General features: G+C 33.7%; 89 protein-coding genes, 1 pseudogene and 1 riboswitch (1 of these 91 only partly in view). Of the genes and pseudogenes, 43 read left to right on the top strand and 47 right to left on the bottom strand.

Annotated elements, in window-relative coordinates; all coding sequences use genetic code 11:
• From AC1Q5Z_RS12530 to AC1Q5Z_RS12510, 5 genes are all read right to left on the bottom strand, one after another.
• On the bottom strand, positions 1–1,899 hold the 5' portion of the coding sequence (locus tag AC1Q5Z_RS12530; RefSeq protein WP_198854545.1) for a TonB-dependent receptor. Its footprint begins 294 nt before the window's first position; only the first 1,899 of its 2,193 coding nucleotides appear in the window; the start codon lies at positions 1,897–1,899; its stop codon lies off the left edge, out of view.
• A gap of 279 nt (positions 1,900–2,178) precedes the next feature.
• Positions 2,179–2,583, bottom strand: a complete 405-nt coding sequence (gene arfB / locus AC1Q5Z_RS12525; protein WP_343588731.1) for an alternative ribosome rescue aminoacyl-tRNA hydrolase ArfB — start codon at positions 2,581–2,583, stop codon at positions 2,179–2,181.
• Position 2,584: 1 nt separating this feature from the next.
• On the bottom strand, positions 2,585–4,699 hold the full coding sequence (locus tag AC1Q5Z_RS12520; RefSeq protein WP_492445084.1) for a DUF4301 family protein: 2,115 nt from the start codon (positions 4,697–4,699) through the stop codon (positions 2,585–2,587).
• Entirely contained in the window at positions 4,660–5,283 is a 624-nt protein-coding gene (gene pnuC, locus AC1Q5Z_RS12515) for a nicotinamide riboside transporter PnuC (RefSeq protein ID WP_198854548.1), read from the bottom strand. The genes AC1Q5Z_RS12520 and pnuC overlap by 40 nt, the downstream gene beginning before the upstream one ends.
• A 21-nt stretch (positions 5,284–5,304) precedes the next feature.
• Positions 5,305–6,033 carry a phosphoglycerol geranylgeranyltransferase gene (locus AC1Q5Z_RS12510; protein ID WP_345157203.1) on the bottom strand — a complete coding sequence of 243 codons (729 nt, stop codon included), beginning with the start codon at positions 6,031–6,033 and terminating at the stop codon, positions 5,305–5,307.
• Positions 6,034–6,127: 94 nt separating this feature from the next.
• On the opposite strand from AC1Q5Z_RS12510, the gene AC1Q5Z_RS12505 reads away from it, so the two are divergent.
• From AC1Q5Z_RS12505 to AC1Q5Z_RS12495, 3 genes are all read left to right on the top strand, one after another.
• Positions 6,128–6,724, top strand: coding sequence for a Crp/Fnr family transcriptional regulator (locus AC1Q5Z_RS12505; protein ID WP_343588734.1), 597 nt, complete (start codon positions 6,128–6,130; stop codon positions 6,722–6,724).
• Between the two features lie 82 nt (positions 6,725–6,806).
• Positions 6,807–7,094, top strand: a complete 288-nt coding sequence (locus AC1Q5Z_RS12500; protein WP_198854551.1) for a hypothetical protein — start codon at positions 6,807–6,809, stop codon at positions 7,092–7,094.
• Entirely contained in the window at positions 7,091–7,489 is a 399-nt protein-coding gene (locus AC1Q5Z_RS12495) for a group III truncated hemoglobin (protein WP_492445081.1), read from the top strand. Before AC1Q5Z_RS12500 ends, AC1Q5Z_RS12495 begins: the two co-directional genes overlap by 4 nt.
• Before the next feature lie 44 nt (positions 7,490–7,533).
• Here AC1Q5Z_RS12495 and AC1Q5Z_RS12490 read toward each other — a convergent pair whose 3' ends face one another.
• Together AC1Q5Z_RS12490 and AC1Q5Z_RS12485 are read right to left on the bottom strand one after the other, a co-directional pair.
• Entirely contained in the window at positions 7,534–8,184 is a 651-nt protein-coding gene (locus AC1Q5Z_RS12490) for a 4'-phosphopantetheinyl transferase family protein (RefSeq protein ID WP_198854553.1), read from the bottom strand.
• Between the two features lie 5 nt (positions 8,185–8,189).
• Positions 8,190–8,540 carry a hypothetical protein gene (locus AC1Q5Z_RS12485; protein ID WP_492445079.1) on the bottom strand — a complete coding sequence of 117 codons (351 nt, stop codon included), beginning with the start codon at positions 8,538–8,540 and terminating at the stop codon, positions 8,190–8,192.
• Between the two features lie 219 nt (positions 8,541–8,759).
• On the opposite strand from AC1Q5Z_RS12485, the gene ahcY reads away from it, so the two are divergent.
• The 11 genes from ahcY to AC1Q5Z_RS12430 all read left to right on the top strand — a co-directional run bounded on the left by ahcY (position 8,760) and on the right by AC1Q5Z_RS12430 (position 18,802).
• Complete coding sequence (gene ahcY / locus AC1Q5Z_RS12480) at positions 8,760–10,076, top strand: adenosylhomocysteinase (protein ID WP_343588736.1); 1,317 nt, start codon at positions 8,760–8,762, stop codon at positions 10,074–10,076.
• Positions 10,077–10,283: 207 nt separating this feature from the next.
• Positions 10,284–10,850 (top strand): KOW domain-containing RNA-binding protein, encoded by a 567-nt coding sequence (locus AC1Q5Z_RS12475; RefSeq protein ID WP_492445077.1) that lies wholly within the window; start codon positions 10,284–10,286, stop codon positions 10,848–10,850.
• 247 nt (positions 10,851–11,097) lie between these two features.
• On the top strand, positions 11,098–13,329 hold the full coding sequence (locus AC1Q5Z_RS12470) for a patatin-like phospholipase family protein (protein WP_492445075.1): 2,232 nt from the start codon (positions 11,098–11,100) through the stop codon (positions 13,327–13,329).
• Between the two features lie 258 nt (positions 13,330–13,587).
• The gene (locus AC1Q5Z_RS12465; protein ID WP_343588739.1) at positions 13,588–13,872 is read left to right on the top strand and encodes a hypothetical protein; all 285 of its coding nucleotides are present in this window, start codon (positions 13,588–13,590) and stop codon (positions 13,870–13,872) included.
• An 11-nt stretch (positions 13,873–13,883) separates the two neighbouring features.
• Complete coding sequence (locus AC1Q5Z_RS12460; protein ID WP_343588740.1) at positions 13,884–14,963, top strand: hypothetical protein; 1,080 nt, start codon at positions 13,884–13,886, stop codon at positions 14,961–14,963.
• 39 nt (positions 14,964–15,002) lie between these two features.
• On the top strand, positions 15,003–15,335 hold the full coding sequence (locus AC1Q5Z_RS12455) for a DMT family transporter (RefSeq protein ID WP_278019607.1): 333 nt from the start codon (positions 15,003–15,005) through the stop codon (positions 15,333–15,335).
• 15 nt (positions 15,336–15,350) lie between these two features.
• Positions 15,351–15,815 carry a GNAT family N-acetyltransferase gene (locus AC1Q5Z_RS12450; RefSeq protein WP_343588741.1) on the top strand — a complete coding sequence of 155 codons (465 nt, stop codon included), beginning with the start codon at positions 15,351–15,353 and terminating at the stop codon, positions 15,813–15,815.
• Positions 15,816–15,923: 108 nt separating this feature from the next.
• Positions 15,924–16,766 (top strand): bifunctional helix-turn-helix domain-containing protein/methylated-DNA--[protein]-cysteine S-methyltransferase, encoded by an 843-nt coding sequence (locus tag AC1Q5Z_RS12445; RefSeq protein ID WP_343588742.1) that lies wholly within the window; start codon positions 15,924–15,926, stop codon positions 16,764–16,766.
• 93 nt (positions 16,767–16,859) lie between these two features.
• Positions 16,860–17,573 carry a 2OG-Fe(II) oxygenase gene (locus AC1Q5Z_RS12440; protein ID WP_492445073.1) on the top strand — a complete coding sequence of 238 codons (714 nt, stop codon included), beginning with the start codon at positions 16,860–16,862 and terminating at the stop codon, positions 17,571–17,573.
• 388 nt (positions 17,574–17,961) lie between these two features.
• Positions 17,962–18,207, top strand: coding sequence for an Ada metal-binding domain-containing protein (locus AC1Q5Z_RS12435; RefSeq protein WP_198854563.1), 246 nt, complete (start codon positions 17,962–17,964; stop codon positions 18,205–18,207).
• Positions 18,194–18,802 carry an alpha-ketoglutarate-dependent dioxygenase AlkB family protein gene (locus tag AC1Q5Z_RS12430; protein WP_343588744.1) on the top strand — a complete coding sequence of 203 codons (609 nt, stop codon included), beginning with the start codon at positions 18,194–18,196 and terminating at the stop codon, positions 18,800–18,802. Before AC1Q5Z_RS12435 ends, AC1Q5Z_RS12430 begins: the two co-directional genes overlap by 14 nt.
• Before the next feature lie 100 nt (positions 18,803–18,902).
• Here AC1Q5Z_RS12430 and AC1Q5Z_RS12425 read toward each other — a convergent pair whose 3' ends face one another.
• Together AC1Q5Z_RS12425 and AC1Q5Z_RS12420 are read right to left on the bottom strand one after the other, a co-directional pair.
• Complete coding sequence (locus AC1Q5Z_RS12425) at positions 18,903–19,127, bottom strand: MmcQ/YjbR family DNA-binding protein (protein ID WP_492445072.1); 225 nt, start codon at positions 19,125–19,127, stop codon at positions 18,903–18,905.
• 32 nt (positions 19,128–19,159) lie between these two features.
• Positions 19,160–19,915, bottom strand: coding sequence for an NUDIX hydrolase (locus AC1Q5Z_RS12420; RefSeq protein WP_198854566.1), 756 nt, complete (start codon positions 19,913–19,915; stop codon positions 19,160–19,162).
• 284 nt (positions 19,916–20,199) lie between these two features.
• Between AC1Q5Z_RS12420 and AC1Q5Z_RS12415 the strand changes: the two genes are divergently transcribed.
• A complete protein-coding gene (locus tag AC1Q5Z_RS12415) occupies positions 20,200–20,457 on the top strand; it encodes a hypothetical protein (protein WP_343588745.1) in 258 nt (85 codons plus the stop codon).
• 148 nt (positions 20,458–20,605) lie between these two features.
• The gene (locus AC1Q5Z_RS12410) at positions 20,606–22,627 is read left to right on the top strand and encodes a hypothetical protein (RefSeq protein ID WP_492445069.1); all 2,022 of its coding nucleotides are present in this window, start codon (positions 20,606–20,608) and stop codon (positions 22,625–22,627) included.
• 52 nt (positions 22,628–22,679) lie between these two features.
• Here the strand turns inward: AC1Q5Z_RS12410 and bglX are convergent, their stop codons facing one another.
• The 10 genes from bglX to AC1Q5Z_RS12360 all read right to left on the bottom strand — a co-directional run bounded on the left by bglX (position 22,680) and on the right by AC1Q5Z_RS12360 (position 39,286).
• Entirely contained in the window at positions 22,680–24,908 is a 2,229-nt protein-coding gene (gene bglX / locus AC1Q5Z_RS12405) for a beta-glucosidase BglX (protein ID WP_198854569.1), read from the bottom strand.
• Positions 24,909–24,919: 11 nt separating this feature from the next.
• Complete coding sequence (locus tag AC1Q5Z_RS12400) at positions 24,920–26,344, bottom strand: glycoside hydrolase family 30 protein (RefSeq protein WP_343588747.1); 1,425 nt, start codon at positions 26,342–26,344, stop codon at positions 24,920–24,922.
• A 1-nt stretch (position 26,345) separates the two neighbouring features.
• Positions 26,346–27,185: an endonuclease/exonuclease/phosphatase family protein gene (locus tag AC1Q5Z_RS12395; RefSeq protein WP_343588748.1), complete on the bottom strand. Its 840-nt coding sequence runs from the start codon at positions 27,183–27,185 to the stop codon at positions 26,346–26,348.
• A gap of 156 nt (positions 27,186–27,341) precedes the next feature.
• A complete protein-coding gene (locus AC1Q5Z_RS12390; protein ID WP_492445066.1) occupies positions 27,342–29,084 on the bottom strand; it encodes a cellulase family glycosylhydrolase in 1,743 nt (580 codons plus the stop codon).
• A gap of 18 nt (positions 29,085–29,102) precedes the next feature.
• Positions 29,103–30,572, bottom strand: coding sequence for a glycoside hydrolase family 30 protein (locus AC1Q5Z_RS12385; RefSeq protein WP_492445064.1), 1,470 nt, complete (start codon positions 30,570–30,572; stop codon positions 29,103–29,105).
• 28 nt (positions 30,573–30,600) lie between these two features.
• Complete coding sequence (locus AC1Q5Z_RS12380; protein WP_343588751.1) at positions 30,601–32,052, bottom strand: glycoside hydrolase family 30 protein; 1,452 nt, start codon at positions 32,050–32,052, stop codon at positions 30,601–30,603.
• Positions 32,053–32,143: 91 nt separating this feature from the next.
• Positions 32,144–33,598, bottom strand: a complete 1,455-nt coding sequence (locus AC1Q5Z_RS12375; protein ID WP_492445062.1) for a glycoside hydrolase family 30 protein — start codon at positions 33,596–33,598, stop codon at positions 32,144–32,146.
• A 149-nt stretch (positions 33,599–33,747) separates the two neighbouring features.
• The gene (locus AC1Q5Z_RS12370; RefSeq protein WP_492445060.1) at positions 33,748–34,623 is read right to left on the bottom strand and encodes a hypothetical protein; all 876 of its coding nucleotides are present in this window, start codon (positions 34,621–34,623) and stop codon (positions 33,748–33,750) included.
• A 29-nt stretch (positions 34,624–34,652) separates the two neighbouring features.
• A complete protein-coding gene (locus AC1Q5Z_RS12365; protein ID WP_492445058.1) occupies positions 34,653–36,161 on the bottom strand; it encodes a RagB/SusD family nutrient uptake outer membrane protein in 1,509 nt (502 codons plus the stop codon).
• Positions 36,162–36,175: 14 nt separating this feature from the next.
• Entirely contained in the window at positions 36,176–39,286 is a 3,111-nt protein-coding gene (locus AC1Q5Z_RS12360; RefSeq protein WP_492445056.1) for a SusC/RagA family TonB-linked outer membrane protein, read from the bottom strand.
• A 1,208-nt stretch (positions 39,287–40,494) separates the two neighbouring features.
• On the opposite strand from AC1Q5Z_RS12360, the gene AC1Q5Z_RS12355 reads away from it, so the two are divergent.
• A complete protein-coding gene (locus AC1Q5Z_RS12355) occupies positions 40,495–43,374 on the top strand; it encodes a triple tyrosine motif-containing protein (RefSeq protein WP_198854579.1) in 2,880 nt (959 codons plus the stop codon).
• Positions 43,375–43,408: 34 nt separating this feature from the next.
• Here the strand turns inward: AC1Q5Z_RS12355 and AC1Q5Z_RS12350 are convergent, their stop codons facing one another.
• Both AC1Q5Z_RS12350 and gldJ read right to left on the bottom strand, forming a co-directional pair.
• Positions 43,409–44,695, bottom strand: a complete 1,287-nt coding sequence (locus tag AC1Q5Z_RS12350; protein WP_492445054.1) for a UDP-N-acetylmuramoyl-tripeptide--D-alanyl-D-alanine ligase — start codon at positions 44,693–44,695, stop codon at positions 43,409–43,411.
• A gap of 114 nt (positions 44,696–44,809) precedes the next feature.
• Positions 44,810–46,495, bottom strand: a complete 1,686-nt coding sequence (gene gldJ, locus AC1Q5Z_RS12345) for a gliding motility lipoprotein GldJ (protein WP_198854581.1) — start codon at positions 46,493–46,495, stop codon at positions 44,810–44,812.
• Between the two features lie 212 nt (positions 46,496–46,707).
• Between gldJ and porU the strand changes: the two genes are divergently transcribed.
• The 8 genes from porU to AC1Q5Z_RS12305 all read left to right on the top strand — a co-directional run bounded on the left by porU (position 46,708) and on the right by AC1Q5Z_RS12305 (position 59,072).
• Positions 46,708–50,544: a type IX secretion system sortase PorU gene (gene porU, locus AC1Q5Z_RS12340; protein ID WP_492445052.1), complete on the top strand. Its 3,837-nt coding sequence runs from the start codon at positions 46,708–46,710 to the stop codon at positions 50,542–50,544.
• 41 nt (positions 50,545–50,585) lie between these two features.
• Positions 50,586–51,791, top strand: coding sequence for a type IX secretion system outer membrane channel protein PorV (gene porV, locus AC1Q5Z_RS12335; RefSeq protein ID WP_198854583.1), 1,206 nt, complete (start codon positions 50,586–50,588; stop codon positions 51,789–51,791).
• Between the two features lie 80 nt (positions 51,792–51,871).
• Positions 51,872–52,354 carry a cytidine deaminase gene (cdd, locus tag AC1Q5Z_RS12330; RefSeq protein WP_343588756.1) on the top strand — a complete coding sequence of 161 codons (483 nt, stop codon included), beginning with the start codon at positions 51,872–51,874 and terminating at the stop codon, positions 52,352–52,354.
• A gap of 159 nt (positions 52,355–52,513) precedes the next feature.
• The gene (gene pdhA, locus AC1Q5Z_RS12325; RefSeq protein WP_144215559.1) at positions 52,514–53,512 is read left to right on the top strand and encodes a pyruvate dehydrogenase (acetyl-transferring) E1 component subunit alpha; all 999 of its coding nucleotides are present in this window, start codon (positions 52,514–52,516) and stop codon (positions 53,510–53,512) included.
• 5 nt (positions 53,513–53,517) lie between these two features.
• Positions 53,518–55,158: a dihydrolipoamide acetyltransferase family protein gene (locus tag AC1Q5Z_RS12320; protein WP_492445049.1), complete on the top strand. Its 1,641-nt coding sequence runs from the start codon at positions 53,518–53,520 to the stop codon at positions 55,156–55,158.
• Between the two features lie 91 nt (positions 55,159–55,249).
• Positions 55,250–57,097 (top strand): hydrolase/aminopeptidase, encoded by a 1,848-nt coding sequence (locus AC1Q5Z_RS12315; protein WP_492445047.1) that lies wholly within the window; start codon positions 55,250–55,252, stop codon positions 57,095–57,097.
• A 469-nt stretch (positions 57,098–57,566) separates the two neighbouring features.
• Positions 57,567–58,097 carry a carboxymuconolactone decarboxylase family protein gene (locus AC1Q5Z_RS12310; RefSeq protein WP_345157157.1) on the top strand — a complete coding sequence of 177 codons (531 nt, stop codon included), beginning with the start codon at positions 57,567–57,569 and terminating at the stop codon, positions 58,095–58,097.
• Positions 58,098–58,193: 96 nt separating this feature from the next.
• A complete protein-coding gene (locus AC1Q5Z_RS12305; protein WP_492445045.1) occupies positions 58,194–59,072 on the top strand; it encodes a helix-turn-helix domain-containing protein in 879 nt (292 codons plus the stop codon).
• A 54-nt stretch (positions 59,073–59,126) separates the two neighbouring features.
• On the opposite strand, the gene AC1Q5Z_RS12300 is transcribed toward AC1Q5Z_RS12305, so the two are convergent.
• Entirely contained in the window at positions 59,127–60,368 is a 1,242-nt protein-coding gene (locus tag AC1Q5Z_RS12300; RefSeq protein WP_492445043.1) for a glycosyltransferase, read from the bottom strand.
• 113 nt (positions 60,369–60,481) lie between these two features.
• On the opposite strand from AC1Q5Z_RS12300, the gene AC1Q5Z_RS12295 reads away from it, so the two are divergent.
• Together AC1Q5Z_RS12295 and AC1Q5Z_RS12290 are read left to right on the top strand one after the other, a co-directional pair.
• On the top strand, positions 60,482–61,063 hold the full coding sequence (locus AC1Q5Z_RS12295; protein ID WP_198854590.1) for a MiaE family protein: 582 nt from the start codon (positions 60,482–60,484) through the stop codon (positions 61,061–61,063).
• Between the two features lie 53 nt (positions 61,064–61,116).
• Positions 61,117–63,876 (top strand): AsmA family protein, encoded by a 2,760-nt coding sequence (locus AC1Q5Z_RS12290; protein ID WP_492445041.1) that lies wholly within the window; start codon positions 61,117–61,119, stop codon positions 63,874–63,876.
• Positions 63,877–63,936: 60 nt separating this feature from the next.
• Here AC1Q5Z_RS12290 and AC1Q5Z_RS12285 read toward each other — a convergent pair whose 3' ends face one another.
• The 3 genes from AC1Q5Z_RS12285 to rplU form a co-directional block, all read right to left on the bottom strand.
• Complete coding sequence (locus AC1Q5Z_RS12285; RefSeq protein WP_492445039.1) at positions 63,937–65,232, bottom strand: hypothetical protein; 1,296 nt, start codon at positions 65,230–65,232, stop codon at positions 63,937–63,939.
• A gap of 130 nt (positions 65,233–65,362) precedes the next feature.
• Positions 65,363–65,623: a 50S ribosomal protein L27 gene (gene rpmA / locus AC1Q5Z_RS12280; protein ID WP_012023622.1), complete on the bottom strand. Its 261-nt coding sequence runs from the start codon at positions 65,621–65,623 to the stop codon at positions 65,363–65,365.
• A gap of 24 nt (positions 65,624–65,647) precedes the next feature.
• On the bottom strand, positions 65,648–66,085 hold the full coding sequence (rplU, locus tag AC1Q5Z_RS12275) for a 50S ribosomal protein L21 (RefSeq protein ID WP_073412831.1): 438 nt from the start codon (positions 66,083–66,085) through the stop codon (positions 65,648–65,650).
• Positions 66,086–66,358: 273 nt separating this feature from the next.
• Between rplU and AC1Q5Z_RS12270 the strand changes: the two genes are divergently transcribed.
• Together AC1Q5Z_RS12270 and AC1Q5Z_RS12265 are read left to right on the top strand one after the other, a co-directional pair.
• Positions 66,359–67,681 (top strand): M16 family metallopeptidase, encoded by a 1,323-nt coding sequence (locus AC1Q5Z_RS12270; RefSeq protein WP_198854592.1) that lies wholly within the window; start codon positions 66,359–66,361, stop codon positions 67,679–67,681.
• Positions 67,682–67,693: 12 nt separating this feature from the next.
• A complete protein-coding gene (locus AC1Q5Z_RS12265) occupies positions 67,694–69,742 on the top strand; it encodes a M16 family metallopeptidase (protein ID WP_492445035.1) in 2,049 nt (682 codons plus the stop codon).
• A gap of 225 nt (positions 69,743–69,967) precedes the next feature.
• Here AC1Q5Z_RS12265 and AC1Q5Z_RS12260 read toward each other — a convergent pair whose 3' ends face one another.
• The gene (locus AC1Q5Z_RS12260; RefSeq protein WP_492445033.1) at positions 69,968–70,834 is read right to left on the bottom strand and encodes a DMT family transporter; all 867 of its coding nucleotides are present in this window, start codon (positions 70,832–70,834) and stop codon (positions 69,968–69,970) included.
• Positions 70,835–70,936: 102 nt separating this feature from the next.
• Between AC1Q5Z_RS12260 and AC1Q5Z_RS12255 the strand changes: the two genes are divergently transcribed.
• Entirely contained in the window at positions 70,937–71,314 is a 378-nt protein-coding gene (locus AC1Q5Z_RS12255) for a heavy-metal-associated domain-containing protein (RefSeq protein WP_198854595.1), read from the top strand.
• 46 nt (positions 71,315–71,360) lie between these two features.
• Here AC1Q5Z_RS12255 and gldD read toward each other — a convergent pair whose 3' ends face one another.
• The 4 genes from gldD to mutY are packed head-to-tail and all read right to left on the bottom strand — an operon-like array spanning position 71,361 to position 74,765.
• Positions 71,361–71,921, bottom strand: coding sequence for a gliding motility lipoprotein GldD (gene gldD / locus AC1Q5Z_RS12250; RefSeq protein WP_343587980.1), 561 nt, complete (start codon positions 71,919–71,921; stop codon positions 71,361–71,363).
• Between the two features lies 1 nt (position 71,922).
• The gene (locus AC1Q5Z_RS12245; protein WP_198854598.1) at positions 71,923–73,218 is read right to left on the bottom strand and encodes a gliding motility-associated protein GldE; all 1,296 of its coding nucleotides are present in this window, start codon (positions 73,216–73,218) and stop codon (positions 71,923–71,925) included.
• Between the two features lie 26 nt (positions 73,219–73,244).
• Complete coding sequence (locus tag AC1Q5Z_RS12240; RefSeq protein WP_198855513.1) at positions 73,245–73,682, bottom strand: single-stranded DNA-binding protein; 438 nt, start codon at positions 73,680–73,682, stop codon at positions 73,245–73,247.
• A gap of 36 nt (positions 73,683–73,718) precedes the next feature.
• Positions 73,719–74,765 (bottom strand): A/G-specific adenine glycosylase, encoded by a 1,047-nt coding sequence (mutY, locus tag AC1Q5Z_RS12235; RefSeq protein ID WP_343587974.1) that lies wholly within the window; start codon positions 74,763–74,765, stop codon positions 73,719–73,721.
• 140 nt (positions 74,766–74,905) lie between these two features.
• Between mutY and AC1Q5Z_RS12230 the strand changes: the two genes are divergently transcribed.
• From AC1Q5Z_RS12230 to AC1Q5Z_RS12215, 4 genes are all read left to right on the top strand, one after another.
• Positions 74,906–75,196: an HU family DNA-binding protein gene (locus tag AC1Q5Z_RS12230; protein ID WP_007805026.1), complete on the top strand. Its 291-nt coding sequence runs from the start codon at positions 74,906–74,908 to the stop codon at positions 75,194–75,196.
• A 380-nt stretch (positions 75,197–75,576) separates the two neighbouring features.
• Positions 75,577–77,121 (top strand): Rne/Rng family ribonuclease, encoded by a 1,545-nt coding sequence (locus tag AC1Q5Z_RS12225; RefSeq protein WP_066032867.1) that lies wholly within the window; start codon positions 75,577–75,579, stop codon positions 77,119–77,121.
• Between the two features lie 204 nt (positions 77,122–77,325).
• On the top strand, positions 77,326–78,060 hold the full coding sequence (locus AC1Q5Z_RS12220; RefSeq protein WP_343587971.1) for a hypothetical protein: 735 nt from the start codon (positions 77,326–77,328) through the stop codon (positions 78,058–78,060).
• Between the two features lie 11 nt (positions 78,061–78,071).
• Positions 78,072–78,833 carry a hypothetical protein gene (locus tag AC1Q5Z_RS12215; protein WP_492445028.1) on the top strand — a complete coding sequence of 254 codons (762 nt, stop codon included), beginning with the start codon at positions 78,072–78,074 and terminating at the stop codon, positions 78,831–78,833.
• 3 nt (positions 78,834–78,836) lie between these two features.
• Here the strand turns inward: AC1Q5Z_RS12215 and pbpC are convergent, their stop codons facing one another.
• From pbpC to AC1Q5Z_RS12200, 3 genes are all read right to left on the bottom strand, one after another.
• A complete protein-coding gene (gene pbpC / locus AC1Q5Z_RS12210) occupies positions 78,837–81,212 on the bottom strand; it encodes a penicillin-binding protein 1C (protein ID WP_492445026.1) in 2,376 nt (791 codons plus the stop codon).
• 133 nt (positions 81,213–81,345) lie between these two features.
• On the bottom strand, positions 81,346–87,033 hold the full coding sequence (locus AC1Q5Z_RS12205) for an alpha-2-macroglobulin family protein (RefSeq protein ID WP_492445024.1): 5,688 nt from the start codon (positions 87,031–87,033) through the stop codon (positions 81,346–81,348).
• 191 nt (positions 87,034–87,224) lie between these two features.
• A complete protein-coding gene (locus AC1Q5Z_RS12200) occupies positions 87,225–87,668 on the bottom strand; it encodes a nucleoside deaminase (protein ID WP_198854603.1) in 444 nt (147 codons plus the stop codon).
• A gap of 60 nt (positions 87,669–87,728) precedes the next feature.
• On the opposite strand from AC1Q5Z_RS12200, the gene AC1Q5Z_RS12195 reads away from it, so the two are divergent.
• The 6 genes from AC1Q5Z_RS12195 to AC1Q5Z_RS12170 are packed head-to-tail and all read left to right on the top strand — an operon-like array spanning position 87,729 to position 93,345.
• Positions 87,729–88,067 (top strand): hypothetical protein, encoded by a 339-nt coding sequence (locus AC1Q5Z_RS12195; protein ID WP_492445021.1) that lies wholly within the window; start codon positions 87,729–87,731, stop codon positions 88,065–88,067.
• Positions 88,064–89,029, top strand: coding sequence for an energy transducer TonB (locus tag AC1Q5Z_RS12190; protein WP_492445019.1), 966 nt, complete (start codon positions 88,064–88,066; stop codon positions 89,027–89,029). The genes AC1Q5Z_RS12195 and AC1Q5Z_RS12190 overlap by 4 nt, the downstream gene beginning before the upstream one ends.
• Entirely contained in the window at positions 89,020–89,832 is an 813-nt protein-coding gene (locus AC1Q5Z_RS12185; RefSeq protein ID WP_343587958.1) for an energy transducer TonB, read from the top strand. Before AC1Q5Z_RS12190 ends, AC1Q5Z_RS12185 begins: the two co-directional genes overlap by 10 nt.
• A complete protein-coding gene (locus AC1Q5Z_RS12180; protein WP_343587956.1) occupies positions 89,829–90,470 on the top strand; it encodes an energy transducer TonB in 642 nt (213 codons plus the stop codon). The genes AC1Q5Z_RS12185 and AC1Q5Z_RS12180 overlap by 4 nt, the downstream gene beginning before the upstream one ends.
• 52 nt (positions 90,471–90,522) lie before the next feature.
• Positions 90,523–92,310, top strand: coding sequence for a 1-deoxy-D-xylulose-5-phosphate synthase (locus AC1Q5Z_RS12175; protein WP_492445016.1), 1,788 nt, complete (start codon positions 90,523–90,525; stop codon positions 92,308–92,310).
• A 33-nt stretch (positions 92,311–92,343) separates the two neighbouring features.
• The gene (locus AC1Q5Z_RS12170; RefSeq protein ID WP_198854608.1) at positions 92,344–93,345 is read left to right on the top strand and encodes a DUF3078 domain-containing protein; all 1,002 of its coding nucleotides are present in this window, start codon (positions 92,344–92,346) and stop codon (positions 93,343–93,345) included.
• Between the two features lie 70 nt (positions 93,346–93,415).
• Here AC1Q5Z_RS12170 and AC1Q5Z_RS12165 read toward each other — a convergent pair whose 3' ends face one another.
• Both AC1Q5Z_RS12165 and AC1Q5Z_RS12160 read right to left on the bottom strand, forming a co-directional pair.
• Positions 93,416–94,762 carry a deoxyguanosinetriphosphate triphosphohydrolase gene (locus AC1Q5Z_RS12165; protein ID WP_492445014.1) on the bottom strand — a complete coding sequence of 449 codons (1,347 nt, stop codon included), beginning with the start codon at positions 94,760–94,762 and terminating at the stop codon, positions 93,416–93,418.
• A 96-nt stretch (positions 94,763–94,858) separates the two neighbouring features.
• Positions 94,859–94,975 (bottom strand): Lrp/AsnC ligand binding domain-containing protein, encoded by a 117-nt coding sequence (locus AC1Q5Z_RS12160; RefSeq protein ID WP_233074045.1) that lies wholly within the window; start codon positions 94,973–94,975, stop codon positions 94,859–94,861.
• A 161-nt stretch (positions 94,976–95,136) separates the two neighbouring features.
• On the opposite strand from AC1Q5Z_RS12160, the pseudogene AC1Q5Z_RS12155 reads away from it, so the two are divergent.
• Positions 95,137–95,199: pseudogene (locus tag AC1Q5Z_RS12155) on the top strand (hypothetical protein); the annotation flags it as partial.
• Positions 95,200–95,361: 162 nt separating this feature from the next.
• Here AC1Q5Z_RS12155 and AC1Q5Z_RS12150 read toward each other — a convergent pair.
• Positions 95,362–95,943 (bottom strand): outer membrane beta-barrel protein, encoded by a 582-nt coding sequence (locus AC1Q5Z_RS12150; protein WP_492445012.1) that lies wholly within the window; start codon positions 95,941–95,943, stop codon positions 95,362–95,364.
• Positions 95,944–96,136: 193 nt separating this feature from the next.
• Positions 96,137–96,718 carry an outer membrane beta-barrel protein gene (locus AC1Q5Z_RS12145; RefSeq protein WP_286967919.1) on the bottom strand — a complete coding sequence of 194 codons (582 nt, stop codon included), beginning with the start codon at positions 96,716–96,718 and terminating at the stop codon, positions 96,137–96,139.
• A 148-nt stretch (positions 96,719–96,866) separates the two neighbouring features.
• Here AC1Q5Z_RS12145 and gldA point away from each other — a divergent pair, with 148 nt between their 5' ends.
• Together gldA and AC1Q5Z_RS12135 are read left to right on the top strand one after the other, a co-directional pair.
• The gene (gene gldA, locus AC1Q5Z_RS12140) at positions 96,867–97,763 is read left to right on the top strand and encodes a gliding motility-associated ABC transporter ATP-binding subunit GldA (RefSeq protein ID WP_198854613.1); all 897 of its coding nucleotides are present in this window, start codon (positions 96,867–96,869) and stop codon (positions 97,761–97,763) included.
• A gap of 395 nt (positions 97,764–98,158) precedes the next feature.
• Positions 98,159–100,279 (top strand): TonB-dependent receptor domain-containing protein, encoded by a 2,121-nt coding sequence (locus AC1Q5Z_RS12135; RefSeq protein WP_492445009.1) that lies wholly within the window; start codon positions 98,159–98,161, stop codon positions 100,277–100,279.
• 394 nt (positions 100,280–100,673) lie between these two features.
• Here AC1Q5Z_RS12135 and AC1Q5Z_RS12130 read toward each other — a convergent pair whose 3' ends face one another.
• The 10 genes from AC1Q5Z_RS12130 to AC1Q5Z_RS12085 all read right to left on the bottom strand — a co-directional run bounded on the left by AC1Q5Z_RS12130 (position 100,674) and on the right by AC1Q5Z_RS12085 (position 114,853).
• Positions 100,674–101,837 (bottom strand): PepSY-associated TM helix domain-containing protein, encoded by a 1,164-nt coding sequence (locus tag AC1Q5Z_RS12130; RefSeq protein ID WP_492445007.1) that lies wholly within the window; start codon positions 101,835–101,837, stop codon positions 100,674–100,676.
• Between the two features lie 97 nt (positions 101,838–101,934).
• Complete coding sequence (locus AC1Q5Z_RS12125) at positions 101,935–103,185, bottom strand: DUF4374 domain-containing protein (RefSeq protein WP_198854616.1); 1,251 nt, start codon at positions 103,183–103,185, stop codon at positions 101,935–101,937.
• A 33-nt stretch (positions 103,186–103,218) separates the two neighbouring features.
• On the bottom strand, positions 103,219–105,507 hold the full coding sequence (locus AC1Q5Z_RS12120; RefSeq protein WP_492445004.1) for a TonB-dependent receptor: 2,289 nt from the start codon (positions 105,505–105,507) through the stop codon (positions 103,219–103,221).
• A gap of 346 nt (positions 105,508–105,853) precedes the next feature.
• The gene (locus AC1Q5Z_RS12115; RefSeq protein ID WP_492445002.1) at positions 105,854–107,260 is read right to left on the bottom strand and encodes a pyridoxal phosphate-dependent decarboxylase family protein; all 1,407 of its coding nucleotides are present in this window, start codon (positions 107,258–107,260) and stop codon (positions 105,854–105,856) included.
• A 106-nt stretch (positions 107,261–107,366) separates the two neighbouring features.
• Positions 107,367–108,590: a dicarboxylate/amino acid:cation symporter gene (locus AC1Q5Z_RS12110; RefSeq protein WP_286967930.1), complete on the bottom strand. Its 1,224-nt coding sequence runs from the start codon at positions 108,588–108,590 to the stop codon at positions 107,367–107,369.
• A gap of 76 nt (positions 108,591–108,666) precedes the next feature.
• Positions 108,667–109,320, bottom strand: a complete 654-nt coding sequence (locus AC1Q5Z_RS12105; protein ID WP_343587932.1) for a class I SAM-dependent methyltransferase — start codon at positions 109,318–109,320, stop codon at positions 108,667–108,669.
• Positions 109,321–109,457: 137 nt separating this feature from the next.
• Positions 109,458–110,414 carry a methylenetetrahydrofolate reductase [NAD(P)H] gene (gene metF, locus AC1Q5Z_RS12100; RefSeq protein ID WP_343587930.1) on the bottom strand — a complete coding sequence of 319 codons (957 nt, stop codon included), beginning with the start codon at positions 110,412–110,414 and terminating at the stop codon, positions 109,458–109,460.
• Positions 110,415–110,492: 78 nt separating this feature from the next.
• Complete coding sequence (gene metH / locus AC1Q5Z_RS12095; RefSeq protein ID WP_492444999.1) at positions 110,493–113,168, bottom strand: methionine synthase; 2,676 nt, start codon at positions 113,166–113,168, stop codon at positions 110,493–110,495.
• A gap of 246 nt (positions 113,169–113,414) precedes the next feature.
• On the bottom strand, positions 113,415–113,843 hold the full coding sequence (locus tag AC1Q5Z_RS12090; protein WP_343587925.1) for a hypothetical protein: 429 nt from the start codon (positions 113,841–113,843) through the stop codon (positions 113,415–113,417).
• A 5-nt stretch (positions 113,844–113,848) separates the two neighbouring features.
• Positions 113,849–114,853, bottom strand: a complete 1,005-nt coding sequence (locus AC1Q5Z_RS12085) for a homocysteine S-methyltransferase family protein (protein WP_492444997.1) — start codon at positions 114,851–114,853, stop codon at positions 113,849–113,851.
• Positions 114,854–115,185: 332 nt separating this feature from the next.
• A riboswitch (SAM riboswitch) is annotated at positions 115,186–115,302 on the bottom strand.
• Between the last annotated feature and the right edge of the window lie 41 nt (positions 115,303–115,343).

The following is a 115,343-nucleotide window of genomic DNA, read 5'->3' as shown; positions in this document are numbered from 1 at the left end:
CACAATAACGTTTCCTGCAATTACTTCTGGAGAATAGGCAATTTTTGTAGTTCCGTAAAATTCTCCATCAACAGCTAAATCTACGTTTTTGTTGCTGCTTAAAGTAAAGTTTGGTCTTAGAGTGAATTTCTCAGAAAGTGCAATCGTCGCATCAAACTCAAAGCCTAAACGGTAGCTTTTCTCTGTATTAGCGCGAATCGGGTTTCCAACATCGTCTAATCTTCCCGTTAAAATCAATTGATCTCTATATCCCATATAATATAGGTTCGAATTCAATTGAAATTTCTCTGAATTGAATCTCCATCCTAACTCAAAATCATTCAGTTTTTCTGGTTTTACATTTCCACCTTCGTAATCTGTTCTGTTTGGTTCACGATTCGCTCGTGCGTAAGAGAAATACAAAGTGTTTTTTTCATTGAAAGCATAATTCAAACCAGCTTTCGGATTAAAGAAATTAAAATTATCATCTACCAAACCAGTCTCTTTACTATTTGCTTTATATTTCACATTTCTGTATTGCAAATCTCCGTAGAAACTTAATTTTTCTGTGAATTGATAATTTGCTTTCGCGAAAACATTACCATCCGTTTTTGACGAATAATCATCGTAATAATGAGCTCCTAACGCTGACTGATCTGAATATTGTGCCCAGATTACTTTTCCAAAATGGTCTCCTTCATATTTATTCCAACCTCCTCCTAAAATAACATTTAGTTTTTCTGTTACATATTTAGCAGAAAAAGTCGTTCCATAGAAATCATTATCCAACCATTTTTGACGAATCAAATCGGTTACTGGAATTAAATTCCCATTATCATCTTCAACTGTTTTTGTTGGTTGAATTGGTCCATAACCTTCAACAGGTTCATCTTCTTTATAATTTTCGTAATATCCTTTTCCTTTTGTATAATGAAATGCCAGATTTGTACTCCATTTATCAGAAATAGATTCACTCCAGTGCAATTGATAATGATCTTGATTATAGTTATCAGTTTCGTTATCATAGAAATGTACATTTCCTGCATCGTCTGTGTACATTCCTGCAGAATTAAAAGTACGATTTGTATTAAGAGTCTCTGCATCGATTCCGTTCCAAGATTGGTACGTTTTTTCAGTTCCACCAAAGACTAAAGCTTTTATCAAAGTCGTTTTGCCTACGTAAGTTCCTTGCAAGAAATATGATTTTAAATCGGCGCTTCCGCGATCAATATATCCGTGTGTTTTTATTGTAGACAAACGCCCAGCAATCTCAAAATGATCATTTAATAAACCTGTACTAAACTTTACAGTATTTTTAATTGTATTGAATGATCCTGCAGAACTTGAGATTTCACCTGTCGCTTTTCTAGCATAACTATCAGTCAGTAAATTTAAACTGGCTCCAAATGCTCCTGCCCCATTTGTAGAAGTTCCAACTCCACGTTGCAACTGAAGACTTTCTACAGAAGAAGCAAAATCGGGCATATTTACCCAAAATGTTCCTTGGCTTTCTGCATCATTGTAAGGAATTCCGTTTATAGTTACGTTTACACGTGTAGCATCACTTCCACGAACGCGAATTCCTGTGTAACCCACACCGTTTCCAGCATCTGAAGTCGTTACAACTGAAGGCATATAATTCATCAGAACAGGAATATCCTGACCTAAATTTCTATACTTAATTTCTTTTTTATCCATATTACTAAAACTCACTGGAGTCTTAGAAGTAACACGAACTGCAGAAACCAAAACCTCATCTAGAGAATTTACTTTGGTAGAATCTTTCTGTTGCTGTTGCGCAAAAGAAAATAGAGTAAAGAGTAAAGAAAATGAAGAAAAAACAAATTTGGCTCCGACTACATTTTGAGCCTGTGAACCTTTGTACCTCTGTGCCTTAGCACCTAAAAAAACAGTTTTCATTCGTAAAGAATTACGAATAAAAGGGGGAATTATTCTTTGTTAAATTAATAAATGTGTTTCACGACAAAATAAAGTGTGCACGCTCGATAGTGTCGTTTTCCCTTAGCAACATTACTCGCTCAGGTTCTTTGGGTATGATCTCAGCTCGTTATTTGGAGCACCCCTTTGAGACAGTGCAAATGTAATGTTAAAATATTTAAAACTCCAAAAAAGAAATTCCAAATTCCAAAACAGACTTATTTCGACTGTTTTGGAATTTGGAATTTTAAAAATTGGAATTTAATCCAAGTTCGGTTTTCTTCTAGATTGTTTTAGATCAGAAATATTCTTTTTATCCTTGATTCTTTTCTTAATTACAGCTTTTGGAACTTTTGTAGCTTTTCTAACTTTCGGAACATAAAGTCCTTTTTTGATAATTTCCAAAAATCGTTTGGTTACAATTTCTTTATTTTTAAGCTGGCTTCTGTCTTCATCGCAATTTAAAATCAGGATATTTTCAGAAGTTAAACGCCCTGAAATATTAGTTAGCAAAAGCAATTTTTCTTCATCAGATAAAGCCTGAGAAGTATTTAAATCAAAATTCAGCACTACTTTAGACGAAACTTTGTTCACGTTTTGTCCGCCCGATCCACTACTGCGGACGGCTTTAAAGTTTAATTCTGATATGATTTTTTCTCCATCCATATTATTGTGGCTGATGCGCCGTTTTCAATAAATCGTTTACTGTTTTTACAGGATTAAAAGTAATTAACGGAACAGCTACAAAAATAGTTAGCCAGTTGGCCATTGATCCGTTCCATAAACCAGGCAATTCATAACTTTTTACCGTTTTCCCGTCAACACTTTTCTCTACAATAAAACCAGCTTTTTGATCTACAAACTGCAATAAATCAAACTTTTCGTTTTTATAATTTTTAATACCGCAAACTAAATCTACTGGATTAAAATGCGTTGATTCAGTTAAAATTGACTGCTGTTTTTTACTTGTCAAATCTACCTGAGATGTTTCTACAATTTGAAGAGAAGCCACCCCTTTATCATTCATCACCCAAAACGGGCCACCTCCAGGTTCTCCTTCATTTTTTACCATTCCGCAAACACGAATTGGTCTATCTAGAAGTTCTTTAATCTTACTTATTTTATTCTCAAAAGTAAATTTATTGAAATCATTACTAATCTCAATATTTAGCTCTTCTTTTAAAAATAGAACAATATCTGCTAAATGATTTTCTTCAATCTTATTTTGGTCAATTAATTGTAAATAAGAAAAAACCTTTTGCTGCACTTCAATTAAAACGCCTGCCAATGCTTTTTTGTACAATGTAATTTTATCAATATGGTTCTGAATTACGTTGTCGATATTTTTAATGAAAATCACATCAGCATCAAGATCATTTAAATTTTCAATCAAAGCTCCATGCCCGCCTGGTCTAAAAATTAAACTACCGTTTTTATCTTTTACCAATTTGTTTCCTTCGTCGATAGTAATAGAATCAGTGCTTTTATTTTGATACGAGTATCCGATATTGATTTTCACACCAGATGGTTCTTCAATTTTTTCTATAACCTCATCAACTCCCTTATAAAATAAGTTTTGGTGAATTTCTGAAACTGTAAAATGCAGATTGGATATCTTGTTTGAAGTTGCATAATGTATACATTCGTTTAAATGCTCTTCAATTGGATTTGCAATATGAGTTTCATATAAATGAAAAGGCAATACTGCTTTTGGCTTATTAGCAAAATCAAAATAGTCTGGAGATAATAATAATTTTATAAAATAATAATTCTTATTATCTCTCTCGAGAGTTTCAAAATCAGGATATATTTCTCTTAATTTTTGATCTACTGTCTTGAAAAAAGGAAATTTATCCATTCCAATAATAAAAATGGCTAATTCTTTATCTTTTTTCCTATTGATATAACCGTTTATTGTTTCTTTTTGAATATCAAAATCATTCAAAAAAGCCGTCAAAAACTTAAACATTCTTGTTGCCGCACCAGAAGCTGGAACAAACTTTTTAATCTTTAATTTTTCTTTCTGGTCATCAAAAAAAATAGCTTTTTCTTCAAAATCTTTTTCTGATAAACTTAGAATTCCATTACCAATTTTAGCAGGACTCACTAAATTGCTCTTTACAATTCCGTTTTCAAGAAACTCTAATTGTTTTAAAATAGCGTCAAAAGAAATTCCTCTATTGTATATCTGTACAAAATCACTTGGCAAGAAATTATGCTCTTTTGCAATAGTCAAATTATCAATAATTGATATTGCTTTCGCTAATCTCGTTTCTTTATCTCCAGATAAAATTATGAAAGGTTTATTGGTATCTATTAAAGTCTGTTTAAAAACAGAAAATACGCTTTCTCTACCTTCAGGAGTATCGCGAATATCGTCTTTTTCCCAAGGAACATCAATATCTGTAAGGAAAAATAAATCGTATTCGTGTTTTAGCGCCGCTTCATTCAAAAGCGGATCACAAAAACCGTAATACATTTCAGAAAACACTTTGGTTACCATCAAATTGGTATCACAAAACAAGTATTTATTTGCTTTTGCTAATCTTTCATTTTCCAATGCAGTCTGACCATATGCAATTGGCATCATATCATCTGCTACGCAAATATGCTGGTTTTCTTCCCATTTTTCTTGCAAATAATCACGAGCAAATTCAGGAACCCATTCTGTTTCGTAGTAATCTGCAAGCTGTTTTGCTAGGGTTGTTTTGCCTGTACTCTCAGGCCCAAACAAAGCAATTTTTATGATGGTTGTTTTTTGCTGTCTAAGATCTTTCTCCATTCTAAATAAGCTGAAATAGCCAAAATTGTAAAAATTATGTACTGAAGTGACAACATCCCTAAACCACGATAAGCGTAGAGAGGCACAACAATAATATCACCAATAATCCAAAGTGTCCAGTTTTCTATTTTCTTTCTGGCCATATACCACATTCCTGCGAAAAATATTCCTGACGAAATCATATCAACATAATTGTCTTTATGAATTTCATAATCAAAATATTTATAAATCCCGAAAACTACAAAAACAGTTACAATAAACAGTAAGATTCCGATTATTTTTTCATTAAAATTTGTACGGGTAATTGGCAAATTGTCTTCGGCTGTTCCGCCTTTTGCCCACACATACCAGCCGTAAATGCTCATTATTGAGAAATAAGCATTAATAATCATGTCTCCTATATAACCTGCAATATAAAGCAGATAAACTGATATAACAGTTGCAATTAACCCTGTTGGATACACCCAAATGTTTTCTTTTTTAGCAAACCAAACACTTAAAATTCCGCAAACAAATACTAAAAACTCTAAAGCAATATGCCATAGCGGTGCGTTTTTATAACTGTCTAAAAAAAAATCTATCATTAGAGATGTGGTATTTGGCGTTTATTGTTCAAAAAAATGACTGTTGTTTTCAAAAGCTGTTCCAATAACAACCAAATCTGCACCAGCCTTATAGGCTTTCTGAATTCCCTGCAAATCTACAATTCCTCCACCAACAATAACAGGAATTTCAATATTTTGAGAAATCATCTCAATCATTTCTGTCGGAACAGGCTCTTTTGCGCCGCTTCCGGCTTCTAAATAAATCAGTTGGTTTCCTAACATTTCCCCTGCCTGCGCTGTTGCCAAAACCAACTCAAGATTTTTTCTGCTTAAGGGTTTTGTTTTACTTACACGAGCCACAGCAGTTTCGTTACCACTTTCTATTAAAATATAACCTGTAGAAATGACTTCTAGATTTGTTTTTTTTAGAATTGGAGCAGCTTGAACCTGGTATTCAATCAAATAATCGGGATTTCGACCCGACAATAAAGACAGAAATAAAATACCATCGGCCTTTACTGAAATTTGAGAAGGGTCTCCAGGAAACAAAACAACAGGAAGATTCGTTTTTTGCTTTAATTCCGAAATCAATTCTTCTAAAATGTTATTCTGAACAATACTTCCTCCAACAAAAATATGAGTTGCAGGCGAACCATTAATTTTTTCAATTAAATAATTAACATTTTCCAATACAATTTTATCAGGATCCAAAAGCACTGCCAGTAATTTTTGGCCATTGCTTTTAGCTTCTAAAATCTGTTGTCTTATAGTGAGAATTTGTTCTTGCATACAAGGTGTAAAAGTAAAAGATTTTTAGTGCAGAAGAACTATTTTGAATGAATTATATTTGTTGTACGTCTTTTGATAACGTAAACAATGCATTATGATTACAGTAGAATTACTAGAAAAATACGGTGTAGTTAAAAAATCTTTCGATAAAAATGATATTATTTTTGAAGAAGGAAATCTTCCATTACATTATTACCAAGTTATTTCTGGCGAAGTAAAAATGAGCAATTACAATGATGACGGACGTGAATTTATTCAAGGAATATTTTACAATGGACAATCTTTTGGCGAACCTCCTTTATTCTTGAATCAAAAATATCCAGCAAATGCAATTGCGGTAGAGAATGCAGAAATTTTTATTCTTCCGAAAGAGAACTTCATGAAACTTTTAGAAGAAAACCCAAAAGTAAGCATTAAAGTAATTGAGAATCTTGCACAGCGATTGTATTATAAATCGATTATGGCCGCAGAAATCTCAACACACGAGCCAGAACATCGCGTATTGAAACTGATTGATCACGGAATTGCTTACTTCAACTTTCAAAAAGATAAAAATGGTTATCTTATCAATTTTACCAGACAGCAAATTGGAGATTTAACTGGTTTACGTGTAGAAACCGTTATTAGAACCATAAAAGCATTGGAGAAAAAAGGCGAATTGAAAATTATTAACCGAAAAGTATACAGATAAAAAAAATCCCATTTTATGATTAAAGTCATAAAATGCAACACTATTGTCGTCGTAATTTTGTTCATATAAAAAACTGAATATCATGACACTATATCAAACAACATTCGACATTTTCAATAGAAATTATATGGGTTCTGCTGCAATGGCAGTAATTGGACAAAGCTGTTTAGGAGGCGCTGCTGCTATGTATGTTTTAGCCAACGGAACTTCTATCCCGCAAATGATTCAATTAGGAATTATTGTTTTAGCTTGTGTTTTTGCAAATACATCTATATTGGCACAAATGAAACATAAAGTAGTTTTCAATCTTATTATGCTAAGCGCAACTTTAAGCTTGTTTTTTATACTTTTAAATAGTTTGATTCTATGAAAAAACAAATAGAAAATAGAACTGATGTGTCTTTTTTAGTACATCAGTTTTATACTAAAATAAGAGCCGATCGAGAAATCGGCTTTTATTTTAATGAAATAATTTCTGATTGGGACGCACATCTTGAAAAACTAACTGATTTTTGGGAAACAAATCTATTTGGTGTTCGCAAATACAAAGGAAATCCACATGAGGTTCACAATGAGGTTGATGCTCATTTTGACGAAAAAATTACACCAAACGAATTTGGAATCTGGCTTAATCATTGGTTCCAAACTATTAATGAACATTTTGAAGGTGAAAATGCCGATACATTAAAAAGACGCGCTAAAAAAATGAGTACTTTTTTATATATGAGTATGTTTCAGCATCGCCAAAAAGAAAGTGAAGTTTAAATAACTCATCGCAAATTATGAAACCTGATACTGCGCCTTAAAAGTTATTTTTCAAAGGCATAAACCAAAGTAAATATCCCTTCAAAATTATCCGATCTGACTTCCTGATAATGTACATCAAAATCTTTTATCAAATCATCAAAATGGAGGCTAGAAACGGTTTGATTTTCCTTTAAAGAAAAATTATTAACGTTGATATGGTCTTTAAAACTGATACCTTTTTCATTTCTAATTTTAAAGATTGCCTCTTTGGCTCCCCAAATCACGGTAAGTTTTTTTATGTATTCTTCTACAAATTCTGGTTTTAAATAACTGCATTCAAAATCAGTGAATTTATCTGCAATTCTCTGAATTTTTTCGCGTTGCAATTCCATATCAATTCCAACTTTTTCGTCACTTATAATAATTGCCGAAAAATGGTACGAATGCGTAATTGATATATGGTTATGACAATCAAAATATGGTTTCCCAAACTCGTCATAATGCAAATCTTTATCAGTAAAACCCATTTCCTGAATCAGCATTCGAACACTTAAAAAAGCACGCTGATGCATTTGAGACTTCATTCCTTCCAATCTCTTTTGTGTTTTCTCTTTCAATACCACTTTACTCAATAATTCTTCAAGAGATTCTGTTATTTCCCAAATTAAGATCTTGGTTGTTTTGTTAAATTGTATGGTTTTATATAATGGCATTACTTTTAATTTGGAGGAGTTATATCATCTTCTACTTCTGAACTTAAACCTGTAATATCATTTTCATGAGGCATTACATAGTAAAAATTCCACTTTTTATTTGCTTTCTTACAAGCTGCTATATAAGTGTTTTTATAAATTTCTTTCAAAAAAAGATCCTCACACTTATCTAATTCTTTACTAAACACTAATTTACTAAATATTAAATTCTCTGCCTCCGTAGGTTTTCTCCACGGATTTTCCAAAGACACCTCTTCCCCTGCAATCATTACTGTCTCTGGTTCAATAAGTCTATTACACACCTTTGTTAAAAACAAAACAAAAACAACTATTAATATATATTTAAAAAATTTCATCTAATTAATTATTCTTTCTCTATATATGCAATACAAGTACTTACTCGATCGACACTGCATAAAAGATGCAGGAGATAGGATAATTAGCTTTTAAAAACCTTTACAACTAACTTTCTAAAGATTAAGAAATTAAAGATTTCACAAATCTGACAGAAATTAGTAAAATTCAAAAGCTATTCCCTAAATTTGCAAAAATTTTACAATACAAATATACTATAAATGAGTACAACGACTACGCCTTATGTGGCTTATAAAGTAAAAGACATTTCTCTAGCGGCTTGGGGGAGAAAAGAAATTGAACTAGCTGAAGCTGAAATGCCAGGTTTAATGGCACTTCGTGCTGAATACAAAGACGAACAACCATTAAAAGGTGCTCGTATTGCTGGATGTTTACACATGACGATTCAAACTGCTGTTTTGATCGAAACTTTAATTGCTCTTGGTGCAGAAGTTACTTGGTCTTCTTGTAACATTTTCTCTACTCAAGATCAAGCTGCGGCTGCTATTGCTGCTGCTGGAATTTCAGTTTACGCTTGGAAAGGTCTTGACGAAGAGTCATTTGATTGGTGTATTGAGCAAACTTTATTCTTTGGTGAAGAAAGAAAACCATTGAACATGATTCTTGATGATGGTGGAGATTTAACTAATATGGTTATTGATCGTTACCCAGAATTAGTTCCTGGAATTAAAGGTCTTTCTGAAGAAACTACAACAGGTGTTCACAGACTTTACGAAAGAGTAAAAGCTGGAACTTTACCAATGCCTGCAATCAACATTAACGATTCTGTTACTAAATCTAAATTTGATAACAAATACGGTTGTAAAGAATCTGCTGTAGATGCTGTACGTCGTGCAACTGACTTAATGTTAGCTGGAAAAAGAGTTGTTGTTTGCGGATATGGTGACGTTGGAAAAGGAACTGCTGCTTCTTTTAGAGGTGCTGGTTCTATTGTAACTGTTACTGAAATCGATCCAATTTGTGCTTTACAAGCTGCAATGGACGGTTATGAAGTTAAAAAATTAAACACTGTAATTGCTAATGCTGACATCATCATTACAACTACAGGAAATAAAGATATCGTTCTTGGAGAGCACTTCGAGCAAATGAAAGATAAAACTGTTGTTTGTAACATTGGTCACTTCGATAACGAAATTGATATGGCTTGGTTAAACAAAAACCACGGCGCTTCTAAAATCGAAATCAAACCTCAGGTTGACAAATACAACATCAACGGAAAAGATATCATTATCTTGGCTGAAGGTCGTTTAGTAAACCTTGGTTGTGCTACAGGTCACCCAAGTTTTGTAATGAGTAACTCATTTACAAACCAAACTTTAGCTCAAATTGAATTATGGAATAACAGTGCAGCTTACAAAAATGAAGTTTACATGTTACCAAAACATTTAGATGAAAAAGTTGCTGCTTTACACTTAGCTAAATTAGGTGTTGAACTTGAAGTTCTAAGAGAAGATCAAGCTGCTTACATTGGTGTTGAAGTTCAAGGTCCATTCAAACCAGAGTACTACAGATATTAATCTATTTTAGATTTAATCCCGATAGTTATCGGGAGTAGATCTTAGATTTATTACATATTCAAACCCGATAGGTTTTAAAAACCTGTCGGGTTTCTTTTTTTGTTTCTAGCCAGAGTTTAAATTTCAATAAAGCATTAAAATTAATCAGATAATTTTGAATAATTTTTAAATATATTTGGATTCAAAAAACCAACCAAAAACCAAATTATGAGAATCCATTATATTACAACTTTATTGATAATGTTGCCGTTTTTTGCTTCAGCACAAATTGACCAAAGAATGCAAATGCACCAACAAATCAATGCACAAAATCAAAAATGGGCAAGTGAGCGATTAAGGGACGAAAATAACTGGTCTCAACAAGCAATGTCCAATCAATTGCACAATCAGAGCTCAAAAGCCCAAAAAACATTGATTAATGAAGAAAAGAAAAAACAAAAGATAGAAGAAAAAAACGCTAAACTAAATGCTGATTTGAAAAAGCAACAAGATGAATTAGCTGCACTTGAAAATTCTCCTAATAATACAAATAGTGATGTTCAAAAAAACATTCAGAAAACCAAAGAACAAATAGCAAAATCGGAAGAAAAGCTAAACAAATCCAAAACTGATCTAGAAGCAAGCTCTAAAAAAGTGGAGGATTTAAAAAAAGAAATGGAAATTTCGCTAACAAAAAAAGCAGATCTCGAAAAAAAGGAAAAAGAAGATCAAGAAAGAAAACGAAAACAAGAAGAGATAAACAAAGCTCTTTTAAAAAATATAAAATCAAACTAAATAACACCCCATAAAACCTCACAGAAATGTGAGGTTTATTTGTTTTTTTTGCTATAGCTAAAAAAGATTTCTTTTCAAAAAATTGTACTTTTATAAATATCTGCTTACTTTTAATAACTAGAATAAGAATCTATTTATCAAATACTTAAATAGTAAAAAATTGAAAAAAACATCTTATTTACTCGTCTTCTTATTTTTACTAAGTCTCCCACAAATTATTTTTTCTCAGGAAAAAAAGCCTAAAGTTGTGTTAGTACTAAGCGGTGGCGGCGCAAAAGGAATTGCACATATTCCTCTTTTGCAAAAATTAGATTCACTCCACATCGTTCCAGATCTTATTGTTGGAAATAGTATGGGAAGTATCATAGGTGGTTTATATGCAATGGGATATTCGGGTGATAGCATAGAAAAAATCACCAAAGATATTTATTGGGATAAACTCTTAGGCGGAGGTCAGTCATTACGAGCTGTAAGTGCCGAAGAAAAAAGAGAATTTCAACGCTATTTAGTCGGAATAGGTGTTAAAGACGGAAAACTTAACAGCATTGGTTCTCTGTTAAATGATCAAAATCTAAGAGAATACCTTTCTGAATTAACTTTTCCTGTATACAATGTCAAAGATTTTGACAGTCTCCCGATTCCTTTCAGAGCTATGGCTACAGACTTGGTCGAAGGAAAAGAAGTTATTTTAAGTAAAGGAAGTTTATCCTACGCCATGCGCGCCAGTATGTCGCTGCCTGCCATCTTCAAACCAATGCCTTACGGAAAAACAGTTTTGGTAGACGGTGGAGTATTAAATAATTTCCCGACTGATGTAGCCAAACAAATGGGCGCCGATATTATTATTGGAAGTGATGTCGGAGGCGGAATGGAACCTGTTGATAAGCTCAACAATCTTATGACCATATTAATGCAGACCAGTATGTTTCCGAGCAACATTAAAAATCCTGCAAACCGCGATTTATGCAACATATTGGTCGATCATTTGCCCAACTTGCGTTTCTCTACTGCAGATTTTGCCGATAGCAACGAAATCTACAAAGACGGTAAAATTGCCACAAATCAAAATCTTCCAGCTTTAATTGCTCTGTCTGAAAAGCTAAAAGGATTTGAGCAGCGAACCCACAAATTGCCCGATATGCCAAATGAGTTTGTATTGGACACAATCGTTTATAAAAAAATAAGCTCCGAAAATATGCCTCTCGTTGTTGGAAGAGCAAATCTTAAAACTCATGTAAAATATACCACCAAAGATTTAATAGCAGGCATTAACAGAGCAATGGGAACCAATCTTTTTGATGAGATTACGTATAGCTATTTCATTAAAGACGAAGATAAACTAGGAATTACATTATTCGGATTTGAACGTGCCAAAAACCAGCTAAACACATCAGTGCATTATGACACTTACAGAGGTGTCGGAATAATTTTTAACTACACAGGAAGAAATGTTCTTGCCGATGCATCTCGTCTTCTTTTAACAGTAGATATTGCCGAACAGCCAAAAGCAAGAATCAATTATCAGAAAAATTTTGGACAACACCGAGAATGGTGGTGGATGTCTGAGGCCTATGGAGCTTTACTTCGCCAAGAAATTTATATCAATGGTAAAGCTTCAGATAATATACTTTATAACACTCTTGAAATCAACAATGAGATAAACAGAAATTTAAATTCTCTAAAAAGTTATGTCGGTTTTGGACTAAACTATAGTTACACAAATCTAAAACCAAAATATGACCGTGAATACAACCCCAATTATTTAAGTATCAACAACTACAGCTTTAACAATATCGAGTTCAACTTGCATTATTCTTATAATGACATGGATAAAGTTTTCTTTGCCACCGACGGAACTATTATAAAATCAAACATAGCGCGATCACTTCTTACCGATCTTGATGCCTCACTTTACGATCCAGACTTTAAGCGTATTTCTGGCTCAACAAATGGCTACACTAAATTGGGTTTAACTTATGAAAAGAGATTGCCCATAAAAAAGAAAATTACGGGAATTGTAGGTTTTGATTCCTATTTTATTTTTCAGGATAAAGAAAAAAATGACGATCTTCCATTTTCAGGACTTGGCTATGCAGCAAAATATTTCATAGGAGGCATTATTCCAAGTTCTGGCAGTAATCGCTTCTCATTTGCAGGGCTTCATGAAGATGAACTGAATGTAACGCAATATATGGGGCTCAAACTTGGATCTCAAATAAACTTAATCGGAAAAATTTATCTTACTCCTCATTTCAATATCGCTTCTGTTGGTTTTGAAACCTTCAACGATTATATAAAGCATGCCTTTAATCCAAAAGGAAATTGGGATGACAACATCGATACCAGTTTAGTAATATCAGGAGGCGCAGCAATTTCCTATCAGTCCATTTTAGGCCCGATTCATTTTGACACTTCATGGATTAATAATATAGACAAAGTAAGATTATTTTTTAGCGTAGGACTATCACTCAATCCGTGAGAGAAACAATTAAATCTAAAATCTCAATTCAGAAATTTAAAATAATCTGGGCGTGCCATAATTTAAGAAAAGGCCTAATGTGCGCAAAGCATATTAGGCCTTTTCTTAAATTATGTCGGGCTATCCGCGCTACTTCGGTAGCCAGCTCCTATCCCTCACGCTCACGTAGACTAAGAACCAATTAATTTAACAAGACATTTACAGGTTTTATTAGTTTATAACTTTAAATTTGAACTTAAAGCCTTTTAAATTCAAAAAATGATCGAAAAAATTTCCTGTGACATTCACGGTTCAAAAGAGATGTCTTTTACCTGCATTCATATCGCAACTGCAATAGATTCCAAAAATCAAGTCGGATTTTTCTATTCAGAAGCTGAGGAAGATCTTCCACTAATTGCTTGGTGTGGTTCCTGCGAGCAATATCTTTTGGATAATGGTGAAGAATGGACAGAAACTTTTCAATCTCTCGCCGATTTCAAAATGCTTTGCTCCGATTGTTTTGAAGAATCAAAAAACAAGGAAGCAGAAGTTCATCTTAGATAAATTCATTTCACATGAAAAAGATTATTGCTCTTTTTATATTCGCCCTTTTTACTTGTTCAGTATTCGCCCAAAGTAATGACATTTGGACTGCATTCTCAAATAAAGACAGCACGCTTACTGGATTTAAAGACAAAAACGGAGTAGTCAAAATAGAACCAAAATTTACTGGATTTACAATCGCACAAAAATTTGAAAACATAATGGCCGTTTCTGAAGAAGTAAACGGCAAATGGAACAGCTATTATTTAACCAAACAGGGAAAAATTGTTGGAGTAGACAGCTTGTATGTTTTTGACAATGGACCCGATTGTGAAAATGAAGGATATATTAGATTTAAAGACCGCAAAACAGATAAAATGGGAGTCTTTAACAGCGAAGGAAAAATTGTAATTTCAGCTCAATACAGTAATTTGACCAAAGTAAGAAACGGAATGATTAGTGCTTTAAAAGATGCCGAAAAGCAACAAGATGGAGAACACTTTTTCTGGAAAGGTGGAAAAGAGTTTTTAATCGATATAAACAACAAAATTCTTATTGAAGATTTTGCTTATAATGATAATTTAAATTTCTATTCTGCAGAAAAATCAAAAGAACCTAACAAAGATCCAATAAGAGAAAGCTTTCTTGGAGTTGATGGACAATACTATTCTTTTATAAATTTTGAAAAAGAGTTTAAACATTGGCTAGAAAACACCTTACTTAAAGATTTATCTAAAGCCAATTTAGAGAAACATTCTTTCGATAAAATCACCTATTGGAAAGAAACAGACGGCTGGATGCATGTCCAAAAAACAAAATTTATCAATCAGAATTATACTTATTTAAAACTAAAACTTCAGGAACTTAAAAATCCAAAAACAGATTATTTTATTTCTTCTGGCGGATTAAATCAGTTTATTTTTGAATCGGACGAATACGACATTTATTTCAACAATTGTAACGAATCTAAAGATTGGATTTATCCAACAATGGATATTGTTATCAATCCAAAAAACAAAACCGATCGCGGGCAAGATCATTTTGAATTTTTAAGAACAGAAAACGGATACAAGCTAATAAGTGTTTCTTCTAGAACAGATAATCTTAAATAATTTTCAGCTTTAAAATTTACCTTTGTAAAAAAGTGAACTATGAAGAATTTTCTATTTTTATTTCTCGCTATAATCTTCGAAATCATTGCTACGTCAGCATTAAAAAAATCCGAAGAATTTACCAAAATGCTTCCAAGTATTATTACCATAATTGGCTATTGCGGTGCATTTTATTGTTTGAGTTTTGCCATTAGAACCATTCCTGTTGGCTTTGCTTACGCTATTTGGTCTGGAGTCGGCATTGTTTTAATTACGATTATTGGCGCTATTTTCTTTAAAGAAATTCCAGATTTGCCAGCAATTATAGGTCTTGCATTAATTGTAATTGGTGTTATTGTGATCAATGTTTTTTCTAAAACAACGGCACATTAATTTAAATTTCAAAAAATGTTTTTTAGAAAAGCTCTACTTTCTGATCTAGAAGAAATGCAAAAATTATTTGCAGAAACCATTCAATCTGTCTGCAAAAGCGATTATAATTCAGAGCAAATTAAGGTTTGGGTTTCTGGTGCAAAAAACAAAGAACGCTGGCTCGATGTAATTAACACACAATTTATCGAATTGGCAATTATTGACAATAAAATTGTTGGGTTTGGAACTCTAAAAAACGAAAACTATATTGATCTATTGTTTATTCATAAAGACTTTCAACGCCAAGGAATTGCAGATAAAATTATAAACAAATTAGAATTCGAAGCTAAAAAAAATCATTCAAAATTTATAACTTCTGATGTAAGCATAACTGCAAAACCGTTTTTTGAGAAGAAAGGTTATATTGTAAAAGCAGAACAAAAAAACATTTTAAAAGGAGTAGAAATCATAAATTATAAAATGGAAAAAGTGCTTTTTTAATTGTTGTAGATTTTAGATTTGAAACTTGAAACAAAAGCAATTTCAGCAAGTTTCGGATTTTATACCTTTAAAAACCAAACGATATTTGTATTATAAAATTGAATGAAGATGAACACACAAGAAACCATCAATTATAATCGTATCGCTGAAGCTATAGATTATATCAAAGCTAATTTTAAGGATCAGCCCAATCTGGATGAAGTTGCAGAAAAAGTACATTTAAGTCCATTTCATTTTCAACGTCTTTTTAGCGAATGGGCAGGAACGAGTCCGAAGAAGTTTTTACAATATACGAGCATCGAACACGCAAAAAAACTACTCAAAGAAAATCAGGCAACCATTTCTGAAACAGCTTTTGAAACAGGACTTTCAGGAACAAGTCGTCTACATGATTTATTTGTAAATATTGAAGGTATGACACCTGCCGAATATAAAAACGGAGGAAAAAATCTTGAAATCAACTACAGTTTTGCCGAAAGTCCGTTTGGAAATATTGTTGTTGCCTCTACTTCAAAAGGCGTTTGTTTTATGGCTTTCGCCGAAGATGAAATAACTGGATTTATCGCTTTAAAAGATAAATTCCCGAATGCCCAATTTTCGAAAAAACTGGATTTATCTCAACAAAATGCCTTATTCATTTTTCAAAACGACTGGAGTAAATTATCAGAAATTAAATTGCATTTAAAAGGAACCGATTTTCAATTGAAAGTTTGGGAAGCTTTGCTAAAAATCCCAATGGGACAGCTTTCTACTTACGGTTCTATTGCACATCAAATTCAAAAACCAAATGCTTCTCGCGCGGTTGGAACAGCAATTGGAAGTAATCCTGTTGCTTTTTTAATTCCTTGTCACCGCGTTATTCAATCTTCGGGAACATTTGGCGGTTACATGTGGGGAAACACCCGAAAAACAGCAATTATTGGCTGGGAAGGTGCACAAATAAATCCATAGTTTTTTTGCCACGAATTCACGATTTTTTTTAGATCTATGCGAATACAATTCGTGAATTTGTGGCGGAAACAAATCTCAATCTAAAACTTCTTTATGCAAAATATACAATCAAAAATTGCTTCTCAAAACTGGGAAAGCATTACCGAATCTATGCACGAAAATGGCTTTGCTATTATTTCAAATGTGTTGAATAATGAACAATGCGAAGATTTAAAATTCGACTACGACAATCCAAATTTATATCGAAAAACAGTTGTTATGGAACGTTATCGATTTGGTTTAGGCGAATATAAATATTTCAATTATCCGCTTCCAGATTTAATTCAGAACATTCGATCTGCAATCTATCCGAAACTAGCGCCAATCGCAAATGCTTGGATGAAAGTTTTAAATATTGACACGGTATTTCCAGAGAAACATGAAGATTTGCTAAAACAATGTCATGACAATAACCAGCTCAAAGCTACAGTTCTAATTCTAAAATATGGAAAAAGCGGTTTTAATACTTTACATCAGGATTTGTATGGTGATGTTTATTTTCCTATTCAAATTGTGCTTTTCCTAAACGAACCCGATGAAGATTTTACTGGTGGCGAATTTGTTTTGACACAGCAAACTCCACGAGCACAATCTAAAGCGATTGTTTTGAAACCCAAAAAAGGAGATCTTTTAGTTTTTACAACCAATTTTAGACCTGTAAAAGGCACGAAAGGCTACTATCGTGTAAACATGAAACATGGTGTAAGCGAAGTGCATTCTGGTGAAAGATATACGTTAGGTATTATTTTTCATGATGCGTTAAATTAAGGTTCAAAGGTACAGTGACGCAAAGTTTTTTTCTCATTTTATGTCATTTCGACGAAGGAGAAATCTTCTCGAGAAGCTCGACAAAGATTGGGTTTTCGTTACGGAGTTACTTGCGAAGATTTCTCCTTCGTCGAAATGACAAACTGTATAGAAACTGTATCAAAAAACTTTGCGTTTTCGCGACTTTGCGAGAAATTTATCCACTCGAAAGACTCATTGCAATGCATCTACACAACGCAATCCACAAAGGCATTTTCCTCGCAGATATCAAAGAATTAAACAGATTTTTAATCATAATAATTCCTCTAATCTGTGGCAGATTAAAAACCAATCTTTGCGTAGACGCACTGCACTGCGTCTCTACAGAATAAAATATCTATAAAAACAAATGGTAAAACATAGTAAAATAACCGATTTGGACCTTCTAAATAAAATTAAAAAAGGCGAAATTTGTTTCGGTGGCAACCAGAAATTAAAAATCTACGGAACACTGAAATGTTCTTCGGGGAAAAGAATGAAAAGAGAAAATCGGGTTTTCTTTTTATCTGAAAATGAAGCGAGAGAAAATGGTTTCAGACCTTGCGGACATTGCATGAAATCAGAATATCAAAAATGGAAAAATGGACTTATTTAATCCTCAAATAGACGAAACAACCAATCTGCTTCCGAAAGATGGAACGGTAAATTATTATGGGAAATTATTCTCTAAAACAGAAGCCGATTTCTATCGTGATACTTTACTAAACACAATCGAATGGAAAAATGACGAGGCAATAATCTTCGGGAAATTAATCTTAACCAAACGAAAAGTAGCTTGGTATGGCGATCAGGAATTTGAGTATACGTATTCGAATACCACCAAAAAAGCGTTGCCTTGGACTCCTGAACTTTTAGAATTAAAGAAAATCATTGAAGAGAAAACAGGTGAAATTTTTAATTCTTGTTTGCTAAATTTATACCATACTGGCGAAGAGGGAATGGCGTGGCATAGCGATGCTGAGAAAGATTTAAAGAAAAATGGAGCGATTGGTTCTGTAAGTTTTGGTGCTGAGCGTAAATTTGCATTTAAACATAAAGAATCTAAAGAAACTGTTTCTCTAATTCTGGAACACGGAAGTTTATTGGTTATGAAAGATGAAACGCAAACGCATTGGTTGCATCGATTGCCTCCTACAAAAAGCACTCAAAAACCAAGAGTAAATTTGACTTTTAGAACTATTGTGAGATAAAATTTCACTTCTTTTTTGTGGCAACATTTTCATACGAAAGTATCAGCGCATCTTCAAACATTTCGGGTCTTACCTTTGAGAGTTCGACAATTGTCCAACCTTATTTGCCCCATTTATTTGGAACTTCATGAAAAATTTTTTCGCTTGACGCACAAAAAAAAGACTGATCTATTTCGTTTAATTTTATTTCTACCTGATTTCTTTTTTCGTCTAAAGTGGCAAAGATTTTCTTTTTGATTCGAAAGGAAGTTTTTGTAAAATGAGGTCCTTCGGTTGCATCTGGAAATGACATTGCTAATTTTCTAACTTCTTCAATTGAAACCATAATCACAATTTTTAAAGATTAAAACTTACTTTTTACCAACCTTGGTTCAATCCATTTTTCAGCACTTCATCGTATTTTTCTTTATCAAAAGAATATAAGTTTGGAGCTTTGTGCGCTACGTTGCTTTTCTTTTCATCCAATTTGGTCAGAATTCCAATATTGGTAATTTTACGCAAAAAGTTTCTTCGGTCTAGCTTTTTATCCAAAATCGTTTCATACAATTTTTGCAATTCTGGAATTGTAAATTTCTCAGGCAATAAATTGTAACCAATTGGCATTAAGTTCAATTCGATTCTTAAAGTATCTAGAGCTTTATCCAGAATTTCACGATGATCTAAAATAAGTTCAGGAACTTCTTTGTGGTCAATCCATTCTACAACTTCATGCCTACCGGCCGGATTTGGAAGAATTTTAGAGAAATCTACCAAGGCATAATATCCAATCGTGACAAAACGACGCAGGAGCCATTTTCCTTTTGCTTCTTCAATTTTAAGATATTCCAACGTCTTTTTATCAAAGTGCTGTTTATTACGATCTACTTTTCCAAAGGTTGCAAATTGCCTTAAAAAAACACCATCAACCCCAGTTCTGCTATTCAATACCGTGATTGCAGCCGTATCAATATCTTGATCTACAGGAATAAAACCACCAGGCAAAGACCATTTATTGGCACGTTCCACTTTAATCAATAAAACTTTTAACTGATTATCATGAAAGCCAAAAATGACACAGTCTATAGACAGCCCTGGCTGGTAATTTTCGTTATTATCTATAATGTCCTTTAGCATCAGATTGGTATAAATTCTTTCTTCTAATAACTCTGCAATTTACTTCATTTTTATAAAACTGAAATGTCTTCTAAAAACAAAGGACCGATTTTCACTAAAACAAAAGTGTTGAAACTACAATTTTAACGAAAATTTAAAATCAAATTTAAAAAAAATAAGTACATTGCGTCATAATAACACATTAACAGTTTTAATTGTTAAAAATAGAATCAAATACAAAGAAAAATAATGCAAGCTGTTCCCATTTTTCTTCAAGTGAGCGTAGAAATTTAAATACAGAACTTATGATTAACAATCCTTTAAAACACATCAATAAAAAAATCAGAACCAGAATTTGGTCTTCATTCGGATTTGTTTCAAAAACATATCTTCTGGAAGAATCTCTAAAATATAGCGAAGAACAAGAGAGAATTTTCAATGAAATGATTGTTGAAACCGACGCAAAAGATAAAAAAGCAAAAAGAGAAGCTTACGAGAAAGCTTTGTACGCCTCTTATAAAGGAATTGGCGCAATGGATTTTATAAATATTGTTTTGAAATAAATACCTACACATCTATATAATTTATAATGCTGGCCCCACTTCTGTGGGGTTTTTTATTATAAATTTTACATCAATATGAAAGAAAATGGTCATTTATTAGTTATTTTAGCTGTTTTAAAAGTAAGAATATACCCCTATAGAAAGAATCATGGAAAATATCATTGAACCAGAAAGTTACAAAATTCAAAAACCAGAAAACTGGGCGCCTACAATTAATGATGATCAACTTATTGACTACATACAGGAATCGGATTTTTCCAACAAACAGGTTGAAGAAGGTCGCGATTTCTGCTACTTCTTGGATAAAGTTTACTACACAAGCGATACTGAAAATAGCGAATATGCTTGCGTTGCCTACACACTTAACGAACCTTCAAACCTTGAAAGTGCTTCGGTAAGAGATGTTGTTGTTGAAGAAAACGAAACTTATTTGATACACAGAATTAGCGTGTTGAGAGATGGTGTTTTGATTGATAAAATTGCTGATACTAAAATTAAAGTTCTAGATAGCGAAAATCAGAGTGAAGGTGGTATTTTAAGCAGCAACAAAAAGGTAAATATTACAATTAAAGATTTACGTCTTTACGACGTTTTAATTACAGAAGATTCGCGTACAAAGGTTTTTACAGATCGTGATTTTATGCGAAAAGAATTTCTTAAATATGTCTATATAACACCTAGCACTTACTGGGCTTACGGCAAATACAAGTTTTCTTTTATTAATGATAGAAAAGAAAAGATTGCATACAAAAAGACATTTTATAGAGATGAAGAAGGAAATGTATTGCAACCAGAAATTAATTTCTTAGAAAAAGGAGAACGATATGTAATCGAAAAAGAAAATTACATTAACTCTTTTGATTCAAATAGAGAAATTGCTCCTTTTATTGATTTTGCAACAGATCGCAACTGGATTGATTTATCAAATTACATTTCTCCTCTTTACGAAGAAATATACAGCAAAGCCTCTTTGACTGAATTTGCCCCAAAACTGGTAGAAAAACTAGATGCAATTGCAGATCAAGACGAGAAATTACAGTTTGCTATTGATTATGTTCAAAATCACGTTTACTATATTTATAATGCTGATGAAATGAATGGTCACAAACCGCAAGAACCATCAGTAACTTATGAAAATAAACAAGGAGACTGCAAAGCAAAATCAGTTTTGTTGAAAGTAGTTTTAGATTATATCAATGTTGAATCTTCTGTGGTTTTGGTTAACTTCAATTCAGATCATTACATTAAATATTACCTTCCGTCACTATTGACTTTTAATCACGTTATCGTAAAAATCAATTACAAAGGCGGAGTTTATTTTGTTGATGCTACTTCGAGAGATGAATTTGGATTAATTGAAAATCGTGGTTACATCTATTTTATGCATTATTTGGAAGTGAAACCAAATCTTGAATTACAAATTAAAGAGCCTTACAGATTTCCTTATTATGGTATAAATGAAAAAGCAGATTTTAATGCTCAAAACAATACGGGAACACTAAAATTAGTTACGACTTACAAAGGAAACCGTGCCAATTATATGCGTAAATATTTCAAAAATACCAACAAAAGAGAAATTATTGACAGCTGGAACAATTTCTTGTTCTATACTTTAAATTATTCAAATGATAGAAACGGAACTGATATTAGAACGATTTTTAAAGGTGCAGCAATCGAAATTGTAAGTGATGACAAAAAACAGAATGAATTTACGATTCAGTATAATGCATCAATCGAAAATCCGTATTTTACAGATGCAGAGAAAAATCGTTTCCTAATGTATTTTGATCGCAATGTGGTTAAAAATGGAGCTCGTGATTTTATGCATACTGATCTTTTTTTTTGGCATAATTTTGATAATGAGAAATACGAAATTAATCTCACGACAGATCAAAAAATAGATACTCAGGAGAAATATACGATTCAAGAAAGTACTATCACAAATCCTTACTTCGATTTTACAAGCCGTAAAAAAGTAACTAAAAATGGTGCTTCTATAAATATCGATTATAAACCATTAATCAACTTAGAAATTCCGAGTGAGGATTTTGAAGATTTTAGAAATGCACATCACGAAGTTGCAGATAGTAATTTCGGAATTGGAATTGACATTATCGAAGAAGGTTTATTGAATATGCTGAAATACAGTTTCAAGAAACGTCTTAAATAAAATTTGACATATAAAAAACGGGGCCTTTTAGGACCCCGTTTTTTGTTAAAACTTAATCTGCTAATTCAAAATCAGATCTCAATTTAATATCTGCCGATGAAGTTCCGATCATTACTTCAAAATCTCCTGGTTCAGCAACCCATTCTAATTTATTATTGTAGAAAGAAAGTTTCTCTTTGTCTATTGTAAATTCGATTGTTTTAGTTTCTCCAGCATTTAATTTCACTTTCTGGAAATCTCTTAATTCTAATACTGGTCTTACAACAGAACCAAATTTATCTTTCAAGTACAACTGAGCTACTTCTTCTCCAGCTACTTTTCCGGTATTTTTCAATTGGAAAGAAACTTTAATAGTTTCGTTGCTTTTTATTTTAGTAGAAGAGAGTTTCAAACCAGAATAGTCAAAAGTTGTATAACTTAAACCATATCCAAAAGGAAATTTCGGAGAGTTCTTCAAGTCGATATAAGCCGAAACATAGTTTGTTGAATTTTCGTCTTTAGCAGGTCTTCCTGTACTGAAATGATTGTAATAAATTGGCACTTGTCCTACTTCTCTCGGAAAAGTCATAGGTAATTTTCCAGACGGATTATAATCTCCAAACAATACATTTGCAATTGCATTTCCTGCTTCAGTGCCTAACCACCAAGTGTATAGAATTGCTGGAACGTTATCTGCAGTGTAATTAAAAACTAAAGGTCTTCCAGCATTTATTAAAACTACAACTGGTTTTCCTGTTGCCATAACCGCTTTTACTAAATCTTCTTGAACTCCTGGCAAATGAATATCGCTTCGGCTTTTTGCCTCACCGCTCATATCGTGTCTTTCACCAATGCTTAAAATTACAACGTCAGCTTGTTTGGCTGTTTCAACTGCTTCTGCAAAACCGTCTTTATTGTCGCCAGTAACATCACATCCTTTTGCGTATAATAATTTAGTGTTTTTGCCTACTTTATTTTGTAAACCGTCCCATTGCGAAACTACCCATTGATCGTATTTTACTTCTGGAAGTTCAACAGCCCAAAATCCCATATTGGCTTTGTACTCTTTTACCATTGGTCCAATAAAAGCAATTGTTTTTACACTTTTAGAAATTGGTAAAGTTTGGTTTTCATTTTTCAATAAAACGATACTTTTCTCTGCCATTTCTCGAGCCGCTTTTCTGTGCTCTAAATTGTTTAATGCTTTTTCTTCGCGTTTTGCATCAGAATATTTATAAGGATCGTCAAATAGTCCTAATTCGAATTTCTTACGAAGAATGCGTCTTACAGCATCATCAACTAAATCAACAGAAACTCTTCCCTCTTTTACTAATTGAGCTAAATTATAACGGTAAGCATTGCTTTCCATATCCATATCGCTTCCTGCAGTAATTGCAGAATAAGCTGCTTCTTTGAGATCTTTAGAGTACCCATGAGCTACCATTTCGCCAATTGATCCCCAATCTGAAACTACGAAACCTTGAAAGTTCCATTTTCCTTTTAAGATATCTCTTTGCAAATGTGCATTTCCTGTTGCCGGAATTCCGTTAATATCATTGAACGAATTCATGAATGTTGCTGCACCAGCATCTAAAGCTGCTTTAAAAGGAGGCAAATACGTTTCCCAAAGCATTCTTTCGCTCATGTCAACAGAGTTGTAATCTCTTCCACCAACTCCTGCTCCATAAGCTGCAAAGTGTTTTACGCAAGCCATAACCGAGTTTAAATCTCCCAATTTATTTCCTTGAAAACCTTTTACTCTCGCATAAGCAATTTTAGAACCTAAATAAGTATCTTCTCCTGCACCTTCCATTACACGTCCCCAACGAGGATCACGACTGATGTCTACCATTGGAGCAAATGTCCAATGAATTCCGCTTGCCGCAGCTTCTGTTGCTGCAACTCTTGCTCCTAATTCGATCGCTGCTAAATCCCAACTTGCCGCTTCCGCTAAAGGAAGAGGAAAAGTTGTTTTGTAGCCGTGAATAACATCTTGTCCAAACAACAACGGAATTTTAAGTCTTGACTGCATTGCCAATTCTTGATATTGTCTGGTATATTTTGTTCCTATAATATTTAACATCGAACCAACTAAACCTTGTTTGATTTCGGCTTGTTTGTTCGGGTTAATGGTAATTGGTCCAGTTGCCTGATTATCGCCAGTGTATTGATTCAGCTGGCCTACTTTTTCTTCAATTGTCATTTTCTTCAACAGATCATTGACTTTCTGATCTATTGACTGCTGCTGTGCCGACGCAATAAGCGAAAGCATAAACAGCGTAACTGTGGTTATTCTTTTCATAATTTAAGTTTTTACCAAACGTAAGTAGCTACTGCTCCAGCATTTAGTGTGGTTGTGGTTTGTTTTTGATTGTATTTAATATTAAATGTTTCTGCCGAAGCTCCATCATTTTCTACAATTAAAACAGTTTGACCTGATGGAGTTTTGAAAGCTACATTATATAAGTTGCCTGCAATATTACTACCAATTCTTACCGAACCTTCTGGAACAAATTTAGAAGCGTGTCCGATAATATAATATCCCACTTCTCTTTTGATGTTTTGATTTTGATCAATCATCAAAGCTCCTTTACAGGTTGAACATCCTCCTGGCGTAAAAGGTTTGTAGAATTCATCATTTGCTAATCCCCAAGACAGTGCATTTTTACTCCAGTTTCTCATAGAACCAATAACCACATTTTTCACGCTCCATTTTAAATCAGTTTCAAAATTGGTTCCTGTTCCTGTATATTGTTCTGTAAAATACAAGTCTTTATTTGGAAATTCATTATGAACAGTAGTCAAAGCACTAATATCTCCTTCGTACAAGTGAAAAGCTGATCCTGCTACAAACGTATTTGCTTTTGGATCTCTTAAAATTGTCAAAGGATATTCTGGTTTATTACAGTTGTGATCGTAAACAACAATTTTGGTTTTGATTCCAGCTTTCGCGAAAGCAGGCCCTAAATTATTTCCAATAAAATCTGCTTGCTGCTCTGCCAACATCAATAAACTTGGATTGTTTCCTGGGTGCAAAGGCTCGTTTTGAGGCGTTATAGCGTCAATAACAATTCCGTGAGATTTCATTGCTTGAATATATTTCACAAAATATTCTGCATAAACTTGATAGTATTTTGGCTGTAAACTTCCGCCTTTTGAGCTTCCGTTGTCTTTCATCCAAACTGGTGGAGACCACGGAGAACCCATTATTTTAATTTTAGGATTTATAGCTAAAATTTCTTTTAAAACAGGAATTACATCGTCTAAATCTGGTCCAAGATTAAAATGTTCCAGTTTCAAATCGGTTTGTCCTTCTGGCATATCATCATACGAAAAAACTTTCTCATTCAAATCAGATGCTCCAATACTTATTCTTAAATAACTTAAACCAATTGCATTGTCTTTTCTTGAGAATAATTCCTGAAGTAAAGCTTCTCTTTTTGGTTTATCCAATTTTTTAATGGCTTGAGCACTTCCTCCTGTTAATGAAAATCCGAAACCTTCTACGGTTTGAAATTTTTCAGCTGGATTTACTTCAATAGTCTGATTTGAATTTGTTTCTGACGCAAAAGCTAAATCAGTTTGTTTTTTAAGTTTTGAGGTTTCGTCTGTAGTGGTAATCCAAGAAGAAACTTTTCCAGTATTTTTTACAGCATTTGTTGAAGATCCACAGTTGAACTGCATTGCAATTAATGGCAGTAAAACTAGAATTTGAAGTTTTTTGTTGATGTTTTTCATGTTAATCTATTTCTATTAAGACAGGCAAATGATCTGAGGGATATTTTAAATCTTTAGAATCACTTAACACTGCGTGTTTTTGAATTTTTAGACCACTCTTTTTTGAAATAAAAATATAGTCTAACAATAATGTTACGGGTTCATTGTGTTTAAAATCGTTGAAAGTTCCTGAAGGTCCAAAAGGTTTTTCTATTGAAACGTCTTTAGTATCATCCATCACTTTCTTGATTTCTCCAATTTGCGTTGTATTGGGTTCAGAATTGAAATCACCCATTAGAAAAGCAGGATAATTTTTTGTATTCAATTCTTTTATTTTAGAAAGAGCAAGCTGTACGCCTTTAACCCTTGCTTCTTCTCCCATATGATCTAAATGCAAATTGAAAACCCAAAATGACTTTTTAGTTTTTAAATCTTTAAAGAGTCCGTATGTACAAACTCTGTTGCAGGCTGCATCCCAACCTCTTGAAACTACGTTTGGGGTTTCAGATAACCAGAAAGTATTTGATTGCTCAACTTTAAAACGGTCTTTTTTGTAATAAATCGTACAAGCTTCTCCTAAACCTCCTTCTTCTCTTCCTACTCCGAATTTGTTATAATTTGGTAAAGCCGATGCAATATCTAAAACTTGATTTGGCGTTGCTTCCTGAACTCCGAAAATATCTGGACTGTAAAAACCAATTTGAGATGTAAAATAATCCTTTCGGTTTGGCCAAGCATTTTCTCCATCTGAAGCAACGTCCAAACGGATATTATATGTCATAATTTTTAAATTCTGACCATAAAATGAGTTCACGGTTAAAAGCAGTATTACTGCAAAAACAAGTTTGTTTATCTTTTTCATGTTAAAAAATTTTAATCTTGTAAAGCTAGTGTTTACGAGGCTTTAAAGAGAAAAATCTATTTAAAAGTTATGTTAATTGTATACTCGTCCGTAATCATTTTCATCTTTTTATTATTTAAATGATTTATTTAATATTAAAGCAACTATTATTCTTTTCTACTTCTTCGTTTTATTAATAGCAAAGTCAAAATAATTCAGATTAAAACCTCCTTTTTCAAATACAACTTTTACTTTGTTTGAACCCGATTTTAATGCTATATCAGATAAAATGACAGTCTTCCATTTATTGTCCCCAGCAGTTGCAGAAAGTGTGCTTTCTTTAGATTTTATTCCATCAATTTCTACATATAATTTCCCTTCAGCTTTTTCGCTTGAATAACGAATAGCAACATTATAATTTCCCTGTTTTGCATCAACGGTATATTGAATCCATTCTCCATCTTCGATAAATGAAACTTGATAACCGTTTGAATCTTTATCTTTACAAGGCAAAATATCAACTCCGTCATTTCTCATGCTGTTGCCAAGATTCCATCTTTCATCTTTTCCGGTTACTGATCTATAATTTACAAAATCATTGTCGAAGTAAGCTTTTCCATTGGTTCCTAAATCGTAGTGCGTTGCGGCAATTTTTCCTGGAACTGTATTCTTTTTATATGGTTTTGTATCGTCTGTTTGCACTTGTCTAAACATGGCATCTACAACATCTGGTTTAACGGTTACGTTTTCCATTTTATAATTGTCCGCTATTTTCATCAATGTTTTTTTAGCGAATTCTGGAGTTGGTTTTTGACCGCCGTCTCTCCAATATTTCAAAAGAACATCATACTCTGGAATTTTAGTAACAGAGGCTACTCCTGCAATGTTGTCTATTTTTTTCATTGGCCAGAAAGCCCACCCAATATTGTTACTTTCAACTAAAGTCAAAACATCTTTGAACCAAACATTAGAGTTTTCTCCACTTTCTCCCATCCAAATTGGTACATTGTATTTCTCTCTGTAACCTAACATCGTTTCGATCGAAGCTTTGTCATTATAGTTCCAATATTTGTGAAAGCTTAAAGCTAGATTATCATCCCAAAGAGGAAAAATTCCGTTATAATTATTCCCCCAGCAGTTTCCTTCAATAAAAATTAAATGATTTGTATCTACTTCGCGAATGGCTTTTGTAACAGCAACCATTAAATCTCTTAAAGGTCCGTTTGAATTTTCGTCGCAACCATTTTTGTTTGATCCGGTAAAATTCCAGTTTGGTTCGTTGATAATATCATACGCTCCAATCCAAGGATTATCTCTGTATCGAGAAGCCAGTTTTTTCCATAAAGCAATCATTTTTTTCTGATTGGCCTCACTTTGCCAAAGTCCAGGTTTTGTGGTGTCAAAATCTGAAATCGCAGCATCATTTCCTTGTCCGCCAGGAGCTGCGTGCAAATCTAAAATCAAGTAAATTTTATTTTCGGCACACCATTTCAGTAAATTATCTGTCATGGTGAAACCTTCTTCAATCCAAGTGATTTCTCCATTTTTCTCCTGCTCGATTGGCGGAGTATACAAATTGTAATGCATAGGAAGACGAATAGAGTTGAATCCCCATTTTGCTAAAGAGTCAACATCTCGTTTCGTAATTCCGTTTGCTTTGTAGGCCGCATAGAATTCTTTTGTTCCTTCTTCGCCGATAACTTCCTGTATTTTTTGTCTAATTTGATATTGCGGACTAGCAAATGGTTGGGTCTGTAACATATAACCCTCCTGCACCATCCATCCGCCAAGCCCCAAACCTCTTAAAAGAACATTTTTACCATTTCCATCTACTATTTTTTGTCCGTCTCTATGCAAAAAGCCTTGTGCCAAAGAGGCAATCGAAACAAAAAGCAACGATGTTAAAAGTATTTTTTTCATATAAAATAGTTTATCAGATTATTTCCAAGTATAAGTCCCAACAGATCCTCCTTCAAGAGAAGTTGTAACCCATTTTCCATTGAATTTAATATTGAAAGTTTCTGTTTCCGAACCATCATTTTCGACAATTAATACTTTAGAACCCGAAGGCGTAATGAAAGCAACATTCTGTAAGTTTCCTCCTGAGTTACTTTGTATTCTTGTAGATCCCATTGGAACAAATTTTGAAGCATGTGCAATAATGTAATACCCTACATTACGCTCAAAACTATCTCCCGAAGTTATAGTTATAGCACCTTTACACATATTACATCCGCCATCTGTATGAGGACCAAAACTTGAATTATTGGCTAGATTCCACTCTAATGCATTTTTACTGTAATTTCTCATCGATCCGATAATTACATTTCGAAGATGCCATTTTAAATCGCCATCAAATTTCCCATCAGAAGAAGTCCATTGTTCTGTAAAATATACGTTCTTAGTCGGATAAGAATTAAAAACGTTAGTTAAGGCACTAATATCTCCTGCGTATAAATGGAAAGCCGATCCGTCTACAAATGGAAATGCATCTGCATCTGCCAAAATTGTTTTTGGATAATTTGGATTATCGCAGTTGTGGTCGTAAGCAATAATTTTTACGTTTAGATTTGCTGCTTTAAATGCTGGGCCCAAGCTGTTTTTAATAAAAGCTCCCTGATCTGAGGCAGACATATATATACTTGGATTGTTTCCGTCATGCAAAGGTTCGTTTTGAGGAGTTACAGCATCGATTGTAATTCCTTCTGCTTTCATCTGCTGAATATATTTTACAAAATATTTAGCGTATACATCATAATACTCTGTTTTCAGTTCTCCTCCTTTAAAACTAGCTACGTCTTTCATCCAAATCGGTGCAGACCAAGGTGTTGCCAAGATTAAAATCTTTGGATTTATGACTAAAATTTCTTTTAGCATAGCTATTAGAGTTTTGTCTTTTTCTAAACTAAATTTTTCTAGGTTTAAATCTGTTTCGCCAGCAGCAAGATCGTCGTAAGTAAACGGTGTTGCATTTAAATCTGAAGCTCCAATACTGATTCTTATGTAGCTAACTCCAATTGAATTTGCGCCAGAACCAAACAGTTCCTGCAAAAGAGCCGTTCTTTTAGCTGCGTTTAACTGGTTTATAACCTCCACACTTCCTCCTGTTAAAGTATATCCAAAACCATCAATGGTCTGATATTTTTGATTGGCATTTACTTCAATATTAGCATAAGTATTTGTTGTTGTACCAAAACCCAATATTCCCGATTGTTTTGCCAATAAAACAGTTTGATTGCCTTTTGTTAACCAAAAATCAACATCGTTTGTAACTACTACTGGAGGTGTCACTGGAGGATCTACAGGCGGATTTTCTACTGGATCACTCGAAGAAGAACATTTTACTTGAGCCAATACTGCTGCCATAAAGAAAAATGCTTTTATGGTATTTTTTAAATTGAATTTCATTTTTTGTGGTTATTTAGTTAGCTGACAATTAATAAACAATTGTCTGTATAGCGTGTGCCGGAATTGTAATTGTTGTTTTTTTTGTTTGATTTTCTAAAGAATAAACAATCTCTTTTTCAGATTGATTCATCACTACAGTAATCAATTGTCCGTCAGAATTTTTAAAAGATGTGCTTAATAAAGATTTGTCGCTTATGGTTTCAAGTACTCTTTTTGCATTTGGTCTAATGAATTTTGAAAAATGCCCAATGTAGTAGTACATTGGCGTATAAATTAACTCATCTTTTGTTATGTCGGCGTGAATAGGCGCAAAACAGAAATTTCCAACATGATTTGGTCCTCCTTTTTGATCTAGAAGAATATTCCAATCTGTCCAACCAACAGTTCCGTTATTAAAATCATTAATTATATTAATTCCGTAACGCTCTGCATTGCCCCAAAACTGATATTTTGTAGCATCAAATTTTTCGATACAGCCTTCGGTAAAAAGAAGATTTTTATTTGGAAAAGCTTCATGAACTTTTGCTACAGATTCGAATTGAGGCGGACCTCCATTCCAAGTTTCATACCAGTGAAATCCAATTCCCCAAGCATATTTAGAAACTTCAGGATCTGAGAAAACAAGATTGGCTCTTTTGATTAACATATCTCCTCGATTATGATCCCATATAATAACGTTTTTAGACCCCAATCCTTCTCTTTCTAAAGTTGGCCCAAGGTAATTTTTAAGAAAATCTCTTTCTGCTTCTGGAGTATAAATACAAGATTCCCAACTTTGTTTGGCCATTGGTTCGTTCTGAACTGTCAATCCCCAAATTGGAATTCCTTCTTTTTCGTACTCTTTTATAAACTTCGTATAATATAGTGCCCAAGCTGGAGCAAATTCAGGCAACAAAACGCCGCCGTGCAAAATATCATTATTGTCTTTCATGAAAGCTGGGGGACTCCATGGACTAACAAATAAGGTTAGTTTTCCGCCGGCTGTTTTAATTGCTTTTTTAATTAGTGGAATTCTATATTTACGATCGTGGTTTATATTAAAAGTCTTTAGTTCTTTGTCTCCTTCAGCAACATATGTATAGCTATCACTGCTGAAATCACAGCTGTGAATGTTTGTTCTAGCCAAAGTATACCCAATACCTTTGTTTTTATCGTAATAAGCAGTTAAAAATTCCTGTTGTTTTTTAGGCGATAATTTTGCAAAAACTTCTGCACTCGCATCTGTAATTGCTCCTCCTATTCCGAGAAAGGTTTGGTCTGTTTTTCCAGTATTTACAATAATAGATACTGTTGATGTTTTTTGTTGTGTAGTGTTGTTCTTCGAAATAAAATCATTTGATAATGATAATTTCAAATTGGTATTTTCGGCAGTAGTATAAACCTTTATTTTACTGTTTTTTTGAGCTGTTATTTTTGAGGTAAAGCAGCTTAATTGTATTAGAACAAAGGCTGATAAAAATATTTGTGAGGTAACTTTCATGTTGCTTAAATAATCGTTTTAAAATTAAAAGCAAGAGAAGACTAAAATGGATGATTCAAATTAGTCCTCTTCATTACTTTACTGCAAAATATTAATAAACAAGTGTTTGTATAGCATGTGGCGGAATTTTTACTTCTGCCTTTTTATCACCAATAATTAAATTGTATGTAAGATCATTGGCTGATTGGTTCATGACAATAGTTGCCATTGTTCCGTCAGCATTTAAAAAAGATGTGCTTAATAATGCGCTTTTACTTGCAGCTGTGCTTACACGAACTGCATTTAAGCGAATGAACTTTGAAAAGTGTCCAATGTAATAATAAGATGGAGTGTAAATTAATTCTCCAGTTGTTGTATCTGCATGAATTGGTGCGAAACAGAAATTTCCAACATGATTTGGACCTCCATTCTGGTCTAAAAGAATATTCCAGTCTGTCCAAGCCACGGTTCCGTTATTAAAATCATTAATCATGTTAATTCCGTAACGCTCAGCATTACCCCAAAATTGATATTTTGATGCATCAAATTTTTCGATACAACCTTCAGTAAACATCAGTTTTTTGTCTGGATAAGCTTCATTTACTTTCCCTACGTTATCAAACATTGGTGCACCGCCAGACCAAGTTTCGTACCAGTGAAATCCCATTCCCCAAACATATTTTGATGCTTCAGGATCTGAGTAAATTACATTGGCGCGATAATTCATCAAATCACGGTTATGATCCCAAACGATAATTTTTTTATCTCCAAGATTTTCTTTTTTCAAAGTTGGCCCAAGATAATTTTTGATAAAATCTCTCTCAGCTTCAGCTGTATAAATACAAGATTCCCAAGTCTGAACCGCCATTGGTTCATTTTGAGTAGAAGTTCCCCAAATCGGAATGCCTTCTTTTTCGTAAGCTTTAATAAATTTTACATAAAAATTAGCCCAAGTTTGGTAGTATTCAGGAAGTAAAGTTCCTCCTTTTAATACATTCTTATTGCTTTTCATAAAAGCATTTGGTGACCAAGGCGCAACATAAGTTGTCAATTTTCCACCAGCTTTTTGAATGGCTTGTTTGATTAAAGGAATTCGATATTGTCTATCGTGATCAATAGAAAAAGTTTTCAGATCTTTATCTCCTTCTTCGATATAAGAATAGCTTCCACTGCTAAAATCTGAACTTTGAATTGTTGTTCTTAGCAAAGAATAGCCAATACCTTTTTGTTGATCGTAGTAAGCATTTAAAAATTCTGCTTGTTTTTCTTTTGACAGTTTAACAAATATTTCGGCACTAGCATCTGTAATAGCTCCTCCGATTCCCATAAAAGTCTGAAACTTTTTAGAGGGCTGTACAAAAATAGAAGTTTCGGTTTCTAGAGGCTGTTTTGCAGCAGAAAAAGTCAAATTATCTGTAGTAGTTAATCGCAACTTAGAATTTTCTGCGGTAGTATAAACGGTTATTTTTTTACCGTCGGTTGTGAACTCTTTTTTTGTTTTTGGCTGTTGTGCAAAAGCTGCAGCTGAAAACAAAAGGCATATAATTTTTAGACTATTTTTTTTCATTCGCTTCTAATTATTATGTTTTTAAATTGAAGTTTAGAAGAAATCAAAAAACGAGTTCTACCCTTTTGAAGGATTTAAAAAATAGCCCATACTCATAATGATTATGGGCTATTTACAACCAAACTTAAACTTAAACTTAACTTAACTTTTTATTTTCCTCTGAACTCAACTTTTGTGACAGTAATTGGTTCGTTACCCGTAGCATTACTTCCAGATCTGATTAAAAGATATATTGTTCCACTTTCAGAGAATTTAACAACATTAGAAACTGTATCTGTCGCAGCATTTTTCTTGCATCCAATTCCAGATAATTTTCCAGAAAACTTATCTACTCCGCAACCATCCCAAGTACCAATACCCATTACTAAGTTATCTTTATACTCAACACCTGGTTGTGGCTTTGATGTTCCAGCATATACTTCGAAAAAAGTTTCTTTTAAACCGCTAGGGCAAGAAACTGTCATATCGATAGTATATTCTCTATCTTTTACAACCTCGATTGCTTGGTAAATACCTTCTTGAGCCCATCCTCCTGGCGAATAAATTGTAGCACCATTAGCACCGAAAGACCAGAAAGCTGCTCCTGATGGACTTAATTTTGCACTAGTCCATTTAGCTTGATCTTCAGCAGTTGCAAATTTTCCTCCTTGCACTAAGTTTCCTTTCGCAGGATCTGTTTGCGCTACTACAATCTGCTGAGAAGATTTTGCCATTGCAGCTCCAGCTCCAACAGCTGTATGCGTAATTGTGTATGTTCCTGCATCTGGCAAAGAAATCACTTGATTCATTTTTCCTGGACTTGCTCCATCTCCAGTATCCCATAGTGAAGAAATAACTCCCGTAGTCTGTGCAGTTAAAAGATAAGTGTTCATAGCACCTGCAACTGGCGTTATCGTAAACGCAGGATCAATATTTGTAGCTACAAGAGGATTCTCATTAACTTCTTCGCTACAGCTGTTTAGTGTTCCTAATGCTAAAACTAGCATTAGGTATACACTTTTTCTAAAATATATATTTAGGTTCATTTCTTTTTATTTTGGTTAATTAGTAAATACTATTGGTAATTAGGATTTTGTTTCAATTTAGTACCGTTAAGTTCTGTGTACGGAATTGGGAAAATTTCATCTGTTCCAGCATCAAAACCTCTATCAGATAAAGCTGCTGCTGCATCTCCCCATCTTACTAAATCAAAGAATCTATGTCCTTCACCTGCTAATTCCATTCTTCTTTCGTGCTTAATAGCTGCTAACGTTACAGGAACAGGAGTTAATCCGGCTCTTTTTCTAACTGCATCAAGTAAAGCTTGTGCTCTTGGTCCAGATCCTAAAGCTTCTGCTTCCATTAGGTAAGTATCTGCTAGTCTGATTACATAAGAGTTTTGTTTGTAGTTTAACTCTGAGTTACCTCCACCTGTACTAACATCTGACTGTCTTGGAAGATATTTGTTCAAGAAATATCCAGTGTCTTGGTAAGCTGGAATATAATCTGCTTTTCCAGCTGCTTTTAATGCTTTTAAATCAAGAATTGTAGCATCCTTACGTGGATCACCTTGCATTGCATCATAAAGTTTTTGAGTTGCAACGTTAAATGCCCATCCTGCAGGAAGATCTGGAGCATCAGAACCTTTTGGTCTAGAATATCCTCTAGGTCCAACCATAATGTTTAAAGAGTTTCCTTCATCTTTACCAGATCCCCAGAATGTCCAATCAGAGTTTCCTGCACTACTGTGAGATACTTCAATTATTGACTCTGCGTTGAATTTGTTTGATGTAACCCATAAATCGCTAAAGTTCTCTAATAATTCATTACCGTACTGGTTCACTCCTCCAGGAGTACCGTTTACTTCTGCTAAAACAGCTGCTGCTTGAGGTTTTTTACCTTCAAACAAATACACTTTTCCTAAAAGCGCTTGAGCAGCTCCTTTGTTAAATCTTCCAGCCTCAGTTTTTGCATCCACTTTATTTGGTAAAGCAGCAATAGCTTCTGTCAAATCTTTTTCTATTTGAGCATAAATTACCTCTGGAGCAACTTGCTCAGGGTTATAAATTGTTTCTGTAGTTAACGGCTCTAAAACTAATGCAAGGTTTTTGAACAGTCTAACTAAATTGAAATAGTAAAATGCACGTAAAGTTTTAGCTTCAGCTGCAAATCTACTTCTAACTGCATCATTCATTGAAGCAGCTGGCAATTTAGATATCAACATATTTGCTCTAGAAATACCTTGGTAATGATCGCTCCAGTAGCTACCTGGAATAGTAATTGAAGTAAGCGAGTGTGTAGAGAAATTCTGGATTCCCGTTCCGTCTGTAGAACTACCTCCACCAGCATAAAAATCATCAGAACCAGCATTTAGCATTGCTACTAAATTTTCAAAACCGCCTGTGTTTTTTCTCAACGGATCGTAAACACCAATTAAAGCTGCATAGCATTGTTGCTCATTAGAAAAATAGGTACTTGTATCGAATTTTCCTTTTGGATCGATAGTCACAAAATCTTCAGAGCAAGATCCTAGGACAGCCATTGCCACGGCTACATATATATATTTAAATTTTATCGTTTTCATGATTCTTTAATTTATTAAAATTGAACGTTAGCTCCAAACAGAATAGATCTTGCTTGCGGATAAACTCCTTTATCTATACCAAAAACTTGACCTCCAATTTCTGGATCATATCCAGTGTATTTTGTAAAAGTGATTAGGTTTTCTCCTGTTAAGTAAAAACGTAATTTATCTGCTCCAATTTTAGATGATAAACTAGCTGGCATTGTGTAACCAAGAGTTACAACTTTTAAACGTAAATAGTTTCCATTTTCAAGATAAAAATCAGACATGTTAGTGTAATTTTTATTTGGATCATTATTTGTCAATCTTGGATAATCGTTTGAAGTTCCTTCTCCAACCCAACGCTCTAAAACTTTAGTCTGATAGTTTGCATTAAGTATATCTAGCCTTCTTAGACCTTGGAAGATTTTGCTTCCTGCCGCACCTTGAGTAAATGCCATAAAGTCAAAGTTCTTGTAATCTAAGTTTACTGTAAAACCAAAAGTATATTTAGGAATGTTTGTACCTAAGAATTGTTTATCGTCATCAGTAATTTTTCCATCTCCATTAGAATCTACCCAACGGAAATCTCCAGGTCTTGCATTTGGTTGCATTAAAGCTCCATCTGCATTTTTATAAGCGGCAACTTCAGCTTCATTTTGGAAGATTCCAGCTGTTTTGAATCCGTAGAATTCGTTAAATGAGTGTCCAACTTGTGTTCTAGTTACAGGTCCCATAGATTGGAAAGTAGCGTCTCCAACAATGAAATTAGTAGATGAACCTACGTAAGTAATTTCGTTTTTCAAGTAAGCAAAATTCGCATTAACACCTAAATTAAAATCACCAAGTCTTTTCTTGTATCCTAATTCAACCTCAAAACCTTTATTATCCATATCTGCAATATTTGCAGAAGGTGCATCAACTACTCCAACGTATCCAGGAATTACAACATTTCTTAAGATTCCTTTTGTTGTTTTTTTGTAGTAATCTAGTGTAAGAGTAAAATCATTAAATAATTTTGCATCAAGACCTACAGTTGTTTGAGATGTTTCTTCCCAACCTAAATTTGCATTAGGCAAAGTAGAGTTTCCGTATCCTGTAGTAATATCTCCTGTATTTCCAACAGCATAATTGTAACCTCCAACAACCAACGCTCTATATTTAAAATCATCAATGTTATCGTTACCTACAACTCCATAACCTCCACGTAATTTTAATGTATTAACAATATCGTTTTCTTTCCAGAAGCCTTCTTTAGAAAGTACCCATCCTAGAGAGAATGAAGGGAAAACTCCCCATTTTTTGTTTTCACCAAAACGAGTTGATCCATCACGACGAACGATTCCTGTGAAAAGATATTTCTCCATGTAATCGTAGTTAGCACGTAAGAACAATGATGCTAATTTGTGTTCAACTTTATCGCTTGTTCTAGTTGATCTGTCAGACTGAGGAATATCAAAATTCCAAGAAGCATCTTTGTAGCTTGTAATTGGAAGACCAAACATTGTCGTTCCGATAGTAGTTCCTATATTTTCAACATAAGCTCCTTGTCCAGCTAAAACACTAACATTATGATCTCCAAATTTGTTAGCATAAGATAAGGTATTCTCTAGAGTCCAAGAAAGCGCTTTTTCATTGTTTTGATTATAGTTATTTCTATCAGCTTTCATGTTTGGGTTTAAGAAGTTAACCGGAGTAAACATTTCATTTCCCCAATATGCTAACTTACCACCAAGTGTTGTTCTAAATTTTAAATGACTTGTGATGTTAGCCTCTAAATAAGCATTACCAACAAAATCATCTGACCAGTCATATCCTCCTAATCTAGTTTGAGTATATGCTAGAGGGTTTGTCATTTCTTGTTGTACTAAAGACGAGATTCCGTAAGGATTTCCGTTTGCATCTCTTATAGCATTTGGGTTTGTATAGTAACCTGTGTTTGCAACAGCAGGATCAGTAACTACTAATGGAGTAAGCGGATCTAAATTAACTGCTGAACTTAAAGGTCCTCCAAATTCACTATTTACGTTACCAATACCTTTAGTTTTTTGGTGTGTATATCCAAAAGTCTGTCCGAAAGTAAAGTAATCAGAAATTTTGTGTGTTGAATTTAATCTGAAGTTTTTCTTAGTATAGTTAGAAATATCAGTAGCAACAATACCTTCTTGATCTTGAATTCCGAATGAAGCGTAGAAAGTAGATTTTTCACCACCGCCACTAATGCTTAACTCGTGTGTGTATCTGAAAGCAGAGTCATTAAAAATTGCATCTTGCCAGTCTGTACCTTTACCAAAAGAAGCTGGATTTGCATATTTAATACCACCACCATCATTTAAAGATTTTTCATTCATAAGAGTTGCATACTGAGTAGCATTCAACATATTTAATCTTCTAGCTGGAGCAGAGATACCTGCAAAACCATTATAGTTTACAGAAATTTTCCCTGATTTTCCTTTTTTAGTAGTAACTAAGATAACCCCAGTAGCCGCACGAGTACCGTAGATTGCAGCAGAAGCAGCATCTTTAAGTACCTCGATAGATTCAATATCAGATTGATTAATAAAACCAACTGCACCAGCATCTACAGCAATTCCGTCAACTACCCATAAAGGATCATTTCCACCTTCTCTAAAGGTAGTTATACCTCTTACACGAACTTTTGAAGCTGCACCCGGCTGTCCAGAAGTAGCCGCAACAGAAACCCCCGCTACTCTACCTTGCAAAGACTGTTCAACACGTCCGTTTGGCACTTTTTCAAGATCAGCTGCTTTTACACTAGAGATTGCACCAGTTACAACAGATTTCTTTTGAGTACCATATCCAACAACCACAACTTCATTTAAAGTTTGTGATTCTGGTTTCAACTGAATAGTAATTTTTGTTCTACCATTTACTGCTTCTGTTACTGTAGTGTAACCAATAAACGTAATTGTTAATGATCCATTTGAAGGTACCTGCATCTGGAATTTTCCGTCAAAATCTGACGCAGTAGATTTAGTAGTACCTTTTAATAAAATTGTTGCACCTGGAACAGGCATACCAGTTTCATCTTTAATCATTCCATTTACCGTGACATCCTGAGCCACAGCGATAACCGAGAATAATAAAGACGAAATACAAAAAACAAGTAATTTTGTTAATTTCATTTTTCTAAAAATTTTGGTTAATTAATTAGTAATTTGATGCAATACTAAAACTAAATTTTTACTTTTCACATCTTAAATTCACTACAAAAACACATCAAAAACAAAAAAATAATATTATAAAAACACATCAAAAAAATAATAATTATCTGTTTTTCAATAGTTTAATTGAATAAAAAATAATGCTAAAAAAAAGTTAATTTCAAAAAATAACACTACATCATATTATAAGAACAAATAGTTACTTTAAACCATCAAAACTACAACGTGGTAGTAAGGCAAAAAGAAACATAATAAACTAAAATACAGATGATTACATTTAAAAAAAAATGATTTTTTCTAAATTCTAAAAAATAAAGAATATGATATTTTTACCTCACTTTTTTTTCATTTTTAATAATTATTTTTAACTACAGAAAATTCTTATTTTAAAGTATTTTATAGGAAATAATTTACTTTTAAGCTGTTGTTTGAAGCTTAGTCTTAAAAAATAATGAGGTGAAATATTAAAAAAAAGCCGTTTTAACGCAAAAAGAGAACTGAAATCTATTATGAAGAAATTGCGGCTTAATCCCGTCTTCTATTTTTAAAAGCATTTTTTTTTAAACAAAGAAGTATTTCTGCATGCATTTCAGTAGCAACAATAAGGATTGGTTCTCAAACCAAACTTAAAGCATCCTGATTTTACTTAGCCCTTTCAATACTGACTTAAAGAAATTGGAATGAAATACAGCCTCAAAAATTGCTCTATTTTTTCAACTCTTTAAGGTGCGCTGTTATTAAATTTGTAGAAACATCTCTAATCTGCAAATGTGGGAAGTAAAGAGCAGTTAATTCTAAATACAAGAATTTTATAAATTTCATTTTTCTAAAATTTTGGGTTAATTAATTACTAATTCAATACAATGCTAATATTGAACTTTACTAAATTCATATTTAGAATCTTTACAAAAAACACTTCATGCTAAATAGTAGCATATAACAAAAACACTACATTTTTATTTTTAAAACACTCATTTTATGAATATTACATTTTTAAAAAATTTGTTACAAAAATGTTAATTAAAAAAAATGTATATTACATAGGTTTACAATATATAATTACTTTATATTTTTGAAAAAAACAAAAAAATACATTTTATCACAATTGATAAATCAACAACATAAAAGTCAAATAAGCTTACTTATAATAAAAACATATTTAAAATATTATGAAATTTACAATTCGGCCTTTTACGCTAATTTTATTACTATTCTTATATTTAAAAGGTTTTTCACAGGTAAAAAATATTGGAATTCCAGATATAAAAAATTATAAAAGATCTGAATATAAAGGTGGAACTCAAAACTGGAGCATCGATCAGGACAAAAACGGAATTATTTATTTTGCCAACAATAGCGGATTAATTCAATTTGATGGTTCAAACTGGCATAAATACTCTTTGCCAAATAAATCAGAAATTAGAAGTTTAAAAATTGATGCTTTAGGAAGAATATTTGTTGGAGGAAATAACGAATTTGGGTATTTTAAAAATGATGAAAGAGGAATTTTAAAATATCATTCTCTATACAATCTATTAAGTCCAACAGACAAAGAAAACATCAACCTTATATGGAGGATCCATATTTTTAATGGAGAAGTCATTTTTCAGTCTTTTAGCAAAGTGTTTTTTCTAAAAAACGAAAAAGTCACAACACTTACCGCTCCTCATAACTTTCAATTTTCATTCTTAGTAAATAATCGTCTTTATTTTCAAGACAAAACATTAGGCTTACTTGAATACAAAAACAGAAAACTTACAGCAATTAAAGGCACCACTTTTTTTAATGACAAAGAGATATGGTCTCTTTTTCCATTGCCAAATAATAAATTGCTTTACGCTACTTTAGAAAAAGGACTTTTTGTATCTGAAAATGGTGTTATCAAACCATGGGCGACAGAAGCCAATGAATTCATTAAGAAAAATACTTCACTTGGCGGATCTATTATTAAAAACAAATTTATAATACTTAACTCTGTATTAAATGGGGCAATTATTTGCGATTTGAACGGAAAAATAATCCAGCACCTGAATAGACAAAAAGGCATTCAAAACAATACAATTTTAGCTTCTTTTGTTGACAACAAAGGGAATATTTGGCTTGGCCTTGATAATGGTATAACATTTATAAACGAAAATTCGCCTTTCTCATTTTTTGACTACAGTTATAACATAGGAACAGTATACGCTTCAACAACCTACAACGGGAATCTTTATGTTGCAACAAACCAAGGACTGTTTTATCATACATGGGGAGGCTCATTTCAAGATAGTCCATTTACAAGGGTCGAAGGAACTATCTCTCAAGTTTGGAATATTCAAGTCTTAAATAATGTATTAATATGTGCAAGTAATAGCGGGGCGCTGATAATTGAAAACAATAGAGTTTCAAAAATTTTAGACAATAAAGGATACTTCGGATTCAAAAAAATTCCTGATCACGAAAACTATATTATTGGCGAAAGTTATAACGGATTTTCAGTCTTTAAACGATCTGCAACTGGTTACGATTATTTACATCAAGTAAAAGGATTTGATGAAACGACCAACAATTTTTCTGTAGAAATAGATGCCAATTATTTATGGCTAAAGAAAAATCCGTTCTTGTACCAGGTAAAATTATCTGAGGATTTGGAACGATTCGATTTTATAAAAAAACATGTTAACATATCTGAGAAGTATAAGGGAATAAACAGTTTACAGAACATCAACGGTAAAGTTTATTTTCAAGCAAAAAATCATTTTTTCAGATATTCCGTAGAACAAGAAGCATTTTTTGAAGATAAAAAAATGACAAATCTATTTAACGGAATCCCAACTATTAACACTGTAATTGAAGATTCATCTGGAAATCTCTGGTATGCATTTAATGAATCAATTGGTGTATTAATTAAAAACAAAAACGGAACTTTCACTAAGAAACAAGCTATTTTTTCAAACTTAACTGGAAATTTGGTAAACAATTATATTTCTATAAATGCGATAGATCCTCAGAACATTTTTATTGGATTAACAGACCGTTTGGCGCACTATAACTCTACAATTCCAAACACTTTTATGACAAAACCAAAAGCTTTTATTGAAAGCTTTTCGAATCCAGGAGATACTATTTTAACGGGCAATTTGACCCGAAAACTAGAATCATATAGCATACCTTATAAATATAATCGTGTCAAATTTACTTTTGCGTCTCCAACTTACGAAAACCAGGAAAACGTAATGTATTCTTATAAGTTAGAGCCTTTTGAAGAAAACTGGCGAGGCTGGTCGCCTACAGCAATAAAAGAATATACCAATTTAAGAGAAGGCAATTATGTAATGAAATTAAAAGCCAGAAATAGTTACGGCATAGAATCTAACATTACTGAAGTAGAATTTACTGTATCGCCGCCGTGGTACAGACACTTTTTGGCTTATTTGTTCTACCTAGTACTCATTTTACTTGGTGCATATTTAATTTCGGTTAGAATTAAACTTAAGATTAGAAAAAACAGGTATTATGAAACTATAGAACAAAGAAGACTGTATCTTGAAAAGGAATCTAAAATCAGACATGAGCAACATGATTTGGAAAAAGAAATTGAAAAGCTGAAAAATGATAAGCTCCAAATTAAAATCTTAGCCAAAGACAAAGAACTGGTTAACAATTCCTTACAAGTTGTAAAAAAGAATAAAGTTCTAAACGGAATCATTCATAAACTAAAAGATATTGATACTGGAATCTTAGATGAAACCACTAAAGCTGAATTTAGCAAACTGCATAAAAGCATCGTAAAAGAAGTAAATACCGACAAGAGTTGGAAAGACTTAGAAAAACACATTAAAAACGTTCATTTTGAGTTTTTGAAACGATTAAAAGGGCAATACCCAACTATTTCTCCACGAGAATTAGATTTATCTACTTATTTATTAATGAATATGTCTACCAAAGAAATAGCTGAAATTATGAATATTTCAACAGGCGGAGTGGAATTAGCCCGTTATCGTTTAAGAAAAAAATTAGGGTTAAACAAAAAAGAAAACCTAATCGGATTTTTAATGAGCATTTAAAAAAAAAGCCATTCAGTATTTGAATGGCTTTTTTTTATTGAATATAATCTAAAGTTCGCTCTAAGGCCATACCTCGAGAACCTTTTATTAGTATCATATTAGAACCAAATTTGAATGTTTTCAAAAACGCTGCGAAAGCATCGAATGTTTCGAAAAACTGAATATTTTGATTCGAAATCTTATTAGCAAAAAATGCTTTCCCTATTAAAAAAGATAGAGCGTGATTTTGATCTGCTAAAGAGTCAACTATAACTTTATGTTCATGAAGACTTTCATCACCTAATTCGAACATATCTCCAAGAATCATAATTTTATTTTTCTTGTCTAATTGAAGGAAATTCGTAATCGCGACAGCCATACTGCTTGGATTAGCATTATAAGCATCTAGAATGATCTCATTCGAACCTTTTTGCATCATTTGAGATCTATTGTTCGCCGGAATATAATTCTCAATAGCGCTCTTGATATCGCTTTCTTTTACATCAAAATATTTACCTATTGCTGTGGCCGCATTTATATTATTAGCATTATAAAGACCAATTAAGTGAGACTCAATTGTGAAATCATTGTAGTCAATAGCAACAAAAGGATTTGCTGTAATGTTTTGAATATTTAAATCAGCATTTTCTTTTTTTACTCCAAAAGTAAACGCCTTTATACCTTTTGATTTCTCAATCTGAATTGGATCTTCCAGATTTACAAAAACAGTTTTTTGATTTGCTGCAAGATACTGATACATTTCGCTCTTGCCAGCAATTACACCTTCAACTCCGCCAAAACCTTCCAAATGTGCTTTTCCGAAATTAGTAATATACCCAAAATCAGGCTGTGCAATTTGGCAAAGAAATTCGATTTCTTTTTGGTGATTAGCCCCCATTTCAACAATTCCGATTTCTGTCTCTTTCGTAAAAGAAAGTAACGTTAATGGCACTCCAATATGATTGTTTAAATTGCCAATTGTAGCTTTTGTTCTAAACTTTTTCGACAATACAACATTGATCAATTCCTTTGTTGTAGTTTTCCCGTTGCTACCTGTTAACGCAACAATTGGAAGCGCTAAATAAGTACGATGAAATTTGGCCAATTCCTGAAGCGTTTCTAGACTGTTTTTTACCAAAATCGTTCTGTCATCAACAAAGTAAGATTCGTTATCAATAACAACAAATAAAGCACCTAAATCTAAGGCTTCTTTAGCAAATGTATTAGCGTCAAAATTCTCTCCTTTGATAGCAAAAAACATAGAATTCTTTTCAATTTTTCTTGTATCAATAGACAGCGAACTGCATTGTAAAAATAAGTTATGAATGTCCTGAATATTCATTTATAATTTTTTTAATATGTCATAAAAGTAGAAAAAAACAACAAAAAAATTCCAAATTCCAGACTGAAAATTCAGCTTGGAATTTGGAATTTTTGATATTATAATTCCTAAATCTTAGTTTCTAGGAGATTTTCTTTTTTCAGCTTTAGAACCTACTCTAGACATTGCACATCTGAAACCAATGTAATCAGTTGCCATATCTTGTGGGAAGTATCTTCTTTGAGCTGGATCTAACCAGTAAGCTCTATCTCTCCAAGAACCTCCTTTGTAAACTCTTACTTTATCATCGATTAAAGTAGTACGCTTACTAGAGTTATCATATTTTCTGATCATTTTTCCTAAACTATCTGTTGTTACATTATGTTTAGGAGAGTTGTACATTGCCTGTTCTGCTTTTGAACCAGACTCTGAATCACCAAAATCAAAATATCTAGAAGATTGTTTATCACCATCTCTGTAATTGATATTGTTGCTTGTGCTAAAGTTTTGTCTTAAATAAGTCTCTTGTTCGTCAACTGGTACTTGAGCAATTTCTCCTGGAAGGTTTCTTGCAACAACTTTACCATTACTTAAAGTATCATATTTAATGTTAGCAGTTGAAACGATTTCAAGTTTACCGTCTTTACCAATTTTGTTTTTAGCATATTGGTTACCTCTGAAGTAGTTGAAATCATTTGCTTCGTTATCGATAATAGGTCTGTAAACGTCAGCCACCCATTCTGCAACGTTTCCAGCCATATCATAAAGACCGAAATCGTTTGGAGCATAACTTTTAACTTCATTTGTAATATCAGCTCCGTCATCTGACCAACCTGCAATTCCACCGTAGTCACCGTTTCCTTGTTTAAAGTTAGCCAATTGGTCACCTTTATTTTTACGTTTGTTAGAACGTGTATAATCTCCAGACCAAGGATATTTCTTTTGTCCTTTGTAAATGTTGTATTCTCTTTGTCCAACATCAGCAGCAGCTGCATACTCCCATTCTGCTTCAGTAGGAAGTCTGTATTCTGGCAAAATAATACCAGAAGAACGCTGAGCATAAACGTTTTTCTCTTCAGGAACTACACCATCTTTACCAGCTCTAGGTTTTCTTCCATTAGGGTTTTTCTTTAACACTAATTCTTCATTTCCACCATAAGTAGTAGATGGAGAAGCCATGTAAGCTTCAGTATTAAATAAACTTTCAGCACTTACATCATTTGTTTTAGCACCTTTTTTAAGATATCCATTTTTTTCTAAAACAGCCTCGTTAACACGGTCTGTTCTCCATTTACTAAATTCAACTGCTTGAATCCAGTTAACACCAACTACAGGATAGTTAGCATAAGATGGGTGTCTTAAATAGTTGTTAGTCATCGTTTCGTTGTATCCTAAACGATTTCTCCAAACTAATGTATCAGGAGACGCTCCTTCGTAAATGTTTTTGTAATTTTCTTCTGTTGGCGGGAAAACTTTCTTTAACCACTCTAGGTATTCTAAGTACATACCGTTTGTAACTTCGGTTTCATCCATATAGAATGATTGAACGTGTTGTTGAGTTGGCGTGTTATTCCAATCATGCATAACATCATCCTGTACTTTACCCATAGTAAACGTACCTCCTTCAACAAAAACCAAACCAGGACCAGCCTGTTGTTTTTTACCTGCATTTCTGGCAGCAGTTCCATTCTGACTATCTACATCCCAGCCTGTAGCTCTAGAAGCATGGCTCGAACTCGATTTTTTGCTACAACTAGCCGTGCCCAACATCAATACCATTGACATCATTAACTGCAAGACTACAATTTTGTTTACTTTCATACTCATTCTTAGGTGATAAATTTAGGTGCTGCAATATAATAATTAACATTTAATTGGCAACATCTGTTCTCATAATTTTATTTCGCTGTTTTTTCCAGAAAATAACCTTTAGTTACGAACGCAAAAATATACTTTTTATTATTTACTGTAACATGAAATACTATATTTTTACTTACTAATTATTTTTTAATTAAATTTCGGTTTTTAAACTCATGAAACAAGTAATACTTATCTCTCTTTTTCTCCTCCCAATTCTCTCATTTTCCCAGATAAATGGGGCTATAACGATAGATTGGCAGAATAAAAAAGAGGTAAATTATGGCGAAAATAAAATCGTAATTCCTTACTTCTCCGGAAGCAGTTTTCGCTTTGACACTACAAAAAAAAGCATAATGCTACTCCAAAACTTAAACCAATCTAACGTTTCAGGCAACAGTTCTTTGCAGATTAACAATGTCATTTATGAGTCGGTTTCCAGAGCAGATTTAGGAGATTTAACACTTGAAAATATCCCTGAAAAACCAAATGAATCTGTAATAGTTACGAATGCAAGAGACATAAAATATTCTTTCCTTTCTTTATCTCCTATAATTAAGGAAGGAAATAGCTACAAACGAATTAAATCCTTTTCTTATTTCATTAGCAATGCAACTGGGCGAACTGCATCTACATCTTCATTTCAAAAATCGGCAGCAATTTCAAATTCTGTTTTGGCTTCTGGCGATTGGTATCGTTTTTACATTCAGAAATCAGGCGTTTACAAAATAGATCGTTCTTTTTTACAAAGCTTAGGATTTGACGCCTCCAAAGCTAACCCAAGAAGAATCAAAATTTACGGAAATGGAGGAAGAATGCTTCCTCTTCCCAACGACACATATTATCCTAACGATTTAACAGAAAATGCGATACAAGTAATAGGAGAAAATGACGGTGTTTTTAACAACGAAGATTACATTCTTTTTTATGCAGAAGGAACCGACACTTGGAGTTCTGAAAACCAGACTAACCTAAATTTATACGACACCAAATCTTACTATTACATTACGGTTTCTGGAGACGACGGAAAAAGAATCCAAAACCTTAATCAGCCAATAGGAAATAGCACTTTAGAACTAAACACGTTTGATGACTATCAATACCATGAAATAGATCAAACCAATATTGTTCACCTTGGTCGCCAATGGCTCGGCGAGTCTTTTGACATTAATCAGGAACAAGAATTCTCGTTTAATTTTCCAAACTTAGACACTTCAATACCAGTAAAAATAGAAGCAAGCACTGCATCTGCATCTTTAACCACGACTTCTTTTGCAATAGCAGCAAACGGACAGAATATCGGAAATATAAATTTCACACCCTTAATTGCAGGTTCCGACACGAAATATATAACAGGAAAACTACCAGCAAATACAGTATTTACTGGGACAGATAATATTAAAATAAAACTCACCTATAATAATAATGGTGTTCCGGGATCAAAAGGCTACTTAGATTATATTAATATCACGGCAAAACGAAAACTTTTAGGAGTAGGCAAACAATTTCTTTTTCAGTATAACTCTGCTGGCTCGACAGCCGGAATTGTTAATTATACAATTGGAAATGCATCTGGAATAGCTCAAATATGGGATGTTACAGACCTATATAATGTATCAAAAATAGAAAATGCCAACCAAGCCTCTTTTAGTTTTAAAGCCAATTTAGGAGAAGTTAGAAAATACATTGCAATAGATCCTTCCGATTATTACAGTCCGTTAAAAGAAAATCAACCGAAAATTGCCAACCAAAATTTAAAAGGAACGGTTTTCAGAAATAATCAAAGCTCTTTTCAGGATATCGATTATGTTATTATAACTCCAAAATTTTTAGCTTCACAAGCCGAAAGATTAGCGAGTTTTCATAGAACTAATTCTAATTTAAATGTAAAAGTTATCACATTAGAAAACATCTATCAGGAATTTTCTTCTGGCAAACAAGACATAGCTGCTATTAGAAACTTCATTCGATATATTTATGACAATGCTTCTTCGTCAGAAAAAAGGATTCGTTATGTAAATTTATTTGGAGACGCTTCGTTTGACTACAAAGATCGCATTTCGAACAACACTAATATTGTACCTATATATCAATCCCTAATAAGCAACACAGTCGGCGAAGCTTCTTTTGCTTCTGATGATTTTTATGGATTGATGGATCCTAATGAGGGAGTTATTATTCCGTCTCTTGCAGGGATTGATATAGCCATAGGAAGAATGCTAGTTTCTGACAATGCTCAAGCACAGGAAATGGTCAACAAAGTATTTGAATATTACGACACAAAATCATACGGAAATTGGCGAAATAATGTTGTTCTAATTAGCGACGACTCGGACAAACCTGGCGATCAAACTTTACAAGCAAACCAAAATGCACTTGCAGATCAAATTGCAACTGAAAAACCTTTTTTTAATATCGACAAAATATTTTTAGATGCATATACGCAAGAAGCTTCTGCTGGCGGATCTCGATATCCTAAAGCAAGAACAGACTTTTTTAATGCTTTTGAAAAAGGGGCTTTAATATTTAATTATTTAGGGCACGGTGGCGAAGACGGGTTGGCTAGCGAGAGAATCTGGGAAAAATCGGACGGGCAAAACCTGACCAACCAATACAAATATCCTCTATTTATTACCATTACTTGCGAATTTTCCCGTTTTGATGATCCGACCAGACCAACTGCTGGTGAATATGTTTTCTGGAATCCAAAAGGAGGCGCTATTTCCATGCTGACAACAATTCGTGAAATCGGACAGGCTAATGCCGAAGAATTCAATAAAACGCTTAGCAAAAACCTTCTTTCTTATGGCTCTAACCAATATAACTCCATTGCTGAATCTTTAAGAATATCTAAAAACGAAAATCCAAGTTCTTCTAGTAATGTTGTTTTTTACTTAGGTGATCCTGCATTAATGCTCGCTATTCCAAAACCGCGAATTAATTTAACGAAAGTAAATGATATTGTGATTTCGCAAGCAATTCCTGACTTAAAATCATTGTCAAAAATTAAAATTTCAGGAGAAATTACAGACGAAAACAACACACTTTTAAGCAATTACAATGGCGAATTAGCAACTGCTATTTTTGATAAATTAATTACAAATACTACTTTAAACAATGACGGCTATAGTCCTCCAATGCAATTCAAAACTTTAGGAGAAACCATTTTTAGAGGGAATGCCTCTGTAACCAACGGACAATTTGAATTTAGCTTTGTAGTTCCTAGAGACATTAGAATTCCTGTTGACAATGGAAGAATTAGCTTTTATTCAAAGAAAAATGAGGCATTAGAAAACCAAACAGGATACAACAATACGATCAAAATTGGAGGAATTAACGAAAATGCACCCCAAGACAATATAAGTCCAAAAGTGAAGTTATATATGAACGATGAAACTTTTGTATCTGGCGGAATTACAAATGAATCGCCTTTTCTTTTAGCCTTCTTAGAAGATGAAAACGGAATCAATACAGCAAGCGGAATCGGACATGATATTGTTGCTATTTTAGATGGAGATGTTAGTAATCCTTATATTTTGAATGATTATTACCAAACAAAATTAGACGATTACACCAACGGAAACCTACGTTTCCCACTCCGAAATTTAGCCCCTGGTTTACATACAATAAGTTTTACCGCTTGGGATGTTTATAACAATCCTGTGACGAGTGAAATTCAGTTTACAGTTGTAGGAGACGATTCCTTAACTTTATCACACGTTCTTAATTACCCAAATCCTTTTTCTACTTATACGCAATTTTGGTTTTCACATAACAGACCGTATGAACCATTGGAAGTACAAGTGCAGGTAATGACCATTACAGGAAAAGTGGTTTGGACAAAAAACCAAACTGTTACAACAGAAGGATTTTTATCAAGAGAAATAACATGGGACGGAAGAGATGATTTTGGCGACAGAATCGGAAAAGGAGTGTATATTTACAAACTGACTGTAAAATCCAATTTAACAAATAAAAAAGCAGAAAAATACGAAAAGCTTGTCATCCTATAATATTATATATATTTGCACCACCAAAAACATAAGTCCCATAAATGAAAAAACTATCACTTCTATTAATTTGTATTTTTAGCATTTACAATTCAAGGGCTCAGGAATCAAGACCAATTGTTACTGGAGTACCTTTTTTACTAGTCGCTGCTGATGCTAGAGCAGCAGGTTTGGCAGACCAAGGTGTCGCTACTTCTGCCGACGTTTTCTCTCAACAATGGAACCCTGCCAAGTATGCATTTTCAGAAGATGCACAAGGCCTTTCTATTAGCTACACTCCTTATTTAACAGATCTTGCCAATGACATCTCATTAGGTCAGATTACGTATTACAACAAAATCAACGAAAAGAGTGCTTTTGCAGGAAGTTTCCGTTATTTCGGTTTTGGAGACATCGAATTAAGAACTACAGGAGATCCAACTGAGCCTACAAGAACAGTTTCTCCAAACGAATTTGCCTTAGACGGTTCGTATTCTCTTAAATTAAGTGAGAAATTCTCGATGGCAGTTGCTGGACGTTTTATTAGTTCAAACTTAAAAGTTGCTTCAGAAGAAGTTGATGCTACATCTGCAAGATCTTTTGCTGTCGATGTTGCTGCTTTTTATCAATCGGAAGAAATCGCTTACCAAGATTTCAATGGTAGATGGAGAGCTGGTGTTAACTTCCAGAACATGGGGCCAAAAATTAGTTACGACAATGATGATATTAGCACAAACTTCTTACCTGCTAATTTAAGATTAGGGGGAGGGTTTGATTTTATCTTTGACGACTACAATAAACTTACACTAAGCGCCGAACTTACTAAACTTTTAGTTCCAACTCCTCCAGGCATGCAAGCTGCTATCGATGGAAATGGCGATGGAGATTTTGACGATCCTGAAGACATTACACAGCAAGAAGCTACAGACGCTGCTTACAGAAACTACAATAAAATTGGCTGGTTTGAAGGAATGTTTAAATCTTTTGGAGATGCGCCAGGAGGTTTTAGTGAAGAACTAAAGGAAATCACGTATAGCCTTGGAGCCGAATATGTTTATCAAGATGCTTTTGCTTTCCGTTTAGGTTACTACCACGAAAGCCCAGAAAAAGGTGCTAAACAATTTTTCTCTTTAGGAGCAGGATTTAAATACAACATTATGAAAATTGATGTTTCGTACTTATTCTCAGCATCAAAAATAAAAAACCCTTTAGAAAATACACTTCGTTTCTCTTTAACGTTTAACTTTGGCGACAAATACGACACTTATTAAAGAGAAAAGATCAAAATAAAAACAACTTAATCCAAATTCCAGCATTTTAGGAATTTGGATTTTTTTTCCCTTAAAAACAAATGAAAGAGATCAATATAACAACTTCGTTTACAATATTTGATAATTTAAATGAACTTCCAACCGAAATTCAAGATTTAATGAATCAAGCGGTTGAAATCAGAAAAAAAGCTTATGCTCCCTATTCTAAGTTCAGAGTTGGCGCTGCTTTACTTTTAGATAACGGAAAAATTATTCTAGGTTCTAATCAAGAAAATGCCGCATACCCTTCTGGACTTTGCGCAGAAAGAACTGCAATTTTTTATGCTGGAAGCGCTTACCCAGAAGCAAAAATCTTAAAAATGGTAATTACAGCAGCTTCAGACAGCAATCAAACCACTGCCCCTATTCCACCATGTGGATCATGCCGACAATCAATAGCAGAATACGAGATAAAACAAGACACACCTATTGAAATCTATTTTATGGGTGAAATTGGTGAAATTTATAAATCATCATCCCTCAAAAATTTACTTCCATTGATGTTTGATAAAAAGTTCTTGTAAAAAAAAGCCAAAAAGTATCGTTTTAATTTTAGTTCTTAAATGTAATGTCTTATTTTTGCATCCCGACCTTTCGGGCGCAAATTTGTGGGAGGAAACTATTTTGCGTTACAGGCACAATAATCGATAACACAAACAACTTTAGCAAAAGAAAGAATTCAGATGAAAGAAGTTACAAAAGAGGTATATTTAAAGTGGTATGAAGACATGCTACTTTGGAGAAAGTTTGAAGACAAACTTGCAGCATTATACATTCAACAAAAAGTTAGAGGTTTTCTACACCTATATAATGGTCAAGAAGCTGTATTAGCTGGCGCACTGCACGCTATGGATTTGACCAAAGATAAAATGATTACTGCTTACAGAAACCACGTTCAGCCAATTGGTATGGGAGTTGATCCTAGAAACGTAATGGCAGAACTTTTAGGAAAAGCAACAGGAACTTCTAAAGGTATGGGAGGCTCTATGCACATTTTCTCTAAAGAACACGGTTTTTACGGTGGACACGGAATCGTAGGTGCTCAAATTCCTGTAGGAGCTGGTATTGCTTTTGCAGACAAATATTTCAACACTGGCGGTGTTACCATGACTTACTTTGGCGATGGTGCTGCTAGACAAGGTTCTCTTCATGAAGCTTTCAACATGGCTATGTTATGGAAACTTCCAGTTGTATTTATCGTTGAAAACAACGGTTACGCAATGGGAACTTCTGTAGAAAGAACTGCAAACCACACTGACATCTGGAAATTAGGTTTAGGTTACGAAATGCCTTGTGGACCTGTTGACGGAATGAACCCAGTAAAAGTTGCTGAAGCTATGCACGAAGCTATCGAAAGAGCGCGTCGCGGAGACGGACCAACTTTCCTTGAAATGAAAACGTACCGTTACAGAGGACACTCTATGTCTGATGCACAATTATACCGTTCTAAAGAAGAAGTTGAAGAGTACAAAAAAATCGACCCAATTACTCAGGTTTTAGACGTAATCTTGGATCAAAAATATGCTACTCAAGAAGAAATTGATGTAATTGACCAAAAAGTTAAAGACTTAGTTGAAGAGTGTGCGAAATTCGCTGAAGAATCTCCATACCCAGACTTACAACAATTATACGATGTAGTATACGCACAAGAAGACTATCCATTTACACCTCATAAATTATAAGAATTATGGCAATTAAAGTAACTATGCCTCGTTTGAGCGATACAATGACGGAAGGAACGGTAGCAACTTGGCTTAAAAAAGTAGGCGACAAAGTTAGCGAAGGAGATATCCTTGCTGAAATTGAAACAGACAAAGCAACAATGGAGTTCGAATCTTTTAACGAAGGAACTCTTTTACATATCGGAATTCAAGCGGGAGAAACTGCTCCTGTTGATTCATTATTAGCAATCATTGGTAAAGAAGGAGAAGATATTTCTGCTCTTTTAGCTGGCGGTGATGCTCCTGCTGCCGAAGCTCCAAAAGCGGATGCTCCTGCTGCTGAAGCAAAAACTGAAACTGCTGCTCCTGCAAAAGCGGCAGCTGAATTGCCTAAAGGAGTTGTTGTTGTAACAATGCCTCGTTTGAGCGATACCATGACTGAAGGTACAGTCGCTAGCTGGTTGAAAAAAGTTGGTGATGCTGTTGCTGAAGGCGATATCTTAGCAGAAATTGAAACAGACAAAGCTACTATGGAGTTTGAGTCTTTCAATGCTGGAACATTATTATACATCGGAATTCAAGAAGGAAATACTGCGCCTGTTGACAGCTTATTAGCTATCATTGGACCTGCAGGAACTGACATCTCTGGAATTGCTGAAAATTATACTGCCGGAGGCGCTGCCACTGCAAGTGCTCCTGCTGCTGAAGAAAAAACTGCACCTGCTGCTGAAAAAGCACCAGAAGCCGTTGCTGAAACTTCAAACGGAGGAAGAATTTTAGCTTCACCTTTAGCTAAAAAAATCGCTTCTGATAAAGGAATTCAATTAAGTCAAGTTAAAGGATCTGGAGAAAACGGACGTATCGTAAAAAGCGATATCGAAAACTTTACTCCATCTGCTCAAGCACAAACTTCTGCTGCGGCACCAGCTGCTAAACAAGAAGCATCTGCTCCTGCTGCACCAAAAGTATTCGTTCCTGCTGGAGAAGTTTACACAGAAGAGATCAAAAACTCTCAAATGCGTAAAATCATTGCAAAACGTCTTTCTGAATCTTTATTCACTGCACCTCACTACAACTTAGTGATCGAAGTAAGTATGGACGAAGCAATGCAAGCTAGAGCTACTATCAATAGCGTTCCAGATACAAAAGTATCTTTCAACGATATGGTAATCAAAGCTTGTGCTTTAGCATTGAAAAAACACCCAAAAATCAACTCTACTTGGAAAGAAGATGCTATCATCATCAACCACCACGTAAACATTGGTGTTGCTGTAGCTGTTGAAGACGGATTAGTAGTTCCTGTATTGAAATTTACAGATGCTATGAGTTTATCTCAAATTGGCGGTTCAGTAAGAGATCTTGCTGGAAGAGCTAAAAACAAAAAATTGGGACCACAAGAAATGGAAGGAAGTACTTTTACAGTATCTAACCTTGGTATGTTTGGTATTACTGAATTCAATTCAATTATCAACCAGCCAAACTCTGCAATCCTTTCTGTAGGTGCAATTGTTGAGAAACCAGTAGTTAAAAACGGTCAAATCGTAGTTGGAAACACAATGATGTTATCATTAGCTTGTGACCACAGAACTATTGACGGTGCAACTGGAGCTCAGTTCTTACAAACATTAAAACAATACATCGAAAGCCCAGTTACAATGTTGGCATAATCATTGTTAATTTTATAATTAAATCCCGTTTTGTTTATTCAAAACGGGATTTTTTGTTTAATTTTCATCCTCAAATTCAAAACCTCACAAAATGAAGAAACTAATTCTTGTCGCTTTATTTCTGACAGCAATTGCTTGCCAGAAAAAAGAGCAAACAGAAAAAACAGCTGCCGTTACAGACGAACACAGTTACTCTAAACCAGAACTTGCTGTAGCAAAACATCTTGACCTTGATATTAAAGTTGATTTTGACACTCAGACTATTTCAGGAAAAGCATCTTGGACAATTGACAACATCAGTAAAGGAAACGAAATTATTTTCGACGAAAACACTTTAAATATTACAAAAGTAACTTTAGGAGATGATGAAAAAGAAACCAAATTTGAGCTTGGAAAAGACACTGAATTTCATGGTAAACCACTTCATATCACAATTGAACCAAATACAACCAAAGTAAACATCTATTACAACACAACAAAAGATGCTGTTGCACTACAATGGTTAAAACCAGAACAAACAGCCGACAAAAAGAAACCATTTTTATTCTCTCAAGGAGAAAGCATTTGGTCTCGTACTTGGATTCCTTGTCAAGATTCTCCTGGAATTCGTTTTACTTACAATGCAAAAGTTACAGTTCCTAAAGATTTATTGGCGGTTATGAGTGCTGTAAATCCACAGAAGAAAAATGACACTGGAGTTTACACTTTTAAACAAGACAAAGCAATTCCGTCTTATTTAATGGCAATTGCCGTTGGAGATATCGAATTCCAAGCAATCAACAACAGAACTGGAGTTTATGCAGAACCATCTGTTCTAAAAAGCGCTGCTTATGAATTTGCCGAACTTGGAAAAATGGTAAATGCTGCAGAAAAATTATATGGACCTTACAGATGGGGACGCTACGATGTTTTGGTTTTGCCTCCAAGTTTCCCTTATGGAGGAATGGAGAATCCAAACCTGACTTTCTTAACTCCGGGAGTAATTGCTGGAGATCGTTCGCTTACGAGTTTGCTTGCACACGAATTAGGGCACAGTTGGAGTGGAAACTTGGTTACAAATGCTACATGGGATGATATTTGGTTAAACGAAGGATTTACTACTTACGTTGAGCACAGAATTGGAGAAGCAATTTTTGGCAAAAAAGAATTTGATATGCAAAACGTTATCACCAATAAAGAATTGGTTGATAATGTTGCTGAATACGGAGACACAAATCCAGACACAAGATTAAAAGTTAGTTTGACAGGAAGAAATCCTGACGACGGAATCAGCATGATTCCTTATGTAAAAGGATATGCTTTTTTAAGAGTTATTGAAAATGCCGTTGGACGCGATAAATTTGATCCGTTTATCAAGAATTATTTCGATTCTCATGCTTTCCAATCAATTACAACAGAAGATTTCGTTAAATATCTAAATGAAAATTTAATTAAAGGAGACAAAACTTTGGCTGACAAAATCAAATTAGACGATTGGATTTACAAACCAGGAATTCCTTCAAATATTGTTCCTGTAAGTTCAGCTGACTTTGATGCTATCGATGCTATCCAAAAAAGCTGGAGAGAAACTGGCGTTGCAGGTTTGAGTAAAAAAATCACAACTACTGCAGAAAAACAGCATTTTATTGACCATCTTCCTGCTGATATCACTGTAAAGGAAATGGAAGCAATTGATAAAGAATTCAACTTTACTAAGGGCGGTAATTTCATTATTAAACGCCAATGGTTTGTTCAAGCAATTCGTCATCAATACAAAGCTGCCGACCCTGCAATTGAACAATTTTTAATTGGAAGCAGCAGAACTGGCTCTATCATGATGCTTTATAAAGAAATGGCTAAAACTCCAGAAGGAAAAGTTTGGGCTAAGCAAGTATTTGATAAAGCTAAATCTGGTTATCACGCGACGACAATTCAAGATGCTGCAAGTGTTTTGAAATAGTTTTTTCAAGATTATAACTCTAAAAAGAGGCTGTTCTTAAAGAACAGCCTCTTTTTTTTACGCCTTATTTGTCATTTCGACGAAGGAGAAAATCTTCACAAGAAGCTCGACAAAGATTGGATTCTCATTACGGAGTTACTCGCGAAGATTTCTCTTTCGTTGAAATGACAAGATTGCGTTAATTGTTTGCAGAATTTCTAAGTGTGATCCTTTCTTCGTCAGGATGACAAACTATGCAAAAAACAATCATATAAAACGAGAGCCCTAGCCTCGATAGAAGTGGAAATCCTTTTGTGCCGGGGTTCGGCACAAAAGATTGGAACGGATAGCGGGAAATAGCTCCCAAAAAACAGAGGGGAAAATTATCCATCACATAGCGTACATTCTCCATGTTTTAAAATCTGTAATCGTTGCAATTTTGTAATGTCAAAAGACAACAACAAATAATAACAATTAAATTTCAAATAAAATGACACGATTAACAGCTTTAAACCCAGAAGAAGTAACAGGAAAAACTAAAGATTTATTCAATGCAGTTCAGGCAAAATTAGGCGTTGTTCCCAACATGATGAGAACAATGGGAAATTCTCCAGCAGTTCTTGAAGGATATTTAAATTTAAGCGGTGCTTTAAGTCACGGAAAATTAAGCGCAAAAACGGGAGAATTAATTGCTTTAGCAGTTTCAGAAAGCAATTCTTGCGACTACTGTTTAGCCGCGCACACTTTTATTGGAGAGAAATTAGTTAAAGCAGATCCAGCAGTTTTAAAAGCTGCTAGATTAGGAAAGTCTGACGATGCCAAAACAGAAGCCATTTTACAATTGGCCAAAACTCTTATTAGTAAAAATGGTTTAGTAAACGACGAGGATGTAAACAAAGCTAAAAACGCAGGAGTTGCAGATGCTGAAATTGCAGAAACTATCGGACATGTAGCTTTAAATGTACTAACCAACTACTTTAACAACGTAGCAAAAACAGAAATTGACTTTCCAACAGTATAATTAAAAAGTATACATTCACTATAACAAGAATCAATATGTAAAGATAGTTGTGAATTTATTTCATGACTATCTTTATACTTTCAAAAACCAAATAATATGAGTTCGCAACAAGTTTTTACTTTAACAAATCCGCAAAATGGCAATTTAGCTTTCAAGATACTTTCTTTTGATGACAACAGTCATTTTGATCATTTACAGCGAAACAATTATTACTCGCTAATTTGGGTCACCGGAGGAAAAGGCAAGGTAAAAGCCGATTTTGCCGAACATCATTTTGAAGAAAACTCACTTCTCGCCTTTTCACCTTATCAGCCATTTATGCTTTGTGTAAACGAACCAATCGAAGGAATTGCCATTCATTTTCATCCTGATTTTTATTGCATTCACATGCATCAAAAAGAAGTTTCTTGCAATGGCGTTTTGTTCAATAATATTTATCAACCTCCTTATGTAAAGGTTACTGAACAAGCATCACTAACTTTCAATATGGTTATCGACCAAATGAAAACTGAAATTCAAAATGCAGAATTAGCACAATATGAATTGCTTATTTCTTATTTGAAAATCTTTTTAATCACAGCTTCAAGGCTAAAAACCGAACAATTAGAAGAAATGAAATCGATTCCAGATTCGAAAGAACCTATTATTCTTCAAAATCTAAAAGATGCAATTGAACTAAATTTCAAAACCAAACATTCAGCAGGAAATTATGCCGAATTACTGAATATTTCCCCTAAAGCTTTGGCTAAATTATCTAAGAATTATTTCAATAAAACGTTGACTGATTTAATTTCAGAAAGAATTATTATTGAAGCTAAAAGAGAATTATATCTAACCAACAAAACGGTTAAAGAAATTGCATATGAGTTAGGCTACGATGACGAACATTATTTTAGTCGTTTCTTTAAAACTAATGCCGATGTTTCGCCACAAATTTATCGCGAAACAGTAGGTTTTGGAAAAATGGACGCTTAGTTTAAAGTCGCAGTTTTCAGTCTCAGCCTACTGATTACCGCAAACTGTTCTGAATTACTTATTTTTCGCTTCAATCCATTTTGACATGTACATCGTACTTTTAAACGCATGATACTGCAATAAATTCCCCATAAAATTATGAAGACGATGACTTTCTGAATCCTCTATAAGCGAATTTACCAGTGAAAGCAATTGACTAGAATAGTTGCTTTTTTGGTAGCATTTATTAATGATTTCGATTCCATTTTTTTGTGATTGCTTCCAAAGATTTTCATCTTGATAAAGTGCAATTGCTTTTCTAGCAAAATCAGTTGGATCATCTTCAATGAAACCATTCCAAGACAATTTTCTATGCATTGCTTCAGAGCCGATAGAAGTTGTTGCGCTTGGCGTTCCGCATTGCATTGCTTCTAAAAGTTTACCTTTCAAACCTGCTCCAAAACGTATTGGCGCTAAAACAACTCTAGATTTTTTCACAATTTCATTAGCATCTTCTGCTCTTCCCATGATATAAAAACCATTTTTAGGCTGATGCAATTGCAGTACTTTTTGCGAAGGATACGCTCCGTAAACTTCCAAAACAGCTTCTGGAAAATCTTTTTTTATAGAAGGCCAAATCGCTTCTTTTAAATATTGGACGGTGTTCCAATTCGGTTCATGAAGAAAATTTCCAATGAAAACAAAATGCTTTCTTTCTTCAAAAGAGGGCAATTTCAAAAGCTCTTCTTCCTTCATTTCATCAACCAAAAACGGAAGATAAAACAATAAGTCTTCATTAATCTTAAAAACATCTTTTAGAACATTCATTTCAAATTCAGAAATAATCAAAGATAAATCACATCTTAAAATACTGGCTATTTCGCGTTTTGCAACTTCCTCAGATAACAAATCTTGAATTTTAAAAGTTCTGTTTTCTTTAAACGCTTTTTGCCTTGCAGTTCTCAAACAATGCACATCTTCTGTATCTAAAATTCGGATCGCATTCGGACATTTTTCAATTACGCGCCATCCAAATTGTTCTTCGACCATAAAGCGATCAAATAAGACAACTTCTGGATTTAATTCGGCTACAAAATCATCAAAACTTGAAGAATTAAGTTCGATGCTTTTTTTTATTACTCCAAATTCAGACAAATCAACCATAAAATTGCTATCCTGAGCAGCGCTTGCAAATGTAATTTCAAATCCATTTTCTTTGAAAATAGAAATCAATTGCATCATTCTTCCGCCTGCCGCAGAAGACTTTGGCTCAGGCCAAACAAACCCAATAATTAAAAGTTTTTTTATCTGTTTCATTTTATTTGGTTTCATTTTACAAAATAATGCTTTTTTGCACATTTTTGCATCATATTTACTGACTTTCGGTTGTAAAAAAACACTAATTTTGCAAAACTAAATTCTTAGAAATTATGTTAGGATTAAAATTAGCTACAGACCCTCGATGGGTAAATATCGTCGAATCGAATATCGAAGAAATTTTAACTGATCACGCATGGTGCGAACAAAAAGCTGCTTCAAACGCTATTAGCATTGTGACGTATAATTCTGAAATCGAAGAATTAGTAACCGAAATGCTTGAAATTGCCAGAGAAGAATTGGAGCATTTTCAAATGGTTCATAATATCATAAAGGAACGCGGACTTACGCTAGGACGCGAACGAAAAGATCATTACGTAAATGAACTGTTTAAATTCATGAAAAAAGATGGTAGCCGTAGAGATGCACTTTGCGACCGATTATTGTTCTCTGCAATGATTGAAGCCAGAAGTTGCGAGCGTTTTAAAGTCCTTTCAGAAAATATTAAAGACGAAAAACTAGCTACATTCTACAGAGATTTAATGATTTCTGAAGCGGGACATTATACCACATTTTTAGGCTTTGCCAGAAAATACCAAGACAACATCGACATCGACAAAAGATGGAAAGAATGGATTGAATATGAAGGTTCTATTATTACCAATTATGGTAAAAGTGAAACCGTTCACGGATAAATTACGCTCTTTGTTTATTACTCTATTTCCATATTTAAACACCACTATTCGCTATGCAGAAAAGTAAATCCAGATCAATCGTTTTTAAAATTGCGAAGTATTTCGGAATAACTTTCGCGGTTATTATAGGATTATTATTTTTAATGCCTATCGTCTTTGAGGACCAAATTAAAGAGCAAATAAAAAAAACAGCCAATGAAAGATTAAGCGCAGAATTAAATTATTCTGATGTTTCTGTTTCATTTTTTCATCATTTTCCTTCTCTTACTTTAACTTTAGATAATTTAAGTTTGAATGGTTCTGCGCCATACAAAAACGAAAAATTCATCACTGCAAAAGAGGTTTCTTTTGGAATCAATGTGGCAAGTCTTATTTTTAGCAAATCGGTAAAAATTGACCAGATCTATTTATCTGATTCTTTTATAAACGTAAAAGTAAATCCAAACGGAGAAGCAAATTACAATATTTATAAATCGCAAGAACAAGCTTCACAATCAAAAGACAGTTCTGATACTGCTTTAAAGCTAGAACGAATTGAAATTTTGAACAGTAAAATTATTTACGACGACAAATCGACAAAAGTTCATTTTGATGCCTATGGCTTCAATTATTTAGGAAAAGGAGATTTAAATAAAGCCGTTTTTGATTTGTATTCGAAAGCCAAAATCGAAAAATTGAATATCGTTTACGAAGACGAACCGTATTTAATGAATAAAAAAATTGATGCTGATTTGATTACCAAAGTCAACATTAACTCGCTTTCTTTCTTTTTCCAACAGAATAACCTAAAAATCAATCAGCTCTTGGTCGACTTTAAAGGTAAATTTGATATTTTGAAAGATGGCTACAACATGGATTTTGTTATTAAATCTGATAACAGTAATTTATATGACGTTTTTACCGCCTTTCCTCCAAAATATATTACTTGGCTTTCTAAAACTGAATTAAAAGGAAATACGAATCTTTTATTGACTTTAAAAGGAAAATATATTGCGTCAGAAAACATTGCTCCAGATTTGGATTTGGATGTAAAAATAAACGACGGATTTGTCAATTACAACAAAAGCGCATTTCCTGTTTCAAACCTAAATTTAGACATCAAAACAACTGTTCCGTCTTTAAACCCTGATTTAGTTATTGTTGATGCTAAAAATCTCTCTCTAAATATTAATCAGGATTATTTAAAATCTAAGTTTTTGGTGAAAGGAATAAACACACCAGAAATCAACGCCGATTTTAAAGCTAAAATTGATCTTGAAAAACTAACCAAAGCACTTGGAATTCCTGATATTGAATTAAAAGGAGCTTTAGCTGGCGACGTAAAAGCAAATGGAGTATTTGACCAAAAGAACAAACGTTTTCCTGTTACAAACGGAACCCTTAATTTGGATAATGGATATTTAAAAACACCTTACTATCCAAATCCTATTACAAATATTACGATTAAATCTAAAATCGTAAACCAAAAAGGAACTTTTGAAGATTTAAAAGTAAGCTTAACACCAACTCAATTTACTTTTGAAGGAAAACCAGTTTTTGTACAAGCAGATTTAAGCAATTTTGACGATTTAAATTACGACATAAAAGCAAAAGGCGAATTGGATGTTAGCAGAATTTATAAAGTTTTCTCTCAAAAAGGACTTGATCTGGATGGTTTCGTAAAAGCTGATGTATCGCTAAAAGGAAAACAAAGCGATGCAGAAAAGGGAAATTACAGCAAATTAAATAATAGAGGAACACTTGAATTAAGAAACATCGGAATTGCTTCTGAATATCTTCCAAAGAAATTCATCATCAAAGAAGGTATTTTCAAAATTAATCAGGATAAAATGTCGTTCAATAATTTCTTGGCCGCTTATGGACAATCAGATTTTAAAATGAATGGTTATTTACAAAATGTTTTCAATTATGTAATGACCAATACAGGCGTTTTAAAAGGCTCTTTTAAAGTTTCTTCTCGATATATCAATGTTGATGAATTTATGTCAAGCGTAGACCCAAATACACCTGTAACGCAAAGCTCTGCTCCAAAAACAGAAGCAAAACAATCAGGCAATACACAAACTGGCGTAATTATTATTCCAAGCAATCTGAACTTACAGCTGATTGCAAATGCCCAAAAAGTAAATTTCGACAAATTAAACCTGCAAAATGCAACTGGAAATTTAACCATGAAGAATGGTAAATTAACAATGCAGAATACTGGCTTTAATTTAATTGGATGCAATGTTTCTATGAATGCCAATTATCAAGCTGTAACTCCGCAAAAAGCAAATTTTGATTATGCAATAAAAGCTACAGATTTTGATATTAAAAGAGCCTATAACGAAATTGAAGTTTTCAGGAAAATGGCAAGTGCAGCAGAGAAAGCGCAAGGAATTGTTTCTTTAGATTATCAATTAAAAGGCCGTTTAAACGCAAATATGGATCCTGTCTACCCTTCTCTTGTGGGCGGCGGAACACTTTCTGTAAAAGATGTAAAAGTAAGAGGTCTGAAAATGTTTAATGCCGTAAGCAAACAAACAAATACGGAATCTATAAAAAATCCAGATCTTTCAAAAGTTGATATTAAAACAACAGTTAAAAACAATATTATAACTGTGGAACGCTTTAAATTTAAGTTCGCAGGCTTTAGACCAAGAATAGAAGGGACATCAAGCTTAGATGGAAGACTGAACCTTAAAATGCGTTTAGGATTGCCTCCTTTCGGTATTTTCGGAATTCCGCTGACAGTTACAGGAACACAAGATAATCCAAAAGTAAAAGTGGGAAGAAAAACTGAAGATTTAGAGGAAACTAAGGATACTGAATAAGGATTTAAAAATTCTAATACAAAAATAAAAACCGAGGCATAAGCTTCGGTTTTTTTTATTTTAAACTCTATATATGATTTTAGAAACATATAAAATCCCTTTAGCCAACAACCACAATAAGGCTGCCACCCCTAGCAGTTTCCAAGCCCAAGCTTTACTTCTTTTCCAATCGGAGAAAAACGAAAATATTTCAAAATATTTAATGACTACATAAGCACTTGTTCCTATCAGCGAAAACCAAACAACTTCATTTAAATGATAACTGAAGCCGTACAAGAAAGTTAAACTTAAAAAAAGTACGGTTACAAATTGCAGATAGTAATAATTTCTGAAATCATATCTGTAGTTCATTTTCAAGGACAAAATTAAGAACGATATCGCCAACAAACTTATTAAAGCGGCAATAACATTATAAAAAAGAGAATTATCTTGAAAAATCAGCACTAAAACTACAACAACAGCAATTACAGTACATCCGCCAAGAGAATTTATACCTCTTTCTCTTCTATCATTTTTAAAGGGAAATAAAACTGGATATAAATACTTTTCTAAAGTACGCCAAAAAGGCAAAGCATAAATTGCTGCAATTCCTGATAATACAATTTCGTAGTTATAAAAAATGTCTTGCGGAACTCTGTACAGCACATACAAAAGCGCAAGCGTAAGACATAAAGCAGGGAGACAAATTGTTTTTACCGCTTCCCAAGAGTTTTCACCCCAAAAGTTATTTTCTATTTTAAAAATATACCGTTTAATTAAATATTCTCTCGTAAAAAGAGCTGTAGATTGACTCCACAACAAACACAGTCCTACATGAATCACAACTGTACGAAGTACAAATTCATTTATAGAAACTCCGTAATAGACACAGAAAGCGCTTGCAATCAGCAATTCGTAAGTCAATAAGATTGGTGAGAATAAAAACCTTAATAATGGTGCTAAATGCCTAATAACAAAATCAATTAACAGACTCCAATATCGCTTAAACAAAGCTAGAATAGCACAAATAGCAATAAATGCCGACAGATAAAACATCCAATTTGCCAGCGATTGCGCTTGTAACCAGAATTGAACTACAGAACCTTTTGGCGGAGCATACACTATTTTAGAATTAGCAAAAACTTCTAAAGCTAATCGATCTCGTACTTTATCATCAATTTTTGAAAATTCATTTTTGTGTTTCGTCCAGAATTGTTCTGTTTCAAAATCGTTCTTTTTAAGAACTTCAAATTCATACAAAACATTTTTCTGTTCTTCGCTTAACGAATTCAAATAACTGCTCACATTATTATCTGAAACAGCTTTTCCGTAAGCGCTAAAACAACACAACAGTATAAGTATTATTATTTTTTTCAACTTTTAATATTTAGGACAATGAAAATAAACGTAAAAGTAAATATAAGCTTTAAAGTCTTTATAAAAGTATAAAAAACAAAAAACCCGATCATTTCTGAACGGGTTTTTTATAAAAAGTAATCTATGATTATTATGCCTCGAATGGGATAATAGATACATAAGATTTGTTATCTCTTTTCTTTTGGAACTTAACAACTCCAGCAACTCTTGCGTGAAGAGTGTGATCTTTACTAATGTAAACGTTTTCACCTGGATTGTGTTTTGAACCTCTTTGTCTAACGATGATGTTTCCAGCAATAGCAGCTTGACCACCATAAATCTTAACGCCTAGACGTTTTGATTCTGATTCTCTACCATTCTTCGAACTACCGACACCTTTCTTGTGAGCCATGACGTATGAGTTTAAATATTGTTATTATTCTTTAGTAGCTTCTTTTTTTGCTTTTGGAGCTGCTTTTTTTGCTTTTGGAGCTTCTACTTCTTCAGTAGCTGCTTCTTCTGCTACAACTGCTTTTTTAGCCGCTGCTTTTTTAGTTCCTCCTGCTGCAGTAATACCTTCAATTACAATTTGTGTAAGATATTGTCTGTGACCATTTCTTTTTTTGTATCCTTTTCTTCTTTTCTTTTTGAAAACGATAACTTTATCACCTTTTAAGTGTTGTAACACTTTAGCTTCTACTGAAGCACCTTCTATAGCTGGGGCGCCTAAAGTTACATTTCCGTTGTCATCTAATAAAAGAACTTTGTCAAAAGAAACTTTTGAACCTTCTTCGTTAGCTAAACGGTGAACATAAACCTTTAAGTCTTTGCTTACTTTAAATTGTTGCCCTGCTATCTCTACGATTGCATACATACCAAATTGATTTATTGATTTTTAAGGTTGCAAATATACAACTAATAATTTACTGTGCAATCCCTAAAAGCAAAAATATTTTTACTTAAAAAAACCTTGTTTTTCAAGCAGTTCTACATCAAAAACAAAATTATTTTAAAGTAAAAGATTGTTAAAATCACATTAATTTAAAAACAAATCTGTAATACCTAATTAAAAAAAACTATTTTTGGTGTAACCAAAATCAACTCTTGTCTACCTACTACTGTTGATATTTTAAAATTATTAATCTTTATGAAAAAATCAATAATGATGTTAAGTGCTGCATTAATGCTTGGCGGAGTGGCTCATGCCCAAAAAGTGGCTTTCGAAGAATACGATTTAGACAATGGGCTGCATGTCATTTTACACAATGACCCTTCGGCTCCAGTTGTAATCACTTCGGTAATGTATCATGTTGGATCAAAAGACGAACGCCCAGACAGAACTGGTTTTGCACATTTTTTTGAACATCTATTATTTGAAGGAACCCAAAATATAAAACGTGGGGAATGGATGAAAATCGTCACTGCTAACGGAGGTGTAAACAACGCAAATACCTCTGATGACAGAACATATTATTATGAAGTTTTTCCATCTAACAGTTTAGAACTTGGTCTATGGATGGAATCTGAAAGACTGATGCATCCTATTATTAATAAAATTGGAGTTGACACGCAAAATGAAGTAGTAAAAGAAGAAAAAAGAATGCGTTACGACAATCAGCCATACGGAAATATTCTTCCCGAGGTTAAAAAGAATATGTTCAAAAATCATCCTTACAGATGGACCACTATTGGCTCTATGAAAGATTTGGATGCTGCAACTCTTGAAGAATTCCAAGCTTTCAACAAAAAATTCTATACTCCAAATAATGCCGTTTTAGTGGTTGCTGGAGATTTCGAAAAAACAAAAACAAAAGAATGGATTCAGAAATATTTTGGACCAATTCCGCGAGGCGAAGAAGTTAAAAAACAAACCTATACAGAAGATCCGATCACCCAAACGATTAAAGCTACTTACGAAGATCCAAACATCCAGATTCCGATGATTGTAGCTTCTTACAGAACGCCTTCAATGAAAACAAGAGATGCAAGGGTTTTAGATTTAATTTCATCGTATTTAAGTGATGGAAAAAGTTCTAAACTGTACAAGAAAATTGTAGACGACAAAAAAATGGCGTTGCAAATTGGTGCTGTAGGTTTTAGCCAAGAAGATTACGGAATGTATATTCTGTATGGTCTTCCAATGGCTCCATACACAACAGCCGATATTTTAAAAGAAATGGATGAGGAAATTGTAAAAATTCAAACCGATCTTATTTCTGAAAAAGATTACGAAAAATTACAAAACAAATTCGATAACAATTATGTAAATGCCAATTCGAGCGTAGAAGGAATTGCAGAAAATCTTGCTTCATATTATTTACTTTATGGCGATGTAAATCTGATTAATACCGAAATCGACATTTATCATTCTATAACAAGAGAAGAAATAAGAGAAGTTGCCAAGAAATATTTAAATCCGAACCAACGTTTGATTTTAGATTATGTTCCAACTGCCAAATCTCAAAACTAAGAATATCGAATCATGAAAAAAATATATCCTTTTTTAATCCTTATTTTCCTAACTGGAATTATGCAAGCACAAGATCGTCCACAACCCAAACCAGGAAATGCCCCAGTAGTCAACATCAAAAAACCACAGACCTTTGTTTTAGCAAACGAAATGAAGGTTTTGGTTGTTGAAAACCATAAATTGCCTAGAGTTAGTTTTACACTTACTTTAGACAACGCTCCTTTTACTGAAGGCAACAAAAAAGGCGTTGACGAATTAACTAGTAGCTTAATTGGAAACGGAACTAAAAAAACAACCAAAGAGGCTTTTAACGAAGAAATTGATTTTTATGGAGCTAATATCAATTTTACTTCTCAAGGCGCTTATGCAAGTTCATTATCAAAATATTCTGCACGTGTTTTAGAACTTCTGGCAGAAGGTGCTTTACAGCCAAATTTCACCCAAACTGAATTTGATAAAGAAAAAGCAAAACTTTTAGAAGGGCTTAAAGCTGACGAAAAAAGCGTTCCTGCTATTTCAAACCGAGTGGTCGATGTTTTAGCTTTCGGAAAAAATCATCCAACAGGAGAATATCTTTCTGAAGAAACTGTAAAAAATGTAACGCTTGCAGATGTTCAAAACAATTACAACACTTACTTTGTTCCAGAAAACGCTTATTTAGTTGTTATTGGAGATATCAAATTTAAAGAAGTAAAAGCTGCCGTTGAGAAATTATTCAGCGGATGGAAAAAGCAAGCAGCACCAAAAAACACTTACCCAAATCCGACGAATGTTTCAAACTTACAAATTGATTTTGTTGATGTTCCAAATGCGGTTCAATCTGAAATTTCATTAGTAAATACTGTAAATTTAAGAATGAGCGATCCAGATTTTTTCCCTGCAGTAATTGCAAATCAAATTCTTGGAGGCGATTTCAATAGTTACTTAAATATGAATTTACGCGAAGAACATGCTTGGACATATGGCGCAAATTCTAGCATTGGAAGCGGAAAATATGTTACCAAATTTAAAGCTTCATCAGCAGTTAGAAACACTGTAACAGATAGTGCTGTTGTTCAATTTGTAAAAGAAATAAAACGAATTAGAACAGAAAGAGTTGATCCAGAAGTTTTAAGAAATGTAAAAGCTGGATATATTGGAAGATTTGTAATGCAAGTTGAGAAACCGCAAGCTGTTGCACGTTACGCTTTGAACATTGAAACAGAAAAACTTCCTGCCGATTTCTACGAAAAATACATCCAAACAATCAATAATGTTACTGCAGACGATATTTATCGTGTTGCAAACAAATATTTCTTATTGGACAATATGCGTATTGTGATTGTCGGAAAAGGATCGGATGTAATTTCTGGTTTAGAAAAATTACAAATTCCGATTTATTATTTCGATAAATATGGAAATCCTGTTGAAAAACCTGCAACAAAAAAAGAAGCTCCTAAAGATATTAGTGCTAAAACAGTTTTTGAAAACTATATCAATGCAATTGGAGGAGAAAAAGCTGTTAGCGCAGTAAAAACTTTATACATGAACGGCTCAACAACTGTTCCTCAAGCTCCTACTCCATTAACTTTTACTTCTAAATTAGATTCTAAAGGAAAAATGATGGTTTCACTTTCAATGGGCACTATGAATTTAATGAAACAAGTTGTGAATGAAAAAGGCGCTTATGTAGAACAACAAGGAAAAAGAAAAAACCTTGAAGGCGAAGATTTAGCTGAAATGAAAGCAAATGCAGCGCCATTCGAAGAATTGCAACTTGCAAAAAGAACCGACCTAAAAGTAGAAGGAATTGAACCAATTAACGGAAGTGATACTTACGTAATTAAAGACGGTAAAACAAAGTATTATTATGACGTTAAATCTGGCTTAAAAACAGCCGAATCTAAAGTTCGTGAACAAGGCGGAAAATCAGTAGAACAAATCACCAATTTTAACGATTATAAAGAAGTAAAAGGCATTAAAGTCCCTTTTAATTTAGTTCAAAATGTTGGTTTTGAATTGGATATCAAAATGTCTGATATTAAGATCAACGAAGGAGTTTCTGAGAAAGATTTTTTATAGATAAGGTTCAAAGTTGCAAAGGCTCAAAGGAACAAAGGTTTTGTTTGAGTCTTTTTAAGAGCAAGACTCTTAAAAGCTTTGTCAAAGTTTAAAACTTTGACAAAGCTTTTTTTATTTCATCCTGTTTGTCAGGCTGAGCGAAGTCGAGGCCTCATTCCAATTGATACGCCCTTCGACTCCGCTAAGGGAGACAAACCCAGCAAATTATGTTTTACATTTCAAAAACTATTTTTTCGCTGACAAATAGACTCCAATCAAAATAATAAACGCTCCTACAGACTGAATTGGTGTCAACATTTCGTTATCTAATAATCCCCAAAAGAAGGCCACTATCGGAATCAAATATGTTACCGATGTTGCAAATACAGGGGACGACATCTGAATTAATTTAAAGAAAAGAATATTGGCGATTCCAGTTCCTAAAACACCTAAAATTACCACAAAAAGTATAGAATGCTGCGTTTCTGCAAAATGTATTTTCTGGCTAATATCGGTTGTACTTAAAATGATTAATGCCGGTAAAAGCAAAACTGCAAAATTTCCTGTTGTAATACTTACAGAATTTAAATCGTGTAAATATTTTTTAATTAAATTGACATTGATCGCATAACTAAGCGTCGCAATTACAACCAATAGCACATACAAATAATTTTGAGTTCCGCTAGAAGAATCTCCGCTTAAAACCAAAAGCAAACAACCAGCGAGCCCTACGAAAACACCTAAAACCTGTCTTTTTTGAAACTGAATCCCAAATGCTATAATTCCTAAAATTAAAGTATTTAAAGGCGTAAGCGAATTCAAAATCGCTACAATAGAACTATTTACTTGGGTTTCGGCAATAGCAAAAAGGTAAGCTGGCATAAAAGTTCCGAACAGTGAAGTTATCGCAACATATTTCCACTGGCGGCGCGAAATCTTTTTTAAGCTATTAAAACCTACAATCAACAGAAACAGCGCGGCAAAAATAATTCGGAATGAACCGACTTGAATTGCCGTTAGCCCAATCAATCCCTTTTTTATCAGAATAAAAGAACTTCCCCAAATAAGAGAGAGAATAGTTAAGTAAACCCACTTTAACTGTTTTGTTTCCATAAATTGTATTTTCCTGCAAATTTGTAATTATTTTACGAACTAAGCATTCTCTTTTTATTAATTTTGCAAGAATCTAATTCGCAATTTTTAAATTTATATATAATGAAAATTTCAAAAATCTTAATCGCCGCAACAATCGCTGGTTTAGTATTTGTTGGCTGTAAAAAAGCAGAAGACAAAAGTCTTGAAGTTGTAAATGCAGAAAAAAGTGCTCCAAAAGAACACAAACCAATCGCTGCTGAAAATCTTCAAACTGCAAGTTTCACAATTGACGGAATGACTTGCGCTGTTGGATGCGCTAAAACAATTGAAGAGGAATTAGCAAATCTTGACGGAGTTGAAAAAGCAACTGTTGATTTTGACAAAAAAACTGCAACTGTAAGTTTTGATAAAACAATCCAAAACTCAGAATCTTTGACAAAAGTGGTTCAAGAAACTGGAGACGGAAAAACATATAAAGTTTCGAATTTTAAGTCTTAAATTCGAAATACAAAAAACAAAAAAAGCACTCAATTGAGTGCTTTTTTTATTTCCATTTCAATGTTTCCATCAAACGCTGCATATCATTCTTAACATAACTCGTCGCAGGCATAATCGAATCAAAGTTTGGTTTTGCATAAAAATATACCGAACCAATTAAAAAGTGTTTTGTACTGTCGGTAACGTAGAACTGCGAATTTGTCGCTGCGTTTCCGTCAACTTGATAAAACATTCCGTATACCTTTTTCTCTGGATTTAAATACGGTTGTTCTAAAATATCATCAGCTTTAATAACATGCTCATAAGTCAGTTTTTGAGCATCGCGCAGTAACTTATCAATGTTGCCATTTACAGGTTTGTAGGTCAAATAAATAGTTGCTTTCATCTTTGGATAGGTGATTGCAAAACCGCATTCTTTTTCTCCTTTAATAATTGCGTCTTCATTCATCTGAAAAGCAAACGGGCAATTGTTTTCAAAATTCACATATTTTGCTTCAGGATAATCCAGTCGCAGATAACTCGCAGGTTTTGGCAAAACATCATTTTTACAGCTTATAACCGTTAGAGCAAGCAAAATTGCTGTTATTGAAAGTATTCTATTAAACATTTTAATTTATGGTTACTTTTATTTGTTTTACACGCTTTTTATCGACTGTTTCTACTGTGAAAATACAGTTTTTAAAAGGTACTTTTTGATCTTTTTTCGGAAAATTACCTAAAATTTCCAGAATAAATCCCGCTAATGTTTCGGCTTCTCCTTTATGAGCTTCAAAAACATCTTCGTCAACATCTACAATTCTATAGAAATCTTTCAGGTTTATTTTTCCTTCAAAAAGAAAATTATTCTCATCTATTTGTGAGAAGTTCAGGTTTTCATCGTCAAACTCATCACTAATATCTCCAACAATCTCTTCAATAACGTCTTCTAACGAAACCAATCCAGATGTTCCTCCATATTCATCGACCACAATTGCCAAATGGCTTTTTAAGCTCTGAAAATCCTTCAAAAGGTTATCTAATTTTTTATTCTCAGGAACAAAAAAAGCTTCTCTGATTAAAGAAGTCCAGTCAAACTCTTCTTTATCAATGTGAGGCAATAAATCTTTCACAAATAGCACTCCTTCAATCTGATCAATATTATCACGATAAATAGGGATTCTTGAAAAACCTGTTTCTATTATTTTGGGATAAATCTCTGAGAAAGTTTCTGATATTTCCAATGCAAAAATATCTATTCTCGGACTCATTACTTGCTTCGTATCTGTATTTCCAAAAGAAACAATTCCTTCTAAAATCTTTTGTTCTTCTGTCGAAGTTCCTTCAGAATCTGTTAATTCTAAAGCCTGAGAAAGCTGATTAATGGAAAAATTATTCTTTTGCTTGCCTAATTTATTCTGTAAATATATTGTAAATGCGCGCATTGGCAAACTTACTGGAGAAAGCACTTTATCTAAAAATGCCAGCGGATAAGCGACGCCTTTAGCAAAACGAATGCTGTTTCTGCTTGCGTAAACTTTAGGAAGAACTTCACCAAACAATAAAATTAAAAAAGTTACCAAAATAACTTCTAGAGTAAATTTAAAAGCTGGCGAACTTACATTGGCAAAAATATTCTGCCCCATGTAAGCAAATAAAATGACTACGCCAATGTTGAAAAAATTATTAGCAACCAACAAAGTTGCTAAAAGCTTTTTAGGCTTGTCTAATAAGTTCGAAATAATTTTACCTTTTGCAGGATTATCGTTTAAAGAATCATCGATATCTTGCTGTGATAAAGAAAAAAGGGCTACTTCGGCACCAGAAACGATTGCCGAAAGAAATAATAAAATAAAAATTCCGACGAAACCAATAATTAAATTAGCGTCAAGATTTGTAGAAAAAAGTAAACTGGGCTCTGGGTCCAAATTGTATAAAATTAGTTAAACATCACTTAAAAGGGCAGATCATTAATTGGGAGCCCTTCAGGAGCGTCAAAGTTAGTATTTTTTGGCGACTCTGTATCTTGGTTTTGTTTTGTATATGCAGTTTCTTTTTTGGTTGTCAGGAAAGTAAACTCAGTAACCTGAATTTCTGTAGTATATTTAGTGGTTCCATCTTCTGTTTGCCATTGACGAGATTTTATTCTTCCCTCAACATAAATCTTATCTCCTTTAGAAAGATATTTTTCGCAAATCTCTGCGGCTTTATTACGCACAACCAAATTATGCCATTCTGTAGAAGTAATCTTTTCATTGGTCGTTTTATTGATATACACCTCATTGGTAGCCAATTGAAAACGTCCGATGCAGTTTCCTCCATCAAAATAATGCATCTTTACATCATCGCCTAAATGGCCAATAAGCATCACTTTATTTAATGTTCCGTTCATAGTTTTTGGTGGTATTTCTCCCAAAGATACATTTTTTTAGCAATTTATTTCTTGCTTTTCTATAAAATTATATATCACAATAGGAAAAGGAAAAGTTTTTAATTTTTGAGAATCTATTCCGTTTTCGATTTTATCTTGTACTCTGATTTTCCAGAATTGTATGTGCAGATGCTGATGCGAAAGTTTATGAATTACGGTCGATTCACTGTAATCTTCTATACTTATAATAGTATAATCTGAAAAAATTTCGTTCTTGGCTTTTTTAGAAACCATATCAAAATCAGCAATAGCTTCTGTTTCCAACAACGGAAACTCATATAAATTATGCCAGATTCCTTTTGCAGTTCTTTTTTGAATTAATGTATTTCCTAAGACATCTTCTAATATCAAATAATTAAAGTAACGATTGGTCACTTTTACTTTTTTCGATTTCACGGGAAGCTTGTTAACTTTTCCTTTTTGCAATGCAGCGCAACTTTCATTAAAAACGCAAACAGAACAATCAGGACTTTTAGGAACACATTGCAGCGCGCCAAACTCCATTATGGCCTGATTAAAAATTGCAGGATTATCTTTTGGCATTAATTCTTGTGCTAAAGCAGCAAACTCTTTTTTAGTTGCTGGAAGCGCAATATCAGATTCTACATCAAAATAGCGAGATAATACTCTAAATACGTTTCCATCTACAACAGGAACAGATTCATTATACGAAAAAGAAGCTATTGCAGCAGCTGTATATTCGCCAACACCTTTAAGTTTTAAAAGTTCTTTATAAGAATCAGGAAAAACTCCATTTAGATCATTACTTATATATTGAGCAGTTTTATGAAGATTTCGAGCACGAGAATAATACCCTAAGCCTTGCCAAAGTTTCAAAACCTTCTCTTCTGGCGCATCTGCTAAATCTTTTACGGTAGGAAATTCCTTGGTAAATGAGAAAAAGTAAGGCATTCCTTGCGCAACTCTCGTTTGCTGAAGCATAATTTCTGAGAGCCAAATTTGGTACGGATCGACCGTTTTTCGCCACGGTAAATCACGCTTGTTCTGTAAATACCATTTTATCAATATGTTATAAAAATCCATTGCAAAATACTTAGATTGCAAAAGTAAATGTTTATGTAATTAAAATTTAACGAATTAGCTTGATTAATTATTTTTTTAATTCCTATATTTGCAAACTCAAAAAAATAGTACACCATTTATAAAATAAAATAGGAAAGAAAATGACGAAAGCAGATATCGTAGCGAAGATTTCAGAGAAACTAGGTCTTGAAAAAGGAGACGTTCAAGCAACAGTAGAAACTTTTATGGAAGAAGTGAAGACTTCTTTAGAAACTGGAGACAATGTATACCTTAGAGGTTTCGGTAGTTTTATCGTTAAAACTAGAGCTGAAAAAACTGGAAGAAACATTTCTAAAAACACTACTATTAAAATTCCAGCACACAACATTCCTGCGTTTAAACCTGCAAAAGTTTTTGTAGAAGGGGTTAAAACAAACAACGAAGCAAAATAATATTAATTAACATAAAATCTGACACAATATGCCAAGTGGTAAAAAAAGAAAGAGACATAAGGTAGCGACTCACAAACGTAAAAAAAGAGCGAGAGCTAACCGCCACAAAAAGAAAAAGTAGTTTTAAACTACTTTTTTCTTTTTAAACGTTCATTGAAATTGGAGTTTGACAATCTCAGTCACAGATTACAGTTTGCAGCCTAAAACTGCTTACTGCCACTGAAAACTGATAACTAACTCCACCGGGTTAATACCTGTTAAAAATATTGTTTAATCCATCCTTGTAGAAGTTGATGGTTTTTGGTTCTTGGTTTTTGGTTTCTTTACCAACAACTATCAACAAACAACCGACAACCAATTCACGGATAAAAATTTACAGTGTGAATAAAGAATTAATCATTAGATCTAGTTCTGATGCAGTAGATTTTGCCTTATTAAAAGATGGAAAACTAATTGAATTACACAAAGAAGAAGAAAAAAGCAACTTTCAGGTTGGCGATATTTTTATTGCCAAAATTAGAAAACCAGTTGCCGGACTTAATGCTGCTTTTGTAAATGTAGGCTTTGAAAAAGATGCCTTTTTACATTATCATGATTTGGGTCCAAATCTAGCTTCTCAGCTGAAATTCATAAAACTTGTAAGCGCAGGTAAATTAAAAGATTTCTCCCTAAAAACCTTTCAGTTTGAAAAAGAGATTGACAAAGATGGCATCATTACTGATATTTTAAGTGCCAATCAATCTGTCTTAGTTCAAGTAGTTAAAGAACCTATATCGACCAAGGGTCCAAGAATAAGTGCTGAGCTTTCTCTTGCCGGAAGATTTATCGTTCTAGTTCCTTTTTCTGATCGTGTTTCTATTTCTCAAAAAATAGAAGACAAAAAAGAAAAGGATCGTCTAAAAAAACTTGTTCTATCGATCAAACCTAAAGGATTTGGTGTTATTGTTCGCACAGTAGCCGAAGGCAAAAACGTAGCCGAATTAGAAAAAGATTTGCAGAACCTGCTTGGCAGATGGTCTGCAATGTGTAAAAAATTACCAACTGCTCATCATCCATCAAAAGTATTAGGAGAGCTAAATAGAGCTTCTTCAATATTAAGAGATGTATTCAATGATACCTTTAGTGGTATTCAAATAGATGATGAAGAGTTGTACCATCAAACGAAGGAATATCTGCAAGAAATTGCTCCTTCAAAACAATCGATTGTCAAGTTTTATCAATCAAATGACACTCCGATTTTTGAGAAATACAATATAGAGAGACAAATCAAAACTTCATTTGGCCGAACTGTTTCCATGAGTAAAGGTGCTTATCTTATCATAGAACATACCGAAGCTCTTCACGTTATAGACGTAAACAGCGGAAACCGTTCTAATAAAGCGACCAACCAAGAAGACACAGCCATGGAAGTAAATATGATTGCCGCTGCTGAAATCGCAAGACAACTACGTTTGCGTGATATGGGCGGAATTATCGTAGTTGATTTTATCGATATGTCTAATCCAGAAAACAGGAAAGTTTTGTTCGACTTCTTGCGAGAAGAAATGAGCGACGATAAAGCAAAACATAAAATATTACCGCCGAGTAAATTTGGTTTGGTCCAGATTACAAGACAGCGCGTAAGACCAGAAGTAAATATCAAAACCAGAGAGGAAGATCCTAACAAACATAATGGTGAAATTGAAGCTCCAATTTTAATCATTGATAAGATCACCGCTGATTTAGAAAGACTTTTAAAAACCCACAATAAAGTTGTGCTTAATACACACCCGTTTGTGGCTGCATACCTCAGCAAAGGTTTTCCATCATTACGTTCAAAATGGTTTTTTGAACATAAGAAATGGGTGAAAATCATACCTCGTGACGCTTACACGTACTTAGAATACCATTTCTATGACAAAAAAGGAAATGTTATTACAGAATAAAAAACAAAACCGCCTTTCGAAAGATTGGCGGTTTTTTTGTGCCTTTTCGCAAAATATTTTTATGTCTTATAATGGCACAAAAAAAACTTCTTACAACCATATCTTTCTTGACTGTGCAGTATGTTTGCTAAATTTCAATCGAATTTTATGACAATCACCACAAGTCTTTTTTCGCTATTTAAAACAAAAAAAATCAATCGCTTATTGACTATCTTTTTTTTGCTTTCTTTAAAACTATCTGCTCAAAATGATACTATTTTTTTTAATTCAGCTTGGAAAACAACTGTTAAAGACTCAGCTGTTTATTACAGACTAAAGCCAGTTAAAATAAAAACAAAAAAAGCTATTGGACGAAAAATACAATATGTAGATTCTCTTTATGTTATTAAAGATTACTACGTAAAAAATAATACTTTACAATTCGAAGGCTACACAAAAGATACAGAAGGAAACAATAATGTCGGAAAAGCCAAATGGTACAAAGAAGATGGAACCGTTCTTTACTCAAGAGATTTCAGCAAACCAGCTCCCGGCACATTTAGAGTTCCTAGTCCGCCAATCACTTATATAAATTATAGCATTGTTGATAAAAGTCTTTTAACTGCAGGCTATGAATTTTGTTTGGACTGTCAAACTCCTAAAAAATTATTTTTAGGTCTTGGATACGGCGTTACCAATAGTTATAATGGGCAATATTATGGTCTGCCCGATCTTCATCTATCTTATAATGTCTCTATTTTGTTTGCAAAAATTGGAACAACTCATAAAAATAGTTATCTATTAGGCGGATTAACATTAATGAATTTCATAGATTTAGGATTTGGATATTCATTACCGTACACCCCAGACAAAGCTCCAGCATTTGAAGGATTTACAATGAGTCTTAATTTAAGATTTACAAGAAACAGAAAAGTTTACAGCCAATTTATAGGATATTAAACAATTTAAAAATGAAAACCTTCGTTACTATAATCTTCTTAATGTTACTTAATCCATTATCGGCTCAAAATGACACAATCTTTTTTGACAAAAACTGGAAAACAAGTAGTAAGGAAGCAGCTTTTTATTACCGAGTTAAACCTCTAAAAGTGAAAACAAAAGACGCTGTAGGTTATAAAATCAAAAACATCGACTCCCTTTTTGCAATTAAGGATTATTACATAAACAACAATCAGTTACAATTTAAAGGTTATTCAAGTGATTATAAAGCCGAACAATTATTTGGTAAAGCTGAGTGGTTTAACAAAGATGGAAAAATGATTGACGCCAACAATTTTAATTACAAGAAAAATACCAATAATTCAAAATTTAAAATTCCAGAATGGCCAATTCTATATTTGAATTATTCAATTGCTAACAAAAGTCTTTTTACGGGTGGTCTTGAATTTTGCCTGACTCGAAGCAAAAACAAACTCTTTTTGGGCGCGGGATATGGAATTACCAATAGCTATGATGGTAACTATTATGGTCTTCCAGATGTACATTTGTCATATAATACAGAATATCTTCTGTTTATAAAAGCAGGCAGCTCCTCTAAGAATGCTTATGCAGTAGGCGGTTTAACCGTATTTAATATGATAGATTTAGGCTTAGGATATTCGTTTCCATACAATAAAGAAAAGATTCCAACTTATGAAGGATTTACAGTTTCAATCTCGTTTCGATTTACTAAAAATAAAGATGTTTATACAAAACTCAATATCATACAATAAACTTTAATCCCTCACAATTTCGATTTTTCTTCTAATTTCATTTCCGCTAGCATCTACAACTGTTATGTAATGTGTTCCTGTTGTGGGAGTAATTGGCAATTCATGAAATGTTTTAGTTGTTGCTTTATAAACATCATCTACATACCAAAACAATTCTTTATCTCTTTCAGAATAAGCTACTTTTAAAATTACGGGCTGTACGTTGCTATTGAAATCTTTTGTTAAGTAAATTTTGCTATTTGCCTTTGGATAAATAAAATCCATTGTCATGGTTTGTGTTCCTTCACAACCTTCTTTAAATGGCGGCAGCGGCAAATATTCTATATGTTGACTTTTGTAATACCAAGCCATAACAGGAGGCAGAACAAACCAATTTTTAGTCACAATATTTTCAATGCTTTCGCAACTGCTGTTTACTTGAAATTGTTCTGTTTTGTCTAAATGAATTGTTCTATGATACGGACAAACTTTAGTTGATTTTCCCTTTTTAGTAACCCATTGTTTGATTTTGGGGCAATTATCTTTTGCCAAATAACCGCTTAAACGGCAAACCTCAACTTCTTCTAAATCCTTATAAGGCGTATCAAACCATCTTTGTCTTGGCAGTAAATTAAAAACATCAAATAAAATTGGCGCAGCACTGGTAACTCCGGTTAAAGTTGGTCTCCCCTCGCCTGTCGCATTTCCTACCCAAATTCCAACCACATATCTCGAATTTGTTCCAATTGCCCATGCATCTCTATTTCCAAAACTTGTTCCTGTTTTCCAAGCAATTTTAAGCGAACTATCATAAAATTTCCAAGCTTCGTCTCCTTCAGGCCTGTTGACTTCCTCCATTGCGTTGTATGTTAGCCAAATTGATCCAGCGCCTAGAATATTCTTTTGATCTGTTTCTGAGCCAAAATCGGGCTTAAAATCGTTTTTATAATTTAATTCTGTGAACTCATTCGTCCTATATTTTGCTTGATGTTTTGTAAAGTAATTTAATGTAGAAGAAAGATTAGCGTATGTCCTGCATAAATCCCACAAATTACTTTCGGCTCCTCCCAAAATAAGCGACAAACCATAATGATCTGGTGTTTTGTTGATATTCTTCAATTTGAACTTTTGAAGCTCTTCGTAAAACTTATTTACCGTAAATTCTTGAAGCATTAAAACTGCAGGAATATTGAGTGAACGAGACAATGCACGATGTGCCGGAACAGCTCCGTCAAATGTCAAATTGAAATTTTGAGGTGTATATCCAGAAATTTGCGTTGGAATATCGGCCACTAAAGTATTCGGCAATAACTCACCGTCATCTAACATCGCTCCATACAAAAGAGGTTTTAAAATACTTCCTGTACTTCTTGGCGCATCAATAATATCAACATCTTTTTGATGATCCGCATCTGCTGGAGAGTTTCCAACATAACTCATTACGTTTCTGCTCTGAACATCAATTACCAAAATTGCCAGATTATGCACTTCATTCTGTTTATATTGATTGTAATAGTATCGTGCAATTTGATTGACACGATTTTGCAAAGCATAATCAATAGTAGTTTTTACTCTTGTTCCTTCTTCATTTTTTGCGACTCTCTGCAGTAAATGAGATGCAATTTGAGGCAGATCATACGGTTTTTGAGGCAAAGGTTCTTCTATAGAAAGTTCATACGTCTGCTTGTCGATAATGCCTTCCTGATGTAGTTTTAATAAAAGACGATTTCTCTTGTTTAATAATTTTATCTGATTTTTTCCAGGATAAATCAAACTTGGTGCATTTGGCAAAACTGCTAAAACTGCATTTTCTGCCCAAGATAATTGATTGGATTGTACTCCAAAATAACGCCACGAAGCCATTTCTAATCCAACTACATTTCCTCCAAATGGTGCATGTGCTGCATACAATTCGAGAATTTCATTTTTAGAATAGCCTAATTCTAGTCTCGTCGCGAGAATAATTTCAATTAGTTTTTCAAAATAGGTTCTGTTTTTTCCTTTTCGGGAAAGTCTGATTACTTGTTGCGTCAGTGTGCTTCCGCCTCTAACCACTTTTCCTGCTTTTCTGTTTTGTTTAAAAGCATTGATCATAGCACCGGGATTAAAACCTGGATGCTTGTAGAAATATTCGTCCTCAAAATAAACAATGCATTTCTTGAATTTGTCGGGAACACTATCTTGCGCAGGAAAACGCCATTGTCCGTCTCTGGCAATTTTAGCGCCTAGAAGTTCTCCTTCTTTACTTTCTATTACGGTTGAATACGGCTCTTTGAATAAAGTTCGAGGTATCGAAAAATAGTAAATCAGCAAGAGCAGAAATGCAATTGCTGATTTTATTTTATTTCTTTTAATCCAGTTTAAAATGCGCTGAAAAAACGCTATGAGTTTATTTTTCAATACTTATTCATTTTAACCGCAAAGGCGCTAAGTAATACGCTAAGTTCGCAAAGTTTTTTTAGCCACAGATTACACAGATTAAATGGATTTTCAAAAATCTGTGATAATCTATTTAATCTGTGGCAAATAAATTTTATTTCACAACCTCAACCCAGAATCCTTTTGTTCTAGCTAAGAATGTATTATCGTACATCGCTTCACATTGTAAGCCAGGTAAATAATAATTTCCTAAATACGATGCGTTTAATAGGATTCTGAAAACTTTAGTTTCTCTGGCTTTCATTCCGAAATAGAAATTTGTTCTATCGTCTCGAATATCAATATAATCGGCGATATTGTTTATTGCGTCTCCATAATCTGTGAAACGAGTATTTACAATTTCGAATCCTGAAGGCAGAATTTGTGATAATGCCACGTTTTGAACACTTTCTCCTCTTTGATTTTTAATCGTAACCTCTGCAACAAATTCAGTTCCTTGATTGATTTTTGAAACATTGATTACACTTCCTTTTCTATTTTTGAAAACTATAGAAGCCGTAACATCACTTTGAACCGCATTTTCTTGTCCGATTGGCAATATTCCTGTGTTTAATACACGAACATATACCGTATTAGCTTTATTGTTTTTTAATGTAATACTGTTTGTACCAGAAGCAGCAGACAAACTACGATCCGCAACCGATTTACCTGTATTTATTGTCTCACCTTTTCCGTTTTTACTGAATTGGATATTGATTCCTTTTGGACCATTACTCACTGCAAATTTCGACATTGCATATAGACAGTAAGCTGTGGTTTGCGTACTCATCCATTGATTCGCTGACATTTCTTTAGCCAATTTCGTTGCTGTTACAAACGCCTTTTGTTTTTGATCCAATAAAAGCATCGTTTCCAAAGCCATTGCTCTATTTCTTTCGCTCGAACCGTAATAGTAATAACTGTAGCTATCTGAACTTCCATCAATGCTGGTTTTCAAGAATAAACTTTGTCCCGCCGATTTTTGACCTGCTAAAACATAAGCCGCTGCCAAACGAAGCATACTTTCGTTCGAGATACCTTTTGTTTCTCTCAATCTGTTCATTGCTGATAAATCGGCATTTCCAGCTAAAGCCAAAGTATACAAACGATATGCCTGAGCTAAATCATTTCCATATTTTGGTTCAAATCGCCATTGTTTCGCTTCTTTCTGCTGATAACCTAACCATTTCGATTTGAAATTAATTGGCAACACATATCCTTTTTTCTCTGCTTCAATTAAGAAATGTCCAGCGTATGAAGTTCCCCAATCGTCTGCAATTGCATTTCCTTGCCAGTAAGGCATTCCACCATTTGATAACTGAAAATTACCCAATCTCTGAATTCCAGCCGCAATATTTTTTTGAATTAAATCTTTACGTTTTGCATCAATATCAGCTACATCGCCCAAATACAATTGTGGGAAAACAGATGAAGTTGTCTGTTCTACACAACCATGCGGGTACTGAATCAAAAATTGCAATCTTCCATTCAAATTCATTGACGGCATAGATGAAACTTCTAACCTTGCTTTATTACTTCCAGCAATTCCAAATGTTTTCCATGAAAGTGTTTTAGTGCTATTTGGCGTTAAAACAACATCTGTAAAAGTACTTGTAACGGGATTCGGATTTGTCATATCAATCTCAACATCATAAACCGATTTCTCACTTCCCGATGTTGCAATTACCTGAACTTTTGCAATTCCAGTAGCAGATCCGACAACCAAATTAAAGTAAGCCATTTTTTCATCTGGCTGTGCAAAATTCAAACTTTGAACCGCACTTCCCATTACTTTTAATCCATTGATTGTTTTTACCTGAATTGAAACATTTTTGATCTTGTTTTCAGTTGCAAAAACCGTTACAGGCAACGTTACTTTTTCAGAAGGTGAAATTTTTCTTGGCAACGAAGCCAACACCATCAACGGACTCTTAACTTGTGTTGCTTTTTCTACACTTCCGTAAGCGCTTGTTTTTGCATCGCCTGCCACAACCATTGTTCTAACAGAACCAATGTATTTAGGCAGTTTTAATTGATGCGATTTTGTTTCTCCTTTTTCTAATTTGAATGGTCCGTAATATAATACAACAGGTTTAAAACGGTTAGCTTTTTTAGCTTTTCCTCCACCTAAATCCTGATCTCCACCAATACTGAAAATCTGGCTTATTTTTCCGCCATAAGCGCCAATTACATCATCGTAAATGTCCCAAGTTTTTACACCTAAAGCTTCACGAACATAGAAACTATCCCATGCATTTGGTGTTTTAAAGCGAGTTAAATCCAAAAGCCCTTCATCTACAACTGCGATTGTATACGTCATTTCTTTGCCTGATTTCTCACCTACTTTTACTGTAAATGGCTGTTCTGGCCTTAAAACATCTGGCATATTAATCGTTGGTGCCAAAATGGTATTTTTATCTACAACTTCAACAGGAACAATCCCATACATACGAATTGGCGAATCGTTTTTGGTTGAAGCGTGTGGCTGCAATAATGTAATATTAAAATATACGTTTGGTGCCATTGCTCCTGTAATTGGAACCTCAACTTTAGTTTCTCCTTTTTTAGTCTCAGCCCAAATAGTCTGCACTACTCTTGATCCGTTTTCTATTGAAATTAAAGCGCGTCCACCTTCACTTGAAGGGAAAGAAATCTGAGCTTTCTCTCCCACTGCATAATTTTTCTTATCGGTAGAAAAAACTAACATATTAGCAGTTGAAGCGTCTCTATTACGTGTTTTTCCAGACCAGATTGGCCAGTCAATATTTACTGTCAATGAAGCCGCATGACCATCTTGCTGATCGGCAACACGAATTAAATAACGTCCCCATTCTTCGTCTGTCAAGGCAAATTGAAAACTTCCTTTTCCGCTTGAATCGGTATTGATTACAAAAGTTTTGTACGAAGTAGTTGCATTCGACGAGTTATAATTTGATAAATTATCGCTTGAAGAATCCCACCACCATCTCCAGTCTACTTTGTAAACTCGTACTTCGAGATTATGAACTGATTTTGGTCTTCCGTTTTCATCAACTGTTACCACATCAAAACGATTGTTTGTTCTCGTTTCAAGCATGCTGTACTTGTTCAGTTCAGGTGTTTTAAGTCCAACGTAGGTTTTGTACGGAGAATAAGTTGTTGACATTACATCTGTACTAAAATCTCCTCCTTCTTCATACACTTTTGTAATAAATGAAGCGCGAAGCATTCCTGGCGCCTGACCCTGTAATCTTGGCTGAATGTTTACCGATGCTTTTCCGTTTTCGTTTAATTTTCCAGAGAAGACATTGATTTCTTCTGTGCTGAATTGACGAGCTAAATCATCAAAAGTATATTTTTCATAACCTTTAAACGTTGTGCTTTGCTGAGAGAATTTAGCCTGCATTTCTACATTCAAATTCTTAGCAATTGCACCGTGAAGCCATGTTACTTCAAGATTATCAGTATTTGGATACGAAGCCGAAAGTGTTTTTCTGCTAAACGTATTCTTAATTTTTAAACGATTTGGTTTAATCGTTTCAATCTTAATGCTCTTATAGAATTTTGCGCCTCCAACGCTTACCATTGCTTCCCAGTTTCCTGTTGGCGCATCTTGATTAGTTGGAACTATAAAAGCGTAATGGTTTAGATCATTCGTTTTTTGAACCGTTTGATAAACTGTTTTACCATTCGGATCGTTTAATCTGAATTTGATTGGATGAGATTTCGGAAGTTTATTCGCAGCATCATTCAAAATAAATGACAGATATAGATTATCTCCCGGACGCCAAACGCCTCTTTCTCCGTAAATAAATCCTTTTAAGCCTTTTTGTAAAGTCTCTCCGGCAACATCAAAATTACTTACTGATAACGAAAGTCCGTCGTCCAGTTTCACGTATGTCGACTGATCGCCTAAAGTTACAATTGCGAAATAGGCAAATTTATCCAATTGGAAGGATGCAATACCTTCGCTGCTTGTTGCTTCTGTTGCAATTTTTTGTTGTTGGAAGTTGTATAAATCTACTCTTGCGTTTGAAACTGGCTCAGTTGTAACGATATTGTTTACAGCAAACAAGTACGATTTATTTTCGCCTCTTTTTGCAATAACTCCTAAATCTGAAGCTAAAATATTAGTTGCAATTCTGGCATTATAATAGTAAGAACCTGTACAAGGATCCTGACTTTCTCTCCAATCGTAATCGTCATAATAATAGTAATCGTCGTAAGAGTTTCCGCTGTAGTTTACATCATTTTCATCCACTTCTTCCTCCTCAGCTTCATCGTCATTTCCTTCTGAAGTTTCACATTTGTAAAGCGAGTATTTCTTTTTATAAACAAATTCAACTCTGTAAATTGCTCCCGGTTCTGGTTTAATGATTTTAGATAAATCTAAAGCATACGTATTCCATTTAGAGAGATTTACGAGCGTACTTTCTTTTAAATTCAGTGTTGTTTTGGCAATTGGCTGGGCGACTTTCTTGAGATTTTGTCCGCCGTTTAATTCATTGTATTGAAGAAATTGTAGAATGTTATTTTTGTAGATTTTGTACACCTTAACATCTACAGCACTCAGATTTACAGCTTCAAAATTTAATTTTAAATTGTTTGAACTTGGCAGAATCGTTCCGTTTTTAATAAAACGAACATTGGGTTTTATCTGATCAAAAGAAATTTTCTCAGAATAATTGTTTTCCAGTTTTTTGCCATATTGGCTTTCTATTCCTTGAAAAACTTCCAATAATAATTCGCCCGTAACAACTTGTTCTGGTTCTTCGTCTGGCACATATTCAACAGCATCTTCTACAACTGCGGCGGCAGAATCAACTGCCACTGCAGCAGAATCGACTACAACTGCTGCGGAATCTACAGCTACTGCAACTGGTTCTTCTGCAACTACTGTTACAGTCTTTTCTTTTTTAGGTGCATTTTGATTCGTAAAATATACTTTTAGTAAATTTCCTTGTGTAGAAAATTTCAAATTATTGGTATTCTGAATCGAAACCAATCCAGCAAAATCCTGACCTTTTTCTAAAGGCTCGGAGAAATTAATTAAAACCTGCTGATTGTTTCCATCTGGAATTTCAACCTTTATAACTTTAAATTCGTTGATGCTCGTAATCGGAAAATCGATTTGTCCTTTCTGATCGATGTCAAAATCATTTCCGTCATATATAATTTCTAAATTCGAAGCTTCTGACTGGCGTTGAATACTATCTATTATAAAATGAAATTCTTTTCCTGAAGACACATTTTTATCGAACTTAATCTTAAGATCGCTTCCGTTATGTTTAGCTTTAACCAGCTTAATGGCGGTTTCCAAATCAATATTATCTGCAGTCTTTAACGTACAGTTTAAATATTGATATTCTTTGCTGTACGACTGCACATCGCCAGTATTAATGGTAAAATCCTGTTTAACGGTTTTAACTGTAAAGTTGAATTTAGAAAGTTCTTTTTCTTTCTCTTTAGGAATGGCTGTCAGCTTATCTAAGTTTAAAGTAACTTGATATTCTGTTCCCATTTTAAGTTTTTTTTCCGGAATAAAAGCTAATGTATTTGTTGAAAGTGCAATAACTTTTCCGTGAACACTTGGCGAAATATCAAACAAATCGTCGTCTAATTCCTGATTAGGTTTCCAATCGTTTTTATCGAAAGCCAAAACCACGCGAATATCAGAATCTGCAGAAACGATACCGCCAGTAAAACTAGTAATGTAGTCTTTGAATAATGAAAAATCGGAATTGAAATCGGCCGCTGATTTGCGCCCGCAGGATTGAAAAATAAAAAACACAAAAAATACGAGAAATAATCCTTTTGCCTTCACTTTTATCTAGAGTTAATGGTTAACAAATTGAGAATTTAATGCGCTATACCGTTAAAAATTACAACAGCAAAACACGAATTAAATCACGATAAAAGTAACGTATTTTCGGGTTAATTAAGAAGAAAATTCTCTAATAATGATTATTTAACTTTTGTTGAAGTTTATAAACTACCCTACAAGGTATCTAAAGCTTATTTACGTCTTTCAAGAAAAAAACGTTTCATCAAATCTGCTGCTTCATTTGCCATTACACCAGAAACAACAGTAGTTTTAGGATGCAGTTTTGTTCCCATATTTAAAAATCCGCGTTGTTCATCGCGTGCACCAAAAACAATCTTTGAAATCTGACTCCAGTACAAAGCTCCTGCACACATTTGACAAGGCTCTAGTGTAACATAAAGCGTACAATCTTTTAAATATTTTCCGCCAAGAAAATTAGCTGCCGCGGTGATGGACTGCATCTCAGCGTGTGCCGTTACATCATTCAGCAATTCGGTCAAATTATGACTTCTTGCAATTACTTTATCAGCCACAACAATGATAGCTCCAACAGGAATCTCGCCTTTTTCGTAAGCGATTTCGGCTTCCTGCAAAGCTTTTTTCATAAAATACTCGTCGGTGAAAGGATTTATCATACTTGCAAAAGTAAAACTTTACTCATTATTTTTACTACATTTAAATTTTGAAATTTGAATATGGAAAGAAAACATAAAATCAGTATACCTGAACCATGCTCTGAAGACTGGAACAAAATGATGCCAAATGAAAATGGCCGTTTCTGCATGAGCTGTTCTAAAACTGTTGTTGATTTTACGTCGATGCTTCCTGAAGAGATTCAGCATTATTTCATTCAAAACCAAAACCAAAAAATTTGCGGCAGATTTAGAAAGTCACAATTGGAGACTATTACTATTCAAATTCCGGATCGTGTTTTATATTCGCAAACCCATTATCATAAAATGTTTTTATTGCATTATTTGTCGCCATGGGAACCACTTTATTCAGTTGTGCCGATACCGAAGGCAATAAAATGAAAATTGATAAAATAGAAGTGGTAACAGACAATGAACCAAAAAATCCTGATCAACCAAACAATGAAGACCGTTTGGTTGAAAAAACACCTCCTGCACCTCATTTATATGCCAACATAGAGCCTATAAAGGCCGTTCCTGAAGGATCTATTGCCTATATCGAACCTCATTACGAAACCATCACTGGCACTCCTGCTATTGAAAATTTTGAAGTATTACCTGCATATCCTGGGGGGCTAGAGAGATTTAGCACATACATTCAAAATGAATTTAAAATTCCTAAAAAAGCCAGACGAATTAAAGGAGAAATTGAGGTTTCTTTTGTTGTAAATAAAGCTGGGATTTTAGAACAATTTAAAGTTTTTGACAATATTGGTTATGAAACTGGAGAAGAAATGATTCGAGTTTTAAAAAGTTCAAAAGTAAAATGGATGCCAAGAATAATTAATGGAAAACCTACTCTTGATACTATCAGAATGAATATTGTTGTTCAAAAAGACAGTTTAAACATTGAGAGAAAAAACAGAAAGCTTTCAAAAATAGTCGCAATTAATTTTGTCAAAAAAAATGATAAACTGTCATATAATGAAAATCAGCCTTTATGTGAAAAAAAAGTACCACAAGATCTCGCGTTAGAAGATGATTCTGTGTTTTATATGGGAGCTGCAATCGAAACAAAAGCAGACTATCCAAGTGGTATTAACGCTTTCTATGAGTTCTTTGCCCAAGAATTTAAAATGCCTGAAGAAGTAGAAAATGCAAAAGATCGCATTATTGTTTCATTTGTAGTAGAAAAAGATGGTTCGTTGGCTGCATTTCAATTTCCAAAAGATATTAATCCTAAATTAGAATCAGAAATAACACGTGTTTTAAATCTGTCACCTAAATGGATTCCTGGTGAACAAAATGGAAAAAGAACAAGAGAAAAAATTAGTTTCCCAATAGTGCTCGAAAAATGGAAATAGTACACAAAATCGAAATACCAAAGCCATGCCATGAAAACTGGGATCAAATGACTCCAACTGAAAATGGGCGTTTCTGTGTAAGCTGTTCTAAAACGGTGATGGATTTCACTTCTATGCTTCCAGAAGAAATTCAGCATTATTTCATTCAAAACCAAAACCAAAAAATTTGCGGAAGGTTTAAACAATCACAGTTAGATCACATTACGATTCAAATTCCTAATCGCGTTTTATATTCGCAGACAAACTACCATAAAATATTTCTTCTCGCTTTGTTTATTGCAATGGGAACCACTTTGTTTAGCTGTGCAGATAAAGAAGGCAACAAGAAAAAAATTGATCAAATTGAAATTGTTGACAATCCAACACAAAATCAAGATGAAGATGTTTCCTCCTGCTATGGGCATCAGATTGAATCTAAAAAAGAAAAAACAAAAATACCAAGAGAAAGAGTCACAATGGGAATGGTAGTTCCTTCTAAACCTATTGAATATTATCGTTTTAAGTATAGCATTATATATAATTCAGTTGATTTGGATATTTTACCTGCTCCAAAAGGCGGAATGAAAAAATTCTATTCTTACTTTGCAAAAAATTACACTGCTTCAAAAAAAGGAGAAATGTCGATCTTATTTGTAGTAGAAAGAGATGGCACTTTAACTAATTTTCAAGTAACCAAAAACGAATCTTCAGAAAATGAAGCAAAAGTTATTAAAGTTTTAGAATCTGGTCCAAAATGGATTCCTGGAAAAACAAACAATGGGGATGTGCGATCAACTTTCATTTTGCCAATTACATTTAAATGATGAAAATTAAACATAAAATAACTGATAATATAAACTACAAATCTTTTTTGGTGATGTTGTATGCAGTTATAACTGGAGTTTTATTTAGTTGTCAAAACAAAGAAGATAAACAACAGGAACCGAAAAAAATTGAAGGTGCGAAAGATACTTCTACTGCAAAAACAGATGTTTTGGATACAACTGCAATCAGTACGAAAAAATTAGATCAAACAACATCAGATTTTCCAAAAGTTGAACAACTTAAATTAAAAAAAAATACAACAATAGCATCTAGAGAAGTTGAAGAGAACAAAACTTCGAAATCTGATAAAGTAAAAAAGGATGAGGCTTTAATAGCTACAAAAGCACCTTCAAATTCTAACGCAGAATTTCCAGGTGGCATTGAACAATTTCATAATTTCTTCATGAAAGAATATAAAAAACCTGAAGAAGTAGATTATTGGAAGCTGAATTTTACGCTTTCATTTGCTGTAGAAAAAAATGGTTCTGTATCATTTCTTGAATGCGCTCCTGCAGTTGAAGAACCTCTGGAAAAAGAAATCATCAGGGTTTTAAGCTTATGCCCTAAATGGCTGCCAGGCGAATCGAACGGAAAAAAAGTGAGAATGCAATATTCTGTACCCATTTTATTGAAATAAGACTCTAAGAGAAAATTAAATTTAAAACCGTAAATTTGCTTTTTACCTTACAATGAAAAGCGATTTACTTTCCGACATATATAATCCCGCTGATTTACGTCTTTTAAAAGAAGAACAGCTCGCCCAAGTTGCCCAAGAACTTCGTCAGTTTATTATTGATATAGTTTCTGTAAAAGAAGGGCATTTGGGAGCAAGTTTAGGCGTTGTAGAACTTACAATAGCGCTTCACTATGTTTTTAATACTCCAAACGATTTATTGGTTTGGGATGTTGGACATCAAGCTTATGGTCATAAAATATTAACTGAAAGAAGAGAAAATTTTGATACCAATAGACAAATTGGAGGTATTTCTGGTTTTCCAAAAAGGAGCGAAAGCGTTTATGACACTTTTGGTGTCGGACATTCTTCAACTTCAATTTCTGCAGCACTCGGAATGGCAATTGCTTCTAAATTAAAAGGCGATTTTGACAAAGAGCATATTGCAGTTATTGGCGATGCATCAATTGCAAGCGGAATGGCGTTTGAAGGTCTTAATCACGCTGGAGTTACAGATGCTAATATTCTCGTTATCCTTAATGACAACGCAATTGGAATTGACCCAAGTGTTGGCGCTTTAAAAAAATACCTTACTTCGGTTAAAAACGGAAAAAATCCGCGCCAGAACAATATCATTAAATCTTTGAATTTTGATTATTCTGGTCCAATTGATGGTCATGATCTTCCAAAATTAATTAAAGAATTAAATCGTCTCAAAAAGATCAAAGGCCCAAAATTCCTTCATATTGTAACTACAAAAGGAAAAGGATTGCAGCAAGCTGAAGAAAATCAGGTAAAATATCACGCTCCCGGAAAATTTGACGCTTCGACGGGAGAAATTCATTTAAAATCGGAAGAAAATCTTCCTCCAAAATATCAGGATGTTTTTGGCTTGACTATTTTAGATTTAGCCAAAAAAAATGAAAAAATAATCGGAATCACACCTGCAATGCCATCTGGAAGTTCATTAAAATTTATGATGGACGAATTTCCAGAACGTGCTTTTGATGTTGGAATTGCAGAACAGCATGCCGTAACGCTTGCTGCAGGAATGGCGACTCAAGGAATGATTGTTTACTGCAATATTTATTCGACATTTTTACAGCGTGCCTACGATCAAGTTATTCATGATGTTGCTTTACAAAATCTACCTGTCATATTTTGCCTCGATCGTGCAGGCTTGGTAGGCGAAGATGGTGCAACGCATCATGGCGTTTTTGACATTGCGTATCTGCGTTCGATTCCGAATATGATTATTTATGCTCCATTAAACGAAATTGAACTTCAAAACATCTTGTACACAGTTCAATTAGGAATAGATCATCCTATCGCAATTCGATATCCAAGAGGTCGTGGAGTTCTTCCAAATTGGGAAGTAGAAAATTTCGGACATTACGAAAAAATAAATTGGGGCGAAGCAAAATGCTTAAAAGATGGTACGAAAGTTGCTGTACTGTCGGCCGGAACAATTGGAAATAATGTTATAGAAGCTCTTAAAGAATCGACCCATTCTGATGAGATTGCCCACTATAATTTTAGTTTTATCAAACCATTAGACACCAACACATTAGACACTATTTTCAAAACTTTCCAACACATTATTACAGTCGAAGATGGCGTAAAAAATGGTGGTTTCGGAAGTGCAGTTTTAGAGTTTGCAGCATCACATAATTTTAAAAATTCTATAAAAATTTTGGGTGTTCCAGACGAGTTTATTGAACATGGAACAGTAAACCAACTGCAACAATTGTGTAAAATTGACGTTAAAAGTTTAATAAATCTTTTTTCTAACGGTTCAAAATAATTATTTTGCGACACCAAAACAAAAATTACCACAATGAAATTATTGCGTTCTACCCTTTTGCTGTTATTGCTTTTGTGTACTTCTAATAACTTTGCCCAGATTATACAAACTACATTAAGTCCAAATCAGGTTCCTAAACCGCCTTCTAACTGGACTCAAAAAAATCAGCTTGGTTTTGACATTTCCGAAATTGCTTTTGTAAACTGGAGTGCCGGGGGAACAAGTTCTATTTCAGGTTTGTTTAAAGGAGAATTTGGAAGAACTTATGCAAAGAAAAATCATAAATGGGTTAACGAACTTATTGTAAAATATGGCTTAAACAAGCAAGATGGGACTGAATTAAGAAAAACAGACGACGCTATTCAGTTCAACTCGACTTATGGGTTTAGAAAAGATACTGCATCAAATTGGTATTACTCTTCAAAATTAAATTTCAATACACAATTTACAAACGGTTACAATTATCCAAATACAGACGTTGCAATCTCTAAACCTTTTGCACCAGCTTATATCTTTCTGGGAGCTGGAGCCGAGAATTCTAATAAGCAAAAAAATAGAGTTTTCTATTTCTCTCCAATAACATTAAAAACCACTTTGGTATTAGATCAAGATTTAGCTAATCAAGGTGCGTTTGGGGTTAAGAAAGCAACTTATATTACTGATCCTTTAGATCCAAATTCTCAGATTTTGATTGATGAAGGCCAGAAAGTAAAAGCCGAATTTGGTATTCTTTTTACAGCTTATATGAAAAACGAAATTTATAAAAACGTTTTTTACGAAAACAGGCTAAGTTTATATACTGATTATTTGAACAAATTTGGAAATGTCGACATCGATTATGACACTCGTTTAGACCTTGTTGTTAATGCTTATGTGAAAGCAAATATTGGATTTCACTTAATTTATGATGACGACATTAAAACCAAAAAAGATGTTGTTGATCCAGCAACAGGAGCAACTACTCAGGTAAATAACGGACCGAGAATGCAGTTAAGACAAGTTCTTGGTGTAGGTCTTGTTTATGCTTTTCAATAATAGAGAGAAAGATTTATAATTATAAAAAAAAGCTTCTTTTAGAATATTTCTGAAAGAAGCTTTTTTTTATTTAACGCTTTTTTTGTCCCTGAATCATTTCATACAATTCAAGCGCATTTCCGTCGGTCAGTAATGAAACATAATGGCAAATATGCAATAGGCGCTCATATAAATTGTTTTTTTCTAAATGATGTTTTTCTGGCAGCATTTTCAAAATCAACTTATCGTAATTTGAGGCAGTTCCTTCAAACTTGTTATTAAATGCTGTTATGAATTTATCCAACAGTGTTTGAATAATCTGATAACCCACAATTTCTTTTTCGATCACTTCGCGGCTCTGATAAATTTTCTCAATACTTAATTTGATAATATCATCCATTTGCGCTTTATATTTGCTTTTCTCTGTTAAAGCATATGGAAAGTTTCCTGCAAGAATCGCTTCTTCATTTTCAACAAAAACATTTACAGCATCGTTAATTAAAGTTCCAATCGCTAAAGCTCTTAAATAGCTAATACGATCTTCTTTTGTCGTTAATGATTTGTATTTAGAAACTCCAATATTGTCTTTTACAAGGTTAATCAAATATTCTAGAGCAAAATCTTCAGAAACCAAACCTAAATTGATTCCGTCTTCAAAATCAATAATTGTATAGCAAATATCATCAGCAGCTTCAACCAAATACGCCAAAGGATGTCTTTCAAAACCAATATCATCGCCAGATTTATTGGCAATCATTCCCATATCTTTAGCTACTTCTTCAAAGAATAATTTATCGGTCTGAAAAAAACCGTATTTCTTATCTGAGATGTTATTAGTTGGCTTTTTTGGAAGACTTTCTTTTGGATATTTCATAAAAGCTCCCAGAGTAGCATACGAAATACGAAGTCCGCCTTCAATTCCTGGACGACTTGCCGTTAGAACTGAAAATCCATTTGCATTTCCTTCAAAATCAATTAAATCCTGCCATTGTTTATCTGTAAGCTGATTTCTGTATTTCTGGCCATTTCCTATAGAAAAATACTCGCCAATTGCTTTTTCGCCAGAATGTCCAAAAGGCGGATTCCCGATATCATGCGCCAATGAAGCCGCAGCCACAATTGCTCCAAAATCATTCATATGATAACCGTGAACTTCTTTCAAGTAAGGATATTTTTCAATAATCTTTTTTCCGACCAAACGGCCAAGCGAACGCCCTACAACAGAAACCTCCAAACTATGCGTTAAACGCGTATGAACGAAATCTGTTTTAGAAAGTGGAATAACTTGTGTTTTATCTTGTAAACTTCTAAAAGCAGCAGAAAATATAATGCGATCATAATCTACTTCAAATCCTAAACGCGTATCATCTTGTTCTACACGTAATCTTTTGCTTGTATCGCCCTGACGTTTTAATGATAAAAGTTGTTCCCAGTTCATTTGATTTTAGATTGTAGATTAAAGATTTTAGATTGATGATCTAAATCTTGATTTTAGACTTCAAAAATACATTTTATTTTAGGATTTTCTTCTGCTTTAAAACTCTAAAGGTGCACTATGTTTGATTTCTCCCAATACAAAAATACTATTCGTATTTGCGATGTTTTCTATAGTAGACAAATTATTCATTACAAAATCCTGATAACTAGCCATATCTTTCGCCAAAATCTTAAGCATAAAATCATAATTGCCAGCAATTATTGTAGTATTCTATAATTTCTGGAAGCGCAACAATATCTTTTACAAAATTGCTCCCGACATTTTTGGCATGTTCTTTTAAACGAACATTGCAAAAAACAGTCATTACGCATTTCAAAGTTGTCGATTTAGAAAAAGCAGGAATTAAAATTATTCAGATTGATAAGCCCGCAATTCGCTAAGGTCTTCCGTTAAGAACCAAGAAAGATGCCGACAGGATTTTCTGTTGCTTTTGTAGCAAAACACTAAAAAAACAATGCATTACAAACTTTGAGATATTACTAATCATAAAAAAGCACCCCAAATTGGAGTGCTTTCTAAAATTGAATATAAACTTAAGACTAGAAATTTTTAGAAATTCCGATGTTAACCGTTTTTCCAAAATTGAATGAAAAACTATTGTATTTCGTATCATCGCTATCATAGCTTAATGTTTGATATTCTATACCGCCAATACTAAAATTTAAACCGAAGCCTTTTTTCATATTAATAAAAAGAGATGGAGCTAAATTGGTATAGAAACCATCGGCTTTACTATCCGACATAAGCACATTGTTTTGATAATTCTTGTTTGTTCTATTTTGAAAACCGGCTCCTAAATCGGCAAAAACAGAAAAAGTTTCATTTAGCGGAACTGTATAACGAACAAACGCCCCAACTCTTAAATTCTTATACTTCGATTCTGTATCCAAAGCAGTACTTTTTGAAGTTGCTAAAGCAAATTCAGCCCCAACCGTCCAATTTTCGTGAAATTGATACCCCACTTTTGGAGAAAAAGTAAACGAATTCGATTTTCTCTCATCGGCTTGCTGATCAATATTTTCTGAAGTATAACCAACGTTTCCTCCTACTAATACTGTTCCTTTTTGTGCATTTGCATAGCTAACCATAGCCAATGCAAGAATAAGTAGCATTTTTTTCATATGTTATATTTATTAAGATTTCACATACAACAAACAATTAAAATACCAATATAGAATCGTAGTTATTTTCTTAACCATTACTTAAAAACAACTCGCCTTAATCAGCTTAAAAATTAAAATAAGAATAAGAAATAGTTATAAAAAAAGCGCCCCAAATGGAGCGCTTTCTGAAATTGAATGTATAAACTTAAGATTAGAAGTTTTTAGAGATTCCGATATTGAATGTTTTACCGAAATTAAAGTAGAAATTGCTGTAATCTTCTCCATTATCATCAAAACTTAATGTTTCGTATCCTAAACCACCAATGCTGAAGTTAAGACCAAAACCTTTTTTCATGTTGATGAAAAGTGCTGGAGTTACATCTACATAAGCACCATCTCCTTTATATCTTACATAGTTATTTGCATTAGTGTAGATTTTGTTTTTTTCAGTTTGGAAACCAACTCCCATATCTGCAAAAACAGAAAAAGTTTGGCTTAATGATTTTGTATAACGTACAAAACCACCTGTTCTAAATTTGTTGTCTTTACGTTTTACATCTGTATTATCGATATCAGATGTGCTTAGAGAGAATTCTCCTCCAACTGTCCAGTTTTCGTGAAATTGGTAACCTACTTTAGGAGAAAAAGTAAATGTACTTGCTTTATCATCGCTAAATCTGAATTCTGATTTTTCAGAAGTGTATCCGATGTTACCACCTACTAAGATTGTTCCTTTTTGTGCGTTTGCAAAACTGCAGATAGCTAAAGCAGCCATCACTAACATTTTTTTCATGATTTGGGTTTATTTTAATTTTAGCATTCCTTTAACAACAACAGTGCCGTGAATTGTTGACTTTATGTTTTTTTTAAGAACTACTTTAAAAGGCAAAATGTAGCAATCGAAATTATTTCTCGTTACTTTTGTAGCAAATAATAAGTCAATGTCGATAGAAGTAAACAACATATCAAAAAGTTACGGAACACAAAAAGCATTAAACTCGATTTCATTTTCGATTGAGAAAGGAGAAATTGTTGGATTTTTAGGTCCAAATGGAGCTGGAAAATCTACTTTAATGAAAATTTTGACCACATATTTATTGGCAGATGAAGGCTCAGCCCTTGTAAACAGTCACGATGTCATGACGGAGGCCAAAGCTGTTCAACGTTCAATTGGGTATTTGCCAGAGCACAATCCGTTATATTTGGATTTGTATGTTCGTGAGTATTTGGCATTTAACGCCGATGTATATAATGTGCCAAAAACAAGAATTGAAGAGGTAATTCAACTGACAGGACTGACACCAGAAAGTCATAAAAAGATTGGACAACTTTCTAAAGGATACCGCCAGCGCGTTGGATTGGCAAATGCTTTGCTTCATGATCCAGAAGTTTTAATTTTGGACGAGCCAACTACCGGACTGGATCCTAACCAGTTAATGGAGATTCGTAATGTAATTAAAAATGCAGGAAAAAATAAAACTGTTTTTTTATCGACACACATCATGCAAGAAGTCGAAGCAATTTGTGATCGTGTTATAATTATTGACAAAGGACAGATCGTTGCAGACAATAAATTAGACCATTTGGTTACAACAGACAAAGAGCAAATTATTGAAGTTGAGTTTGATTACAAAGTAGAAGAACAACTTTTGGCTAAACTCGAAAATATCGCTTCATACATAAATACGCATGACATGACATGGGAACTTACTTTTGTAACAGATAAAGATATGCGACCGGCTATTTTTGACTTTGCTAACGAAAATGGTTTAAAAACTTTACAATTGAATCAGAAAAATAAAAATCTAGAAGCTGTTTTTAGAGAAATTACCAAATAAGTTATTACTCACTTCCCAACTATTGGGACAATTTTAAGTTAAAAAAGGGGTTTGTTTTTAAATAAAACAGACTCCTTTTTTATTTTATTTCTTCTTCTTTTTTCTGCAAATCAGTAAAATAAGGGTTTTTCTAAAAAAATAATTACTATTTTTATTTAGACTTGTTATAAATAGTATTATATTTGGCAAATCAAATTTTAAATGCCACGGTATGTTACGTATCCTCCTTATCCTTAAAAAACTTATTTCTGTTGTTCCTAACCAAGTAATAAATCTTCGAAAAAAGTTTTCAGACAAATTAGAACAAATTGTATTGCGATAAATTCTGATTTTAAAAATTACAAAGATTATTATGTTCTAAATCTCGGTTTAGAATAAGGCCAAATTCAAACAACATGAAAAAAATTATAACCTCTCTTATGCTTGCTTTTTCGGTATATGATGGATATTCTCAAACAGAAAAAGAAACTGATAGTATTGTTGAAACAACTATAAATGCTTTAGATGAAATTGTGATTAGTAAAAAGAAAGTACTTTACACTCAAAAATCAGATCGTCTTGTTTTTAATGTAGAAAACAGCATCGTGTCTGAAGGCGGAACTGCTCTTGACGTTTTGTCGCGTGCGCCAGGCGTTGTGGTTTCGCAAGATGGCGATTTGTCTATTCGCGGACAGCAAGGTGTTGCTGTAATGATAAACGGTAAATTAACACAGCTTTCGCAGAAAGAATTAGCTAATTATTTAAAAGCTACAACTTCATCCAATATCAAACAAATTGAAGTAATTACAAACCCTTCTTCTAAATATGATGCGGCTGGAAAAGCGGGTATTATCAATATCATTCTTAAAAAGCCAAACGCTTCGGGTTTAAAAGGGACTGCTTTTGCGAGTTACGGAAGAGGGCGAAAAAACAGAACTAATTCTGGTTTCAATTTAAATTACAATAAAGATAAATGGGGCGTTTTCGGAAATTACAGTTATACTTTCCGTGGCGAAGAAGAGCATAAGACATTCAATCAGACTCAATATACAAGTCTTACACATCAAGAAATTGCTTCTACAAATCACCAAACTTCTATTACAGATGAGCCTTTGACTTCTAATAATTTTAAAATTGGAACACAATACGAGGTTTCGCCCAAAACCAATTTAGAGCTTTATGTAGACGCTAAAATTGGACGCTATCAAAATATGGCAGACGGAACGAATAAGGTCTTTAATACTACAAATCAGCTCATTTTTGATGCCTTGACTTATAACGACAGTAAAGAAAAATGGTTTGATTATACATATGCTTTTTCTTGTACACATAAATTTAATGACGAAGGAAAAAATATGGTTTTTGATTTTGAATACGAAACTTCAAAGTTTAGATCTAATCAGTTCCAGAGTGCCGATAATACTGCAAACGCTACTGTTGTAAACGATCGTCGCGGTTATATTCCTTCTCAATTAAGAGTTTTTACAGGAAAAGTCGATTTTGTAAATCCGTTCAAGGAAAAACAATCTATTGAGTGGGGTTTTAAAGCCAGCATTAAAAACAATGATAATCCATCGGTTTATGAATATTATGAAAACAACGAATGGCTTATCGATTTTAATTCGACCAATCATTTTGAATATAACGAACAGATTTATGCTGCTTATGCAAATTACAAATATCAGTTAGAAAAATTAAACATTCAGGCTGGTTTAAGAAGCGAATACACGGCAATCAATATCGATCAGAAAACTCTAAATGAAGAGCATAAAGATGATTATTTGAAATGGTTTCCGAGTCTTTCTTTAAAATATGAATTTACAAGCAATCATTCTACACATGCATCTTACAGTAAAAGAATCAATAGACCAAGCCAGTTTGATTTGAATCCGTTTCGTTTTTACGATGATTCATTCAATTATTCGCAAGGAAATCCAAACTTGATTCCAGAGATTACACATGCTATGGAAATTGGCTACGCTTGGAAAAGCAATTTTATGGCTTCTCTTTATTTTAATAGCACTAAAGATGTTTTTACAGAAGTGTACAATTATAATCCAGACACCAATACAACGATTACAACTCAGATAAATGTTGACAAATCATACAATTACGGAGTTAATATTACCAATACGGCTGAGTTAAACAAATGGTGGTCTGTAAACACTTTATTTAATGTTTTTGAGAATAAATTTATGGGAGAGATTTTAAACAGTAATACTATTGATCCTATAATGGCAGTAAATCTGAGTGTTCAAAATTCTTTTACTATAACCGAAACCTTGAAAGCAGAAGGAAATGCACAATATCAGTCAAAATCTAATCTTGGAATTTACCAGAGAGATGGTTTCTTTGATTTTAGCATCGGAATATCTAAACAAGTTTTAGCCAAAAAAGGAAGCATCAAACTCAATTTTACTGATGTTTTCAATACTAATAATTTCTACATTAAATCGGCAGTTGCGCAAACTACTATTGATAAAAAATATGATTTAGATAATCGTATTGCGACAATTGCATTTACATACCGTATATAAAATTCGTTCTTTAAATACCTTGTTTTTTGTTTTTTTTTGTGTTAGTTAAGAGCCTGTTCCTTCAAACAGGCTCTTCTACATTTAATAATGTGCTTAGTTTTATTGTTGCAACCTTAGCAATAGTAAACAGATGAAGCAATTCACTAATTTTTCTAATTATAGAAACTTCTGGAATTATTCGCTCTTTAAATTTTACCTATACGAGCTGTCATTTAACTATTAAAGCGCAATTAAAATCAGAATCATTTACATTCTAAAATCCTTAAAATTAAATCTTTTGCTTTTTAAAGACATAAACACACTTTCGTAAAAATCTTTCGATTAAGAGCATAAAAAAAGTCCTTTTAAAGCTTATTTCACTTCAAAAAGACTCTTCAAAAAACAATTGTAACGGCTAGCTTTTCTTTGTTTTCTTCTTTCTTCCCCACCAAATATAAAACCCGGTAATAGGTAAACTCGCGCAGATTAAACTTGCTGTAAAATAGAGAATTTTGGTTGTTATTCCGCCAATTGCGCCAACATGAAGGCTATAATTTGAACGACTCATCCAATCGTGGAATTTCTCATCTCCTATATATTTTTTAGAATTTGGAAGCAATTCTAGTGTTTTCTGATCAAAATATAAATCTCTCCAATTCCCGTTGTGCATATCGGTACATGCGTAAAAATTATCTTTCGGTTCATCTGGAAAATGAATAATTACGGCCTCATGATTCTGCTTCGCAATTTCTTTACGAACTCGATTAAAAATAATATCCGCAGAAGTCAACATATCATATTTAGGTTTTAAAAGTGTATCCGATTTTATTTCAGCAACAACTTCTTTCTTTTCTTTTTCATTGCTAAAACCTCCAGTAATCCAGTAGGTGCTTTCTCTTACCCAATGAAAACTCATGATTAAACCTGTTAACGCAATCAAAAATGCTAAAAGAAGCGAGTAAAACCCTAAAACATTATGCAGATCATAATTAAGCCTTTTAAATTTGGCACTCCATTTAATTTTGAAACTATTATTGATGGTTGTTTTATTCCACTTTTTAGGAAACCATAAAATAATACCGCTTATCAATAAAAAGAAGAAAATTAGAGTTGCCCAAGATGTTACTGCAGTTCCTACTTCTCTACCCAACCAAACATAACGGTGTCCTTCATCAATTTCATGAAAAAAATCTTCATGATCAACTATTCCGGTTATTTTTCCATTATAAGGGTTTACATAAATCAAAGCATCAGATGCAACATCAACTTTTATTGTTTTATCTAAACCGTTATACCATAAGCCGTGAATGTCTTTTCCTGGCAATTCTTTCTTAACAGCTGCATATATTTTAGAAGGAGGCAAAACTCTATCTGCACTTTGAGCTTCAACTTTAAGCCACGGAGAAGTTAGTTCTTTTATTTCATGTTCAAAAACCAAAATGCAGCCTGTAATTCCCATTATAAAAACTACAATTCCAGAAGCAAGTCCGAGCCACAGATGCAGCCAAGCATTGATTTTACTGAATCTTGATTTTCCTTTATTTGGAGGTTTATTTAAACGTTTTTTAAAAATATTCATTGCAATTTAAATTTGATAAGATTACAAAAAAGTGTAAAAACAAAATGGCCTGAGGATTATGTTCATAATGCCTCAAGCCATTTTTTAATGTATAAAATTAATATGTAAGTTTACCAATTGTAGGCAAATAAAGGCCTTCTTTGATAAGAGCTCCAGCTTTTGCAACACCAGTCGCGATATCGATTTGATAAACACGTGCTTCGTCTCCTGTAACAAAACTTTTGTATGCTTTTCCGTTATCTACAAGCAAACTTCCTAACCCAAAAAACTCGTCTCCACCATGATCAGGCAAGCCTGTTACAGCAAGAATAGTTTTATTTGATAAATCTAAAATAGCCGACTTGAAAATTGTTTTTGTATTTAAGAAACTGTAAACTGCATTAACAGCATCTACATCATTAGGAATATAGGAAATGAAAACTTTTTCTCCGCCTAATGGATAAGCTGCAAGAACTTTTCCTTTTAATGTACTTTCTTCTAAATTGAAGAAATAACCTGGATCAAACTTAGCATCTCCTTTTTTGATGCGTAAAATTCCTGAAGCAGCAGTTGTAACAGGATATCCTCCTGCACGTGCATTAGATGAAAATGTATAAACATCTCCAGATTCTGTCTGAACAATTCCGGTATTTGTATAATACATTCCAATTGCAGTTGTTCTAGTATCTTTTATTGTTGTAACATATTCTAAAGAAGGATATTTGTAAATTCTAACAGTCGCATCAGATGATAATACTTTATTTGTTCCGTCTGTTACATCTTTAGTGTAAACAGGAACAAAAAGTTTATCTCCTGATACAGCAACTCCAGTTGGCCAGTATAAAACCTTTTTGTTAGCTGGGTCTACAGCAAAATCATTAAACTTACGTCCTTCTATAGAAACAGTTGCAGGATTGTAAATCATAAGTTCATAATCTGATGAACTTCCGTCCCAAGTTGCACCAATATTGACTAGTTTTTTGTCATCTGTATAACCAACAGCATAAGACGATTCGAAAGCTAGTTTTCCTGCTTGTATAAGTTTTCCACTGCTGTTAAGTTTAAAAGAAGCAGCTCCTTCATCATCAGTACTTAAAGCAAAAAATGTATTTTCGATAGGAAAACAAGATCCGTTTTGTTCAATTCCAACTCCTTTAGCACTGATTTCGCCAGTCATTAACTGATCTATAGAATTAAAATCAAGAATATACTGTGTATAATCGTCAAGCCAATAAGAGGCAACATATTTAGTACCATTTACCGTTGGTTCGGTTGGTTCGGTCGAATCATTATTATCACTACTACATGAAAAAATAGAAAGTGACAGACAAGCCAATGCAAAGCATTTTGCAAATTTGTTTACAAACATGATTAAAAGTATTAAGGGTTATTATTATTTTAATTATTGAAGAAAGTATCTAAACTTAACTGAGAAGGAACGTCCTGGCTTTTGAACTTTAAAATAGTCGTACACCTTTACATCAGTAATGTTTCGGCACTCAAAAGCCAGATTATATGTTCCGTTTAAGAAAGAATATGCAACCATTGCATTTTGAGTAAATTGTTCTGGAATTGCCTTTTTAGTTTCTAAGCTTCCTAAAACTGGCCAAGTCAGATAAAAATCGTCTATATAATTTGCACTTGCGTTTAGAGAAAGTCGATCTCCTTTATATTTGACATTTTTAAAATTGAAAGTCAGATCGGCATTTCCAAAAAAGATTGGAACGTTTGGCAATTGTGCGTCATATAGCGCATCTGGAATTGTTGTTCCTGATTTAAATTTATTTTTGTTGAGACTTTTTTGATAAGTACCATTTACTTCGAAAGTAAGCAGAGCTTTATATCCATATCTAAAAACTCCGTCGATACCCGTTATTTGTACATTTTGAAGATTCTCATAAACGGTTTTATCTCCGTCTTGTTTCTCTCTGATAAAATCTTTTGCTTGTCTGTATATCAAACTTGTTTCGGCACTAAAATGATTTTTGGTTTGTTGAGTAAGAAATGCCAATCCAAAATTTGCATTATCACTACTTTCTGGTTTCAAGCCAATATTACTGTTGATTGTTAATCCGTCACCTAGCATTTCTGTCGCTGATGGCAAGCGATAAGCATGTTCAAATGATCCTTTTATTTGAAATTTATCCGACAAATGATAAGCAGAAGTAGCTCCATATCCATAATTATTTGACGATGCAGATTGGCTAATCGAATTGGAAACCATTTTGGTCGACAGATCGTACATCTTACCAAAAGCAGAAATTGCAAGTCGGTTATCCAGACCGCTAAAATTGTATCCAAAACCTAAAATGCCTTTATCGATAGTAGGTTCACCAAGATCGACAACTTTTTGAAATTCTTCAGTTGCCTTTCTTTTATATGCTAGATAAGTATAATTTAAGGCAACAGAATGTTGGTTATTTAACTGATATTTCAAATTGGATGTGAATTGCGCATTTGCCTCATCGTATACATAAATTGTTTTGTTGCCCAATTCTCCTTTATCTCCAGCATTGGCAAACTGCCTGTAAACGTAATTTCCAGTCCAATCATAAACTCTCGACGAAGTATCGATAGAGCGGTTGTTTACTAGAGCATATGTAGAATTAATATTCAAAGACAAACCTTTAGTAAAAAGATTGTCTTTTTTATATTTTAAAGATGTGATAAAACTTTGACTGTCTGTAAAAGCTTGTCCAACTACTTTCTGCATGGTTCTTCCTTGTTGAATTTCTTTCTTGTTTCCTGCCATCGCAAAACCAACAAGCAAATAATCTGCAAAATTTCTATTCTTAAATCCTGCTTCAGCCATTACTGTACCCGACTTATATCCATCATGGAAATGCTTATATTTTTGTTCTGGCAAAAATTTAGAAGTATTTTTATCTACCACACTTACATCAACTTTATAATCATTATCAGAGTAATTAGCGAATGCATTAATGTTGGCTATAAAACCATCTCTACCAGAAAATCTCGTATTTACAGCAGCTCTGTGCGTATTAAACGAACCATAACTGTATGAAGCGTCTATGTAACGGTTTACATTTTTGTTGGTTACAATATTTACAGCTCCTCCCAACGCATCAGCTCCTAATTCTATTGGTACAACTCCTTTGTAAACATCAATTCTTTCTGCCATATTTACTGGAATGTTATTCAATGTAAGTGCAGATCCATAACTGTCCATAGGTACTCCATCCAAGAAAAACTTAACCTGACTTCCTGAAAATCCATTTAGAGAAAAATTAAATGCAGAACCCAATCCTCCATATTCACGAATACGAACTCCAGTTGTTTTATTCAAAACCTGATTTAAATCTGCAGAGGTATTGTAGGTTTTCTTAAGATCAACTGCGGTAATATTATAAGCTTGTTCCCTAACACGCTGTACTTTAGATTTACCTGTTACAGCTACTTCATTTAAAGCTGCCATATCTTCTTCAATGGTAATATCTTCAACAGTTTTAGCGCTCTCTTTTACAATTATTGCTGTTTCTGTAGCTTTATAACCTGTATATGCAACTACTAATGTATAGTTGCCAGGAGCAAGCGTAAATTTATATTCTCCCTTACTATTAGTTAATGTAGCATAAGGAGTTCCTTTCAGCGCAACCGAAACTCCTTCCTGCGGTTTCCCAGCATTTAAAATGACTCCGCTTAAACTCGATTTGTTTTTTTGTGAATACACTTGAAATGAAATTAACAGAATTGTAAGCAAGAGCAATAATCTAGATAGTTGCATTATAATTTTTTGAATTTGAAAATTAAAGTGCTCCAAATTTAAGGCCTTCAGCAGGCTTTTACAATACTATTTTTAATTATTCTAAATAAAAACATTATTTAACTTTAAAAAATAGAAATCAATAAAAAATATATTCTTTCTTAAGAGATAATTAAGATTAAATTAATATTGCATTAAAAAACATAACCTGAAGAGTTAGATATTTCTATCTTTTTTAAATGAAATTCAAAACAAAAGACATAAAAAAAGCCCGCTTCAAAATAAGCGGGCTCTTAAAATAGATCTTTAATTATTAGATTTCCATATCTAAAATCGTTTGTTTCATTTCTTCAATCACTAATTTGATATCCTTTTCGGTTGTTCGCCAATTTACAAAAGAGGCTCTAATCCCTTTTTTGTTTTGATAAATTGTTGGTGTCATAAATACTTTTCCAGTATCATTCAACGCAGATAGAAACTGATTTACTTTCTCTTGATTGTGTTTTCCTTTTAGAGTAAAGCAAACATTATTTAAACGTATTGGCGCTAATAGTTCAAAATCATTTTCTATTAAAGCATTTCCAAAGTGCAAAGCCAATGCTATACTGCCTTCGATAAGATCTTTGAAACCTTCTTTTCCATACGCTTTAAGCGAAAACCAAGCTGGTAATGCACGTAAACGACGCGAATTTTCAGGAAGTACGTTTAGATAATTAAAATTTTCTAACGGATTTCCTAAATATGGTGCATTAGAATTTTGAAATGTTTCAACTTGCAGGTTAATATGATCTTTTTTAATTAAAAAGAAAGCACTCTCATAAGGCACATTCAGCCATTTATGGCAATCAATCGTAATACTGTCTGCTCCTTCCCAACCTTTTACCAAATGATTATATTTATCTGAAACCGCTGCAAATCCGCCGAAAGCGCCATCAATATGCCACCAGAAATTGTACTTTTCTTTTAATACAGCAATTGCTTCAAAATCGTCAAAATCGGCAGTATTTACAGTTCCCGCACTAGAAATCAAGATGAAAGGTTTTCCTTCTAACTTCTTTATATTTTCTTCCAAATCAGCAATATCAAGAGCTTCACGATTTCCTTCGATTGTTTTTACAGTTGTATAATTTTGGCTTCCAATTCCTAAAAGCGATAAACATTTTATAGAAGAAGAATGCGGCGTTGCTGTTAGAATGTTGACAGTTTCTGAAATTCCGTCTTTAGCGAAATCTTTCCCGAATTGCTTACCAAACCATTGTCTGGCAACACCAAGAGATGTAAAGTTTGACATAGTAGCGCCTGTAACAAATCCGCCTAAAAATGTGTCCGGAAGATCTAACAGCTGTAGCAATAAATTGATTGTCTCAAACTCTATTAATGCCGAAGCACCACCTTGTGCTTTTACAGCCTGAGTGTTTTGATCGTAAATAGATGCTAACCAATCGCCTACGATAGATGCTGGAGTTGAACCACCTGTTACAAAGCCCCAATATCTTGGTCCTGGAGAAGAAACCATTAAAGGAGCTAGTCTTTCGTTGAATTCTTTTAAAGCTTCAATCGAGCCTAATCCTAATTCGTTTAAAGCTGTTTTGGGATTAATTGTATAAGTGTTTGAAGTTGGAATATTTTCTATGGCATTCAGAAAATCAATCCCTTGTTGTTTTGTTTTTTCTAAGATATTCTCAAAATTGTCGAGATCTTGCTTTAGTATTGAATTCATATTATATAGTTATTTACATCATGTATTTTCTAGCTTCGCTCAGCCAGACAACACGAAACAAGTTGTTTTTAGTATTTATTTAAAGAATTGAAAATTTACAGAGAAGCTACCATTTCGTTTTTTCAGAGAATCTGGAAACTACCATAGAAGCAATTACATCACCATTTGCATTTAGCAAAGTCGCAATTGGATCAACTAATGTTCCTAAAATCATGGCAACCGGCAAGGCTTGTTCCATTGGAAAACCATAAACGGTAATGGCTAAAACTTCTCCAATATAACCGCCATTTGGAATTCCGCCTTCGACAATCGAAACAATTATAGTGATTCCTAATGCCAAAAGTATAGTTGATGGTTCTGTAAAATCTTTTCCAAACATGGCGAATAAAAAAGTGATTTTTAAAATAGATGACATACTCGACCCATCTTTATGTAAAGGTGCTCCAAGCGGAATTACCAAATTTCGAACATGTGCTGGAATTCCCATTTTTTGTGCAGCATCCAAATTTGCCGGAATTGTTGCAATACTACTGCAAGTTCCTATTGCGGTTAAAGAAGGTGTAATATTATTGCTCCAAAAGACTTTAAAAGCTCTTTTTCCGCCAGCAATAAAAGCGTACAAACTAAAAAATGTAAAAAAGTAAAAGATACAGGCTGCATAATAAACCGCCATAGGTTTTGCGTAAACTCCAAATAACTGAGGTCCGAAAATACCAACTTGATAAGCAAAATAAGCTCCTAATCCTATAGGTGCAAATTTCATAATAATATTCAACAGCTGTTTCATAACTTCATTACCTGAGTCTAGAAAACTCTTGAAAGCATTTCCCTTTTCTCCAGATTGTAAAGTAGCAAAACCAATTAAAAACGAAAATATAATGAGCGCCAACATACTTTTTCTCGATAATAATTCGAAAAAATCATTTGTGGTAACCAATTTAGCAATCTGATCGCCTACAGAGCCTGACTGTATGTTTTCAAAAGGAACTTTTGCAACGGCAATATCCTGATGAATTGGAAAAAGATAAACAGCAAAAATCATTACAATTGCAGAAATAAGAATCGTTGAAAGAAAAACCAAAACCATTATAAAAAACAGTTTTCCTAACTTTTCTTTTTGTTCCAAATTTGCAATTGAAGAGCCAATAGTAAAAAATATTAATGGAATAATTGCTGTAAAAAGCAAATTCAGAAAAATATCTCCAATCGGTTTTATAACCAGAACTTTTTCTCCAAAAACTAATCCAAAAATGCTTCCGACGATAATTCCGCCAAGAAGCAAAAGGATACTGCTATAACTTTGTAGAAAATTAATTTTTTTGATTTCCATTATTTGTAAAAGGCATTAGAGACTTGAATTAAAATTAGATAAAAAAAGAGTATTAAAACTAATACTCTTTCTTTTATTATTTTTCCAAAACAATTGTAGTAAAAGCTCTGTCGACCAATTCGCCTGTTTTGCTTTTCACCTTTTCGGTCTGAGTTTCAGTATAAACAATTTGAAAAGCTGTTTTCTCTATTAATTTCTGCACTTTGTTAGTGCTGTAAAGCTCAAATTCAAATTGAGTAAAAGGAAGCTTTTTCATAAAATCTTCTTCAGCAAAAGTCAAACAGAAATTTCCGTTTGGTTTTAAAACTCTGTAGATTTCCGAAAGTAAATCTTCTGGCTTTTCCCAAAAATAAATGGTATTTACTGTAAATATTTTATCGAAAGATTCGTCTTCAAACGGAATTTTATTTCCATCATAAATAGAAAAGAATGCCTGTTTTTGAGAAACGAAATTTCTATTGATCTGGCGCGCTTCCTTAAACATTAATTCAGACATTTCAAGTCCGTAATATTTTAGGTTATCTGCTTGTTCGAAAAGAAATTCAGCGTGACCCGCATTTCCATGACCTAATTCTAGAATTTTATTCTCTTTTGAAATATTTAGATTTTGAATGGAATGTTTGGTCATATTGATGTTCGTTTCGTTCATCATATTTCCCATTTCAATTCCTTTTTCTCCTGATGGATGCTTTAATTGAGAAGCTATGGCTTGTAATTCTTCATTTTTCATAATGCAAAATTTTAAAACTCTAAATTAAACAAAATCCAAATTCGAAGATTGTTTTTTTGTCATTCTTAGAAATGATAAACTAGACCTCAACAACTTTGTCAAAGTTTTAAACTTTGACAAAGTTCCTCACAAAGACTTTAAAAAACCTGACTTGCAATCTGGCGGATATTCTCAGATTTACCCATCGAATAATAGTGTAAAAAAGGAACTCCAGCTGCTTTTAATTCTAATGATTGCTGAATCGCCCATTCGACTCCTACTTGTCTAATATCAGCATTATTTTTGCATTTGTCTACTGCATCGATTAAATCTTCTGGCAAATCGATTCTAAAAATTTGCGGTAAAACCTGTAAATGTCTTTGAACGGCAATTGGTTTAATTCCAGGAATAATCGGAATTGTGATTCCCATTTCTCTTGCTTTTTTTACGAAAGCAAAATATTTCGAATTATCAAAAAACATCTGCGTTACTACATAATCAGCTCCTGCATCAACTTTTTCTTTTAATCTTTTTAAATCTGATTGCAAAGAAGGAGATTCTAAGTGCTTTTCTGGATAACCTGCAACTCCAATACAAAAATCGGCTTTGTTATCGGCATCGATTACTTCATGCAGATATTGTCCACAGTTTAAGTCTTTAATTTGTTTTACTAAATCAATTGCATAATGATTTCCTCCAGCTTTTGGAACGAAAGATTGTTCATCTTTCATAGCGTCACCGCGAAGCGCCATTACATTATTAATGCCTAAATAATGACAGTCAACCAGCATATACTCGGTTTCTTCTTTGGTAAATCCACCGCAAAGTAAATGCGGAACCGTATCAACATTGTATTTGTGTTTTATAGAAGCGCAAATTCCAAGCGTTCCCGGGCGCATACGAGTCAATTTTTTATCCAAAAGTCCGTTGCCTTTATCAATGTAAATATATTCCTCACGAGAAGTCGTTACATCAATAAACGGCGGATTAAACTCCATCAACGGATCAATATTATCATATAATTCTTGAATACTTTTCCCCTTTTGAGGTGGAATAATTTCAAATGAGAATAATGTTTTTCCTTTGGCGTTTTCTATATGTTCTGTTACTTTCATTATTAAGTCTTAAAGTTGTAAAGCCTAAAGTCTAAAGTCTTTCCTTTCGGACTTTACGACTTTTGACTTTAGACTAATTTAATCTGCTATATTAGGATTTAACCATTTCATTGCGTAATCAAGTGGTACATTTCGGCGTTTTGCATAATCTGTAACCTGATCTTCTTTTATTTTTCCGAGTCCGAAATAGCGGCTTTTCGGGTTTCCAAAATAATATCCTGAAACCGATGACGCTGGCCACATTGCCATACTTTCTGTTAGTTTCACTCCAATTTGTTTTTCAACATCTAAAAGCTTCCAGATTGTTGGTTTTTCCAAGTGATCTGGACAAGCCGGATAACCTGGAGCTGGACGAATTCCTTTATAATTTTCTTTAATCAATTCTTCGTTGGTTAAAGATTCATCGGCATCATAACCCCAGAAATCTTTACGAACTCTCTCGTGAAGATATTCGGCGAAAGCCTCGGCAAAACGATCGGCAAGCGCTTTTACCATAATAGAATTGTAATCGTCTAAATTCTTTTCATATTCCGCAGCCCATTCGTCTACACCAAAACCTGTTGTTACACAAAAAGCTCCAATATAATCTTCTATTCCGCTTTCTTTTGGCAGAATAAAATCGGCTAAAGCGATGTTTGGAGCACCTTTTGTTTTTTGTGACTGCTGACGAAGCGTTAAGAATTTCTCTAAAACTTTTCCATTTTCATCACGCAATTCGATATCGTCGTCATTCACCTGATTCGCAGGGAAAATTCCGTAAATACCCTTTGCCTGAAGTTTTTTCTCAGCCAAAATTACTTTCAACATCGCCTGAGCATCTTTAAAAACAGATGTCGCTTCTTTACCCACAACCTCATCCGTTAAAATTGCTGGATATTTTCCGTACAATTCCCAAGTCTGGAAAAACGGCGTCCAGTCGATATACGGAACCAAAACATCTAGTTCTATTTCAATGGTTTGTGCACCGATTACTTTTGGTTTAGTCGGTGTATATTCAGACCAATCCAATGGCAATTTGTTTTTGCGGGCATCTTCAATCGTCAGGAAGTTTTTATCTCTTGAACGATTTAAGAACGTTTCTCTAAAAGAATCGTATTCTGCACGAATATCTGCCGCATATATTTTTCTATTATGATCTAACAGATTTCCTGCAACAGTAACGGCTCTCGAAGCATCGTTTACGTGAATTACAGTTTCTCTGTACTGAGGTGCAATTTTCACGGCGGTATGTGCACGCGAAGTAGTTGCTCCACCAATCATAATCGGGATTTTAATATCTTGTTTGTCTAATTCTTTGGCTAAATACACCATTTCGTCAAGCGAAGGCGTGATCAGTCCGCTTAATCCAATAATATCTACTTCATGTTCAATCGCCGCTGCAATGATTTTTTCTGGAGGCACCATAACACCAAGATCTACAATCTCATAATTGTTACAAGCTAAAACTACTGAAACGATGTTTTTACCAATATCGTGAACGTCACCTTTTACAGTCGCCATCAGGATTTTTCCGTTTCCTTGTTTGTCTCCAGCTTGTTTGCTTGCTTCAATGAAAGGCAATAAATAAGCCACGGCTTTTTTCATTACACGAGCCGACTTTACTACCTGAGGCAAGAACATTTTTCCACTTCCAAACAAATCTCCAACCACATTCATTCCCGCCATTAAGTTGATCTCAATAACTTCAATTGGTTTCGTTGCAGCCAAACGTGCTTCTTCAACATCTTCTTCAATAAAAGCATCGATTCCTTTTACTAACGAATGTGTAATACGTTCTTGAACCGTTCCAAAACGCCATTCTTGAACCGTTTTTTCATCGCTTTTTGCTTCACCTTTTACGCTGTCTGCAAAATCTAACAATCTTTCGGTTGCGTCGTCACGTCTATCCAGAATTACATCTTCAACGTATTCTAATAAATCTTTCGGAATATCATCGTAAATCGTAAGCATCTCCGGATTAACGATTCCCATCGTCATTCCGTTTTTAATTGCGTGATATAAAAACACCGAGTGCATCGCTTCACGAACCGTATCGTTTCCTCTAAAAGAGAACGAAACGTTACTCACACCACCGCTAATATGAGCGTGCGGAAGATTCTCGCGAACCCATTTCGTTCCTCTAAAGAAATCCAAAGCGTTCAATCTATGTTCTTCCATTCCCGTTGCAACTGGGAAAATATTTAAATCGAAAATAATATCCTGCGGAGGGAATCCTACTTTGTTTACCAAAATATCATAAGAACGCTGACAAATCTCCACTCTACGATCGTAATTATCGGCCTGACCTACTTCGTCAAATGCCATGACAATCGCCGCCGCTCCGTAACGTTTGATTAATTTGGCATGATGAATAAAGGCCTCTTCTCCTTCTTTTAACGAAATCGAGTTTACAACGCTTTTTCCTTGTACTACTTTTAGACCGGCTTCGATGATTTCCCATTTCGAACTGTCGATCATAATTGGCACTCTCGAAATGTCTGGTTCTGCTGCAATTAAATTCAAAAATTTAGTCATTGCAGTAACACCGTCAAGCATTCCTTCATCCATATTAATATCGATGATTTGTGCTCCACCTTCTACCTGCTGTCTTGCAATATCAAGCGCCTCGTCATATTTCTCTTCCTTGATTAATCTCAAGAATTTTCTTGAACCGGTTACGTTTGTACGCTCACCAACATTCACGAAAACACTTTCCGGCGTAATAATTAACGGTTCTAATCCTGATAATACAAGGTCTCTTCTTTTTTCTGTCATTTCTTCTTAAGTTACTAAGATCCTGAGATACTAAGGTTCTAAGTTTTTTTATTCTATTTTTTTCCTGCAAGGTTTTTAAAACCTTGTAGGTATATTCGTTTTCAATATTTTAATTAGGGCGTGTTTCGCCTCGGCGAACCGGGCTATCCGTTACAAGTCCTCGCTCTTCCTTCGTCAGGCTGTGGGCTTTTCACTTCTATCCCTCACGCAAACTCGGTTCATAAAAACGATTTATGATTTCCAAATTTATTTCCACTTCCATTTTCCTAAATATTCAGCCTTTACATCATCATATATATAGTATTTCGTCTTAGTAAAACCCGCTTTAACTAATGCAAGTGAATCAGGTTTTAATTCCTCTTCCAAAATAATATAGTTTCCCTTTTCGGGATTATTTAAATCATATTTTACTTTAAAAAACTTATTTACATGATTATCATCTTTACTATAAATCTCAGACAAGATTTTTTTATTTACATAAAAATAATATCTTAAATAGTCTCTTTTCCCTTTATGCTCAATTCTAGTTGCAAGTCCAATCGTTTCACCTTTAAACGTCTTATCGTATTTATTATATTCATCAGCATCTTTATGCGAAAGAAAAAACAATAAAAATACTATTGCAAAAAGTATAACTGGCCCTGTCAAATTTGTATTAATGTTAGTTCCTTTCATTCTTTTTACATCAATACTGGAGCAATCCTCGGCTTATAATCCTTCGCAACCTCAGCCATTAATCGAATATGATCTGGAGTTGTTCCGCAACAACCTCCAATGATATTAATTAAATTGTCCTCTAAATATTCTTTAATGAATGCTTGTGTTTGCTCTGGTGTTTCATCATATTGTCCGAAAGCATTTGGCAATCCTGCGTTTGGATGCGCCGAAACATTAAAGCTTGTGTTGTGTGCTAATGTTTTTAAATATGGTTTCAGCAAATCGGCTCCAAGGGCGCAATTGAATCCTACACTTAATAATGGAATATGCGAAACTGAAATCAAAAACGCTTCAACTGTCTGCCCAGAAAGCGTTCTTCCTGAAGCATCTGTAATCGTTCCTGAAACCATGATTGGAATATCAAGATTGCGTTCTTCTTTTACTTCTTCGATTGCAAAAAGTGCTGCTTTTGCATTTAATGTATCAAAGATTGTTTCTACCAAAAGTAAATCACAGCCACCATCCATTAAAGCTTCTGCTTGCTGTTTGTAAGCGATTCTTAAATCGTCAAATGTTACAGCTCTGTAACCTGGATCGTTTACGTCTGGTGACATACTTGCAGTACGGTTTGTTGGTCCTATTGAACCGGCTACGAAACGTGGTTTTTCTGGATTTTTTGCGGTAAACTCATCGGCTACTTGTCTTGCGATTTTTGCCGATTCGTAGTTTAACTCGTAAACCAAATCTTCCATGTGATAATCGGCCATACCAATTGTCGTTCCTGAGAAGGTATTGGTTTCTACAATGTCAGCACCAGCTTCATAATAAGCGGCATGAACATCGCGGATTGCTTGTGGTTGTGTTAGGGATAGTAAATCGTTGTTTCCTTTTAATGGATGCGGAAAATCTTTGAAACGCTCTCCTCTAAAATCTTCTTCAGAGAAATTATAGCGTTGCAACATTGTTCCCATTGCTCCATCAAGGATTAGGATATTTTTTTTTATTGCTTCTTGAATTGTAATTGCCATATTATTTTGCCGCTAAGGCGCTAAGGCACAAAGCTTTTTTAATTATAATTTTTGAAGGGTCTATTTAAACCCGACAGGTTTTGAAAACCTGTCGGGTTTAACCTTCTATATTTTTTTCACATTAATTCCAAAAGTGCACTATTGCCGGCTCATTAGCCCCGATTGAAGTGGAAATTATTTTGCTTTTTTCTTTAAAAAGCAAAATGATTGCAACGAAAAGCGGGAACTACTGCCTGCAAAAATGCGCCAATGATTCGCTCCTGATACAGAATCTGTTTCAGTAAATATTATATGTTATCGAGAAAAGTTTTGAGAAATACGAGTATGTATTTGTGTTATCTATCTTTAATACTGGAAAATGTCGTATAAAGTAGAATTTAGCACCTTCTTTATGATAAAGGGTTGCTAAGGTTTCATCGGGTCTATCCCTCCGCCTTTCGTGATAACGAACAATAATTTTAAGAACAGTGCAAAGGTATGAAATAGGGTT

The organism is Flavobacterium sp. GW823-FHT06G12 (assembly GCF_058794775.1).
Note: the sequence above shows the minus strand (reverse complement) of the source record. Positions and strands in the feature narration are given on the sequence as shown.

Coding starts and splice junctions, on each gene's coding strand:
- AC1Q5Z_RS12435 (WP_198854563.1), top strand. CDS start 17,962: ATGGTAAAACATAGTAAAATAACCGATTTGGACCTTCTAAATAAAATT.
- AC1Q5Z_RS12370 (WP_492445060.1), bottom strand. CDS start 34,623: ATGAACCTAAATATATATTTTAGAAAAAGTGTATACCTAATGCTAGTT.
- AC1Q5Z_RS12375 (WP_492445062.1), bottom strand. CDS start 33,598: ATGAAAAAAAATAGTCTAAAAATTATATGCCTTTTGTTTTCAGCTGCA.
- AC1Q5Z_RS12355 (WP_198854579.1), top strand. CDS start 40,495: ATGAAATTTACAATTCGGCCTTTTACGCTAATTTTATTACTATTCTTA.
- pnuC (WP_198854548.1), bottom strand. CDS start 5,283: ATGATAGATTTTTTTTTAGACAGTTATAAAAACGCACCGCTATGGCAT.
- AC1Q5Z_RS12110 (WP_286967930.1), bottom strand. CDS start 108,590: ATGGAAATCAAAAAAATTAATTTTCTACAAAGTTATAGCAGTATCCTT.
- bglX (WP_198854569.1), bottom strand. CDS start 24,908: ATGAAAAGAATAACCACAGTTACGCTGTTTATGCTTTCGCTTATTGCG.
- AC1Q5Z_RS12475 (WP_492445077.1), top strand. CDS start 10,284: ATGAGAATCCATTATATTACAACTTTATTGATAATGTTGCCGTTTTTT.
- AC1Q5Z_RS12115 (WP_492445002.1), bottom strand. CDS start 107,260: ATGAATTCAATACTAAAGCAAGATCTCGACAATTTTGAGAATATCTTA.
- AC1Q5Z_RS12185 (WP_343587958.1), top strand. CDS start 89,020: ATGGAAATAGTACACAAAATCGAAATACCAAAGCCATGCCATGAAAAC.
- AC1Q5Z_RS12500 (WP_198854551.1), top strand. CDS start 6,807: ATGACACTATATCAAACAACATTCGACATTTTCAATAGAAATTATATG.
- AC1Q5Z_RS12090 (WP_343587925.1), bottom strand. CDS start 113,843: ATGAAAGGAACTAACATTAATACAAATTTGACAGGGCCAGTTATACTT.
- AC1Q5Z_RS12105 (WP_343587932.1), bottom strand. CDS start 109,320: ATGAAAAATGAAGAATTACAAGCCATAGCTTCTCAATTAAAGCATCCA.
- AC1Q5Z_RS12400 (WP_343588747.1), bottom strand. CDS start 26,344: ATGAAAAACATCAACAAAAAACTTCAAATTCTAGTTTTACTGCCATTA.
- gldA (WP_198854613.1), top strand. CDS start 96,867: ATGTCGATAGAAGTAAACAACATATCAAAAAGTTACGGAACACAAAAA.
- AC1Q5Z_RS12230 (WP_007805026.1), top strand. CDS start 74,906: ATGACGAAAGCAGATATCGTAGCGAAGATTTCAGAGAAACTAGGTCTT.
- AC1Q5Z_RS12425 (WP_492445072.1), bottom strand. CDS start 19,127: ATGGTTTCAATTGAAGAAGTTAGAAAATTAGCAATGTCATTTCCAGAT.
- AC1Q5Z_RS12485 (WP_492445079.1), bottom strand. CDS start 8,540: ATGAAATTTTTTAAATATATATTAATAGTTGTTTTTGTTTTGTTTTTA.
- AC1Q5Z_RS12175 (WP_492445016.1), top strand. CDS start 90,523: ATGAAAAGCGATTTACTTTCCGACATATATAATCCCGCTGATTTACGT.
- AC1Q5Z_RS12130 (WP_492445007.1), bottom strand. CDS start 101,837: ATGAATATTTTTAAAAAACGTTTAAATAAACCTCCAAATAAAGGAAAA.
- AC1Q5Z_RS12430 (WP_343588744.1), top strand. CDS start 18,194: ATGGACTTATTTAATCCTCAAATAGACGAAACAACCAATCTGCTTCCG.
- AC1Q5Z_RS12265 (WP_492445035.1), top strand. CDS start 67,694: ATGAAAAAAATATATCCTTTTTTAATCCTTATTTTCCTAACTGGAATT.
- rpmA (WP_012023622.1), bottom strand. CDS start 65,623: ATGGCTCACAAGAAAGGTGTCGGTAGTTCGAAGAATGGTAGAGAATCA.
- AC1Q5Z_RS12495 (WP_492445081.1), top strand. CDS start 7,091: ATGAAAAAACAAATAGAAAATAGAACTGATGTGTCTTTTTTAGTACAT.
- AC1Q5Z_RS12160 (WP_233074045.1), bottom strand. CDS start 94,975: ATGGCTAGTTATCAGGATTTTGTAATGAATAATTTGTCTACTATAGAA.
- AC1Q5Z_RS12270 (WP_198854592.1), top strand. CDS start 66,359: ATGAAAAAATCAATAATGATGTTAAGTGCTGCATTAATGCTTGGCGGA.
- AC1Q5Z_RS12180 (WP_343587956.1), top strand. CDS start 89,829: ATGATGAAAATTAAACATAAAATAACTGATAATATAAACTACAAATCT.
- AC1Q5Z_RS12310 (WP_345157157.1), top strand. CDS start 57,567: ATGACACGATTAACAGCTTTAAACCCAGAAGAAGTAACAGGAAAAACT.
- AC1Q5Z_RS12440 (WP_492445073.1), top strand. CDS start 16,860: ATGCAAAATATACAATCAAAAATTGCTTCTCAAAACTGGGAAAGCATT.
- AC1Q5Z_RS12385 (WP_492445064.1), bottom strand. CDS start 30,572: ATGAAATTCAATTTAAAAAATACCATAAAAGCATTTTTCTTTATGGCA.
- AC1Q5Z_RS12300 (WP_492445043.1), bottom strand. CDS start 60,368: ATGAAACAGATAAAAAAACTTTTAATTATTGGGTTTGTTTGGCCTGAG.
- AC1Q5Z_RS12455 (WP_278019607.1), top strand. CDS start 15,003: ATGAAGAATTTTCTATTTTTATTTCTCGCTATAATCTTCGAAATCATT.
- AC1Q5Z_RS12490 (WP_198854553.1), bottom strand. CDS start 8,184: ATGCCATTATATAAAACCATACAATTTAACAAAACAACCAAGATCTTA.
- AC1Q5Z_RS12505 (WP_343588734.1), top strand. CDS start 6,128: ATGATTACAGTAGAATTACTAGAAAAATACGGTGTAGTTAAAAAATCT.
- AC1Q5Z_RS12465 (WP_343588739.1), top strand. CDS start 13,588: ATGATCGAAAAAATTTCCTGTGACATTCACGGTTCAAAAGAGATGTCT.
- AC1Q5Z_RS12445 (WP_343588742.1), top strand. CDS start 15,924: ATGAACACACAAGAAACCATCAATTATAATCGTATCGCTGAAGCTATA.
- AC1Q5Z_RS12315 (WP_492445047.1), top strand. CDS start 55,250: ATGAAGAAACTAATTCTTGTCGCTTTATTTCTGACAGCAATTGCTTGC.
- AC1Q5Z_RS12380 (WP_343588751.1), bottom strand. CDS start 32,052: ATGAAAGTTACCTCACAAATATTTTTATCAGCCTTTGTTCTAATACAA.
- AC1Q5Z_RS12420 (WP_198854566.1), bottom strand. CDS start 19,915: ATGCTAAAGGACATTATAGATAATAACGAAAATTACCAGCCAGGGCTG.
- AC1Q5Z_RS12195 (WP_492445021.1), top strand. CDS start 87,729: ATGGAAAGAAAACATAAAATCAGTATACCTGAACCATGCTCTGAAGAC.
- AC1Q5Z_RS12295 (WP_198854590.1), top strand. CDS start 60,482: ATGTTAGGATTAAAATTAGCTACAGACCCTCGATGGGTAAATATCGTC.
- rplU (WP_073412831.1), bottom strand. CDS start 66,085: ATGTATGCAATCGTAGAGATAGCAGGGCAACAATTTAAAGTAAGCAAA.
- arfB (WP_343588731.1), bottom strand. CDS start 2,583: ATGGATGGAGAAAAAATCATATCAGAATTAAACTTTAAAGCCGTCCGC.
- AC1Q5Z_RS12390 (WP_492445066.1), bottom strand. CDS start 29,084: ATGAAAAAAATACTTTTAACATCGTTGCTTTTTGTTTCGATTGCCTCT.
- AC1Q5Z_RS12365 (WP_492445058.1), bottom strand. CDS start 36,161: ATGAAAACGATAAAATTTAAATATATATATGTAGCCGTGGCAATGGCT.
- AC1Q5Z_RS12150 (WP_492445012.1), bottom strand. CDS start 95,943: ATGAAAAAAATGCTACTTATTCTTGCATTGGCTATGGTTAGCTATGCA.
- AC1Q5Z_RS12165 (WP_492445014.1), bottom strand. CDS start 94,762: ATGAACTGGGAACAACTTTTATCATTAAAACGTCAGGGCGATACAAGC.
- AC1Q5Z_RS12135 (WP_492445009.1), top strand. CDS start 98,159: ATGAAAAAAATTATAACCTCTCTTATGCTTGCTTTTTCGGTATATGAT.
- mutY (WP_343587974.1), bottom strand. CDS start 74,765: ATGGATTTTTATAACATATTGATAAAATGGTATTTACAGAACAAGCGT.
- AC1Q5Z_RS12360 (WP_492445056.1), bottom strand. CDS start 39,286: ATGAAATTAACAAAATTACTTGTTTTTTGTATTTCGTCTTTATTATTC.
- pdhA (WP_144215559.1), top strand. CDS start 52,514: ATGAAAGAAGTTACAAAAGAGGTATATTTAAAGTGGTATGAAGACATG.
- AC1Q5Z_RS12320 (WP_492445049.1), top strand. CDS start 53,518: ATGGCAATTAAAGTAACTATGCCTCGTTTGAGCGATACAATGACGGAA.
- AC1Q5Z_RS12170 (WP_198854608.1), top strand. CDS start 92,344: ATGAAATTATTGCGTTCTACCCTTTTGCTGTTATTGCTTTTGTGTACT.
- metH (WP_492444999.1), bottom strand. CDS start 113,168: ATGACAGAAAAAAGAAGAGACCTTGTATTATCAGGATTAGAACCGTTA.
- AC1Q5Z_RS12350 (WP_492445054.1), bottom strand. CDS start 44,695: ATGAATATTCAGGACATTCATAACTTATTTTTACAATGCAGTTCGCTG.
- AC1Q5Z_RS12415 (WP_343588745.1), top strand. CDS start 20,200: ATGATTAACAATCCTTTAAAACACATCAATAAAAAAATCAGAACCAGA.
- porU (WP_492445052.1), top strand. CDS start 46,708: ATGAAACAAGTAATACTTATCTCTCTTTTTCTCCTCCCAATTCTCTCA.
- AC1Q5Z_RS12450 (WP_343588741.1), top strand. CDS start 15,351: ATGTTTTTTAGAAAAGCTCTACTTTCTGATCTAGAAGAAATGCAAAAA.
- AC1Q5Z_RS12260 (WP_492445033.1), bottom strand. CDS start 70,834: ATGGAAACAAAACAGTTAAAGTGGGTTTACTTAACTATTCTCTCTCTT.
- AC1Q5Z_RS12520 (WP_492445084.1), bottom strand. CDS start 4,699: ATGGAGAAAGATCTTAGACAGCAAAAAACAACCATCATAAAAATTGCT.
- AC1Q5Z_RS12190 (WP_492445019.1), top strand. CDS start 88,064: ATGAAAATTGATAAAATAGAAGTGGTAACAGACAATGAACCAAAAAAT.
- AC1Q5Z_RS12510 (WP_345157203.1), bottom strand. CDS start 6,033: ATGCAAGAACAAATTCTCACTATAAGACAACAGATTTTAGAAGCTAAA.
- AC1Q5Z_RS12395 (WP_343588748.1), bottom strand. CDS start 27,185: ATGAAAAAGATAAACAAACTTGTTTTTGCAGTAATACTGCTTTTAACC.
- AC1Q5Z_RS12145 (WP_286967919.1), bottom strand. CDS start 96,718: ATGAAAAAAATGTTAGTGATGGCTGCTTTAGCTATCTGCAGTTTTGCA.
- AC1Q5Z_RS12290 (WP_492445041.1), top strand. CDS start 61,117: ATGCAGAAAAGTAAATCCAGATCAATCGTTTTTAAAATTGCGAAGTAT.
- gldD (WP_343587980.1), bottom strand. CDS start 71,921: ATGTTTAATAGAATACTTTCAATAACAGCAATTTTGCTTGCTCTAACG.
- AC1Q5Z_RS12125 (WP_198854616.1), bottom strand. CDS start 103,185: ATGTTTGTAAACAAATTTGCAAAATGCTTTGCATTGGCTTGTCTGTCA.
- porV (WP_198854583.1), top strand. CDS start 50,586: ATGAAAAAACTATCACTTCTATTAATTTGTATTTTTAGCATTTACAAT.
- AC1Q5Z_RS12085 (WP_492444997.1), bottom strand. CDS start 114,853: ATGGCAATTACAATTCAAGAAGCAATAAAAAAAAATATCCTAATCCTT.
- AC1Q5Z_RS12305 (WP_492445045.1), top strand. CDS start 58,194: ATGAGTTCGCAACAAGTTTTTACTTTAACAAATCCGCAAAATGGCAAT.
- AC1Q5Z_RS12255 (WP_198854595.1), top strand. CDS start 70,937: ATGAAAATTTCAAAAATCTTAATCGCCGCAACAATCGCTGGTTTAGTA.
- AC1Q5Z_RS12200 (WP_198854603.1), bottom strand. CDS start 87,668: ATGATAAATCCTTTCACCGACGAGTATTTTATGAAAAAAGCTTTGCAG.
- metF (WP_343587930.1), bottom strand. CDS start 110,414: ATGAAAGTAACAGAACATATAGAAAACGCCAAAGGAAAAACATTATTC.
- AC1Q5Z_RS12215 (WP_492445028.1), top strand. CDS start 78,072: ATGAAAACCTTCGTTACTATAATCTTCTTAATGTTACTTAATCCATTA.
- gldJ (WP_198854581.1), bottom strand. CDS start 46,495: ATGAAAGTAAACAAAATTGTAGTCTTGCAGTTAATGATGTCAATGGTA.
- cdd (WP_343588756.1), top strand. CDS start 51,872: ATGAAAGAGATCAATATAACAACTTCGTTTACAATATTTGATAATTTA.
- AC1Q5Z_RS12410 (WP_492445069.1), top strand. CDS start 20,606: ATGGAAAATATCATTGAACCAGAAAGTTACAAAATTCAAAAACCAGAA.
- AC1Q5Z_RS12460 (WP_343588740.1), top strand. CDS start 13,884: ATGAAAAAGATTATTGCTCTTTTTATATTCGCCCTTTTTACTTGTTCA.
- AC1Q5Z_RS12240 (WP_198855513.1), bottom strand. CDS start 73,682: ATGAACGGAACATTAAATAAAGTGATGCTTATTGGCCATTTAGGCGAT.
- ahcY (WP_343588736.1), top strand. CDS start 8,760: ATGAGTACAACGACTACGCCTTATGTGGCTTATAAAGTAAAAGACATT.